This window comes from Mycoavidus sp. B2-EB (genome assembly GCF_014218255.1).
In the GTDB taxonomy this organism is placed as follows: Bacteria; Pseudomonadota; Gammaproteobacteria; order Burkholderiales; family Burkholderiaceae; genus Mycoavidus.
Genome location: NZ_AP021872.1, coordinates 1 through 115,343, shown reverse-complemented (window position 1 = coordinate 115,343; position 115,343 = coordinate 1). Strand labels below are relative to the sequence as shown.

Below are 115,343 nucleotides of genomic sequence, written 5' to 3'. Positions count from 1 at the left end.
ATTCGTGAACTCAAAGAACTTACGCCGCCCGCGCAACTGATCCGGGAGTTTCCCTGTACCGAAGAAAACTCGAAACTTATTTTTGAGACCCGGCAAGCGCTGCATCGTATTTTGCATGGCATGGAAGATCGGCTGATTGTGGTCATTGGCCCATGTTCCATTCATGATCCACAAGCCGCACTTGAATACGCGCGTAAGCTCGTCGTTGAACGCAAACGCTTGGCAGGCGAATTAGAAATCGTGATGCGCGTCTACTTTGAAAAGCCGCGTACGACCATCGGCTGGAAAGGGCTGATTAATGATCCTTATTTAAATAATAGTTTCAAGATCAATGACGGCCTACGCACAGCACGCGAGCTGCTCGTGAAAATTAACCGACTGGGCCTACCGGCGGGTACTGAATATCTTGATTTGATTAGCCCACAATATCTGGCTGATCTGATTTCATGGGGCGCAATTGGGGCGCGCACGACAGAATCTCAAGTGCACCGCGAACTCGCCTCTGGTCTCTCCTGCCCGGTTGGCTTTAAGAATGGCACCGATGGGAGTATCCGGATCGCCGTCGATGCTGTTAAAGCAGCGTCACGACCCCATCATTTTCTGTCTGTCACCAAAGGCGGCCACTCGGCAATTGTCTCCACCATCGGCAACGAAGATTGTCACATTATTCTGCGCGGCGGCAAAATACCCAATTATGATGCGCCAAGCGTGAGCGCCGCTGCCGCAGAAATGGCCCAAGCCGGCTTGGCAGCGCGCCTCATGATCGATGCCAGCCACGCGAATAGCCGCAAACAATGCGCCAATCAAATTCCAGTCTGCGCTAACATCGGCAAGCAAGTTGCCGACGGCGACGAACGTATTGTTGGCGTCATGGTTGAATCACACCTGGTAGCGGGTCGGCAAGATCTTGAAGGGGACAGTCCACTGGCTTATGGACAAAGTATTACCGATGCATGTATTGATTGGAATGACAGCGTAGCTGTGCTAGAGGGCTTATCAGAAGCGGTCAAACAGCGCCGCAGGATGGCCCGCAGTCGCGGCAATTAACACCTCACGCCATACGAGCTCTGCTTATTCCCATGTCTGATATTGCTAGCCAGCTCAACACAGTACGCCAGCGCATTACCAACGCAGCGCGCGTAGCCGGCCGAAATGAGGCTGCAATCAGCTTGCTCGCTGTCTCAAAAACGTTTTCTGCCGCGATGATTCGCGCCGCCTATGCTGCCGGGCAATTATCGTTTGGCGAAAACTATATGCAAGAAGCACTTGAGAAAATCGAGGCTTTGGCAGATTTGCGCGCGCAGCTAGAATGGCATTTTATTGGACCTTTACAGAGCAATAAAACAAAATGGGCCGCGGCCCATTTTGATTGGGTGCATTCAGTTGACCGCCTTAAACTCGCTCAGCGGCTTTCTGAACAACGCCCCACCCATCTGCCACCGCTCAATATCTGCCTGCAAGTTAATTTGAGCGGTGAAGCCAGTAAGAGCGGCATCGCTCCCGCCAATGCAGTCTCGCTAGCACAGGCACTGGCAACGCTACCACGGCTCAAATTACGCGGCTTGATGGCCATTCCCGCCCCGGCGGATACCCTTGATGCGCAGCGCTTGGCCTATCGCCAGTTGTCTCAACTGTTGAATACGCTACGTACTCATGGGCTCGCGCTAGATACTTTATCCGCCGGCATGTCGGCGGATTTAGAAGCCGCCCTCCTCGAGGGCGCAACCCTAGTACGCATTGGCTCAGCGATCTTTGGTACGCGCGCCAGACATTAATTACACTTACAGGGAAATGATTCAATGCATGAGTCAGCCGACCAAGCTTCTATGAAAATCGCTTTTATTGGTGGGGGTAATATGGCCAACGCGCTCATCGGCGGGTTGATTAAAGGTGGCCTATCTTCATCGAATTTATATGCAATTGATGTCAATAGCGATGTATGTGCGCGCCTCAAAGCGCAATGGCAGATCCGCACTAGCACCATGCTCAGTTCAGCCCTGCAGCACTATGATGCACTTGTATTAGCGGTTAAACCACAGCAACTCAAAGATCTTGCTCACGCACTCGCCCCACATCTAAACCAGCAAGTTGTGATTAGCATCGCGGCAGGCATTCGCACAACAACGATACAGGACTGGTTAGGGGGTTATACACGCATTGTGCGTGCCATGCCCAACACCCCAGCTTTAATCGGACAGGGGGTGACAGGCGTTACCGCTTTGCCAGAGGTGAATGCCGCAGGCCGCAAGCTCGCTGAAACCGTGCTAGCCGCAGCAGGGCAAGTCATCTGGTGTGAAGCAGAAACACAAATTGATGCGATTACAGCAATTTCGGGAAGTGGGCCGGCCTACGTATTTTATTTTATCGAAGCACTTGAAGCGGCAGCGCAGCAGCTTGGATTTGATGACGTACAGAGCCGTTCACTTGCGCTTGCTACAATGAGCGGCGCAACTCAACTCGCGACACAATCTAATGAACCGGCTAGCGTATTGCGAGAGCGCGTAACCTCAAAAGGAGGAACCACTGCGGCTGCGCTTGCCTCGTTCACGGCAGATGGTGTAAAAGAAGCGATTATGCGCGGCACGTTTGCCGCCCGGGCGCGAGCTGAGCAAATGGCAGATGAGTTCGGACAAACTTGAAAGTTAGACAACGACCCTTTAGAGAAATTTGCTTAAGGCAACTGCCGCACCAAGTCAGAGTCCCATGATAACAGTGAGTTTAACAATCATGTGCAGCTCGAGCCGTTCTAATTTGGAGTCTAATTTCTCTATCTTGAAATCTAATCTATCTATCGAAGGAAAAGGAACCAGCAGCATTTAAACCAATACATAATGCGCAGCGAGGCCAGCAAACAATAACCCGCCGAGCCAGTTGTTATGTTTGAACGCGGCAAAACACCCCAACCGCTCGCGCGTACGAATCAACCGGTAATGATACGCAACACATATCGCAGCGCCTATCAGGCCGAGCCAAAATGCAAATGTATAAGCCAGCGCTATGCCTATTGCTGCGTAAATAAACAAAAATAACGCATAGCAGCCCATAATCGCCAGCACATCGAATTGACCAAAGGTTAGCGCCGAAGTGCGAATGCCAATTTTTCGGTCATCCTCACGATCCACCATTGCATACTCCGTGTCATAAGCGATTGACCAAAATATATTCGCAATCAGCATCGCCCAGGCCAGCGGTGGCAATTGATTTTGCACAGCAGCAAATGCCATCGGTATGCCAAAGCCAAAAGCGCAGCCTAGATAAGCCTGCGGTAGCGCGAAAAAGCGTTTGGTCAATGGATAACTCGCAGCAAGCAGCGCAGCCACCAGAGCCAGCCATTTCGTGAGTGCATTAAGCGATGCGATAAGCAAGAAAGCCAGTACGGCAATGGCAGCAGCCAGCACTAATGCCTGCCAGGGCGCAATTTGTCCAGAGGTGATTGGCCGCTCGCGCGTGCGCTCAACAAACCGATCAAAATCACGATCGGCATAATCGTTAATCGCACAGCCCGCCGAACGCATTAAGATCGTACCCGTCACAAAAATCAACAACAGTGACAGCGGCGGCGGGCCATTTGAGGCAATCCAAAGCGCGTTCAAGGTTGGCCATAGCAATAATAGAATACCAACCGGCTTATCCAAGCGCAGCAAACGCCAATATAGGACGAACTGCGAAAACAGCCGAGAACTTTTTTTAATCATAGATTGAATGCCCCAAGCCGAAATAAGCAGCCCCACCGAGCAGCTTGCGCGACTTGGTTCATTTCGCTGGGTTTATTCGAGCATTGAACGTAGCATCCAGGCGGTTTTTTCATGCGTTTGCATGCGTTGCGTCAGCAGATCTGCGGTCGGCTCATCATGCGCAGCTTCAGTCACCGGAAATACTTTACGCGCAGTTCTTACTACGGCTTCTTGACCTTCAACCAATTGGCGAATCATTTCCACAGCCGTAGGTACGCCCTCCGCTTCAGGGATAGAGGACAGCTTGATATATTCACGGTAACTACCCGGAGCCGGAAAACCCAGAGCCCGAATCCGCTCGGCGATTTCATCAACCGCGATTGCAAGCTCAGTATATTGCGCCTCAAACATGAGGTGCAAGGTATTGAATTGTGGGCCCGTGACATTCCAATGGAAGTTATGTGTTTTTAAATACAGGGTATAGGTATCCGCGAGTAAATGACTTAACCCCTCGGCAATTTTCTTGCGATCTTGATCATTAATACCGATATTGATATGGGTCGCTGCATTCTTATTCGTCATACGCGCTCCTGAAAAAAGACATAGATACGTTAATTAAGTATTTCAGCAGTTGGAGCCCCGATTGGACTCGCCTTATGCCTGCTTAGCGGGCAATTCCAGCTTTTTTATACCCGATAAATCGCAGGCTGCCACAGCAGAACAAATCACGTCAATGGCCGGCATACGTGTAAAACTTTTGCGCCAGGCCAGCACCACACGGCGATCCGGCACAGGCTCACTGAATGGAATATAAGTCAACATGGCATCATCAAGCGCACTTTTATGCTGCATGATTTTACGCCGGCCAATTTGTTCAGCCGGCACGGAAGTACATGGCAGCACAGTAATACCAATTCCGCTTGCCACCATATGCCGAATAGTTTCAAGTGATGAGCCTTCAAAGGTTTTTTGAATGCCGTCCGTATTTTGCGAGAAACGCATCAATTCTGGACACACACCGAGCACATGGTCCCGGAAACAATGCCCGTTACCCAGTAACAGCATGGTTTCTTGCTTAAGGTCGTGAGCATCGATTGAAGTGTGTTGTTCCCACGGATGCCCGCTAGGTACAGCGACAACAAATGGCTCATCATAAAGTGGACGCATCATTAGCCCAGTTTCGGGAAATGGCAAAGCAATCACAGCCGCATCAATTTCACCTTGTTTAAGCAATTCAATCAGCTTCAAAGTAAAATTTTCTTGCAGCATTAATGGCATTTGCGGCACCATTTTAATCATTTGTTTAACCAGCTTAGGCAACAAATAAGGCCCGATTGTATAAATTATGCCAAGACGTATCGGGCCCGTTAATGGATCTTTGCCTTGCTTGGCGATTTCTTTGATCGCTTGCGTTTGCTCCAACACGCGTTGCGCCTGCGCAATAATCTGCTCGCCAATCGGCGTTACGCTAATTTCATTCGTGCTACGTTCAAAAATCTGTACATTCAGCTCCTCTTCGAGCTTTTTTATCGCGACAGACAAAGTCGGCTGGCTCACAAAACAAGCATCAGCCGCACGGCTAAAGTGCCGTTCACGAGCAATTGCAACGATATATTTAAGTTCGGTCAGAGTCATGTATTGGCAGTATACCAAAACAACTCCCCCCTACTGGATTTAGTTAATTTAATCAAATAAAGTAGGGTTTTTTGTATTGGCCGGTGTAGGGGTGGTGATGAAAAGATGGGGTTGGGAGGAATGAATGCTTCCTTACCGGAGGCAATGGGATGTGGTGAGCAGGGGAATGGCAAATGCGGGGGAATGTGAGGTTGAGGGTAAAGGGGGGAGATAGAATGAATTATTAATTGCAAGCGGTCCAATAAGGAAAAGATGCGCTTTTATAGCCGGGCTTGGGACCCGTTCCTATCGGAGAGTATGAAAGCCCCCCGAAAGTTGAACTCTCGTTCAAGACTTTTGGTGGGCCGCTCAAACACAAAGCAAGGTCAGTCATTAATTGATCGACGGATTAATCTGAGTGTTCTAATGGACATTGCATTTTGGGGTAGATCTAGGATTGTATATTTCTCAAAAACAGGTTGTGCCTTAAGAGTTTCAAGATCGAAGCCAGCATAACACCATAATTCTACCGTTTTTAGATTAGAGGCCTTTTGGAGAAACATTACAAATCCCTCTATATCAAGCTTCTCGCTACTTAAATTCAAAGATTCCAATTGTTTAAGACCAGAGAGTGCCTTAATCGCTTCAAGATCGATAGCAGGATAACCTTTTAAAATTAATGTTTTTAAATGAGAGGTCTTTGAGAGAAGCGCTGCACACTCCTCTGCAGAAAGCTGAGGTAAACTTAAATCTAAGAATTCTAATTGTTTAAAAATAGGGAGCGCCTTAATCGCTTCAAGGGCGATGCTTGGACAATACCTTACCTTTAATTTCTTTAGATTAGGCGTCTTTAAGAGAAGCGCTGCAAGCGCCTGCCCAGAAAGCTGCGATATATCTAAATCCAAAGATTCCAATTGTTCAAAATCAGAGAGTGCCTTAAGCGCTTCAAGAGCGATGTCTGGGCAATCTCTTAAATTTAACGTTTTTAAATGAGGGGTCTTTGAGAGAAGTTCGGCAAGCACCTCTCCAGAAAGCTCAGATCCATCTAAATCCAAAGATTCCAATTGTTTAAAATCAGAGAGTGCCTTAATCGCTTCAAGAGCGATGACTGGGCAATTGCTTAACTTTAGCGCTTTTAGATGAGGGGTCTTTGAGAGAAGCGCTGCAATCGACGCTCCAGAAAGCTGCGATGCACCTAAATCCAAAGATTCCAATTGTTTAAAATCAGAGAGTGCCTTAAGCGCTTCAAGAGCGATGTCTGGGCAATACCTTAACTTTAACGTTTTTAGATGAGGCATCTTTGAGAGAAACGCTGCAAACACCTGCCCAGAAAGCTGAGATCTACTTAAATCCAAAGATTCCAAGTGTTCAAAAACAGGAAGCGCCTTAATCACTTCAAGAGCGATGTCTGGGCAATGGCTTAACTTTAACGTTTTTAGATGAGGCGTCTTTGAGAGAAGCGCTGCAAGCGCCTGCCCAGAAAGCTGCAGAAATCCACTTAAATCCAAAGATTCCAATTGTTCAAGATTAGGGAGTGCCTTAATCGCGTCAAGAGCAATGTCTGGGCAATGGCTTAACTTGAGCGTTTTTAGACGAGACGTCTTTGAGAGAAGCGCTGCAATCGACGCTCCAGAAAGCTCGGAGTCACTTAAATCTAAAGATTCCAATTGTTTAAGATGAGAGAGTGCCTTAATCGCATCAAGAGCAATGTCTGGGCAATTGCTTAACTTGAACGTTTTTAGACGAGACGTCTTTGAGAGAAGCGCTACAATCGACGCTCCAGAAAGCTGAGAAGAGTGCTGAGAAAAACGCTGAGGAAGTTGACTTAAATCCAAAGATTCCAATTGTTCAAAATCAGAGAGTGCCTTAATCGCGTCAAGAGCAATATCTGGGCAATTGCTTAACTTGAGCGTTTTTAGACGAGACGTCTTTGAAAGAAGCACTGCAATCGCTTCTCCAGAAAGCTCAGAGTCACTTAAATCCAAAGATTCCAATTGTTTAAAATCAGGGAGTGCCTCCATCGCTTGAGGATCGATTGCGCCGTCTTCCTGTTTGAGTTTCAAATGCTTTATATCAGGCGATAATGCTTTTAAGATGTCATGTGTGCAGGCAGCCGTTGTTAGCGTGAGCGGAGCTCGCCACTCTGTTTTTGCTAGAAGAACCTTCACCCCTTTAAAATCTTCGGGATCTTTCAACAGGATAGGGCTCAGCATTGGGCTGGCCATGACATCCATCTCTCTGGAAACTTCGCGCATCTTTTTAATACTTTCTTGGAGCTCCGCGTGGGGTATGACGCCCCATATCTTTAGCCAAATTTCAGGTGGAACGCTTAATACGGCTGGAGGCTTAGTTTGAGCGCGAGTTAATGCAGCTGCATCTGGGCTATTCTGAGTTGCAGTCGGTGTGGGTTCTGGGTTATTGATAGATACCCGATGAGCAGAAAAGGGGTGACCAGACAGAGGCAACATATATATTCCTTGCTTATAGATTCGAATTTCGTAACATTCGAGGATAAATCATTCCGCAGAATTTAGGAAGCCTTAATTGAATCGAAGGATTTTCCGATTTTGTTTCAATTGCATGGGAAGGGGATTGGAGGGGTAGGGAGCAGTAAAGCGGGGATAGCGAGGTAAAAGGGGGGCGATAAAAACAAAAAGCCCCCATATAGGGGGCTTTGAGTAATAGAGAAGCCTGACGATGCCCTACTTTCACACGGGAATCCGCACTATCATCGGCGCGGTGTTGTTTCACGGTCCTGTTCGAGATGGGAAGGGGTGGTACCAACACGCTATGGTCATCAGGCGTAAGGGGTAGAGAAACTGAGTTAAGGTCAATTTCTCAAATGGGGTTGGAAGAAGAATAGGTAATAGACTAAGACACACGAGTTATAGGGTCAAGCCACACGGGCAATTAGTACTGGTTAGCTAAGCACATTACTGCGCGTACACACCCAGCCTATCGACGTTCTGGTCTTGAACGACCCTTAAGGGGAATCGAATTCCCGGGAAGTCTCATCTTGAGGCGAGTTTCCCGCTTAGATGCTTTCAGCGGTTATCTCTTCCGAACATAGCTACCCGGCGATGCCACTGGCGTGACAACCGGTACACCAGAGGTTCGTCCACTCCGGTCCTCTCGTACTAGGAGCAGGTCCTCTCAAACTTCCAGCGCCCACGGCAGATAGGGACCAAACTGTCTCACGACGTTTTAAACCCAGCTCACGTACCTCTTTAAATGGCGAACAGCCATACCCTTGGGACCGGCTACAGCCCCAGGATGAGATGAGCCGACATCGAGGTGCCAAACACCGCCGTCGATATGAACTCTTGGGCGGTATCAGCCTGTTATCCCCAGAGTACCTTTTATCCGTTGAGCGATGGCCCTTCCATACAGAACCACCGGATCACTATGACCTGCTTTCGCACCTGTTCGACGTGTCAGTCTCACAGTTAAGCACGCTTATGCCATTGCACTATCGATACGATTTCCGACCGTACCTAGCGTACCTTCGTACTCCTCCGTTACGCTTTGGGAGGAGACCGCCCCAGTCAAACTGCCCACCATGCACTGTTCCCGACCCGGATCACGGGCCAAGGTTAGAACCGCAAACAAACCAGGGTGGTATTTCAAGGTTGGCTCCACGCGAACTAGCGTTCACGCTTCAAAGCCTCCCACCTATCCTACACAGACCGGTTCACAGTTCAATACAAAGCTACAGTAAAGGTTCATGGGGTCTTTCCGTCTAGCCGCGGGTAGATTGCATCATCACAAACATTTCAACTTCGCTGAGTCTCGGGAGGAGACAGTGTGGCCATCGTTACGCCATTCGTGCAGGTCGGAACTTACCCGACAAGGAATTTCGCTACCTTAGGACCGTTATAGTTACGGCCGCCGTTTACCGGGACTTCAATCAAGAGCTTGCACCCCATCATTTAATCTTCCGGCACCGGGCAGGCGTCACACCCTATACGTCCACTTTCGTGTTTGCAGAGTGCTGTGTTTTTATTAAACAGTCGCAGCCACCAATTTTTTGCAACCCTTTCTCCCTCCTGGCGCAGGCCAGTCAAGATACTAGGGCGTACCTTATCCCGAAGTTACGGTACCAATTTGCCGAGTTCCTTCTCCCGAGTTCTCTCAAGCGCCTTAGAATACTCATCTCGCCCACCTGTGTCGGTTTGCGGTACGGTCTCGTTAGACTGAAGCTTAGAGGCTTTTCTTGGAACCACTTCCAATTGCTTCGCAAACTTACGTTTGCTCGCCCCACACCCTTGAATTCCGCGCCCGGATTTGCCTAAGCGCCTTCTCCAATGCAGAGACCGGGATTTCCAACACCCGGACAACCTTCCGCGATCCGTCCCCCCATCGCATCTAACGACGGTGCAGGAATATTAACCTGCTTCCCATCAGCTACGCATTTCTGCCTCGCCTTAGGGGCCGACTCACCCTACGCCGATGAACGTTGCGTAGGAAACCTTGGGCTTACGGCGAGGGGGCTTTTCACCCCCTTTATCGCTACTCATGTCAGCATTCGCACTTCCGATACCTCCAGCATACCTTTCGATACACCTTCACAGGCTTACGGAACGCTCTCCTACCATGCATATTACTATGCATCCGCAGCTTCGGTGACTGGCTTGAGCCCCGTTACATCTTCCGCGCAGGACGACTCGATCAGTGAGCTATTACGCTTTCTTTAAAGGATGGCTGCTTCTAAGCCAACCTCCTGACTGTTTTAGCCTTCCCACTTCGTTTCCCACTTAGCCAATCTTGGGGACCTTAGCTGGCGGTCTGGGTTGTTTCCCTCTTGACGTCGGACGTTAGCACCCGGCGTCTGTCTCCCGTGATTGCACTCTTCGGTATTCGGAGTTTGCTATGGCGAGGTAATCCGCAATGGACCCCTCTACCATGACAGTGCTCTACCCCCGAAGGTGATACACGAGGCACTACCTAAATAGTTTTCGGAGAGAACCAGCTATTTCCGGATTTGTTTAGCCTTTCACCCCTATCCACAGCTCATCCCCTAATTTTTCAACATTAGTGGGTTCGGACCTCCAGTACGTGTTACCGCACCTTCATCCTGGCCATGGATAGATCATCCGGTTTCGGGTCTACACCCAGCAACTATCGCCCTATTCGGACTCGCTTTCGCTACGCCTGCCCTAATCGGTTAAGCTCGCTACTGAATGTAAGTCGCTGACCCATTATACAAAAGGTACGCAGTCACCCCTTACGAGGCTCCTACTGTTTGTATGCATGCGGTTTCAGGATCTATTTCACTCCCCTTCCGGGGTTCTTTTCGCCTTTCCCTCACGGTACTGGTTCACTATCGGTCGATCACGAGTATTTAGCCTTGGAGGATGGTCCCCCCATCTTCAAACAGGATTTCACGTGTCCCGCCCTACTTTTCGTATCCTTAGTTCCACACACGAGCTTTCGCATACAGGGCTATCACCTTCTATGGCCGGACTTTCCATTCCGTTTCGCTAACTCATCTGCTAAAAAATACAGGCTCTTCCCATTTCGCTCGCCACTACTCTGGGAATCTCGGTTGATTTCTTTTCCTGCGGCTACTTAGATGTTTCAGTTCACCGCGTTCGCTTCTCTTGACCTATGTATTCAGTCAAGGATGACCCATACGGGCCGGGTTTCCCCATTCGGAGATCTTCGGATCAATGCTCGTTTGCCAGCTCCCCGAAGCTTTTCGCAGGCTACCACGTCCTTCTTCGCCTGTGATCGCCAAGGCATCCACCACATGCACTTATTCACTTGACCCTATAACTAGGGTGTCTCTAAGTACTTGTTTGTCTTATCTCAACGGCTGACTTCCGTCTCAATAAGTCGATACAATCTATTACCCATGTACATCCTCAACGTTCCATCTCAAGAACGCTTCAATGTACTTCTTCTTCCAATTTGTTAAAGAACGTGATCATCTCGCGACAATCTTTATCCGATAAAATTCCTAACTCAGAAACCCTAACGGATAACGATTGGTGGAGGCAGACGGGATCGAACCGACGACCCCCTGCTTGCAAAGCAGGTGCTCTCCCAGCTGAGCTATGCCCCCTGATCCTTCAATCCCTCAAGTCTGTGCTTTTGGTGGGTCTGGTAGGACTTGAACCTACGACCCCACGCTTATCAAGCGTGTGCTCTAACCACCTGAGCTACAGACCCGATTTACAGTCGATAAGTGTGGACACTTAATTCCAGCTTTCTCTTGAAAGGAGGTGATCCAGCCGCACCTTCCGATACGGCTACCTTGTTACGACTTCACCCCAGTCATGAATCCTACCGTGGTGACCGCCCTCCTTACGGTTAGACTAGCCACTTCTGGTAAAACCCACTCCCATGGTGTGACGGGCGGTGTGTACAAGACCCGGGAACGTATTCACCGCGGCATGCTGATCCGCGATTACTAGCGATTCCAACTTCATGCAGTCGAGTTGCAGACTGCAATCCGGACTACGATCGGCTTTCTGAGATTGGCTCCCCCTCGCAGGTTTGCAGCCCTCTGTACCGACCATTGTATGACGTGTGAAGCCCTACCCATAAGGGCCATGAGGACTTGACATCATCCCCACCTTCCTCCGGTTTGTCACCGGCAGTCTCCTTAAAGTGCTCTTGCGTAGCAACTAAGGACAAGGGTTGCGCTCGTTGCGGGACTTAACCCAACATCTCACGACACGAGCTGACGACAGCCATGCAGCACCTGTGTTACATCTCTCTTTCGAGCACTCTGTCCTCTCAGACAGATTATGTACATGTCAAGGGTAGGTAAGGTTTTTCGCGTTGCATCGAATTAATCCACATCATCCACCGCTTGTGCGGGTCCCCGTCAATTCCTTTGAGTTTTAATCTTGCGATCGTACTCCCCAGGCGGTCAACTTCACGCGTTAGCTTCGTTACTAAGGATAGCTATCCCCAACAACCAGTTGACATCGTTTAGGGCGTGGACTACCAGGGTATCTAATCCTGTTTGCTCCCCACGCTTTCGTGCCTCAGCGTCAGTACTGGCCCAGGAGGCTGCCTTCGCCATCGGTGTTCCTCCACATATCTACGCATTTCACTGCTACACGTGGAATTCCACCTCCCTCTGCCATACTCTAGTCTGCCAGTCACGTATGCAGTTCCCAGGTTGAGCCCAGGGATTTCACATCCGTCTTAACAAACCGCCTACGCACCCTTTACGCCCAATAATTCCGATTAACGCTTGCACCCTACGTATTACCGCGGCTGCTGGCACGTAGTTAGCCGGTGCTTATTCTTTCGGTACCGTCAGCCATTAAGATTATTTACCCTAACGTTTTCTTCCCGAACAAAAGTGCTTTACAACCCGAAGGCCTTCTTCACACACGCGGCATTGCTGGATCAGGGTTGCCCCCATTGTCCAAAATTCCCCACTGCTGCCTCCCGTAGGAGTCTGGGCCGTGTCTCAGTCCCAGTGTGGCTGGTCGTCCTCTCAGACCAGCTACGGATCGTCGCCTTGGTAAGCCTTTACCTCACCAACTAGCTAATCCGACATCGGCCGCCCCTATAGCGCGAGGCCCTAAGGTCCCCCGCTTTCATCCGTAGATCGTATGCGGTATTAATCCGGCTTTCGCCGGGCTATCCCCCTCTACAGGACACGTTCCGATGCATTACTCACCCGTTCGCCACTCGCCGCCAGGCCGAAGCCCGCGCTGCCGTTCGACTTGCATGTGTAAAGCATGCCGCCAGCGTTCAATCTGAGCCAGGATCAAACTCTTCTGTTTAATTCCTGTTGTGCTCTCTCAAAGGTTGACAGGTCGCAGATTTCTCTACTTCCTATCTTGTTTAAGTGAGACTTGATTTCTTCTTCGCCCCACTCAGACTTGCGTCCAAGCAGGGCCGCCTTCATCAAGTGCCCACTCTTATCGACTGTTATTTTTTAAAGATCGCTACACTTCCCTTCCGGTTCGTGTCTCGCTGTCTCAGCAGCGAAGGAACGAGATTATGCAACCCACTAAACATCCTGTCAAGCACTTTCTCTTAAATTTATTTAGATCTTGCGAGATTGACGTTTGCCGCGGTAATCGCCGTCATATTGATGATCCGCCGCACGGTAGCGGCGGGGGTCAAAATATGCACAGGTTTTGACGCGCCGAGCAAAAATGGACCGATGGTTAGCCCTTCACCGCTGGTTATTTTTAATAAATTGTAGGCAATATTCGCCGCCTCAAGACTTGGCATAATCAGCAAATTAGCTTCGCCGGTTAGAGTTGAGGCGGGAAACGCTGCTTTGCGTATCGCTTCAGACAGCGCAGCGTCGCCATGCATCTCACCTTCTACCTCGAGTTTAGGCGCGCGCTCAGCAATCAACGCCCGAGCTTTAGCCATCCGCTGCGAGGCCGCACTAGGCACGCTGCCAAAATTTGAGCTGGATAACAAAGCAATCTTTGGCGTGATGCCAAATCGCTCGATCTCCCGCGCAGCAAGAATCGCCATCTCAGCAAGTTGCTCCGAACTTGGCTCTGGATTGACATAGGTATCGCATATAAATAAATTGCGCTTGGGTAACATCAGTAAATTCATCGCAGCAAAATAGCTTGTCTGCGGTGCACAACCCAGCACTTGGCGAATAAATTTAAGATGGCTATGGTAGGTGTCAGTAAGGCCACAAATCATGCCCTCGGCCTCACCTAAATGAACCAAAATAGCGCCAATTAGGGTGTTCGATTTGCGTATTGCCGCTTTCGCTACTTCAGGCGTAACGCCATCGCGCGCACTGAGTCGATGGTACTCTTGCCAGCTCTGTTGATAACGCGGGTCATCTTCTGGATCAACAATAATTAAATCTTGTCCAAGCTTTAACTTTGAGCCGATTTTTTTTAAGCGCATTTCGATCACAGCAGGACGGCCGACTAAGATAGGTTGCGCAATCTTTTCGAGCAGAGCAAATTGAGCCGCACGCAAAACCCGTTCGTCCTCGCCTTCGGCAAACACCATCCGCGCCGGCGCGGCTTTTGCCGCGGCGAAGACTGGGCGCATTACCATCCCCGTGCGGTAAACTGTCCCGGCGAGCTGATCTCGATAAGCATTCATGTCCTCGATCGGCCGCGTGGCGACACCTGAGTCCATCGCCGCCTGCGCTACCGCCGGGGCAATTTTGATGATTAGCCGTGGGTCAAATGGCTTGGGGATTAAATAATCGGGCCCAAACTCAAGCGAGTGGCCTTCATACGCCTTCGCCACCTCATCGCCTTGATCGCATTCTTGCGCCAATTCAGCGATCGCCTTAACGCAGGCCAGTTTCATCTGTTCCGTAATAGAAGTTGCCCCTACATCCAGGGCGCCACGGAAGATGAAGGGAAAACACAAGACATTGTTAACTTGATTCGGATAGTCAGAGCGCCCCGTTGCAATCACAGCATCTGGACGTACCTGTTTAGCAAGCTCTGGGCGAATTTCCGGCTCAGGGTTCGCCAGCGCAAGAATCAGGGGCCTAGCGGCCATGCCCTCTACCATCTCAGGTTTTAGCACACCCGCTGCTGAACAGCCGAGAAAAACGTCCGCGCCTTGCATCGCATCAGCTAGCTCACGTGCTTGAGTCTTAGCAGCGTAACGCGCTTTAGTTGGATCAAGGTTGGTGCGACCATCATGAATCACCCCTTTTGAATCGACAACCAGAACATGGGCTTTATTTAATCCAAGATCAACCAGTAAATCTAAACAAGCGATGGCGGCAGCGCCCGCGCCTGAACAAACCAGCTTCACTTCGTTCAAGTTTTTGCCAACGATTTTTAAGCCATTTAGGATAGCCGCGGATGCGATAATCGCCGTGCCGTGTTGATCATCATGAAAAACCGGAATCTTCATCCGTTCGCGCAACTTTTGTTCGATGTAAAAACACTCAGGCGCTTTAATATCTTCAAGATTGATGCCGCCAAGCGTTGGCTCCAACATCGCAATCGCGTCAACCAGTTTATCTGGATCGCTTTCCGCTAGCTCAATATCAAATACGTCAATTCCCGCGAATTTTTTAAACAAACAACCTTTGCCTTCCATCACAGGTTTAGCGGCCAGCGGCCCAATATTGCCAAGGCCCAATACTGCCGTGCCATTCGTGATCACCCCCACGAGATTGCCGCGTGAAGTGTATTTCTGCGCAGCCAGCGGATCTTGATAAATCGCCTCGCATGCCGCCGCGACACCTGGCGAGTAGGCTAAAGCCAGGTCTAGGCTATTTGACAAGGGTTTAGTCGGCGTAACCGAGATTTTGCCGGGGCGGGGAAACTGATGATAAGAAAGGGCGCTTTGCTTAAGTTGTTCGTCCATACATCTAACCTGTAATTTCGTTGATTTTAAGCCCAAAGGAATTAGGCTGCCCGACGATCGATGGAGATGAATTCGCTCATCGCCGCGGGGGACTTAGTGTACACCGCAAGGCGGTGAATAAGAGTAAATACAGTATTTTTGTGATTTATTTTCGCCATCCATCGAAAATTTTTGCGCGGATTCTAGTTGACAGCCTTGCTGTCCTAAAGGGTCAGCGATTTCTACTATGTTCAACTGAGCAGCCCCAAAAAAGTTAGGCATGGCAAAACCACTTCTACCACAAAGATGTATTACGGGCGGACTTGCCACACATTCGGGTAAAATGTGGGCTCTGCTCAGATAGGATGTGTCATGATAGGCTTTGATCGCCAATTAATTGCTGATACCACAGCGAAAATTCTGCTAGAAGTGCAAGCCGTGCATTTTAATACCGTCAACCCTTTTATGTTGACTTCTGGCCGAGCCAGTCCCGTATATATCGATTGCCGCAAACTCATTTCGTTTCCACGCGCGCGCCGCATGTTAATGTCAATGGCTGAATCAACCATTCTAAATGAAATTGGGTTTGAAGAACTTGATGCTGTCGCCGGCGGTGAAACAGCAGGCATTCCATTTGCCGCCTGGATTGCTGATCGCTTGATGCTGCCCATGCAATATGTGCGCAAAAAACCTAAAGGCTTTGGCCGGAATGCGCAGATTGAAGGCCATCTCACCGAAGGGTCACGCGTTCTACTGGTGGAAGATTTAACCACCGATAGCCGCAGCAAACTTAATTTTTGTGCGGCGCTGCGTACAGCGGGCGCTCAAGTTAACCATGTCTTCGTGCTATTTCATTACGATATATTCGCCGAAAGTCGTACCGTGTTAAAAGACATCGGGGTTGAGCTCCATGCGCTGGCTACTTGGTGGGATGTTCTTCGTGTGGCCAAGTCACTCAATTATTTCGATCCTGCTACGCTGGATGAAGTCGAAAAATTCTTACATGCTCCCGCCGCATGGTCGATGGCACACGGCGGCTCTGAGACAGCGACCTAATGATTAAAGTATTTGTTGACGGGCAGGAAGGCACTACGGGTCTAAAGATTTTTGAATATCTTGCGGCCCGCAGCGAAATTGAAATCTTGCGCATTGATGAAGATAAGCGCAAAGATGTTGCACAGCGGCGTGCTCTGATTAATGCTTCAGATCTGACGTTTTTATGCTTACCCGATACTGCAGCACGTGAATCGGTCACGCTTGTCGACAATCCGGATACCTGCATTATCGATGCTAGCACCGCCTTTCGCACCCATAATGATTGGGCATATGGACTACCGGAGCTCAATCCGGCGCAACGCTCACGTATCCGTACGGCCCAGCGCATTGCCGTGCCAGGGTGCCATGCATCGGCTTTCATCCTCTCGGTCCATCCGCTCATCGCCAAAGGCGTCATGCCGCCTGATTGCCCACTGAGTAGCCACTCAATTACGGGATATAGCGGCGGCGGCAAACAAATGATTGCGGCTTATGAGCAAGGTGAAAACCCGCTACTGGCTAGTCCTAGACCTTATGCACTTGGCCTTGAACACAAACATTTGCCAGAAATGACCGTGCATACCGGGCTTGCCGCCGCGCCCATTTTCACGCCGATTGTGGCTTCTTTTTATCAAGGTTTGGCGGTCAGCACCTGTTTTTACTCGCGCCATCTTGCGCGTGGCGTTGGCCCTCAGCATATTCAGGCGGTGCTTGCTGAATATTATGAGAATGAGCCTTTTATCTGCGTCGCGCCATTTGATCACGCAGCTAATCTTGATGAAGGTTTTTTTAACGTGCAAGCATCCAATCACACTAACCGTGTTGATCTTTTTGTGTTTGGTAACCAGGACCGGATTATCCTCATTGCTAGACTGGATAACCTTGGCAAAGGCGCTTCAGGAGCGGCGCTCCAGTGCATGAATTTGCGTCTTGGCGTAAATGAAATGACCGGTTTAAAGGCGTGATCGCAAAAATATAGATCCGACTCTAAACCGTTAAAAATATAGGCTGATTCGCTTCACTCAACCGTCACCGACTTCGCCAGGTTCCTAGGTTTATCGACATCTGTCCCACGCGCACACGCGGTATGGTATGCCAGCAATTGCAACGGTATAACGTGCAAAATCGGAGACAGCCAGCCGTAATGTTCAGGCAGTCTAATCACGTGCAAACCTTCGCCATTGACGATGCGCGTATCCGCATCAGCAAACACATACAGCTCGCCGCCGCGCGCGCGCACTTCTTGCAGATTCGACTTTAATTTTTCAAGCAACGCATCGTTTGGCGCAACCGTGACCACGGGCATTTCGCGCGTCACCAGCGCCAGCGGGCCATGCTTGAGCTCGCCTGCCGGATAAGCCTCAGCATGAATGTACGAAATTTCTTTGAGTTTAAGCGCGCCTTCAAGTGCAATTGGGTAATGTAGACCACGCCCGAGAAAAAGCGCGTTTTCTTTAGAGGCAAATTGATCCGCCCATGCAATGATTTGCGGCTCTAGTGCAAGTACATGGTTTAAGGCAGCCGGCAAATGACGGAGTTGTTTGAGATAAGTCTCCTCGACGCTGGCCGCAATGCGCCCCCTGAGTTTACCCAAGGTGACTGCCAGCATAAAAAGGGCAACCAACTGTGTCGTAAAAGCTTTGGTTGAAGCAACGCCTATTTCTGTACCTGCGTGCGTCAAAAATGCCAGCGCGGTCTGTCGCACCATGGCGCTCGTGGCAACATTACAGATCGCTAGTGTACGGGTGTGCCCCAGTGCTTGTGCATGCTTTAACGCAGCTAATGTATCCGCGGTCTCACCTGACTGCGAAATAACCACCACTAAGCTATTCGGATTGGGCACTGAATCCCGATAACGATATTCACTCGCAATTTCAACTTGAGTCGGCAGTGCAACCATTGACTCAAACCAATATTTAGCCGTTAAACCAGCGTAATAACTGGTACCGCAAGCCAATATCAAGAGGCTATCAATCCCCTCAAATACTTGTTCGGCTTGCGCACCAAAATGTGCAGGTATGAATGCCTCCGTCACTGGCAGGGTATCTGCAATCGCGCGCGGCTGCTCAAAAATTTCCTTTTGCATAAAATGGCGATAGGGTCCGAGCTCAACCGCACTGCCATAAGCCGCGACGGTACGTATTCCGCGCTCCACAATGGCGCCCGTGTGATCCGCAATGCAAGCTGTCGTACGTGAAAGTTGCACGACATCGCCCTCTTCAAGAAAAATAAAGCGCTCCGTGCTACCCGCAAGCGCAAGCGCATCAGAAGCCAGGAAATGCTCGTTGTCACCCACCCCTACTACCAGCGGCGAGCCTTGCCGCGCACCCACAATATAGTGCGGTTCATCGCGACTAAAAACGGCAATGGCAAAAGCGCCATGTAATTGACGTACCGCTGCGCGCACTGCGCTAAAAAGGTCACCGCGATACAAGCTGTGAATTAAATGAGCAATGACTTCAGTATCAGTTTGGCTGATAAATTCATAGCCTTGTGCTTGTAGTGCTTCACGCAAGGCCTCGTAATTTTCGATGATGCCATTGTGCACAAGCGCAATCGTGTCGCGCGAAAAAATAGGATGCGCATTATCCGTCACCGGCGCGCCATGGGTTGCCCAACGCGTATGCGCAATCCCAATGTCACCCGATAAATGTGTCGTTTGCACCTCAGCGGCAAGATGGGCGACACGCGATACGCTACGTGCACGGCGCAGTTCTTGCTCGGCCAACACGGCCACACCACAAGAATCATAGCCGCGATATTCAAGCCGACGCAGCCCTTCGATTAAAACTGGAACAATATTACGCTGCGCAACCGCGCCGACAATGCCACACATATAAGACTCAGGGGGATAAGAGTTGAAGAATGCAAGATCGCGAGCTTTGGATTTTAAGACTCATCAATCTTTTCTTTTAATCGGCCGCACATAATCCGCTTTAGCGATTTGCGTTTTTTCGTTCAGGGCGAGGGCGCCAGCGGGTACATCCTTCCAAATGGTTGTACCTGCCGCGATCGTTACCCCCTGTGCAATCTTAACCGGCGCCACAAGCTGCGTCGCAGAACCCACAAACACATTATCTTCAATTACTGTACGATGCTTTTGTGCGCCGTCATAGTTGCAGGTAATCGTACCTGCGCCTAGATTGACATGCGCACCGACTTCAGCGTCGCCGATATAGCTGAGATGATTCGCCTTCGAGCCCGTGCCAAGCAAGGCGTTTTTAACTTCGACAAAATTACCGATATGGGTATCCTCTGCGAGGATTGCGCCTGGCCGCAGTCGTGCATACGGACCAATCACGGCGCGCTCTCCTATATGTGCCCCGTCGATGTGCGTAAATGCATTAATTTTTGTCCCTGCACCAATCACGGCGTTTTTCAACACGCAATGCGGACCAATACTCACGTCATCCGCTAACTGCACCGCACCTTCAAACACACAATTCACATCAATTGACACCTCTCGGCCACAGGTGAGTGTGCCACGTATATCAACCCGTGCTGGGTCCGCCAGCGTCACACCCTCATCAAGTAATGCGTCTGCTAGCTGGCGCTGATAAATACGCTCAAGCAGCGCCAGTTGTGCTTTGTTATTTACGCCCATCGTTTCGGATACATCGTCAGGCTGGGTTGTAACCACTTCTACAGTATCAGCAATCGCACGCTCAATCACATCCGTTAGATAGTATTCGTGCTGAGCATTATTATTGTTCAGCTCGGCCAGCCAATGGGCAATACGAGCGCCGGGCAGCATCACAATGCCGGTATTAATTTCATTGATTTTGCATTCTTCAGGACTGGCATCTTTTTGTTCCACAATCCGCACCACACGCCCCGTCGGCTCACGCACGATACGCCCATAACCGCTGGGCTCGGCAAGGTGCGCCGTCAAAATTGCACAGCGCTCCGCATTAGGACCTGCACTGGCCTGTTTAATGAGGCGCTCAAGTGTAGGCACACGAATGAGGGGTACATCACCATATAGCACCAACACGGGTAGAGAATGATCCAGCAATGGCAGTGCCTGTTGCACCGCATGGCCAGTCCCTAACTGTTGCTCTTGTATAACGAATTCGACTTCGGGCGTAGCAACGGCATGCTGCACGGCCTGTGCGCCATGCCCAACCACCACGACAATTTTTGCCGGCTGCAATGCACGCGCGGTATCCAGGACATGACAAAGAAGCGGCTGGCCCGCCAATACATGGAGCACTTTGGGTAAGGCTGAGCGCATACGCTTACCTTCACCGGCTGCCAGGATCACAATATTCACAATGCGCGTAGAGAATTAAACTAGGGTGAGGAGTCGGATAAAATTATTTTATCATGGCGCGGTGCGTAGCAGAGGCTGCAAACTGAGGGGGAAGGTCTCCGCCACTCCTGTTTCAGCCAGCCCAACGCTACATGGTTCATCATCAAATGCAATATCGCCATGGGCCGGCACAGCACCCGTCGCACGTAGATTAGCAAACTCAAATAACTCGCGGTCCATCAGATGCGATGGAATCACATTTGCCAACGCATTGAACATACTCTCAACTCGACCCGGATAATTTTTCTCCCAAGCACGGATTAAGTTTTTCATTTCCGCGCGTTTTAAATTGGGCTGACTACCGCATAAATTGCATGGAATGATAGGAAATTGTCGCAGCGCAGCATACTCTTCTAGATCGGTTTCTTTTACATAGGCGAGCGGACGGATGACGATATGTTTACCGTTGTCTGATTGTAATTTAGGCGGCATTCCCTTGAGTTTTCCGCCATAAAACAAATTCAAAAACAAGGTCTCAAGAATATCGTCACGATGATGGCCAAGCGCAATCTTGGTCGCGCCCAATTCGCTTGCTACGCGATATAAAATCCCGCGCCGTAGACGTGAACATAATGAACAAGTGGTTTTTCCTTCCGGCACTAGGCGTTTAACAATACTGTAGGTGTCTTGATTTTCAATATGAAATGGCACCCCCCTTTGGGTTAAATATTCAGGCAATATGTGCTCTGGGAAGTCCGGCTGTTTTTGATCCAGGTTAACGGCGACAAGATCAAAATGTATCGGGGCTCGTTCGCGCAATCTAAGCAAGACGTCAAGCAACGCATAACTATCTTTGCCACCGGATAGGCATACCATCACTTTATCGCCGGCCTCAATCATTTGATAATCTGCGATCGCTTGGCCAACCTGCCGGGCCAGCCGCTTATAGAGCTTATTATTCTCGTAAGCGTCTTTTTGGGCGCGCCGACTGAGGGCGCGCACGTCATTTTTGCCGACTGCATGAGTAGCCGTCTCAGCGGGCTCTGCATGCGCTTCCTGTAGATTGTCAGGACTCTTCATTTTAAACTTCCTTGCAACGAAACACTTCGACGCCCACGGCTGCGCAATCAGGGTAAATATCCGGCTTCTCGGCACGCACCTGCACTGCGCGCACGTGGGGATGCGCCAGCATGCGATTGGCCGCATCATCACATAATGTTTCCAATAAATGAATATGCTTGCCGTTGGCATACGATGCAATCGTATCGCGCATCAGATTGTAATCAACTACTTCACTTAAGGCATCAATGGCAGGAGTAGAAGCCGCCAATGGAACCCATAATTCGACATTAAAGACTACGCGCTGCGAACTTTTTTTCTCAAATGGATGGACACCAATCAAGAGCTGAATGACGTAATCTCGCAGAAAAAGTCGGCGGCAATCTGCTCGTTGTGAGTCAGCAAAAGAATTAAGCATGATTTCTTATACACTAATTGGCGCTATTTTTACCCGCCGCCTCCACCCAGCGCTTGAGTCATTTAAAATGACATGATGAAGACGAATTTTTACGAATCCGCTAGTTTACCCGCACCCGATGACGCGGCGCGAGCTCACTCTCAAATGTTGCGCGCACAAATTGATGCGGCCCTTGACCAAGCTGGCGGCTGGCTCCCATTTAATCGCTATATGGAGCTTGCTCTATACACCCCAGGCTTAGGGTATTACAGCAATGGCTTAACCAAATTCGGGCGGCATGCTGGCGATGGCAGTGATTTTATTACCGCCCCTGAATTGTCCCCCTTGTTTGCACAAACCCTGGCGCGAGCTGTAGCTGAAGCGCTTGCTGCGTCTGACACGCAACAGGTGATGGAGTTCGGCGCCGGTAGCGGCGCACTCGCCACGCAATTACTACCTGCCCTCGATGCACTAGGCGTGCGCTGCGAACGTTACACGATTGTCGAATTATCTGGCGCATTACGCGCCCAACAGCGCGCGACGCTGGCTATGCATATGCCTGATGCCGCGACACGCGTGCAGTGGTTAGATCGTTTGCCCGCCACATTTCATGGCGTAATCCTTGGCAATGAAGTACTCGATGCGATGCCGGTCAGGCTTTTCACGCGCAAATCAGGCGTTTGGTTCGAGCGTGGCGTGACGCGCCATAGCCCCCCCGGCAGCCCATTAGAATGGCGCGATCAACCACTCAGCCCAGATGCCAATGGCGCCGCACAACTTGCATCCATCGACAGCACCGAAGACTATCTGACGGAACAGCACGAAGCAGCGCACGCCTTTACCCGCACAGTGTGTCAAATGCTGCAGCGCGGCGCACTATTGCTGATTGACTATGGCTTTCCAAGCCACGAGTATTATCATCCGCAGCGCAACGCCGGTACCTTGATGTGCCATTACCGGCATTACGCCCATACTGACCCATTTTTTTATCCGGGCCTACAAGATATCACTGCTCACGTTGAATTCTCAAGCATCGCGCAAGCTGCCCTTGAGACCGGCGTGGATTTACTTGGCTATACGTCGCAAGCTCGCTTTTTAATTAACTGCGGCATTACTGAGCTGCTAGCCCAATTTGATGCAAACAACCCGCAAGAATTTTTGCCGATTGCCAATGCTATGCAGAAATTGCTGTCAGAAGCTGAAATGGGAGAGCTTTTTAAAGTGATTGGGTTTGGGCGTGGTATGGATCAAGGTTTGTCAGGCTTCAGCCACGGCGACCGTGCGCTGACACTATAGAGTACAGGTGGTCAAAATAGCTCACTTCCTCCAGCTAAACGGCTGAAATTGGCTCGCAATGCCTACGGCAACGTTTAAAGCGCCAAATCACTCACCGGGTTGAGGGCGACTTCAACCGCGGCTATGCGGGCGCGCTGCAAGGCGGCTTTAATTGCCTGCGGCACTGCATGGCAATATGCAGCAATGGCCCCCGCATCAACCTTGCGCGCAGCATCCAGCGCATAGCTAAGCCGGGCAGTTTGTGGGTAAGCTACGGTTTCAAAACCCAGCCGGCCCCGCGCATCCGCTTCACATGCCTGCATAATTTCAACCAAACGCTCTGGTTTACGCCAGGCATCGCAACGCTCAAGTAAACGCGTTAGGGCGCTCGCCCCAAATTTAAGCGAGCGATGAATATTGCCATGTTCGCGCGCTACCAGTAGAGCTAAATCACGACAAGCTTTGGGTACCTTCAGACGATCGCATAACGGACGCAATAGAGTAACGCTGCGCCCTTCGTGACCTGTATGGTGCGGCAGCATCTGTGCCGGTGTATTGCCTTTACCTAAATCATGCGTTAACACCGCAAACCGCACTGTCAACGCATAGCCACAGGCCGCCGCATCGTCTAGCGCCATCATCACATGCACACCTGTATCAATTTCTGGATGAAACTCAGCGCACTGCGGCACGCCATAAAGTGCATCGACTTCAGGCAAGATACGCGCCAACGCGCCACAGTCGCGCAACACCGCAAACATGCGCGAGGGTTTAGCTTCCATCAAACCTCGCGCGAGTTCCTGCCAAATACGTTCAGGCACAAGCGCATCGACTTCTCCATCCACCACCATTTTGCGCATCAAACTCAGTGTCTCATCCGCTACCGAGAAATCTGCAAAGCGTGCCGCAAAACGCGCTAAGCGCAAAATTCGCACCGGATCTTCAGAAAAAGCATCTCCTACATGACGCAAAACACGCGCCGCCAAATCGGCTTGACCATTAAAGGGATCCAGCACTGGGCCCAGCGGCGCTCCGTTTGCATCGAGGGCGCGCGCCATTGCATTAATCGTTAAATCGCGTCGCGCCAAATCCTGCTCAAGGGTTACATCTGGCGCATAATAAAATTGAAAACCATGATAGCCGCGCGCAGTTTTGCGCTCAGTACGCGCCAATGCATATTCAGAGTGCGTTTGCGGATGCAAAAATACAGGAAAATCACGGCCAACCGGCCGATAGCCAGATTGAATCATTTGCTCAGGGGTCGCCCCGACGACGACATAATCACGGTCCCGCACTGACAGGCCAAGTAGCTCATCACGCAGCGCCCCGCCTACCTCATAGATTTTCATCGGCTCTTACTTGCAGTTGAGAAGAACGAACTCATTTAACGGCCAGTCGTTCGCAAATCAATTAATTTGTTAGTTGCATCTTGTTTTTATGGCTGCGCTTCAGGCGCATTTTGTGGTGCAATTACACCAAGCCGCGCTTTAAGCGACTGCGGAGGCCCATTTAATAAAATGGCATAGTAAACCGCATTCGCCAAAACTTTTTTCACATAGCCACGTGTTTCATTGAATGGAATGGTTTCTGTAAATATAGCGCCTTCAATTGGCCTCGTTAATGCTGCGCGCCATTTTTGCGCACGCAGCGGGCCGGCATTGTAAGCCGCGGAGGCAAGCACGGGCGAAGCATCAAGCTCGGCATACATCATCGCCAGATAATTCATCCCAAGCAGAATATTGGTGTCAACATCATTAATTTTTGCGCTAGGTATTTTCCCTAAACCAATTTTACGCGCCACGAGTTGCGCCGTCCCAGGCATTAACTGCATTAAACCGGTTGCCCCAGCACTAGAATGCGCATCGCTAATAAAACGTGACTCTTGCCGAATTAAGCCATAGGCCCACGCGAGATCTAGGTTAATTAATTGTGCATTGCGCTCCATAATATCGCGCAATGGCAAAATATAGCGCAGTTTAAAGTCATGCTCTTGCTGCGTACGTTCAGCCGTATTCACTACGCGCTCATATAACTTAAGCCGCCGCGCTAATTCCGCCGCCGCCAACAACTGGCGATCATTCATACCACGTAAAGCCCAATTCCATTCCCGCGCGCCTTCAAAATACATCTGCAAGCGGTAAAAATGCTCCGCTAGCTGAAAACCAGGCAGCGCTTGCATGCGCTTGATTTCTACTTCAAGCTCGGCAACCTCCGTGGTTGGGGGCAGAGTAATCTGCCTTCCGAGGGCTTCTGTAGCCAACTGTCCGTAAAAATCAAAATTTGATGCAATTTTCTGCCAAGCTTGCACTGCTAAAGCACTTTTACCGGTTGCATGCAGCGCGCGGCCCTGCCAATAAATCCAGACGGGTTGATTACGTAATGCACCCGGCATCATTTCAATTGCTTTAAGCACCAGCGGCCAATTTTCTGCCGATAGAGCTGCACGCACACGCCATTCATAAGCTGGATTAGACAACCAGCCACCCGTCGCTAATCGATACCAATCCAGCGCCAGGGGTATTTTTTCAAGCGCTGCCCGATAGGCAATCGTGCCCCAACCCGTAGCCTGTTCTTGCGGCGTTAAGCGCGCTGCGACTGGGGTAAAAATCGCAGCCGCTAAAATGGGATCCTGACGGGCAATGCGGGTAATCGCAAGCAGTGCCAACTGATGCGCCGCGGTATTAATCGGTATGCCCCGCTCAAGCAAAGCCTGGGGTTGGGTCGCCGCCATTGCAAATTGTTTTTGGCTCGGGCGCTGCGGCCCTAGTGCATCCGCAATCCGATTACCTACTTCGACTTCGTTGTTTTCATACGCCAGCCGGATCTGCCGCCAAATATCATCCTGGTCAAACTGCTTTTTTTGCGTTAAAACCGAGATAAGCTCTACACAGCCATTGCCATAACGGCTTGGCGCAACCAGTAAAGCGCGCGCCGCATCAGCGACCTCCTTGCCGCGCACCGCTTGCGCCTGCAGCGCATAGCATTTAAGTTGCAGATCATCTTTTAGCACAAAGCGTTGGTATTGCTCATCAAAGTCATGCCATGCATGACGCGCGCCTAACACCAGCAAATAATCATTGCGCATCCGATCGGCAATCGCTTGCCCTTCATATTTTTGTAGAAAATTCAGAATCAACGGATCAGGCACGTTTGGGCGCGCCTGACCTAAGGCATCGAAGAGTTGCGGCTTAAGCGTAAAATATTCTACGTAGGAGGGGCTTGGATAGGCTGGAATGCGGCGCGCGAGCTCAACTGCATGCAGAACATCATTTTTCTGGGCGGCTTCACGCAAGGCAAGGAACACGGCATCTGGTTCGGTCGGCAAGCTCTCGGGGCGCACGCGCACAGCACTTGCTGTACTGCAACTCATCAGCATAGCGAGTGTACAAACTACCGGCAGCACACGATATACTTGAGTTACGTGTCGAATCACGCTTTGCAGCATTTTTTGACCTAGAGGAAAATAATGGGCTTACAGAGCATAGCATGTAAATCTACAGAGACAGCGGCTAATTCCTCAAAAATTTCATTACGCGCCGCTTTGCTCGCAGCCAGGCAAACTCAGTCCGTTCAGTTGCATAGCGAAGCGGCGCTAGCGGCGCAGGTTGTCACTTTACTCGCTGAACGCAAGCCGCACTGCGTAGGATTTTATTGGCCTTTTGCCGGTGAATTCGATGCACGTACAACCCTGATTAATTGGCTGCATGAAACCCCCACCCATTGCGCAGCATTGCCGGCTGTGACTGAAAGAGGAGGTGTGTTACGCTTTTATCACTGGACGCCGGAAACACCGATGCAAGAGGGTTATTTCAAAATTCCAGTGCCAGCTCACCCCATCGAAGTGCAACCTGATGTATTGCTTGTGCCATGCGTAGGCTTCGATCTAGCGCGCTATCGGCTTGGCTATGGGGGAGGGTATTATGACCGTACGCTAGCCAGGCTTGAGCCACGGCCATTTACCGTAGGCATTAGTTATGAGTGCGGCCGAGTGACGGATAGATTGCCACGTGAGCCACATGATATTTCACTTGATTTAATCCTCACTGAAAAGATGCGCTATGAATGAGAGCCGCTTATGCATGATTTAACGAATACGTGAAATCACCCTGATTTTTTACCGATGATTGAGTAAATTACCTTATATCCTTTATATTAGAGCTGAGTAGCTTTTAACTTCCCTCCTAATTCGAGGACAAAGCTTGATGGACTTTCCGCGTATTTTCCCTTTTGGCGAGGGCGCCCTTGTATGCGAGTCGCCGGCCCCGGCCACGCTCGCTTGCCAAAAGCGCTTCTGGGCCATGGCGGCAGCGGCGCAGCAGTGGCCTCAGGTGACAGAGATCGTACCCGGAATGAATAATTTAACCGTGTTTTTCGATCCATTAGCCGCTGACGTAGACACGCTTGCAAAAATGCTGGCCAAAGCTTGGCGCACCGCTGATGACAATCTAAAACCCGGCCGTTTGGTCGAAATTCCAGTGTGTTATGGGGGACAATCTGGGCCAGACCTCGCCAAAGTCGCGCAGCATACAAAACTGAGTATTGAAGAAATCATTAAGCGTCATACCCATACCGAATACACCGTCTTTTGCCTCGGTTTTCAACCTGGTTTTGCTTATTTAGGGGGCTTGGATCCAAAACTTGCAACGCCTCGACGAGCCGAGCCGCGCGTTGCGATACCAGCAGGCTCAGTTGGCATTGGCGGTGCACAGACAGGGGTTTATCCGGCCAGCTCACCAGGCGGCTGGCAATTAATTGGACGTACAGAAGCAAAATTATTTGATCCTATGCGTACTCCGCCCACCCTCCTCCAACCCGGGGATCGAGTACGCTTTACCATAGCGAGCCAAACCACCATAACCCTTTAAAGCATCCTATAATTCATTTGGCTCATACTTTATCGGATAGCCCTAAAAGAGGAGCCAGCGTTACGATGATTGAAGTTTTGCGAGCAGGTTTACTCACTTCGGTACAGGACCTTGGCCGAAAAGGCTACCGTATGTCAGGGGTGTGTACTAGCGGCGCACTCGATACCCTCGCCTTACATATTGCCAATCGGCTAGTCGGCAATATGCCTGAGGCGGCAGGACTTGAAGTGACCGCTGGGCCAGTCCATTTGCATTTTACGCAAACAACACGAGTTGCCCTGAGCGGCGCTGATTTTAACGCAACGCTTGATGACCACCCGGTTCATGCTTGGTGGAGTTTTCCGGTTGAAGCCGGACAAACCCTGCGCTTGCATACCCCTAAAATCGGCATGCGCGCTTATCTTGCCATTCATGGCGGCATCGACGTGGCGCCTATGCTCGGCTCGCGCAGTACAGATTTAAAAGCGGGTTTTGGTGGCCTGAACGGGCGCGCGCTAAAAGATGGAGACCTATTACCACTGGGCGCTACACGGTCCTCAATACGTACCTCTCACGCGTTACAAATGCCGGCCTTCGGGATTAAAGCACCCGGTTGGCACCGCTTTGAACACCGTAATCTGCGTGAAGAAAATAAAACTTCGCTGTGTGGCACACCAGGCACTAGCGTACGCGTATTACGTGGCCCTGAATATAGCCACTTTACTGCCGCGGCGCATGAACATTTCTGGTCTGAGCCATGGCTCATCACAACCAATAGTAATCGCATGGGTTACCGCCTTGCTGGCCCTGAGCTAACACGGACAAAAAATCTTGAGCTGCTCTCTCATGCGGTCCTACCCGGCACGATTCAAGTACCTGGCAATGGGCAGCCGATTGTGCTCATGCATGATGCACAAACGACTGGCGGCTACGCAAAAATTGGGGTCGTTATCCAAGCCGATTTATGGCGCTTAGCGCAAGCGCGCCTTGCCAGCAATTTGTATTTTACGGAATGCACCATCACCGATGCGCGTACCGCTTATGCAGATTTACAGCGCTATTTAACTCAGATTGAATTCGCCATTGATCAACAATATCAAGGTTACGCACAATCAACCAAAGCGCCAGCCTGATTTTAAAATAAGGGACTTGCCATGCAGATTGATCTAAATGCCGATCTAGGGGAAGGGTGCGCCACAGACGAAGCTTTGCTGGATCTCATTAGTTCCGCCAATATTGCTTGTGGCTGGCACGCCGGGGGCGCCAACGAAATCTCTAATTGCACACGTTGGGCATTGCAAAAAGGGATTGCCATCGGCGCACACCCTAGTTTCAATGATCGCGAAAACTTTGGCCGCACCGAGCACCGCTTATCCGCAGAGGAGATTCATGCTGCGATTCTCTATCAACTCGGAGCGCTCAGCGCTATCGTGCGCGCGCAAGGCGCTTACGTTACTCATGTCAAACCGCATGGCGCACTGTACAACCAAGCAGCGCGCGAGCCTGCATTGGCCCAAGCCATTAGCGCCGCGGTACGTGACTTTGACCCGAAATTAGCCATTTTTGGGCTAGCCAATAGCGCATTAATCACCGCCGCGCAGCAAGCGGGCCTACAGGCCGTTGAAGAGGTTTTTGCAGATCGAGCCTATCGTGCAGACGGCTCGCTAGTGCCTCGTGGCATACCGGGAGCGGTGCTCGAAGATGAAGATGAAGTCTTAACCCGCACCTTAAAAATGGTTCGTGAGCAACGCGTGCAAGCCATCAATGGGCATTGGGTCCCGCTTAAAGTACAAACCATTTGCTTACATGGGGATAATCCTCATGCGCTTGCTTTTGCCCGGCGCATTCGCGCTCAATTTGATGTTGAGGGCATTCAAGTCTGTTCAACTTTAACCACGCCATAGGAGGCCATGCGCTTTTTTGTCTAGAGCTTAATATACCGTAACGATAGGGGTAGGTCAGTCAATCAACATACATAATGGTTTAAAACCACACTTTGGAGACCCTCATGCAAACACTTGTCAATTTATGGCCGCTGTTGGGTGTAGCTACCATTACCCTTGGTTTCTTGCTCCATTTTAATCCGCTGCTAGCCGTGGCCGCCGCGGCCGTTATTACGTGTCTTGCCGCCGGTTTCCCGGTTAGAGAAATCTTCGCTACCATCGGTACGGGTTTTGTCAAAACGCGTAATTTACCACTCATTATTTTACTGCCCTTAGCTGTGATTGGCCTACTGGAGCGGCATGGCTTACGTGAGCACGCACAAGCCTGGATTGCCCGGATTCGTTCAGCAACGGTTGGGCGCTTATTAATTGTTTATTTATTTGTGCGCGAGCTCACTGCGGCGCTCGGTTTAACCGGCCTAGGTGGCCATCCGCAAATGGTACGCCCTCTGCTCGCCCCTATGGTCGAAGGCGCGGCGCAAAGTCGTTACGGCAAAATTAGCGATGCGTTACGCTACCGGTTACGAGCATTTTCTGCGGCCACTGACAATGTCGGCCTCTTTTTTGGTGAGGATATTTTTGTTGCCTTCGGCGCCATTATCCTTATGGCAACTTTCTTGCGTGAAGCCGGCATTGAGGTTGCGCCGTTAAGGATTGCGCTATGGGGGATTCCAACCGCCATCTGCGCCTTCATTATTCATGCCTTCCGACTTTATCAACTGGACCGCAAACTGGACCGCGAATTTAGCCAGCACTCTGACTCTGTCAAGCGTAACGTAGAAGGAGAGCCATCATGACTTTATCCATTAATTATCTATATTGGCTGGTCGGGGCAATCCTAGCTGTGATTGCGCTTATGATCGTAAGCGATCGCACGCACCCTAAACGCTTGCAAGCAGGCAGCTTTTGGGCAATTTATGCATGCATTTTTCTTATCGGTGAGAGATTACCCGCGGAACTGGTAGGTATTCTAGTTATCATCATGGCCCTACTTGCTGGATTTGGCGGCGTTGTCGCGGGCCCTGCACGCGCAGGTTTATCGGAGAACGCGCGCCATCAAAGCGTGCAACGTTTGGGTAACAAACTCTTTATCCCCGCCCTCACGATTCCGGCGGTCACCGTCATTGGCACTTTGTTAGCGCCGTATCTTGTTTTCAATACACTACCTCTGTTTGACCCGAAAAATATCACTCTACTTTCATTTGGTTTAGGCTGTATCGTGGCAGCTGGACTTAGCTGCTGGCTGACCCGTGATAACGTTGGGCAGTCCATACACGAAGCACGGCGCTTGACCGAATCACTCAGCTGGGCAGTGGTGCTGCCGCAATTATTAGGCACCTTAGGCTTGGTGTTTTCAGAAGCTGGGGTCGGCAAAGCGGTGTCATTTCTCAGTACCGCCTATATCAATATGGATTTGCGCTTAACCGCGGTGATTGTCTACTGCGTTGGCATGGCGCTCTTTACGATGGTCATGGGGAATGCTTTTGCGGCATTTCCAGTGATGGCAGGGGGGGTTGGCGTACCCATTTTGGTTGGCATGCATCACGCTGACCCAGCCATTATGGCCGCGCTTGGCATGTTCTCTGGCTATTGCGGCACCTTACTCACACCAATGGCCGCCAATTTCAATATGGTGCCGGCTGCTTTGCTTGAGTTGCCGGATAAAAATGGGGTCATTAAAGCCCAAGCACCGACCGCGTTTGTTTTACTTGCGGTCAATATCATCCTAATGTACGTGTTGGTATTTCGTTAATGAGCCCAATTAAGATCAACTCCGCTTGCGCGCGCGCGGGTGTGCTTGATCATAAATTTTAGCCAAATGCTGAAAGTCTAATGAGGTGTAAATCTGCGTCGTGGAAATGCTCGCATGGCCGAGCATTTCCTGTACCGCGCGCAAGTCACCACTAGATTGAAGTACATGAGTCGCAAACGAATGGCGCAAAACATGCGGATGCACATTGGCCGCAATTCCAGCCGTTAGCGCGACTCGTTTGACACGTTGTTTCACTGAACTCGCTGAGATCCTACGGCCATGTGAAGATAAAAAAAGGGGGCACGCATCCTCGCGTATAAACTGTGGCCGTACCGTAAGCCAGGCCTGCAGAGCCGTCATAGCTTTACGACCAATTGGCACGGTCCGCTGACGGTTGCCCTTACCCGTTACATGGACTTGCTTGCCGGGCAAATCTAGCCAACCTGCCGAGCGATAACCGCCCGCCTGCACTTTATATTCAAAATCCAAATGAATCAATTCAGCCAACCGCAAGCCGCATGAATAAAATAATTCGACCATAGCGCAATCCCTTAGGGCCTGCGGCGCCTGGCTTGGGTTGGCTTCCATCATTATTCTCGCATCATCAACGGAGAGAGCCTTGGGCAAGATTTTGGCGCCCTTTGGCGCACGCACTGCAGCCACTGGATTACTTTCTAGCACAGAATGTAAGGCTAACCAACGATAAAAGCTACGCCAAACAGAAAGCCGACGTGCAATTGAGCGTGCTGCTAAGCCTTGGGCGCGCGCACGGATAACCCCTTCACGAATATCCGCTGGAGTAAGCGTATTGAGCGCTCGCGTGCCGGCGAGTGCAACCAGCTGTGTTAGCTCATGAGCATAAGTAGTCCACGTATACTTAGACAGCTTACGCTCATAGATTAAACTATCAAGATAACCCGAAATTGGATCGGCTAGCGCCTTCACTGCGACTCGCTAGAAGCAAGTAAACGGCTTAGAGCCGCACTCACCAAGACACCCATATAGGACAGGAAATCCGTTGCCATGCCCTCCTGAAAACGCTGTGCATCAGGCGCGCCCAGCACCAATAGGCCAAATGCATTTGCTTCATCACCCAGCGGATTGCGTAAGGCAACTAACGCGAAAGATTCCGACGCTGTGTCAGCCGTTAACCATTGCCTCACATCAGGCTTAATCTCATTCCCACAATACGGCCTAGCCAATTGATTTGCTAACAGGGAAGTTTCATGATTTGGGATACACACAAAACCCTCCTGCATATAAGGTGCCGCCACATCCCAAATACGTACTGCGGCGGCCACCTCAAAAGTCTCACCCAGGACCTGTTCAATCAATTGCGGCACTGCGGCAAGTTTTTGTTCAGCCAAGATTCGCTTAGCCAGTATGCCAAGCTTGAACATCAGCCCATCATTTTTTTGTCCCTGATGCATCAGTTGCGCCAAATGCCGCTCAAGCTGTTTATTTTTTGCCCGCAATATATCCATTTGGCGCTCGTGCAATGACACCGCGCGACCGCCATGTGGATTGGCTAACCGCACGCTAGCCAGCAGTTCGGCCTGACGCTCAAAAAATTCCGGGTGCGCCAGTAAATATTCAGCAATTTGATTGTCGTTCATGAATTTTAATTAAAATTTAGACGGGTAGGTTAGAGGAGGCAGGGGCATCGAGCATGTCAATTTCGCCGTTAAAGACCGTCATAGCAGAGCCCACCATATAAATTTCAGCGCCCTCCCAGAGAATCGTCACTTGACCGCCACGCATCGACACCGTGACCGGTGAATCAACCAAGCCGCGGCGAATCGCGGTCACGGCAGCAGCGCAAGCGCCGGTGCCGCACGCCAAAGTTTCTCCAGCGCCGCGCTCGTAAACGCGGAGCTTGATCATATCGCGCCGGACAATTTGCATAAACCCTGCATTCACCCGCTGGGCAAAACGCGAGTGCGCTTCAATTAAGGCTCCATCGTGCGATACTGGGGCCATCTCAATCTCATCCACTTGCTGTACGGCATGCGGATTACCCATTGATAAGACAGAAACCCATACTCGCTTACCGCCCAATTCAAGCGGCCACAGCGTGTCATTGCCTTCGGTGTGGCTGTCGATTTGGGCGGTATCAAACGGCACACACGCCGGATCGAAGAGCGGTGCGCCCATTTCAACACAAACTTCGCCGTTTTCTTGCAAAGTCAATCTAATAAGACCTTTCTGCACTTCCACATTTATCTGGCGCTTATGAGTGAGCCCAACCGCATGAACGAATTTAACAAAACAACGAGCGCCATTGCCGCAATGCTCAACTTCGCCACCATCGGCATTAAAGATACGGTATTTGAAATCAGCATCAGCCCTGCTTGGATGCTCAACCAGCAAGATCTGATCGGCGCCAATGCCAAAATGTCGATCCGCTAACCAACGTATTTGAGCCGGTGTTAGCGTCAATGGCTGACGAATGCCATCTAACACAATAAAATCGTTGCCAGCGCCTTGCATTTTTGCGAATTGAAGTTTTTGCATATGGAATCAGGTCATTGGATATTAACAAACATCATAAAGATCAGGCGCGCCCGGCGGCCGCGTCTTAAACCGTTTATGCACCCAATAATACTGCTCTGGCATGAGTTCAATTTGTTCTTCAAGAAAAGCGTTCATCCGGCGCGTATCTGCAATTGGATCGTCACTCGGATAATTTTCCCATGGGCGAAACACTTTTAGCCGATACCCTTTGTAATTAGGCAAAACTTCGCCAATAAACGGCACGACTTGCGCTTGGGCCGCTTTAGCAAGACGAGAAACCGTTGTGAGCGTGCATGCCTGCATGCCAAAAAATGGCACAAAGGCCGAATTACGCGAACCGTGATCCATATCCGAGGCCAGCATCACGGGCGTGCCCTCATGTAACATCCGCAATATAGTACGAGCGCTATCCGAACGAGAGATCATTTGCGCGTTAAAGCGCGCACGGCCTTTTTTTGCGGCCCGATCTATTTTGAGATTTGACATTGGCTGATAGAGAGCGCCACAACTACGCTTTAGCGCGTAATTCAGAGAAATCGCGCCCGCCTCAATCCCGACAAAATGAAAACCCAGCAAAATGGTGGGCGGCAAATTCGGATCGCTTAAATCAATCTCGCTTTTTATTTCAACCAATTTTTCAAATTTCTTGGCCGAACTGAACCACTGTACACTCCGTTCAACATAGCTGCGAATCGCATGCCTAAAATGGTGCGCCGCTACCGCCTGATAACGCGCTTCGCTCCAATGTGGAAAGCACAATTTGAGATTTGTGTAAACGATACAGCGGCGCTTACTCGGCAATTGATATAATAAGTATCCTAATATATCGCCAAATCGGGCTACAAAACCATATGGCAAAACCGCTAGCAATTTTAATAAACTAAGCGCACACCCGACCATTAATTGTTTTAACATCATTTTCTATGGGTTAACGCACAATGTCATACATTCCAAAAAATGGTCTAATGACATAACTGCGTGCTGAGCAATTTGAAAGAAACCGTTATAATACGATTTTCGCCGAGTTAAAGACAACTTGCGGGGCGCAAATCACGGTTTATCACGTGATTAAAATCTGCTAAAGCGTCGCCACTTCGCGCCTTCTTGAAGCCGGCTTCGTCCTCCGGATACTCTGCAAAAAATTGAACCGCAAACATTTAAGGAGTCGTTCAAGTGGGAAATAATTATCTATTCACCTCTGAGTCCGTCTCGGAAGGACACCCAGACAAAGTAGCAGACCAAATTTCAGACGCGGTCTTAGATGCCATTTTGGCGCAAGACAAATACGCGCGCGTGGCTGCTGAAACGTTATGCAATACGGGTTTAGTTGTGCTAGCCGGCGAGATCACGACCCATGCTAACATTGATTATATCCAAATTGCACGCGACACCATTAAACGCATTGGTTACGACAACACGGACTTCGGCATTGACTATCGCGGCTGCGCAGTACTGGTGGCTTACGATAAGCAATCGCCAGACATCGCGCAAGGCGTAGACAAGGCCCATGACGATAGCCTTGACCAGGGCGCGGGCGATCAAGGGTTGATGTTTGGCTACGCTTGCAATGAAACACCCGAGCTGATGCCGCTCCCCATTCATCTTGCTCATCGCTTAGTCGAACGCCAGGCTAGCCTGCGCCATTGCGGCCAGTTACCGTGGCTACGTCCTGACGCCAAAGCACAAGTTACGCTACGCTATATCGATGATAAGCCGTATAGCATCGATACGGTTGTGTTATCCACTCAGCACGCGCCAGACATGGATTTAGGCGCTCTGCGCGAGGCCGTCATTGAAGAAATTATCAAGCCTACACTCCCCGCAGCACTGCTTAAAGATAAGATCAATTATTTAGTCAACCCAACGGGCCGTTTTGTGATTGGCGGCCCGCAAGGCGATTGCGGATTAACCGGCCGCAAAATCATTGTCGATACCTATGGCGGTGCCGCGCCACATGGGGGGGGAGCATTTTCCGGCAAAGATCCCTCCAAGGTCGATCGCTCCGCTGCCTATGCCGGTCGTTATGTTGCCAAGAATATCGTCGCCGCAGGTTTAGCTGAGCGCTGCCTAATTCAGATTTCCTATGCAATTGGCGTTGCGCAGCCCACTTCTGTGATGGTGAATACTTTTGGCACCGGTCGCGTGCCAGACACTTTGATCACTGGCTTAGTGAAACAATATTTCGATTTACGCCCCAAAGGCATTATTCAGATGCTGAATTTGCTGCGCCCAATTTATGCAAAAACGGCAGCTTATGGCCATTTTGGACGTAAAGATTCAGGGTTCTCTTGGGAAATTACAGATAAAGCAAGCGCCCTAGCCGAAGCGGCAGGAATTCAGGCTGTAGCTTAAACTTGTATAGTTTTGTAATGCGGCACGGGCTTCTGGAGCACCCGCTTCAGAAGCCCGCTTGCAGTCGAAGATTTGACAGCAACAATTATGCGCGAAGCCGTTCATCGCGATAGTGGATCCCATCGCACTCAATTGGAGCTACTCTAATTAAAAAAATGCGCGGCCAAAAAGCCAGCTACAGCGCATCGTAAATACATTTAGATCCCGATCCATCGGCCGAAGAAATGTGGGGGTGGAAACAGTATGCGCGATTACCTTAAGGCTTTAACCTTGTAGAAAAGATTAAGTCCCTCACGACAACGGCACCTAAGCTCGCTCGTCTCATTGGCGCAATGCGCACCAAAGAAACTGAAGATCTGGATTAAGGCTAAATTTTTATGGAAGACACTACCAGCAACAAGTTGTACCCACCTCTCTCAAAACGCTGAAAAACGGGGATACTAACTTGTGCCTATATTTTTATAGATGAATAGAAAACTTTAATAGTCAATAGATTCAAGTTTGTTTCTTGAACCTATTGACCCGTCTCAGGATTTATCAATCCGTTTTCGCTAGCTTAGCATGATGACGCGAATAGCCAAAGTAAATCAATAGTCCAGCAGCCAGCCAAGCGATGAACGCAATCCATGTTGAAAGCTGGAGTTGAAGCATTAGGAACACGCAGAATAAGACCGAGAACAAGGGCAGAAATGGCACGCCCGGGCAACGGAAAGCACGTGGCAATTCAGGATGCGTGCGACGTAAAATAAGCACGGCAAGAGATACCATGGAAAACGCTGCCAATGTGCCAATATTGGTGAGTTCAGCCAGGGCTTTAAGCGGGACCAATGCAGCGATCAAGCCAAAGAAAAGACCAACCAGCCAGGTGGCGAAAAAAGGCGTTTTATAACGCGGATGAATTTTCGACAACGCTGGAGGCAACAAGCCATCCCGTGACATGGCAAACAAAATCCGCGTCTGGCCATAGCTCATGACTAGAATCACGGTCAGCATCCCGAATACGGCGCCGAGATCAACAAAACCCGCCACCCATTTTTCCCCGGCAACTTGCAATGCCATCGAGACCGGATGCCCGACGTCCATAAATTGCTGGTAAGGCACAATCCCTGTTACCACGGCCGCTACGGCAACATACATCACCGCGCAAGCGCCGAGTGAGGCAATAATTCCGATGGGTAAATCGCGCTTTGGATTTTTGACCTCTTCAGCGGCTGAGCTTACTGAGTCAAAACCGATAAAAGCAAAGAACATTACCGCCGCCGCACTCAAGGTGCCGGTCCAGCCCATTGGCATAAATGGCTGCCAATTCGTTGGTTTTACATGAAAAGCGCCCACTACAATGACGAGCAGCACAATGCTTATCTTAACAATCACCATCAAATTATTGATGCGCGTCGACTCACGTACGCCAATCGATAAAACCGCGGCAATTGCCATCACCACAAGAAAGGCTGGCAAATTAAAGAGCGCCAGCTGCCCTGGCACAGTGCCCGGCGCTGCACTTAAGATAGCCGGAAACGTAATGCCAAAGCCGGATAAAAGCGACTGGAAATAACCTGACCAACCCACGGCTACCGCCGAAATCGCTAGGCCATATTCGAGTAATAAATCCCAGCCAATCAACCAAGCAATCAGCTCGCCTAATGTGGCATAAGCGTAGGTATAGATTGAGCCGGCGACCGGAATGGTCGAGGCGAACTCAGCGTAGGCTAGAGCCGCAAAACCGCATGCTAGAGCGGCAATAATAAAGGATACGGTCAACGCCGGACCGGCGGCAACAGCGCCCGTGCCCGTTAACACAAAAATGCCTGTGCCAACAATTGCGCCAATGCCCAGGAAAGTCAGATCGAGCGGCCCCATAGTTTTCTGGAGGCCAGTATTAGCAGCGCTTGCTGCAATCATCTGTTCGACGTTCTTAGTGCGGAAAAGACTCATCGGAATATCTCTTTTGCAACAGCCGCTCACGAAGCCAGCCATCGCGTAAATTAAATTAAAAACGACTTACTCAAACCAACACGCCACTAGAATTAGGCATAGAAGACTACACCGCGAAATCTAGTAATAGATCACGCAGTGACGCAAACAATGCCCAAAACCTAGCAACTTATACTTGCGATTATGACCTTTGCTACAATAGGAGCTTGTTTCGAGGAGCGCTGCGACGGAATCTCCGCCAGGCTCGAAGCACAACTTTAGCCCGCCTATGGCGGGTCGTATCAAACGGCGCTCACGTCTTCAATCTTTTGTTCTTAAGAAAGGAGCGTGACATGAACGCTGCAGTACAACCTACGCATAATCAATCAAGTACTATTGGCGATTATACCATCGCCGATTTAAATCTCGCCGCTTGGGGGCGGAAAGAAATTCTTATCGCAGAAACCGAAATGCCCGGTCTGATTGCATTACGCGATGAATATGGGGTGAGCCAACCGCTCAAAGGGGCCCGAATTGCTGGCTCGCTGCATATGACAATTCAGACCGCTGTATTGATCGAAACCTTGCAAGCGCTGGGTGCCGAAGTCCGTTGGGCATCGTGCAACATTTTTTCCACACAAGACCATGCCGCGGCGGCCATCGCAGCACACGGCACCCCGGTATTCGCCTTCAAAGGCGAAAGTCTTGACGAATATTGGGCCTTTACGCACCAGATTTTCTCTTGGCCAAACGGGGAACATGCAAACATGATCCTGGATGATGGTGGCGATGCAACCTTATTGCTGATGCTAGGCGCACGGGCAGAGCAAGATCGTTCCGTCCTTGCCAAACCAGCCAATGAAGAGGAAGTCGCGCTATATGCTGCGATTGCCCAGCACTTAGACCGCGATCCGCATTGGTATTCGAGCCGTCTGACGCATATTCGCGGTGTAACAGAAGAAACCACAACCGGCGTACACCGTCTTTACCAGCTAGAAAAAGAAGGGAAATTACGGTTTCCAGTGATTAATGTAAACGATTCCGTAACAAAATCGAAATTTGATAATTTATACGGTTGCCGCGAATCCCTGGTGGATGGTATCAAGCGCGCAACAGATGTCATGATTGCTGGCAAAGTAGCCCTGGTAGCGGGATATGGCGATGTTGGCAAGGGTTGTGCCCAGTCATTGCGCGGACTAGGCGCCACGGTTTGGGTCACTGAAATTGATCCGATTTGCGCATTACAAGCTGCGATGGAAGGCTATCGTGTCGTCACCATGGAAGATGCGGCCGATAAAGCGGATATTTTTGTCACTGCGACGGGCAATTTAAGCGTGATTACCCATGAGCATATGAAAAAGATGCGGCATCAAGCAATCGTTTGCAACATTGGACACTTCGATTCAGAAATTGAAGTGTCCTCATTACGCCAGTACAAATGGGAAAATATTAAACCGCAGGTTGATCATATTGAATTTCCCGATGGCAAACGAATTATTCTATTAGCACAGGGGCGTTTAGTTAATTTAGGCTGCGCGACGGGCCATCCATCGTTTGTGATGTCAAGCTCCTTCACGAATCAAACCTTAGCGCAAATTGAGTTATTTACGCGCGGCGCACACTATGGGAATAAAGTTTATGTGCTGCCTAAACAGCTCGATGAAAAAGTAGCGCGACTACATTTACAGCGGATTGGCGCACACCTTACGGAGCTAACTGCAGCACAAGCAAAATATATTGGAGTTGAGCAAAGCGGTCCCTATAAGCCATCCCATTATCGTTACTAAAATGATGTTGATATGAGCCATATCGAGCTGTCATTTGAGTTTTTTCCGCCTAGAACCCCTGCCGGGATGGATAAGTTGCGTGCCACCTGCACGCAACTGGCAGTGCTGCGCCCTAGTTTCGTTTCGGTGACTTTTGGCGCTGGCGGCTCCACTCAACAAGGCACGCTCGACACCGTATTGGAAATTGCCCAAAACGGGCTTAAGGCCGCTCCGCATCTGTCGTGTATTGGCGCCGCCCGTGAAAATGTGCGCGCCATTTTAGCGCGCTATCGCGCCCATAATATTAGACATATCATTGCTCTGCGCGGTGATTTGCCTTCTGGCATGGGCGAGATCGGAGCATTCCAATATGCGTCAGAGTTGGTCGAGTTCATCCGTACCGAGCATAGCGACTGGTTTCACATTGAAGTGGCGGCTTATCCAGAATATCATCCACAAGCGCACTCGCCGAGCCATGATCTAGAGAATTTTGCACGCAAAATTAAAGCGGGGGCTAACGCGGCGATCACCCAATATTTTTATAATGCGGATGCGTATTTCCGCTTTGTCGATGACGTACGGCGTCGCGGCATTAAGGTACCCATCACACCTGGCATCATGCCGATTACAAATTTCTCGCAATTGATGCGTTTTTCATCGATGTGTGGCGCTGAAATACCCCGCTGGATTGCGCGCCGTCTGGAGAGCTTTAGCGATGATAAGGCATCGATTCGCGCCTTTGGGATTGATGTAGTCGCAAGTTTATGCGAGCGTTTGCTCAATGGCGGCGCACCGGGGTTACACTTTTATACATTAAACGGCGCGGTGGCAACCTATGCGATTTGTCGACAAATCGCGTTAATAGATAGATAGCTGCGTCATTCTAATGGATGAAAATCATCCATTAGAAACATCGACAGCGACTTAAAATTAGTGGATGGACAGAATTCCATCCAGGCCGTATTACCCCGCAATGTGCTGATATTGGCTCCCTCGTCTATGCTTGACTGAGTGCTCTTTGCATCTGAGATACCTCCCAGCCGCCGCCAAGCGCTTTAATCAGCCCCGCGGTAGCAACCATCCGCTGCCCATTAATGCTTACCATTTTCTGCTCAGCCGCAAATGCGGTCGCCTGTGCGGAAATCACGCTAAGGTACATCGTCATACCCGCTTTGTACTGATTTAAAACAATTTTGAGTGCATGTTGGGCTGACTGCACGGCTTGTTGCTGTAGCACAGCTTCTTTTTCTAGAATACGCAACGCGGCTAATGCGTCCTCTACCTCTTGAAATGCATTCAATACAGTTTGCCGATAATGCGCCGTATCTTCCTCAAAGGAGGCGCGGGCTGCAGCTATTTGCGCCTGCCGCGCACCCCCATCAAAAAGAACTGCCGCCAATTGCGGCCCCAAGGACCAAACGCGGGCAGGCGCACTGAGCCAGTCTGAAAATGCCGAACTCTGATAGCCCCCCGTTGCTAAAAGCTTTAAGGACGGAAAAAATGCCGCCATGGCGACGCCAATTTTTTCGTTGGCCGCAGCAGCGCGACGCTCGGCGCTAGCAATATCTGGCCGACGCTCAAGGAGCGCAGAGGGGAGCATGGAGGGTATGCGTGGCGGCGTAGCCAACTTTAATGGCGCGGAGCTGAGCGAGAAAGTGGAGGCGGGCTTGCCCACCAATACAGCGATCGCGTGTTCGTATTGGGCTCGCGCAATCCCATTCTCAAGCGCCGCAGCTCGGGCCGCTTGGAGTGCCGTTTGCGCCTGTAGTACATCCGCCCGCGCGGCAACGCCCTGAGCATAACGATTTTGCGTCAGTTTGAGTGCTTGCCGATAAGCCCGCACCGTATCCTCTAATAATTGTTGAATCGCATCCAGCGTGCGGAGTTGAAAGTAATTTTGCACCAACGTTGCTTGAGCAGATAAGCGCGCATTCGCAAGTTCCGCTGCTGCGCTTTGTGCCTGAGCTGTTTCAGCTCGCTCGGTACGCCGTAGCGTACCCCACAGATCAGGCTCCCAGGACGCATCAAGCGATAATCCATATGTCGTGCGGAGCGCATTTAAACCATTCAAGGTGCGCGCACGCGTAGCGGCCGCCGCCGCGCTGGCTTGAGGCAAAAAAGCGGCGCGCGCCTGCCGCGTCAGCGCACGAGCGCGTTGATAGGCAGCCGCGTAAGCAGCCACAGTTTGGTTTGAGATCTCGACTTTGTCAGTCAACGTATTTAACTGCGGATCATTAAAGATCGTCCACCAGGCCCCACGATCAAATTGATCCGCCGGCTGCGCAACTTTCCAGCCAGCAGGCGCTTCCTTAAAGTTTTCCGGCACAGCCAGGGTAGCGCGCGTGTAGTTAGGCCCCACCGCACAGCTCGCTAGCCCCCCGGCGAATAGGCTGATGACTGCGCATCGCTTAATACAAGGCAGAGATTTAATTAGAGAAGCCGGCCCTGCTGCGGACCACGATTTTTTAAACAATTGCATTCTGTTACCCTAAGTTGCGGCCGTAGCAAGACAGCGGTAAGGTTACACTTTTTCGCAAGCCGGTGATGCATAGCGCGGTGCGCTATGCTATCGTTTTGTGGTTCATTCTCAAGTTTTGAACATAGAAGCTAGCGCTATTCTATGCGTATCTGTATTTAAAAATATACTACTCTATGTCAAATTCCGCGCCACCTACCACTGACGCGCTGCCTCAAAGTATTCCGCTCGCAGGCAGTGCACTGGTATTACTCACCGTCGGACTCGCGTTGGGTACTTTTATGGAAGTGCTCGATACTTCGATTGCCAACGTCGCGATACCTACGATCGCCGGTAATCTTGGCGTGGCAACCAGCCAAGGCACTTGGGTGATTAGTTCTTACTCGGTAGCCTCAGCGATTGCCGTGCCCCTCACGGGCTGGCTAGCGCGGCGCGTAGGCGAGGTCAAACTTTTTACTTTGTCAGTCATCCTCTTTACGCTCACCTCCGCCCTCTGCGGACTAGCGCGGAATTTCGAAACCTTGATCGTGTTTCGTTTGTTGCAGGGATTTGTTTCTGGCCCCATGGTCCCCCTGTCACAAACTATTTTGCTACGCAGTTATCCGCCGGATAAAAGAGGTCTGGCGCTTGGGCTATGGGCAATGACGGTGATTGTTGCACCGATTTTTGGACCCCTTTTGGGAGGCTGGCTGACAGATCACTATAGCTGGCCCTGGCTTTTCTATATTAATGTGCCGATTGGCCTGTTCTCTGCATTAAGCTGCTTCGTCCTGCTACGCGGGCGTGAAACCAAACTGGTCAAGCAGCGTATTGATGCGGTCGGCCTTGCTTTACTTGTGATTGGCGTAGGTTGTTTACAAACCGTGCTGGATATTGGCAAAGACCATGATTGGTTTAGTTCGTCGTTGATCGTCACGCTGGCGATTATCGCCGCTATCGCGCTTTCTTTTATGTTGATTTGGGAGATCACGGAAAAAGACCCCGTGATTGACTTCTCTCTTTTTAAAGACCGTAATTTTGCACTGGGCGTTATTATTGTTTCATTCGGTTTTATGACATTTTTCAGTTCAGTGGTGATTTTCCCACTTTGGCTGCAAACGGTGATGGGATATACCGCTAGCCTTGCTGGCTTAGCCACCGCGCCAATCGGCCTGCTTGCATTAGTGCTGTCCCCGTTGATTGGCCGCAATCTACATAAACTGAATCTACGACTTGTCGCTAGCTTTGCATTTATGGTTTTTGCGGGTGTGTCATATTGGAACTCCCTCTTCACACTCGATACGCCTTTTAATATAGTCATTCTGCCGCGCTTGGTGCAAGGCCTGGGCATTGCCTGCTTCTTCGTACCACTCACTACGATTACCTTGTCTAGCATTACAGAAGACCGACTGGCGAGCGCCGCCGGCTTGTCCAATTTCTTCCGCACCTTAGCTGGAGCCATTGGCACCGCCGTCAGCACCACCTTCTGGGAAAACGATGCAATTTATCATCATGCCGTATTGAGTGAATCCGTTAGCGTCTACTCGGCGAATACCCTGGCTTTTATGGATACCCTAGCCTCATTAGGGATCACCGGATCGGCGGCCTATGCAAGCCTCGATAAAATCATTACGCAGCAAGCCTATATGATGGCGACTAACGATTTTTTCCGGATTTCATGCGTGGTTTTTATCGCGCTCACAGCGTTAATATGGTGGACTAAGCCGAAACCGGGAGCGGTGGCGTCAAGTGGGCATTGATGTTTGAGTGCTGCTAGGAGTGGATTTATCGTCTGTGCGTTGGGTGCCCGTAGCGAGCTTTGCCAGAATTATTTGACTGCTGAAATACGGTAAAAGGTTGAGGCTTTTAAAGCGTTGGCCGATCAACCGAATTGGGAATGGACGTTGATTGATGGTATCTCATTACGTATAAGATGTGTGATTTACATAGATCGTTTCAATTAAAATAGTCGGATGAAAGACCTTTCCATCAATCTCCCCATGCCTTGCGATTTATTGCATCTAGTACATATTAAAGATTCCAATTCATCTCCAATTGCATTCAATTCCTACTGAGAGCATTTCTTCACTTACTATATCAATAAGGATATCTCTTTCTTCTTCATTTAGCGATCCAGAAAGCAAAGTATCAACCAACTTCATCTTGATGCCACTCTCTGCCTGGAATTTGGCGTGGCTGCGGGGCTCCATCGGCGTTATCATCGGCCGCGGGGGCCGTAGTATTAACTGATCCCCATCCTCTCCATCTTGCCCCGCATTATTGGCTCGATATTTTTGATACGCTTCATTAGCATTCCATGCCACTAAGCCCGCAGTCACCACGCTTAATACAACAACCCCAGGTGGGGTGAACGCTAACGGCGCAGCCAGCACCAGAGCCGCATTATTTTCCGTCTCAATCTGCGCCGCATGCTGCGCAGAGGTCGCATCGGCCCCTCCTACACTTGCCACCCCCGCCACCAAGCTGGTAACGATATTCTTGCGCGCTTCTTTGTCCTCTTCAGACGAACCCTCTACAGGACCTAACAGATGATTCACCCATACACTGGCACTCGCCCCCAAGGCCGCTGAGCCACCCGATTGCCCCCGTGCGACTACACCGCCATAAGCCAATACCCCATGCAACGCAGCACGCATCGTTTCATCATTCAGGCCATCTGCAATATGCTTGATTCTTTCTGCTCCCAAGCTTTGCAAATAATTCAGCGCTGCGGCCTGAGTGAATTGCGCGGTCGCCCCCGTCACATTGCCCGCTGCCGTCAGCGCAGTGACGATGCGACGGTACGCTCCTCCTGGCCCCCATTGCCGATTCGCGGCCTGTGCTTGCGCTCGCAACTCAGCCGCGGTTTCCAGCAATTCCTGCCGCTGTCCTATAGGCACCAACTCATCACCCGCCAGCAGCTCCATACTCTTGGCTCGCTCGAGCTTTTGATCCACCTCCCGGGCCCGATTAAGGATAAATGAGCTGATACTGCTTGCAGAATAGCTCGCCTAATTCGTCAGATCCGTGTTGTGCAGGGTCGCTGTTATCAGTGTGTTCTTCCCTTTCTGCACCGCCTGCTCAGAACCTGCAATCATGCCACCAACCAGCTTCGCATCCCCTTTCAATGAGTCCCAAAGTAAGATTGTGGTGCAATGTTTCGCCTGCACCTTCCGCGGTTTTTAATTATATTTATTGAGATTCATAAAAATATTAATCAAAGCTTAGGCTTTCTTATATTAAAAATCCTCGACCAAAAATGATGGAAATTCTTTTTTGGTGTTTCCTTAGCATGCTCTTCTTTAGCCGCCAGATCATTCTCTATTGATTCTATTCGTTCAAGATGAGTAGAAGGTCCATTAGGCCGTAGTAAATCGCCTGGATAATTGGGATGGCCTAAGCATAAAGAGTCATCTAAACCAAAAGCTTTGACGGCGGCTACGGCTTCGATGCACCAATAGCCGAAATAGCCTCCTTCCAACGTATGATATTTGTACCAATAGGGTCGAGCATACATAGCGGTCATCTCTGACAAGCCATTTCTAGACGGACGGTTTAACTCAGGGTACCATTTGGTGATAAAGCTTTTTAACTTTTTTGCTTGCTTATCTTTTGGTGCATTAATTGCATCGAGCAAGCGCTGGTAGGGCTTTGGGTGACATAACTTGCTTCCAATTTTACGTGATGGTTCTCGGTTTGCAATAATACGATCTAGTAACTCATCTTCACCTTCATTGCCAATCAGTGTAAGTAAACGCTGCCATTGATCATTTGGGATTTCGAGGGAAAGTGCCAAACCTATGAGCCAGAAGCAAATTATGTAATGGTCAAGATTGACCACCCACGCGTGACGTGTATATTGTTGTTGTTCAGTCCATATATCCTTGCCTAGCCGTTCAGCTTCTTCCCATGCATCTAATAGTGGCGGAAAATATCGAGCAAGCTTGCTAATTATTTCGCCCCTAGAATAGTCCATTAATAATAGGTGACGATAGTCGTGCACTATTTCATAGACATACTGTGGTCTATAGGATGGATTCTTTGATGGCTGCCGTATTTGCTCAAGGCTATTGTTAATCGATTGCTGCTCAAATTTAAGCCACTTATCAAAATAATCTTTATCCTTAAGCTGATCTCGAATCATTTTATATTTCCTAGAATTTGGGAAACAGGCTGCAGTATCAATTTACCATTTTTGTCCAAAATGCCAAAATTCACCCTTCCGTAAGGGTCTGTGTGCACTAGCCATTTTTCAATTCTTCCATTATCCATAGCATTTCGGGCCGCCTTAGCTATTACAGGATTACCGATAGCCTCAAAAATTCGATTCGTGCCGGTATTAGTCCCAATAAGCCAACTATCACTCATCTGCAATCCATCCGCCGTTTTCTTAAGTGCAGATGAACCAAATTTATATTCCACTATGACATAGTCTATACCGGGTTTGTTTATCTTATATAAGTCATCAATACCTGTTTGACCAATGCTTGGTACGCGCCCAATCCTTTTTGCCTCAGGCAGCAGCTTTTGAACCTTATTACTACCTAATATCTCGCCAACCATACCTTTTTGCGCATTTGTCAGCCGACTAAAGTCCATTAATGGTTTACCATCAATCCCAAAAACCCCACCTGCTTTAACCAAGTGATCAAATTTTGCAAGCCCAGAAAGTTTTTCTAGAGACTCCTTACCCAGACGAACCCCAATTTTACCAAGCGATGCAGTGAGCTTAGCCGCACCTCCTGCTACCAATGCGATTGAGCCTATCTGCCAGAATAAATTGCCTAACTCACGGCCAAGCTGTAATGCATTCTGGTCGCCGCCTTCTCTTGCTGCGGCCTGTATCCGGTTGATCCTGGCATTGAATTCAGCAGCAATCTCTTCTCCTATTTGATCGCGTACTTCCTGGTTAACCAGAGAAGCCAGTTCTTTTAGGCTATTGGGGAAATTTTTAACAAATTCAACCACTCCTTCCGCATCATGCCAACCTGCCTCAGCCAAACCACTGATCAGACCCGACATTGTCAATGCATCTTGCTTCGCCGAAACGCCAGTCCATTTAATCATTGTTCCTGCGTTGCAGACGATATCGTCTTCACAGGCATCTAATTCTTTTTGGGCTAGCACGAGTTGTTCTGTAGCCAGCCAGTTATTATCGATAGCCGCTGCGGCACTGTGCGTAGCCACGGTCGCATCGGCCCCAGTCAGTGCCGCTACACCCGCAACTAGTGTGGTCGCAAGATTGTGTTTGGCTTCTTGCTCGGTACGCGTTTCATCTGGATGGGTTGGACTAAAGGCATGCGTTAAAATGCTCGATACCACGCCACCTAATGCCCCCGCGCCGAGGTTTTGATTCGATGCCGCTGCGCCACTTAACCCAACCAGTGCGTGCAACGCTACATGCGCTGGACTGCCTTCGTTTACTGCGCCAGATTTCACCAGCTCGCCAACGTAGCCTGCCCCGTGCTGCTGGAGCAAATTCACAACACCGCTTTGCACAAACTGTTCGGTTGCCCCTGTTACATTACCGGAGGCGGCTGCGGTTAACGCTGTCAATATCCGCCGGCTTAAGCCACCAGGTCCCCATTGCTGATTCAGCGCTTGCGCCTGGGCGCGCAATTCAACTGCCATGTTTTGTAATGCCTCTTGCTGCTCCACAGGCATTGGCTCATTACCCGCCATCTCGATACGCTTAGCTTGCTCGAGCTTTTGATCTACTTCCCGGGCTCGATTGACGATAAAAGTATTGGCTTCCCGACCTAATGCATGGACAATATCAAAGCCGGCTTCAATCTCCGCTTGATTAAAAATCGGCGCTAACGCTTGATGACTCTGTGCCGGATGACGGTTTAGGTCTGCAATCGTCTCGGCCGCGCTATGTCCCGTCAGCTCGATTTGCCGCGCCTCATCCGTAATCACCATCTCCGCACCGCTGATCGCACTGCGGGTAGTGGATCTTGCCTGGCCTGAAGCACTCATCACAATCGGTAGCGCAGCACTCACTCCACCCCGGCTTGCCAGTTGATTGCCGCTATGCGCCGGCGTTATGGCTTTTCCTGATGGGTCTGAGCCCACTCCTTTGCCACTTTGACTATACCCACCGCCTAAGCTGATACTGCTTGCAGAATAGCTCGCCTGATTCGTCAGATCCGTGTTGTGCAGAGTTGCTGTTATCAGTTTATTTTTGCCTTTCTGCACCGCCTGCTCAGAACCTGCCATCACGCCACCAACCAGCTTCGTATCTCCTTTAACGCTGATCTGAAAGCCATCCTCTCCAGCCTGAATCCCCGCTTGTTCTGCCACACTCAGATAATCACTGTCCATCCTGCGTTGTGAGACATTCAGACTCGCTGCCGAGACAGAGCCGGCGGTCGCACTGCCACAGATACTTTGAGCATGGCTTTGGTACCTCGCCGTGTTTTGCACACTGTCTATGTCAAGGTCACCCTCAATCTGGGCTTTAACCTGCTTGCCCACCATCTGAGCGCCTTTGAGGCGCACATCACTTTTTGCTTTGAGCTCTAGCGTGCCACCGGCCTGAATCAGAGTCGGCGTATAGTTAATTTGCGCTCCTTTTGTACGGCCATGCCCTACACTGAGTGCAACCGATGCGCCCACTGAGCTCTGACTGCCCAGCGTTGCCACGGCCCCCACTGCAGAACTCTGGCTGTGCTGCTGACTTTGCTCGATCAGGCTATTCGGCGCGGCTTCCATCTTCAGACGGCCTTCTACGTTAAGCGCTATATTCTGTTTGGCTTCGATGCGAGCGCCCATCAGATCCAACGTGGATTTTTCTCCTAAGCCACCGATCTGGATCGAGATATCCCCTCCGGCTGCCAGGGTGCTGTTGAGCGCTGTCCGGCTGAGCTGTATCTGCTCGCTTTCAGAATGCTCTTCGCCCAGCATTACGCTCACGGTGGCGCCACCGGCTGCTTTGGGATCTGCTTTGATCGCATCGTAGGCGTTTTTCGCCGCCAGTGCGCCTGCACCGGCCGCTAACGCGTGCATCCGCGCATCGCTGACCTGGGTACTGGTTTGCAGCATCTGACGATTCGTTTGCGCCGCGGCAATCACCGGCGCACTGACCGATACCGTCAGACCCGATTGATGCCATTCACTGCGCTGCCAGACTCGGCTTTGCTCATAGGCCGCTTCAATCTTGCCTTGACCGGCTCGAATCTCTATATCGCCGGTGGGCACCACCCATTGACTGCCGCTTTGCTCGTAGTCTCGGCCGGCAATCGCTCTGACAGGACCTGATACGCTGCCTATGACTGAGCCAATCTGAGGGGTGTGCTCCTTTTCTTGAGCGTCTTTTTGGGTTCGCGTGCCGATCGTCACGCCGAATTTCCCGCTCTCTAATAAGCCGGAGCGTTCTTGAACGGAATAGCGCTGAGTGCGCTCAGCCTGTTCGACTGCCTTTTGCTGGAGGGCATTTCCCGCATAAAGATCCACATCATGCATCCCCGCCACGTTTGAACCGAGGATATTCAGGTCATGTCCAGCTTCTATCTGTACTGTGCCTCCAGATAAGGTGCTGCTTAACGCTTGTTTTCTATACAGCACGTTGCGCGTTAATTCGCTTGAGGAACCGAAGAAGTGACTCGATTCATGATAATGAGACTCCTCAAAATCCGTCTCTTCATACGCGGCTTCCAAATGAATATCTCGGCGGGCTTTCACCGCGAGTTTCTCTGCCGCTTTGACATACGCGCCGGTTGCAGTTACATCGCGCCCAGCCTTCAGCTCAAGCGCGCCGGCCTGAATCTGGGTGCCAACTTCAGTGTGCTGGCTTAGGCTGAGGGCATTCCGTTCATCCCAGACGATCTTCTGTTGCAAGCCGGTGGTGGCGGTCCCTAAGATCAGATCTTGCTGAGCGTCTAACCTTGCCGTGTGTTCCACTTCAATTTGGGTGGCGGCTAGGTGGAGATCGGATCCCGCCGTCGCTTCCAGCTCTCCGGCCTGGATCTGGGTGAGGCCCGCTAAGTTTGTTCGGCTGCCGCTGGCGGCATGAGTGGTCTGTGTCTGGCTTTGCAATTGTAGATTTTGGCCGGCCTGTACGGTGAGTTTTTTAACGGCAATCAGCTTACCGGCGCGGCTATCGATGTCGTCGCGGGCTTGGATAGAGAGGGTGCCCCGGCTGGCCAGCGTGCCGCGCGCGTTATCGATCTGGCTTGCGCGAATACGTGTTGTGCTGCGACTGAGCACGGTTCCGGTGTTTTTAAAGGGGCGGTCGCTCTCTAACTCGATCGTATCGGCTGAAATCAGTGCATTGCTTCGTGGGATGGCCGGCGCATCGCTTGGGGCCAGATACACTTTAGGCACCAGGACCGTCTGTTCTGAGCCATCGGGTAATTGAATACGTTGATTCACTAGCCAGACGGGGCTGGTGGTTAACGCATTGATTTGCTCAGGTGTCGGTTCAATGCCGAGCATCAAATTGAACCGTTTGGCCCAGTCTGCCCCGGCGTGCATCAAGTCCCGAATCTCAGCAAACGGGTTTCGATGGTTAGAGAGGTAGTAATGGCCCGTTAGACCAATAATTTGGTCTCGAATCAGTTGCTGTTCATAGAATCCATCGCCCAGGCGTTTGGGAATGTGCTGAGGATCCAGATTCAGTAAGCGCAGCAATACATCGCTCGAAACGCTGTCGCTGTGGCGAGTAAAACGGGGATCGATCTGGATCAGATAGCGTTGATTGGGATCGGTGTTGAGGCGCAATAAACCGCTATTTAATAAAGTATTACGGCTTAAAGCCGAAGAACTCGGCACTAAGGCGGTAGAGGGCGCAGAATGCTCTACTGCCGTATGCGGTTGAGAGACGGCGACCGTCAGCGTGTGATGCTCGACCATTGGTGCCGGATGGTAGGGCGCGTGCCCACCCCACTCCCGTTGAAAATAGCGCTTGAACCCGCCTCGCCACTTTCTATCTGAGTATTGCAAGGTTCCCTGATCAGTCGTGACGCGTTGACCGATGGCATCCCGGTTTTCAATTTGGGCAGGCCTGCCTTCAAGGTCGCTGAGCGCCCCTCCAGCGATAATCATGCTTTTATCGTTCATCACCTGGTCTGACAGAGAGATCGCGCCACCTGCATGAATCTTGCCAGGTTCGCTGTGCGTCACCCTGGTTGTGGTCACTCGGCGCGTAAAGACATAGTTGATAAAACGAAATATTTCATGACCGGAGCTGTGCACACGGTAGAGGCCCCCTACGTCGCCGTGCCAGGCGATTTGGGAGCCATCAAAGCGTTGGTTTGTCTGGTCATCGTGACATTCGTGTATGCCCCGCTCCTCAATCAGCCTTTCTTCGATTTCGAATCTTGCATTTTGATTGACTAGCGCTTTTGCATGAATCGTTAGATCTCCCACCGCATCCATCGTGGAGCCATGATTGAGAATGCGTTCACTGCGACCCTGCACGATAGACTCCGCATTCAGCTTACGGCCAATGGCTAAACCACCGCCACTATAAAGCGTACCACCGGCACGATTTTGAATCTCATGAACCCCGATTTGAAGGCTGTTTTGCGCGAAAATCATGCTCTCCGTATTTCTCAACAGAGAGTCAGGCCCACGCGCACTGATTAAAATCGTATCGCCCGTAATCAGGCCCGGGTGAATCGCCAAACGCAATAAGTGCTGGGTCAATGTGCCACTTTCTCGACGGTTACGCATCTTATTAGAAAGGATCCGGATCTCCCCTTGGCTGTGTATCGTGCCTTCGTTACAAAAAGCCATCGCTAAAATGAAGATGCGCCCCTCACTTTGCAAAACCCCTTGTTGCATATTATCGAGCGCTAAGGCTTTTAAGGACAATCTATCGCGGGCAAATAACGTTGCATTGGCTTGGTTAAGAATTCTTTCTCCGATGACCAGATTGAGGTCTTTTCCCGTCATCTGGCTCTTATTCGTATGGACAATATTCGGCGCTTCTATCGTGATGCGACCCCAGGCATTCATTAAGCCCCCTTGTGCTATGTAGCCACCGCCGCTCGCATCTAAAAAAAGCTGGATCTGACCCTGTCCACTTTGAACGATTTGCCCCCCCTCCGTGTTAATGACTGTATGCGCACGAATTTCAAGGACACTGCCTGGATACGTCGGCTGTGTGGAACGGTCTGGATCACTTGAAATCTCCGGTTCGGAAGCTTCATCTTTCCCTACGGCAATCAGACCTTTGCTGTTATCTAGTTGATATGTATCAATCTCAATTTTTTGGTGCGCCGATAGTGTGCCGGCTAGATTGGATAAACAGCATGTCAGAGAATCTGTATAAAAAGTTTTTATTTTGAGTGTGTGGTGGGAAAGAATGGTCGCCCCGTCATAGTTCAATATTTGAGGGGCCGTGAGCGTCACCAGACCTTTACCGATAATAAAGCCCGCTCCTTTTACGCCTTCTTCCTTACGGTTCATGATCGAAGCGTGAGCGAAAATCTGCATTGGCCCTGTGCCAGTATGGAGTATCCGGCCTGAGGTATTATCAATCACGTCTGCTTGCACATCCAATGCGCTTTGAGCACCGTGGGTTTCTATATGGCCCTGCATATTGTTGAGAATTTTACTCTTCAGTATAAGATCGGAACCCGTCGTGATTTGCCCGTTTTGATTGTCTAAAATATGGGCTTGAATTAAGAGCGGTTTTCTTGACTCAATGGTAGAGGACGCCATATTGGTTAGACTGTATGCTGGACCTTCTGCTTTGTGCTGAGCATTGAAGGAGCCCCCTATCGTCAATTCACCATCACTGTGCAGCAACCCATGCTCCTGGTTATGCAGGAACCAAGCTCCAAGCATCAGTTGATCTCGGCCGAGGATAGCCCCAGCCTGCTGCTCATCCGTATCGTCAGTGCCATCATTGAGCAAATGCTGCGCATCAATCACCACTGTGCTGCCCTGAATCACTCCATAATTCTTAAGCACATTTTCTACCTTGAATTTAAGGTGAACACCGTCTATCAAAGAGGTGGATTGATTTTCTAACGTTTTAGCTTTAAGCGTGATTTCACCTCGCGTTTTTAGAGTGCCTTGATTCGTGAAACTTTGGGCCGTTGAAATCGATAGATGCCGACCGGCGTTGAGTTGGGTGCGATGCGTATAACGCTCTTCCAGCTTTGCCGTAAGATCCAGTGTGGCGCCGAGCGTTCCTGCGCCGATCAAACGGTTGGCTTTGAGGGTAATATTTCCGTTTGATTGAATCTGAGAACTGGCATTATCGAGCGTATCCGCCTGAATGCTCAAATGTTCTTCTGCTTTTACCTTGGCAGTGCCTGTGAATTGCAGCTGGCGGGGGAACTCCGAATGAATGGTCGTGTCAGCTATGTCCTGTTGCAGCGTAACGGGCAGGCTCAGATTTGAGCCATTCACCGCTGTATTCAAGTTAATTTGATTGGCGGATAACTCGCCCTCTATTTTGATCGAATACGCGATTACATCAATCTGCTCATATCCTTTGAGGGTTGTTTTGCTTTGAATCGTTATTTGACCTGTTTTTAGACGAAAGGCCTGAAACTCACCGTCACGATTTAAAATCGGTTCTCCGGTTGTGAGCACAAGGCGGTTGGTATGGAGAAATTGATAGCCGCAGCACTCCATCCCATTGGCATTAGAAAAAATCAATTGGGCCGGCTCTCCGGCAATCTTTATAACGCGATTCAGGCTGCGGGGTACAGAGTGAGCACGGTGCGCCGTCGGTGCATCCGCTTCTGAATTAGAAGGGGCGGTTATTTGCTCTGGCCTATCTGGTGTAATCGAATGAGTCCGAATATATTGAGTGGATATCCCATGAATAGGTCTTAACATCATTCACCCCGTTTAATCATATGTAATGCGCTCAGTCTAAATGATGATTCTCAAAACACCAAATAAACTTGCGCAATTATTTATTTTATGCAAATAATCTTTTTAAAAAATTTTTATTAATTTGCATCATTTCTGGCAGGGATCCCGCGCATAAAAGGCCGGACAATCTCTGTATAACCTTACTACAATGGGATTTTGAATGAGTCTTACTGGCCTACGAAACAACCAAGCCTAGGTTTACCGGAATTCGCTAGCTTTCTTCAACAACCGTATTTTTACAGATCTAAAACTAACGCGTACACATCACGTTCCATACGATTGCCAAGTAAGCTCAGCAAAGTGCGTAAATTTTCTCGCTCGGTTTCTTCTGCTTGAGCTGTACCACGGAAAGAGAATTTCTGCCGCGCCCATTGACCTGTCCCGTCAAGCAGTAAAGGACCTTGTGTCGTGGTCAGGGCCAGCGTCGCGTCACGGCCTAGCGCCTGAATCACGACACGATATGAGCCCAGCGGTTTTACGCGTGAGATACGCGACGAGATATCCGTTAGGTTTAATGTAAGTTGGCCGAATAGCTTATTGTCTAGAAAGCGCCAATCGTTCCATTGAAGCTGCACCCCACCTTGCAAATTAAATGTATTAAACGGTGCGCCTAGCCCCGTTAATAAGCTTGCCGGCACCTCCAACTGCCCGGAGGAAAGCGTCGCGCCACGTGGCGTTATGCTGAGGTGAATGGGTACTGCGCTGGCCTCATTGGCCTGCATGGCGATTCTCACTTTACCCGAAAAAAGTGGCCAAAACGCGGTGCGCCACTCAATCCGCCCGGCTAGTGCGGTGGGAGCACTGGCTTTAGGTCCAGCCGCTAACATCAGCACGGCTGAGCCATGCCATAACGAACCCGCCGGAGCCGCTAAACTCACACGCCCGGCGGTTGCCTGCGCCACGAGCGGCAAAAACCAAGCGGCCGGCAAGAGCGCCAGTACGGTGAATAGGATTGAAACCAGCGCGGCCAAACTCCATGGCAGGGCCTCTTTTAATTTTTGCAAGAGTGGATGCATATTCCGCGCAGCACTTATCTGATGGGTTGACTGCATCAGCGTTTAGAGGATGAACACATAAAAATTAACGGGCGCTCGGCGCTTGCAGCAACGCCGTAAGATCCACTTGCCCGTCTTCATTAAGACTGGTGAGCTGGGCTTCAGCGATTTGCAATTTATATTGTTTGCGGATTTCGTTAAGCCAGCCAAGCCAATCTGCGAAGAAAACGTTGGTTAATTTTATTTGTACCGCGCCATTGAGCACAGATAACTGAGCATTGGTCATGTTGTGTTGCGCAAGCGAAGTCATCAGAGTGTCACGTAAACCATCGCCGATAGGCGTTATATTGGCTGGCCGACGTCCTAACTCCTGCGCTTGTCGTGCTTGTTCTTGCATTTGCGCTAGCTCGCGCTCCATCGCCGGTAGCTTAGCCATCAGCCTGGTACTCCCGCTGCGGGCAGGCATCCATAACACGCTATACAGCAAAGCGATGCTGAAAACCAAGCCTAACGTGATGCAAAGCATTTTCTCGCGGGCGTTGCGCTCACTCCAGAAATCTCTCCAAAGCGTTATCAAAGCACTTTTCATCCTCGTCCCTTAATAATCCATTTGCCTTGCGCAAAATGTGCGTCCAGCCCTTGGCTAGCGAGCCGTTGCCCAAAAGCTTCATCAATTTTCACGCCCGGTTTAAAGCTCACTTCAAGCACACGGCTACGGTAATTCATCTGCGCAATAGCCGTCGGCGAGATGCTCCCTAGCGCGCGTGCCAGGCCCTCCGCAAGGCTTAGAAAATCCGTAGGTGAAAGCTCACCTACAGCCGTACGCAGCGCATCGAGCTGGCGCGTCATTTGTTGGGGAGGGTTCAGCACGGCTGTGGTTTTTGGAAAAGCGTTCAGCAGCACCTCAATCTGCTGCGTACTCAGCATAGTTTGCTGCCGTACCAGCAATAGCCATTGCAGATTGACGCCAATGACCATCGCCAGTAAGCTAGCCAGCGCCAAACCCAACGGCAAACGCCAGAGCTTTAAGGCACCGCGCCTAAAGCGCCATGGTTGCTCCGCAAATTCAAATTGGCACAAGTTAAAAGAGCAGCTTAACGCCTGCCGCGCCAAGGCCTCAAATGAGAGGGATGGCTGATTCTCAAAAGGGGGCGGCGCTGCCGTAACAGAGGGCATGCCTGGCACGTCAGTCAGTCGATAGAGCGTCAGCGGCCCAGGCCCCGCCAATGCGTTCAGCGTCTGGTTGAGCGCATGCATTGGGACCGTCAGACCTTGGCCTTGACCCGCGCGAATCAAAGCAAGTTCAACGCATGACTCAGCCACATCAACCGGCGAAGTTACAGAGCTCGGCTCAGAATACCCAACCATCACAACCAATAAAGGCGTAACGTTTTTATCCACGACACTTTCAAGCTTGGCCTCAAGGCTTGCCGGGGCTTCAACCTCAGGTATGGCCAAACAGCGTGTAATCGGCACTGCGCGTAAAGCCTGATGACCCGCTTCGATAAAGGCCTCATATACAAAACGAAACCAAGCGCGATCAATCGTTGCCAACACCCGTTGATTATTTTCAGTGGCTATCGGATCAAGTGCAATATGGCAAGTTTGTGGATCTCGGATCACATGCTCTTCGATTACATTGGGTAAAGCTTGCCGTAAACGTGTGCCCTTGAGGGGCGCAAGCGCTACGGTCAGCATGAGTACATCGCGCGCTGCAACCAGTAAAATGGTTGTCCGCGCTTTCGGTAGCAGCGCAAGTGAGGACTGACCTGCACGCAATACGCGGGCGCGCCGATCAAAAAGAATAAAGGGCAAAGCCGACAACTGCCATTGCGCTGAGGTTAGCGCTGGGTCGCGGGCGGGTAGTTGAACCACAAGTGTTGTCAAAACGCTGATCCCTTTCGCAAAATAATCATACTGCATCACGCATACTAATGATACGTGTACTACGCGTCAAACGGTGGCGATACACTAATACATCACGCAATAAGCGCGCGCGATTATGCTGCACCTGCCCATGAATGACAAAGAAATCAGTTCTTACATCGAATTGGCTGGTATCAAATTCAAGCTGTGACCCAGTAATGGTGCGTAAGCGATTCGTGAAGTCACCTGTATTAACGAAAAAAACCTGCTCACGCAAGGTCAATAGCATCTGCGCATTGGGTACCTCCAAACCTGGAATCATTGCGGCTAACACTTCGGCACTTACCGTATTCACATTAACCGCGCTGGGCTGTGGTAAGACCGTGACAAACGGCTTGAGTTGCGCCACCATATCTGCGCTAAAGCCGGGGACATCAAGCAAGGCTTCCACAGAATTGATCGCCAACCCTTGAGAGTTAAGCCCGCCTTCCGAATTCGCCGCAAATGATGGATTTTCTGCTTGGCCCTCTACCTTCTCGCTGCCAGCCGCATCCTGCAACTTAGAATTCGCCCCGCTTTGCAAAGTTTGCCTTGAGTTCATCAGCGACGCGCGGAGCTGCAAAGCTGTGGCTTTTGCTAATTCTGGCCTTAAATTAAGGATCGCTAACAAGCGCTCAAAGTTCGCAACCTGCACCAGATTTAGCTCTAACTTCCCGGGCCGGGGCGTACTAATTAAATTGCGCAAATTGAATTTAGCTTGTGCATCTTCAATCGAACCGGATAAATAAGTGTCCTGCTCATACGCATCGCCCGCTGCCCCAGCGCGTCCGAGTAAATCAGATAAGCGCGTCTGGGCAATAGGTACGGCCCAAATGCCGCCGAGATAATCAATCGGCGAAGTATCTGCTGCCGCGCGCAAGATGAAGCGTGTCCAATCAAGCGCGCCACGTTGCACCCACTGGGCCTGCATCATCATCTGCTGATTTTCGATACGGCGAATTTGAATTTGCTGTCGCCACAACAGGCCAGACACCAACAGCGCCGACAGCGTCACCACAAACAGCGCGGTGATCAGCGCCGCACCACGCGCCCGACGGGGATCATTGTAACCGGAAGAATAACGTCGGATCGTACGCAAATCCTCACTCCCCGACCAATAGAATGCGCGTGAGCGGATGCTGCGCTTTGACTACGTGCACGGTCAATTTGATACCCGTCATACTACGCTCAGATGGAATCTGACGCGCTTGCAGCGCCGTCAATGGAGTTAAATTTTTATTGAAAGCAGCTTGCACATCCTGCATATTGGCAGTCCAGCCGAGTTGTCGCACCCAGCCGCGCACACTCACGGCACGTACTCCATTGATGAGCTCAACCGTGCTCCAATCCTCCATGCCCGCCTCAACCGCGAGAGCAGCCTGCAATTGCCTAAACGTTGCAAGCGGCGGCGAAGCGAGGCGCAATACCCGCCCCTGCGGTACTTGATAACGCACGACTTGTAAGCGCGGCGCCTGTCCAGATACATTAAGCTGCCTCACAATTTGCAATTGCCCGGCACCAAAAACAATGGCTGGCTGACCCAGGTCTCGCTCAAGCGCCGCTTGCCGCACATCAATCCCGACCTGATCAAAGAACTGCGCCAGCGCACGCTCGTTGGCCATAGATAAGGTCACGGCATCACGGGCACGCACAATCTGATCAAGTCCACGCCACGATAAAATTGCAACCAAGGCCAGAATGGTCATCGTGACCAATAACTCAACCAATGTGAAGCCGATTTGATATTTATAACGGCCGTTGCGTTTCATTCGCTATCACCGTCATCAAATGCGCCAACTCACTATTAAAACCAGCTTGCTTAACCACGACATCAACGCGCCGAAAAATCGGATTAGGCGTCGCGGACACGGTCCGGATGCAGATAAAATCGATATTTCCCTGTGCACAAGGAAAATTCACCGCCCCCAGCGGCAGCCAGGCGTGCTCTAAGCGCAGTTGCGCCAGCACATTATCTGCGCTAAAACCCGCTAATAGCCGATCGTGCAATGCACGTCCCCCCAACGCCAAACTGCCTGATGCGCGCAACGATGCAGCTAAAGCAATCGCGATAATAGCAAGCGCAATCAGCGCTTCAATAAGTGTAAAACCCGCCATAACGCGGCTAGATTTTTTTCTCTTGCACGTCATAACGGCCATTGCCATTGCTCGTCACACTCAGTTGGGTGGCATTTAAATAAAGCGTAACCGTCACGGCAACATCAATACTTTCCGTACTGAATATGACGCGTTCAGCCAGCTCTTGCGCGCCCGCATAACGAATTGTTATAGCATTGAGCGGCGTACGCCATTGGCGCGGGGCAAAGACATCGTCGCGCAATACCCGCCAATCTTTTTCGACCTGTATCAGGAAACGATAGCCCCCTAGCGTAGGCTCCCATGCAATCAACTGCGACCGCACTTGCGCTTCATTCGCTGCCGACTCAAACAATAATGCAAGCCGTTGCGCCTCTTCGGCAAACTCCGTGCGTGGATTACGCGTGATCGATAAAGAGGCTAAAGAAATCAACAAACCTGCAATAACCAGTACAACCAACATCTCGAGCAGAGTAAATCCGCTTGCCAAGCGTACTGGCTGAGGCCCATGAATCAAGTTATTGCCACGAGCCAATCGCCGTCCCTTCATGATCTGATGCCCCACCTGCGCCATAGCTAAAAATATCAACCTCGCCATGCGCACCTGGATTAAGGTACTGATACGGATTGCCCCAAGGGTCGTTTGGCAAACGCTCTAAATATCCATCCTCTTTCCAATTGCTCGGCACGGGGTCAAGAGAGGGTTTTTCGACTAGAGCGCGCAAACCCTGTTCTTGCGTTGGATAGCGGATATTATCGAGACGATACAACTTAAGTGCCTGCGAGATAGTCTTAATGTCTTGTAGCGCTGCAATCCGGCGCGCCTCATCTGGCCGGCTCATGATTTTCGGCACAACTAGGGCGGCCAGTATGCCTAGAATCGCGATGACGACCATCAACTCGATTAAAGTAAACCCGCGCTGATACAGCGAGATACGACGTAAAGCGTTTGCCTTATTTGAATAATCGTGCATTTTCCCATTCATCATCACTATTTCCAACCTTCAAAAATAAAACACCTAACCCAATATCGCAGTAAATTTACTATACTCTGCCTAGTGAATGCTATTCATACCTATTATTTCATGATCTCTATACAAAACTCTGCTGCTGCACGTATTATTTCGCTCATATTAGTTGCGCTTTTCTGCGCAACTGTAACCTACTGGGGCATTACTTTAACATCTCATCAGACACCTCCTCTGGCTGCCGCCAGCGCAAGTCGAGCACCGCTTAAGATCGAATACGCTAACCGACTCTTTGGCGGACAAGCCAACCCCGTGCGCAGCGACTTTCAACTGGCCGGCGTGCTGGCCCAAGAACATGGCGCCGCAGCCATTATCGGACTAACCGGCCAACCTTTACGAGCCGTTTCCGTAGGACAACCCATCGATCAAAATACACGCCTACATGAAGTGCGCGCACGCTCAGTCATTATTGAACATAGCGGTGTTAAAAGTGAAGTATTTTTGCCAGCATTGACCGATGCGCCGACCATTTATATGCGCTAGCGTATCACCCCACCATTTGATTTAATTCGATAATCGGCATCATCACGGCGAGAACAATCACTAACACCACTCCACCCATCGCAAGGATCAACAACGGCTCCAGCAAACTCGTTAAAAATAATGTACGGCGCTCAAGTTCAGCCGCTTCACCCGCCGCCGCTCGCTCAAGCATAGCCGTCAAATCGCCCGTCGCTTCGCCCGCGCGAATTAGATGAATCAACACCGGCGCAAAGGTATGGGTGCCAGCCAGCGCACGAGAGAGAGAAGTCCCTTCACGCACCCGCACAATCGCCTGGTCGATATTTTGGCGCATAGCAACATTGCTAAGCGTCTCGCCAGCGGCTTGCAACGCCCGTAAAATGGGCACTCCGGCGGCAGTCAAGATGGCCAACGTGCTGGCAAAGCGGACCGTGTTATACCCTCGCACAAGTTTGCCGATGAGCGGCACATCCAACAGCCAGCGATGAAAAGCCAAACGGGCGCGCGGCTGTTGTAAAATACGCCGCAGCCCCCCGCCTATCAGCAGCCCAGCGATCAACATACCCCACCAGCCCTGCTTAACAAAACTTGACAATCCAAGCATTGCCACCGTCAATAATGGCAACTGCTGTTTAGTGCTGGAAAATACACTGACGACCTGCGGCACCACATAACTCAATAAAAACATGACGATGCCAAAGGCAACGATGGTCACAATGGCTGGATATGTAAAGGCCAATTGAATTTTTTGCCGCAATGTATTGCGTTGTTCAATATAATCGGCAAGACGCCCCAAGACGATATCCAGCTTACCGGTTTGCTCACCGGCAGAGACTAGGGCGCGATAAATCTCGGGAAAATCCTGCGGATGGACGCTCAGGGCTCCTGCGAGCGATTGCCCACCTAATATTTCAGCCCGAATCGCAGCCACCAGTTCACGCACATAATCCCGCTCTGCTTGCTCGGCCAGCACGCTAAGAATTTCATCAAGTGGCAAACCGGCTGTCAGCAAGCTCGCCAGTTGACGCGTAAAAATGGCTTGTTCACGCTGAGATAAGCGCCGCCCGAATGCCAGTCGTGCGTGACGCGTATTGCGCATCTGGTTACCGGCTGCTTCAACGACAAGCGGCGTGAGCGCTTGCAAACGCAATTGGCTGCGCGCCGCGCGCGCGCTATCGGCCTCCAGCACGCCACGCCGCGATTTGCCAGACGAGTCAATCGCTTCAAAGCGAAAAGCGGGCATTAGCAGGCTACCTTATAGTTTGATAGATCGAAGATTTTTAAATCCGGTAATTTTATCCGCCAGTCACCCGCATCACCTCTTCACGCGAGGTCACGCCGGTCTCTAGCCAGCGCTGCGCATCTTCACGTAAAGTATGCATTCCGTTCGCCCGTCCCGCTGCTAGCAATTCGGCATCGGCGGCTTGCCGGTGGATCAAACTCCGGATCTCGTCATTGAGCACCAGCAATTCATAGATACCATACCGGCCTTGATAGCCAGATTGTCCGCATTGCTCACAGCCAGAGGCATGCCAGCCATCAGCGTGCTGGCTCCGACAAGCCGGACATAAGCGACGCACGAGTCGTTGCGCCAGCACGCCGAGCAAACTAGAGGCAAGTAAATAAGGTTCGACACCCATATCCGTTAGCCGAGTGACAGAGGATGCGGCATCATTGGTGTGTAGCGTAGCCAGGACTAAATGCCCGGTTAACGAAGCTTGCACAGCAATCTGTGCTGTTTCAAGATCTCGAATTTCGCCAATCATGATGATGTCAGGATCCTGCCGCAAAATCGAGCGGAGAGCCCGCGCAAAATTCATGCCAATCCGCTCGTTGACCTGCGTTTGGCCAATCCCAGGCAGATCATATTCAATCGGATCTTCAACCGTCATAATATTCGTGCTGGCCGTCTCAAGCCGCGACAGCGCCGCATATAAAGTGGTGGTTTTACCTGAACCCGTTGGGCCGGTAACTAATACAATGCCATGCGGATGCGCAATCAATTTATCAAACTGCGCTTGCGTCGCGGTGGCCATGCCGAGCGTATCCAGATTCAGCCGTTGACCATCTTTCTCAAGCAAGCGCAATACCGCGCGCTCGCCGTGTCCAGTGGGCAAGGTCGAAACCCGCACATCCACTGGCCGACCCGCGACTCGTAAGGTAATGCGGCCATCTTGCGGCAATCTTTTTTCCGCAATATCAAGCTGCGCCATGATTTTAATCCGCGAGATTAACGCACCATGCAAGGCTTTTTTGGGGCGCACCACATCGCGTAGCGTGCCGTCGATGCGAAAACGCACGACGGATGCATTCTCAAAGGATTCAATATGAATATCGGACGCGCCTTCTCGCGCAGCTTGCGTAAATAGCGCATTGATCATGCGGATAATCGGCGCATCATCCTCTGTTTCAAGCAAGTCCTCAATTTCAGGAATATCTTGCATAAGCCGAGATAAATCGACCTCGCCTTCAACTTCGCCGACGACTTGCGCCGCACTTCCATCATGAAGCGCATAAGCACGGTTAATGGCTTGTGCAAGTTCGTCAGCCGTTAAATGGACTAGACGCAACGCACCAAATTGCCGCGCAATTTCAGCTAAGGCACTGGCATGCGTACGCTCGCTCACCCAAACTTCAAGGCTGTCACCATGTTGCTGGGCCGCCAAAACTTGCCCCGCCCGAGCAAAACTGTAGGGTATGGTGCGCGCCACCAAAGACGATGGCGCCGCACGGGACAACTCCGGCGGTGGCAGACCTGCTTGGGCGACAAGCGGAGGGTCTAATTTTGTCACGGCCGCGTCCCCGGCTCATCCTCCATACCGGGAATCGCATTCAGCCAACGCGCATTAGAGGGCGCGGCTGAAGCTGGGGCTTGATCTTGCTTAACGGATGGAGCCGCGCGCAACTGCGGAGTAAACGCCGGCAGAGTTGTTCCGCCCTGGTCAAGCGGTAGCGGAGCGCTTGGCATCACCGGTGTATTTTGATCGCGCATCAACCAATTATCCGAGCCAAAATTCGTCGTCTGCGCCCGCATATAATCATATCGATCAAGCGAAACACGTTGCGCATCTTGGGCGTTACGTATAATCACTGGGCGCAGAAATACCATCAAATTGTTTTTGTCTCGCTTTTTGTTTTCGTAACGAAAGAGGGCTCCAAGCACTGGGATACTGCCCAACCCAGGCACTTTAGAATTACCGTCGCTATATTTATCTTGCAATAACCCCCCTAACACAATGATCTGGCCATCATCCGCCAAAACCGTTGATTGAATGGCGCGCTTATTAAGCGTCACTCCAGCCGCACTGTTTAGGGAATTTTGAACCACGCCGGAGTCTTCTTGATAGATCTGGAGCTGAATCACCCCCCCCTCAGTGATTTTGGGCTTTACGTGTAGCGTAACGCCAACATCCTGTCTTTCAAACGTCTGGAAGGGATTAATGGATTGGCCGGCCCCTACCGTTTGCGGGTATGCGCCAGTCAAAATAGGGACATTTTGGCCCACAACAATTCTAGCTTCTTCATTATCCAGCGTTACCATTGTTGGGGTAGAGAGCACATTCGTGTTGCCCAACGAATTCAGCGCCTGCAACAACCCTCCCAAGCCCAAAAATTTGCCATAGTTACGCAAATAACCAATATTCAAACCTTCCGCAGGAAGAGCCAACGATTGCCGCGGATCTTTCGCCGCTAAATAAGGACTCGTAGCCAATTTAACAATATTCGTGCCAGCATCATTATCCATAGTGTAATTAGCGCCGCCAAACACGGCGTTAGTTTTATCCATATTCAATACAGCTTGCCATTGAATCCCGAAGCGGGCCATATCGATGGATGAAACTTCGACAATCAATGACTCGATATAGACTTGGGCGCGCCGCGTATCGAGTTGATCAATCACTCTGCGCAAGTTCCGGTAAACCGGCTCAGAAGCCGTAATCACCAGTGAATTAGTGGCCGCATTAGCTTGCACCATGCCGCCCGCTGAACTGTCACCGCTATTGCCAGCACCACTGTTAGGCGCACTGCCAAATAGATTGCCTAATGAAGAATTGGTTTGAGCACCCGCCGCGCCACTTCCTTTGCCAGTTGGCAACGGAGGCATAACGCTGCCTGTCGCACCGCCAAACCCACCGCTCGAATTAAAAGAATCCTGCGCACTATTTGCCGTCGAAGCACCACCGCCTTTTTCGCCCAAGATACCGCGCAAAGTTTTAGCCAGCTCGACTGCATCGGCATTACGTAACGGCACCACATGGATATTGCCGAGCTCCTGCGTAGGTGAATCCAATTTTGCTATTAATTGTTTTGCCGCTTTCATGCGCGCCGGGCTAGCCGCGCGCAAAATCAGTGAATTAGTGCGTATATCCGCTAGCACCGAGATTTTCAACGTAGCATCCGTGCCACCAATCGGCGCAGGATCTAATATCTTTTGTAATTGCGCCGCAAGGTCAAGCGCATTAGCGTTTTTCAGCGCTACAACCTCTATATTCCGGCCCGCCACATCAATGCCAGCAATAATATTAGCAATCCGCCGCACATTATCTGCATAATCCGTCACCACTAATGTGTTGTTTGCTGGATATGCGGTAATTGCATTATTCGCTGAAATCAGCGGGCGGAGCACCGGCACTAGACTACTTGCCGCTTCATGACGTAGCTGAAAAACTTGTGTAATAACCTGGTCGCCTTTTGCCTGCGGTGTATTCCCAATATAAACTGGCACGCCTTGCTGCTTTGCATCAGCCTCTGGCACGACTTTTAACACGCCATGATCTTGCACTAGAGCAAAACCTTGCATGCGTAGCGCAGATTGTAGGGTTTTTAATGCCTGCGCCGCGGTCACGGAGTGCTCAGACACTAAATTAAGCCGCCCCTTAACGCGCGGATCAACAATAATGGTTTGATTGGTCGCCGCCCCAATCGCTTTTGCAACCTGATCGACTTCCGCATTCACAAAATTGAGCGTAACTTGAGCACGCGCCGGCTGAATGGCAAGCCAGGCAATAAAAAGAACATAAATTAGACAGCGCATTAGAATACAATTTTCAGATAATTTCGTTCATATAAGCTAGAGTACGCATCAATGCCGCGAACCGCGAAGTCGCTGATTATGCTACTCACACCCACCCAGTGTCAAAACTAGGAATTGGAATGCTAAAGTCGCTCATTTACCTCATCATTTTGCTTAGTGCATCTGCTGCGTTGCCAGTACAGGCCGATTGTTTCGACGATGCAGCGCGCTACCAACGTGTGAATCCGGTCATTTTGCGCGCCATCGCCTGGCAAGAATCACGCTATCGCCCAGACGCCATGCGCAAAAATGATAATGGCTCAACCGATTACGGACTGATGCAAATTAATTCAATCCACCTTCCAGCGCTCTCTAAATATGGCGTCTCATCCAACACACTGATGGAGCCCTGCGCCAGCGTCTATATCGCGGCTTGGCATTTGCGCCAAAAGATGGATAAATATGGCAATACTTGGCGAGCGATCGGCTCTTACCACTCTGAAACACCGGAGTATCGCGACAAATATGCCGGTCAGATTATTAAAATTCTGACCAAATGGGGCGCCACATCCCAGCCGCGTTGAGCATCAAATGAAAAACTTTTGCATAAGCACCGCAAGCATAGACTAAAAAACCCGCGCGGGGCGGGTTCAAAGTACTAAAGTGTTCTTACTTCTTCGCCTTACCATTCACCGCTTCTTTGAATGCTTTGCCAGCGGTAAACTTAACTGTTCTAGTTTCGGCGATTTTGATTTTTTCACCGGTCTTTGGATTACGGCCTTCACGCGCTGCGCGCTCACCTGAGGAAAATTTACCAAAACCAAGCCATTCGACTGACCCTTTCTTTGCCACTGTCTTTTTAACGACTTCTACATACTCACTTAATATTGCACCGATAGTGGCCTTACTCGCTTCCGTTTTTGAGGAGATAGCATCAATCAGTTCTTGCTTGTTCATAAAAATTTCCTTCTCAGTTGAGTTAAAACAGACAGAATATCGGTCAGCATAGAATACTGACAAGCTTGTCGCTACGTCCGTCTTTTGTAGCAGCAGCGTCAACATAACATAGCATGGTCCGGCATAAAGCGCCACAAAGCTAGTACCGGGGCGGCTTTAAGCCCGTTTACAAGCCCTGCCGCAATGCAGCTACAGTGTATATCAAGCTGCGTGTCTATCTTGCGCCAAACCATTGCCAATTCAAGGCAAACGTTGGTTTTTGCCAACGTTTTTTGCTGTTTTTTACTTAACAATCAACCCGCGGACCGCCAAAATCAGAAAATTCGAGCTTAAACGCCCTCTTAAACCGGCGGCCCAATCCGCTAGTTCTATCTAAAATGCCTACGATTATTCCGGCCCCACTTACCTTACTTGAAGACGGCACGCCTTATTCCGCCGCATTCTCGGATATTTACCATAGTGCTGCAGGTGGGTTTACGCAAGCACAGCGTGTCTTTATGGCAGGGAATCAACTGCCTGCGCGCTGGGCCGGCCAAGCGATTTTTTCGATCGTTGAGACCGGCTTTGGTGCCGGCATTAACTTTCTAGCGACATGGGCGGCCTGGCGTGACGACCCGGCACGTTGCGCACGCTTGCATTTCGTCTCGATTGAAAAACATCCATTCACGCGCGAGAATTTACACCTCCTCCAACAACGCCTGATTAACGCCAAGCTCGCTCCATTGACGCGCCATTTATGTGCAGCCTGGCCTATTTTGACGTCGGGATTACATCGCTTGGAATTTGAGGAAGGGCGCGTCATCCTAACCCTTGCTTTGGGAGATATTCGCGATTTACTGCCCCAGCTATGGTTACGCGCCGATGCGTTTTATTTGGACGGTTTTGCGCCCGCAAAAAACCCAGATATGTGGCACACATCTATTTTTAAAGCGCTGGCCCGCTTGGCCGCCCCCAATGCAACACTCGCCACGTATACGACGGCTGGCGTTGTGCGGCACGGGCTGATTGCCGCGGGCTTTGAAATACATAAAGCGCAAGGCTTTGGGATGAAACGCGAAATGTTAATAGGTCACTTCGCACCGCGCTGGCGGGTACGACGCCATGAGCCGCCGACGGCCTATGTTGCGCGTGAACGGCATGCGCTAGTGATTGGCGCTGGCTTTGCCGGCTGCGCACTCACTGAGCGGCTCGCCGCACGTGGCTGGCATGTCTCATTAATTGAGCAAAGCAAAACCTGCGCAGCCGGCGCCTCTGGCAATCCGGTCAGCGTGTTCCACCCGTTCATAACACGCGATGACAACGCCGCTGCACGCGCCTCACGGGCCGGTTTTTTGTACGCGCTGCGGCGCTGGCAAACGCTGGCCCCGATAGATACGTTTCTCTGGCGAGCACAGGGCCTCATACAAATTGCAGCCAATCAGACCGCACTTGATGCAATGCAGGCAACTCTTTCCCGCTTAGCTTATCCGGCAGAGCTGGTCAGTTCTGTCACACGCGCTGAAGCCAGTGCGCTCGCAGGGCTAGAGTTAGCGCAGGGCGGTTGGTATTTTCCGCGCGGGGGCTGGCTCGATCCGGCATCTCTATGTCAGGCCCAACTCATCACGGCTGGCGCTGCGCTTACGCCATATTTTCAACACAAAATCAACCGTCTAGTCTATCGAGAAAACCTCTGGCACGCATTAGATGACACAGGCCGCAGCATCGTCGCAGCGCCGGTCGCTATCTTAGCGAATGCAAATGATGCCGCACGCCTTGCCGGTTTACATTATGTGCAGACCCACTCCATACGTGGGCAATTAACCGCATTACCCACCCCAACGGTCAGGTTACAGATCCCCATCACAGGTAGCGGCTACCTCGCCCCCTTAACTTCAACCAGTCTATTAGCCGGCGCGAGTTACGAGCTGGATGACCCCAACCCTATGCCCTGCGTGGAAAGTCATCAACATAATCTAAACCAGCTGGCGCAGCTCGCACCCTCATTGGCTAACCGCTTTGATCCAAATACATTAGCTGGATATGTCGCCTTTCGCTGCGTGGCAAATGACCGCATGCCATTCATCGGCCCTATCGCAGATGAGCATGCGGCTCAACGCATCAACGCTCAGTCACTAGACGTGCCACGCGCGCCCGGTTTATTTGGCGCATTTGCTTATGGTTCACGCGGTTTAGTTTGGGCCACGCTGGGCGCGGAATTGATCGCCTCACAACTGGATGGTGAGCCTATGCCAATCGAACGATCACTCATCCAAGTACTTGATCCAGCGCGTTTTTTGCTCCGCGCTTTGCGCCAAAAAAACTAAGTTGGCAATCCGTTCACGATAAAATAGGGTCCGCATCTAACCTGCTGCCCCTATAATCAAAAATATGATGACCCCCAACCAGACCCCACTTGCAACCGAATGGATCGCCCGTAGCCTGCATGCCGTATGGCATCCGTGCACGCAAATGAAGCACCACGAACAATTGCCGTTGGTACCCTTGGCACGTGGCGCAGGTGCCTGGTTATATGACGTTGATAGCCATCGCTACCTTGATGCAATTAGTTCATGGTGGGTCAATCTATTTGGTCATGCAAACGCATACATTAATGATGCCATCAAAGCGCAGCTTGACACGCTTGAACACGCCATGCTCGCGGGCTGCACGCATGCGCCGGCGATCGAACTCGCCGAGCGTTTAAACGCCCTCACAGGAGGCGCACTGGGGCATGCCTTTTTTGCTTCCGACGGAGCCTCTGCGGTTGAAATTGCACTCAAAATGAGCTTCCACTATTGGCGCAATAGCGGACTGACTAGCAAACAAGAATTTGTTTGCGTTGCCAATGGCTATCATGGGGAAACCATTGGTGCACTCGGCGTCACAGATGTTGCTTTATTTAAAACTGCGTATGATCCATTGTTGCGCCATGCGCATATTGCGCCATCGCCCGATGCCCGCCAAGCGCAGCCAGGAGAATCTGCGGCTGACGTCGCTCAGCGCAGCATTGCCGCGATTACTGAATTATTTGAAGCCAGACATAACCATATTGCGGCCATCATTATTGAACCCCTGGTGCAGTGCGCAGCCGGAATGGCGATGCATGATCCAAGCTTTATCACAAAACTACGCGCCTTATGCGATCGTTATGCAGTGCATTTAATTACCGACGAAATTGCGGTTGGATGCGGCCGGACCGGTACTTTTTTCGCCTATGAACAAGCTGGCATTCAACCTGATTTCTTATGCTTATCAAAAGGCATTAGCGGGGGCTATTTGCCACTTTCCGTCGTGTTAACACGCCCTGCGATTTACGCTGCATTCTATGCAGATGACACCGCCCGCGGCTTTTTGCATTCACATTCGTATACCGGCAATCCACTCGCCTGCCGCGCCGCACTCGCAACTCTTGATTTGTTTGAGAAAGAAGATGTGCTAGCGCGTAATCGCTCAAAATCAGAGTTGCTCGCCCGGCTTTTAGAGCCGCTAACAACGCATCCACACGTGCGACATCTACGGCGTTGCGGAACCATTATTGCGTTTGATGTAACCCCAAAAATGGTCACGCCAGATCATGCTCCGGATATGCCCCCCCAAAAAATTTCGACGCCAGCGATGAGTTTTTCGCGGCGTTTCTTCGAGACTGCTTTGCAAAACGAACTCCTGCTACGTCCAATTCACCACACCGTATATTTGATGCCGCCCTATATTTTGTCTAACGATGAAATCACCTTGCTGGCCGAGCGTACTTGCGCCACGCTAGAGCAGGTCCTTAGCGAGTCCGTCTAAAGATGGAAGCTCTGGCCACTCTTTCAAATCAGCTCCGGGAACTTGATGCTCAGGCTCTGCGCCGCCAACGACGCTGCGCTGAAACCAGTTGCGCAACGCATATGCAAGTTGACGGCCGTGCGGTGATTAATTTTGCCAGCAATGATTACTTAGGATTAGCCTCTCATCCTAAATTGGTCGCGGCTCTGGTCGATGGCGCTACGCGCTATGGCGTTGGCAGTGGTGGTTCACATTTGTTAGGCGGACATTCACGCGCCCATGCTCTACTTGAGGATCAGCTCGCCGCCTTTGCCGGCGGATTTATTGATAAACCGCGTGCCCTGTATTTTTGTACGGGTTACATGGCGAATCTGGCTACGCTATCCGCCCTCGCAAGCCCAGCCAAAAGCGCCTCTGAACAGGCCGCAACAATTTTCTCAGACGCGCTTAACCATGCGTCATTAATTGATGGCGCACGCCTAGCGCGCGCCAACGTGCAAATCTATCCACATGCAGATACTGTCGCGCTTGAAACTTTATTGAGCGTTTGCAAGACACCATTAAAACTGATTGTGACAGATGCACTTTTCAGTATGGATGGGGATCTTGCGCCGCTTAACGAACTACTCGCTTTAGCTGAAAAATACGGAGCCTGGCTGGTGGTGGACGATGCACACGGCTTTGGCGTACTGGGCAGCCATGGAGCAGGGACTTTAGCGGCATTCGAACTGCATTCGCCACAGTTGATTTATATTGCCACGCTCGGTAAAGCAGCCGGCGTAGCGGGTGCCTTTGTGATTGCGCACGATACCGTAATCGAATGGCTGATCCAGCGCGCCCGGCCCTATATTTTCACCACGGCCTCACCGCCGGCCATAGCGCATGCCGCTTCAGCCAGCTTGAGTCTTATCGCCAGCAGCGAAGGGCAAACCAGACGGGCACAATTGCAACAGCGGATCGCACAAACGCGCGCGCTATTACAACAAACCGCCTGGCAAGCCGTCGACTCTGTAACTGCGATCCAACCATTAATTATCGGCGCTAACGCACCCACGCTTGCATGCGCCGCTCAGCTTGCCGCACAGGGGCTATGGGTGCCCGCGATTCGCCCACCTACAGTAGAGCCAGGCGCATCAAGGTTACGGATTTCTTTATCCGCCAATCATTCGTCGGCTGACCTCGAACAACTCAGCACTGCATTACTGACCTCTGCAATCTAATGGATCGATCTTATTCTTTTTTTGTAACCGGCACCGATACTGAAATTGGCAAAACGCTGACATCCTCTGCGTTATTGCACGCCTTTGGCGCCCGCGGGCTACGCACGGCCGCGATGAAACCCATTGCCGCCGGCGCAGAATATCGCAATGGCGTTTGGTGTAATGAAGATGCCGAGTTTCTGGCGCAGGCGGCAAACGTTGCTTTGCCAACCGCCTTAACGACCCCTTATTTATGTCAAGAGGCCCTGGCCCCGCATCTCGCCGCTAGACAAGATGGAATCCATCTTGAGATTGAGCAAATCCTACAATGTTATGCTACAGTAGCTCAAGCGGCCAATTGTGTGGTGGTTGAAGGCGTTGGCGGTTTCCAGGTGCCGCTCGATGACCATTACGATACAGCCGATCTCGCCCGCGCGCTAAAGCTGCCCGTGGTGCTGGTAGTAGGCTTACGTCTTGGTTGTTTAAATCACGCATTATTGACTGCCGCTGCAATCCGCGCAAACGGACTCTCGTTCGTAGGGTGGGTGGCCAATCAAATCGATCCAGCCATGCGCTACGTCGACGAAAACATGGCTACTTTGCGGGTACGTTTTGAGCAACAATACAGCGCACCGCTATTAGGTAAAATTCCGCATTTGGAATCTCCGTCGGCTGCGACTGCCGCGCTTTATTTAAATATCGATCCATTGCTCGCGCTCTGCGCTGAGCGCCTTTGATAAGGGAAAACACCATGACACAAGCGACGTGTGCATCACATAATGCTGCGCCAGCGACCTTAAAGCCGTTAACTTGCGCAACCGGTGAGGCTAACTCAGCTCCGTGGAAAATCGCCGACGTCCTTGCGTTATACGAGCTGCCGTTCAATGATTTATTGTTCCGTGCCCAGCAAACACATCGCGCGCATTTCGATGCAAATGTAGTGCAACTGTCTACCTTGCTTTCAATCAAAACTGGCGGTTGTCCAGAGGATTGTGCATATTGCCCGCAATCTTCGCATTATGAGACAGACGTTACGGCAGATAAATTAATGCCGCTGGATGAAGTCATCAGCGCGGCTAAGGCGGCTAAGGCGCATGGCGCAACCCGTTTTTGCATGGGCGCAGCCTGGCGTAGCCCGAAAGAGCGGCACTTGGCGCCCGTACTCGAGATGATCCGCGCAGTTAAAGCGTTGGGACTTGAAACTTGCGTCACCTTAGGCATGCTCGAAAAACCGCAAGCGCAAGCACTCAAAGAAGCCGGTCTTGATTACTATAACCATAACCTGGATACGTCCCCTGAGTTTTATGGGCAAATTATTAGCACACGCACCTATCAAGAGCGGTTGGATACCCTCGAACATGTGCGTGCAGCAGAAATTAATGTTTGCTGCGGCGGCATTGTCGGCTTGGGTGAATCACGCCGCGAACGAGCGGGGCTCATTGCGCAACTCGCTAATTTAGATCCTTATCCAGAATCTGTGCCCATTAATAATTTGGTGCAAGTTGAAGGCACACCCTTATCCGGCACAGAGCCGTTAGATCCATTTGAATTTGTGCGGACAATTGCCGTGGCGCGCATCACTATGCCACGCGCGATGGTGCGCTTATCAGCCGGCCGCGAACAAATGGATGTGGCTCTGCAAGCATTATGTTTTTTCGCTGGCGCAAATTCAATTTTTTATGGTGAAAAACTATTAACTACAACCAATCCACAAGCAGAGGCCGACCGGACTCTACTCGCGCGGCTAGGGATGCGTGCTGAAGCAGATTGCGCGGCTTAATGCTCAGCCCGCGCAGCATTGGTTAAACTTAACCGGCAAGGATGCAAGTTTCAGATTCAGTGCCAGGTCAGCAGCCTTTTAAATTTTTACAGCGTACCTGCAAAATTTAAAAGACTGCGCCGGATGTAAAAATACACGTTCTTTCCAGCAAACACATCAATCACGCTTCGCCGTGATCTTACAAAAGCGGAAATGCAATGGCTCTCCCCACAGTTTTGCAAAACCTCGTATTGCCGGTTATCGCGGCGCCCATGTTTACCGTTAGCTACCCAGAATTGGTGTTGGCGCAATGTAAAGCTGGCATTGTGGGCGCTTTTCCAGCCTTAAATGCGCGGCCTCCTGAGTTACTGAATGCCTGGCTTACAGAAATCAAACAAGCCCTTGATGCGTACCAAGCAGCCCAGCCTGAAGCACGTATCGGCCCGCTTGCTGTCAATCAGATTATCCACAGCACAAATACACGGCTTGAGCACGATGTGCGGGTTTGCGTTGAGCATCGAGTGCCTATTTTCATCACCAGTTTGCGTGAGCCGATTAGAGAGTTAATAGACGCCGTGCACGCCTATGGCGGCATTGTGCTCCATGACGTAATCAGTATCCGTCATGCACATAAGGCGCTAGAGGCTGGAGTGGACGGTTTGATTTTGGTCGCCGCCGGTGCGGGAGGCCATGCCGGCAATTTATCGCCCTTTGCCTTAGTCGGCGAAGTGCGGCGTTTCTTTACGGGGCCACTGGTTCTTTCTGGAGCGATCACAACCGGCCAAGCTATTTTCGCCACGCAAGCCATGGGGGCTGACTTGGCTTATATTGGCACACGCTTTATCGCAACACATGAAGCCCATGCTACCGATCAATATAAAAATGCCATTATTGAGGCTCAGGCAACCGATATTATTTACACTAACCTTTTTACCGGTGTGCATGGCAATTATATTCGACAAAGTATTGTCAATGCTGGGTTAGACCCTAACCAACTCCCTAGCGCAGACAAATCAAAAATGGTTTTTAACAATCACCAAGCCAAAGCATGGCGAGATATTTGGGGAGCCGGCCAAGGAGTGGGTCTGATAGACGACCTTCCCTCCGTAGCCGAACTCGTAACACGTTTAAAAAGCGAATATACCCAAGCGCACAGACAGTTTGACTGAGCTCGATTAATGCGCGCCAAATTTCAGCCAAATTTTCTGACTTTATCGATCCTGAGCGCAGTTATTCTTGCCAATTTTCTGCCCTGCCAGGGTGAAGCCACGGTGGCCTTCAGTTGGGCTGCAAATGGCGCAATTAGCCTCATCTTTTTCTTGCATGGAGCAAAATTACCGCGTGCAACCTTAATCGCTGGAGCCATGCACTGGCGGCTTCATCTCCTGATTTTCGGTTGCACCTTTGCGATGTTTCCGCTACTTGGACTGGCGCTCCAGCCGATTTTATCGCCACTGGTTACCCCAACTCTGTATACGGGCGTTTTGTTTTTATGCATATTGCCCTCAACCATACAAGCCTCGATTACTTTCACCGCAATTGCCAAAGGTAATGTAGCGGCAGCGATATGTTCTGCGCCAGCCTCAAATCTGCTGGGCATTCTTATCACGCCATTATTCGCCAGCTTAATCTTCAGCCAGCATGGAATAAACCATGCTTTATGGTTGTCTTCAGTCAAACAAGTTACACTGCTTTTACTCGTGCCTTTTATCATCGGCCAGATAGCGTGCCGTTGGCTTGCCGCCTCTTTTGAGCGCCATGCCCGGCCCCTTGAATGGATCGAACAGTGCGCACTTCCACTGGTTGCTTACACGGCCTTTAGCGAGGCCGTGGTGCAAGGTTTGTGGTCGCAAATTGCACCGCACTCACTCCTGGGCCTGATCGTTGTGAATGGAGCGCTTCTTGTACTGGCACTTATCGTCACCGGCTATCTAAGCAAACTCGCAGGCTTTACCCAAGCCGATCGAATCACCATTTTATTCTGTGGATCACAAAGAAGCCTGGCCTCAGGGGTTGCCATCGCGCAAATTGTTTTTGCTGGTTATGCAGTAGGCATCGCCATTTTGCCTTTATTGCTCTTTCATCCAATGCAGTTAATCGTCGGCTCGTTGTTAGCGCAGTACTATCGTACGCGGGCTAAGCCCTATAAACTAGCGCCACTTTCAAGCCGAGATTAACCCCCTCACGTTAGAATCCCGCACAATAAAATCCACCTTGCCTAATACTATGATGAACCTCATCGAATTAATTATTTTGGCCGCGATTTGGGGCGCATCGTTTCTCTTCATGCGCATTGGCACGCCTGAGTTTGGCCCAATTGTTTTGGCTGCATTGCGCGTGAGTATTGGCTCGCTGGTCTTACTGCCGGTACTGCGCACCGCTTCTGCGCGCGCACAGCTACGCCAGTTTATAGGACCGCTGCTAATTTTAGGCCTGACAAACTCTGCTCTGCCATTTTGCTTATTCACCTATTCAACGCTTGCCCTTGATGCAGGATTTGATTCAATTTTAAATGCGACTACCCCCCTCTGGGGAGCATTCATTGCTTATGTATGGCTACGTGTACCACTGACCAGAATCCAGATACTAGGCCTAGCAGGCGGTCTCATCGGTGTGATTATCTTGGTCGTCGGCAGAATGAGCGAAGCAGAAATGGCAACCGAACACGGTGTCTCACCCTCGCTTGCAATTGGGGCCGTGCTAAGCGCAACTTTACTCTATGCCTTTGCGACAAATTATTCTAAACATCGCCTCGCCGCGGTAGCGCCCAATTTAGTTGCTTTTAGTAGTCAATTTTTTGCCGCGCTCACGCTCTTGCCGCTCGCATGGTTTTACTGGCCACAGCAGCCGATTGCCGCCAGCACATGGTATGCCGTTAGCGCGCTCGGTATCTTGTGTAGCGGGATAGCGTACTTACTCTATTTTCGACTTGTCGCCCATGCTGGCGCATCGTATGCAATGTCAGTCGCCTTCTTAGTTCCTATTTTTGGCACATTATGGGGTGTATGCTTTCTGGGAGAGCAGATAACCGTATTTATGATGGTAGGGTGCGCCATTATATTAGCGGGTACTGGGTTGGCTTCGGGAAAAATTAAGAGCCTCACATTCCCCGTGACTCGGCGTTGACTTACACTTAGTCTTTTTAAAAACAAGACTAGTAATAATTAAGGGTACTCTGCATAACCTCTTCACCACCTTAATTCAACTCTCATATACAAGATTTAGCGCTGAGGGTACTAGGGTTATGCAGACTATCATTTGAACATTATTACTATCCAAATTAGATTTAGATAAATCCAAATTCTTCAATTTTTCTAAAACAGGTAATGTCTCAATAGACGCTATTTGCCGTATGAATCTGGGGTACCGAGTGATGATACGTTGCGCCGTTTTTTACGAGCGCTCGATCCTGCTCATTTTAAATATTGCCATCGTTAAGAAAACCGCTCTTAATTTTGTTCAATATCATTAAACAACGCAGACCTCGCGCGAGTTTCGAAGCAAATGAGAAAAATGGCTGGATGGGATCCAAACTGCCTTCACGAGGTCTTAAATGCTCAAATTTAAATGGGGCTACCCTGCTTGTTACACGTAAACTACTAAAGAGTGTAGATGGGCAACATACACTACGGCATGTCACTTGGAAAAATCAGTCTATAGTCCCTTAAATTCTCATGGAACGCGTTACAGCGTGCAAGCTGTTCGCGGACTAACTGGCGGTCCTGCGCATAATTAAATTGCGCAGTCCAGTTATGGATGCGTGTCATCGTCCGGATGAATGGCTGCGCATCTTTTTCGTTCGTCAACCGTTTTAACGGTAACAGGTAATCTTCCCGATACACTGTCGGTATCATGATGCGACACAGCTTGGCTTCGCAGAGCATGCAGTTCATTGCCAGTCGAGCTGTGCGGCCGTTACCATCTCTAAAGGGATGTACCTCGGTTATGACGAACATCGTCATCAGTGCACGGGCTACTGGGTCGGTGAGCGCCTTAATCCGTACAAATCCCTCTCGCAACGTGCCCCGTACCAGTTCGGGCAACACGAAAAGCGTATTACCCGCTTGGTTGGCTTGCGCCTTCCACCGGCCCGGTTCCTTGTCTGGCCGAGCTTGCATGACAAGCGCATTCACGTTCTTGAGCCAGCTGAGAAAATCATCTTCCGTCTGCGGTGATTGATTCCGCCACGGCGGTGATGTCGCGGCGTGGAAAGTGCCCAAGATGTCGTGCGAGTCCTCCGAGCGGTTCAAAATAATGGTACCTTCGAAGACAATCTTCTCCGCCTCCTCAACCTCGAACGTGGTTCCTTCAATGTAGTTCGAAAAATAAGCTTCGAAAAAAGCAAAGTTCTCCATTGCGATGCCCAACGGCGCAGGATCCGGGATGGGCGCGAACACTGCCGTGTTCAGCTGTGCATGTAACGCCTCAAAGAGATCGATACGGTCTGGGTCGTATGGCATACCGGCCGCTCGCGCCAAAGCCAGCTGGCTCTTAAGTTTTTTCTGCTTATGGGTGCCAAGCATAGCGCCGATGATGCTCTCTAAACGAGACATCTCTTTATACATTCCAAGCTGGTCGGCCACGGCCTTCGCTCTATCTCGCAACTCGTTGAGTTTGAACTCACCGCGAATGGTCAGAATCTTTTCAAGTCTTTCTTCGAGCGCCTGTTGCGATAAGACTAAGTGTTTGCTGCCACGGCGAGTCGATAAATTTTCCAGTATCCCCCTTTCCTCGCTCGGCAAAAATAGGCCACGGTACGGATTATCGACTGGAGGCAGCGCCGAGATAGGAGACGCGCCTGGATAGACATGAACGGTTAATCCTGGCAATTCAAGTGTTCGTCGGCGTTGACCAATGCGGCTAACGTGCAATACGCCCTCCACCGGACGGTGTTCCAGAGCAGACCTGAAAGCAAGTACCGCGTTAGGCAGCAAATACCCAACAATGGCTGCCCAGTTGCGTAAAACCACTGCCTCAAGGGGACTATTGCAATTGGCCGTAAAAACGCCAGCATAGATGCGTCGCACTTCACCAGAAGCGGCAGCACGAACCAGCTTTCGTGCTTGCGCTTCGGACTTGCCACCCGTGAACAGCACTTCCGCAGTATCGATGTCCGATTTGTGCATTCAAGAACCTCTCGTGTTACACACAGTCTGAAAATATGCTGATTCTCCCATATTTTGTCTGAAAATATGTCGTTATAGTTTTTGTGCTAGTCAACATATGAAAGAAATGAGGCGTAAGCTTGGATTTGCCCTCCAAAAACTAGACATTAAAAAATAGAAAAAACTGGTGCAATTTTGCAATGTAAAAGGAGATCGTGCGATGAAGAAATCGAAATATACAAAAAGCAAATAGCGTTTTTCCACTGTACTGTTCGTATTTTGCACGATGATAGCTGGGTGCAAAGGTTGGCACGATATAGAGCTATTTGGGAAGACCAAGCTTGATCAACTCATACGCTATTTGCCACATGACAAGTAATGATACGTTGCGCCGTTTCTTACAAGCGCTCGATCCTGCTTATTTTGAAAAATACTTCAGCCCCTTACCCATTTATTTCCGGGCAAGGGGCTGAAGATTTATTTAGCGTCAGATAACACTTTCCATTGTTCATTTTCGACTTTATAAACCGTAATATCACCTTGTCTCAAATCCCCTCGCGCGTCATAAGCAAGCTTTTTCATCGTGACTGACTGCATATCAATGTTAGCCAAAAAAGGCAGGTATTTAACTGGATCCGTTGAGTCGGCTTTTTGCATTGCGGTAAACATTGCCATCGCGCCATCATAAGCATAAGGCGAATAGGTTTGCGCATTTTCTTTAAAGCGATTTTTATATTTAGCGGCATACTCTTTGCCACCCGGCATTTCATTCAGTGGCCGTCCTGCCAATGAAACCACCGTGCCTTCGGCTGCTTTGCCAGCAAGCTTTAGAAATGTGTCTGATTTCACCATTTCACCCGCCATCAATACAGTTTTCATATCAAGCGTTTGCATTTGTTTAACGATTGGCGCAGCTTGTGCATCAGCCCCACCATAGAAAATGGCCTGTGGATTGACGCGTTTGAGTTTGGTTAGAACCCCTTTAAAATCAACGGCCTTATCGTTGCTGTATTCACGGCCAACGATTTTTGCACCAGCCGCTTTAGCCGCTTTCTCAAATTGATCGGCTAAGCCTTGACCATAGGCCGTGCGATCATCAACGATGGCCACCCGTTTAAAGCCCAGATTCTTAACTGCGAAAGCCCCAATCACCGCCCCTTGCTGAGTATCCGAAGTCATCATGCGAAACGTCGTTTTAAAGCCTTGTTGCGTATATTCAGGGGCCGTGGCCATAGCAATTTGTGGAATGCCTGCATTGGCATAAATCCGAGATGCGGGAATCGTCGTGCCTGAATTGAAATGGCCCAACATTCCTTTAATGCCTTGATCGACAAGTTTTTGCGCAACGGTAGTGGCCGTGCGGGGGTCAGCTTGATCATCTTCTGTATTTAGCACGATCCGAATCGATTTGCCGCCGATGGTCGGTTTCGTTGCATTGAAATCTTCTACCGCCAGCAGAACTCCATTCTGAAAATCTTTGCCGTAATGAGCTTGCGGCCCCGTCATCGGAGCAGCACACCCAATTTTGATGTCTTCGACAGGCTGAGCAAAAACCGTCATGCTCGCGTACATGGCTCCCCCTGCCAACATAATGCGTGCGAGTTGCTTAATCATTGGTTGCATTCATTTCTCCTATTTGCTGATTGGTCAAATCGGTATGAACTAATCTAGCTATCAAATCAGTTCCAATACTGCTGCTTTAATTTAGTTAGTCAGCTATGTAATCGTCATTAAACTCGCATTACCTCCCGCTGCCGCGGTATTTTGACTAATCGCAACTTCAATCAAAAGCCTTTCTAGTCGGTAATCTTCTTGATTGGCAGCCAGTGCGTCGAGCGCAACGCTTTGTACGCTAATCAGCGGACCAGTTCGTTCCGCCATATTCTGAATCAGCGTTTGCAGCGCAGCTCGCTCCCCCTCAAATAATACCGCGTCAAAAGAATCTGTAACACAACGCTCTATGCTGATCTGGCTCTTCAGGCTTTCAGGGAGCCGCTGAATCCATTCAAGGTTAGCACGGTTATGTGCTGCAAATAACGCTTGATTGCCCGTTGCCAGTACCGCGGCCAGTTGTGCTCGCGCACCGCACAGCGTAGCCGCCTCACACCTTACGATGCCGCGGCATTTGAGCGCATACAGGTTTTCTTCGCCGGTCGGGCCAGACAGTTCGAAGACTTTGCCCACTATAATTTGCTCTGCATAACGCTCACACCGCATCGCCGTTAGCGTATCATTTTGTGCGATGAGCCAAGTGCGGTATGCATTTAATCTCTCCACCGCAGCACGCGTCAGGTCCATCTCAACGAGCTCTGGATCCAGTGGCACGTGTTGCATGGTCAACTGAGCGAATGCCGGTGGTGGCGCTTGCGCTAGCAAGCGCAATAAATACAGCGCCCCACCTGCCTTGGGCCCCGTCCCCGACAAACCCTCGCCACCAAATGGCTGTACGCCTACCACCGCCCCGACCATGTTACGGTTAATATAAAGATTGCCCACCCGCGCGTGCGCGCTGACATAAGCAATGGTTTCATCTATCCGCGTATGCAGACCAAGCGTTAGGCCATAGCCCGTGCAATTAATCTCGTCAAGCAGGGTAGCCAGTGCTGGGCGGCGATAGCGGACAACATGCAACACGGGTCCAAATACTTCATGCGTTAATGCGTTGATTGATTCAATTTCAATCAGCGTTGGCAACACAAAGGTGCCATTCGCAAGTTGCTGCGTGTTCGATGCGTCAACTAACAAAGGCTGAAATACTTTACACCCTTTGGTACGCATTCTATCGATATGTTTTTCAATCGCGGATTTGGCGGCTGCATCGATCACGGGGCCAACATCCGTCGCCAAGTCACTTGGAGCGCCGATCACCAATTCTTGCATCGCCCCTTTGAGCATAGTCAAAATGCGCTCCGCAACCTCCTCTTGCAAGCATAACACCCGGAGCGCTGAGCAGCGCTGGCCCGCTGAATCGAACGCGGAGACGAGAACATCAGACACCACTTGTTCAGCGAGCGCAGATGAATCCACAATCATTGCATTTTGACCGCCCGTTTCGGCAATTAACGGAATCGGTTTGCCATCCGCACCGAGCCGCTTAGCCAGCGCTCTCGCAATCAGTCGCGCGACCTCGGTTGAACCCGTAAACATTACACCGCCAACGCGCTCATCGGCAACTAAGGCAGCCCCCACCGTCTCGCCTGCGCCTGGCAATAACTGCACAACGCCAATCGGTACCCCTGCTTCGTGCAGAATTCGAACCGCCTGTGCCGCAATGAGTGGCGTTTGTTCAGCCGGCTTAGCCAACACTGGATTGCCCGCCGCTAAAGCAGCGGAGATTTGCCCAATAAAAATGGCTAGCGGGAAATTCCATGGGCTAATACAGACAATGGGACCCAACGGGTGATGCGTGTCGTTGGAAAATTCGAGGTGGATTTGCGCCGCGTAATAGCGCAAGAAATCAACGGCTTCACGTATTTCAGACACTGCACTCGCCAGCGATTTACCCGCTTCACGCACCAACAAACTCATCAACGTATATCTTTGCGCTTCAAGCAGATCCGCCGCGCGCATCAGATAGGTTGCACGCGTTAACGGCGGCGTCATGCGCCAAGCGGGCGCCGCTATAGAAGCCATCTCCAGCGCGGCCTGAACTTCTGCGTCACTCGCCTCAATCAATGTGCCAACAATGTCACTTTCATGCGCCGGATTAACACTATTGCGTACTAAGCTATGTTTATCTGGGTCTACATCCAGACCTAGGATCGGCGCAGCCTGCCATTTCAGATGTGCACCAGCGTGCAAAATAGAGGATAGCTGAGCCAGCTGGTCTTCGTCCGATAAATCCAACCCACTCGAATTCACCCGCTCAGCCCCATATAGCGCGCGTGGCAAAACAATCTTCGGATGAGGCGCTCCCAGCGGCTCCACTTTTAAAGCCTCCTCAATCGGATCCGCAATGAGCTCATCGAGCGTCACTGCCGCATCTGCAATACGATTCACAAACGAAGTATTCGCGCCATTTTCAAGCAAACGCCTAACCAAATAGGCTAATAACCTTTCATGAGTGCCTACTGGCGCATAAATCCGACATGGACGTTTGATGTCGCAGTGCTTATACAGCGCTTCGTAAAGCGGCTCACCCATTCCATGCAAGCATTGAAACTCATATTGGCCTGCATAGTAATTGGGACCCGCCAAATGATAAATAGCCGCCACCGTATAGGCGTTGTGTGTAGCAAATTGGGGGTAGATCGCCGTGGGCGCAGCGAGCATTTTTTTTGCACAAGCTAGGTAAGAAATATCCGTGTAAATTTTGCGCGTATAGACGGGGTATTCATTTAATCCATCCATTTGCGCGCGCTTAATTTCACTGTCCCAATACGCACCTTTAACCAGCCGCACCATCAACCGGCGTTGGCTGCGCAAAGCTAAATCGATTAGATAATCAACCACAAACGGGCAACGTTTCTGGTACGCCTGTATCACGAAGCCGATGCCATTCCAACCGGCTAGCGCCGGATCGAAACATAATGCCTCTAATAAATCTAACGATAGCTCAAGGCGGTCTGCTTCTTCGGCATCAATGTTTAAACCAATATCGTAATAACGAGCGAGCGTTGCTAGCGCCTGTAAGCGTGGCAAAAGCTCTGCCATAACACGCTCTTTCTGCGCCCGGGCATAACGCGGATGCAGCGCCGACAATTTGACTGAAATACCGGCTTTATCATAAATATCACGCGTGCCCGCTACTTTGCCAATGGCATGAATCGCTTGCTTATACGCCAAAAAATAATGATGCGCATCTTCACTTGTCAGCGCTGCCTCACCCAGCATGTCATATGAATAACGAAAATTTCGGGCCTCAAGTTTGCGGCTATTCGTGAGCGCTTGAGCGATTGTTTCTCCACAAACAAACTGCTCCCCCATGAGCTGCATCGCGAGCCCCACCCCTTTGCGCACCAATGGCTCGCAACCTTTACCAATCAGCCGAGAAAGCGCCGCAAACAAACCTGTCTCGCTATGGCTGGTCAATAATTTGCCGCTTACCATTAAGCTCCACGCGGCTGCGTTCACAAATAACGAGGATTTTTGGCCGATATGTGATTTCCAGTCGCCATAGCAGAGCTTATCTCGAATCAAGGCATCGCGTACGGCGCTATCTGGAATACGCAAAAGCGCCTCCGCCAAGCACATTAGCGCCACCCCTTCTTGGCTCGATAAAGAGAATTCGTGAAGTAACTCTTTAATCCCGCGGCTTGCTGGTTTAGCGCGCAGCGCTTTAACTAACTCATTCGCAAGCATGCGTGCGGCAACGCTTTGCTCAGCCGTTAAACGGGCGGCATCGATCAGCGGGACAATGGAATCTGATTCTGGGCGCCGGTAGGCAGCGATAATGGCGGCCCGCAATGGCGCTTGAGATAATGCGAGAGATGTCAGCATCTTTTTTTGTTTCTTTAAGGAGAAGCGAATTCAGGGCAGTGTAATTAACCCCTCTGGCTTAGTAAAGAAAAAGTTCTTTGCTGAAATTAGCAGATTGACAAATCCAAGCGCCCTAGAGGCGCTCCATCATCAGCGCACAGCGACGCTCAATTAGAACAATCATTTTTTCAAGTAATGACCGGTCAGCAAAATGAGCCATAAAATCGGCTTGTAGCATTCGAGCTTGGATAACACGTAATACTCCCTTAAGTTGGATAGTAGGTTTGCCGGCTTCCAGTTCAACCAGAAAACGCACACCCACATTAGCGGCCAACGCCAATTGCGGCTGTGTCAATTTGAGCCGTTTACGGGTGCAGCGAAGCGCTGCCCCCAAATCTGATGGAGTTTGAATAACAGTCACCATAATCTCCTGATCGGGAAATTATTTTAAATGGTCGCTGCGACTATGCTGAGCTCAACATAATCGCAAGAATTGGATTTTTAATGATACCGTAGCAGGCACCTGAGCAAGCTCAATCATTTACAGCATCATGCTGACCTACAGAGCCGGTCAGATCAGATCTCAATTAGTACAAATAAGCATTTCCTATTTTTCTTATCACTTTCCCCGCACATAAACGCGCTTTCTTTTTATTAGGCGCTAACTATGAAAGCTAGAAAGCTCTAAAAGTTGCGCATGCGCAACTTTTTTGGCTACTGCTGCTGCAGGATAGACTATCGTCATACATTTAGACTCAATAAGAGTCGCTCGATGACGGTATTAATTTTCTGCCTATTTTACTTTGGGTTGTTATCGTAAAATAACAGCCTTTCTTATTTTAGGTTACGCGCAATGAAACAAACGCTCCAAGGCCACTATGTCACGATATCGACAACCGGTGAAAAAGCGCAGGCATTCGTACCCGCACCGCTTCCGCCTTGCCCACCTATCACTTGGACGACTGAATTGCGCAGAAAGTTTGACCGAGCGTTACTCGCGCTCGGTCAGTTGGATAGCGTATCAACGCTGCTACCTGACACCTCGCTTTTTCTCTACATGTATGTTCGTAAAGAGGCAGTGCTCTCGTCCATGATCGAAGGGACGCAATCGTCACTCTCCGATTTGTTGCTGTTCGAGCTAGATCAAATGCCAGGCGTCCCACTAGATGATGTGCGTGAAGTCAGTCACTATGTCGCAGCGCTCGAACACGGTTTGCGTCTGCTCAAAGAGGGGCAGCCATTATCATTGCGGCTGATTAAAGAAATGCATGGCGTTCTGTTAGCAAAAGGTCGCGGTTGTAAGCTAACACCAGGGGAATTTCGACGTAGTCAAAATTGGATTGGGGGCACACGACCAGGCAATGCAGCGTTCGTTCCACCTCCGGCTGAGGAAGTACTAGCTTGTATGGGCAAGCTCGAGCTATTTCTCCATGATCTGCCAGAACCAATGCCAGTATTGCTTAAAGCAGCATTAGCGCATGTGCAATTTGAAACGATCCACCCATTTCTCGATGGTAATGGTCGCTTGGGTCGCCTCTTAATCACATTGCTCTTATGTGAACAAAAGGTGTTACGAGAACCCATGCTCTATCTGAGCCTCTATTTTAAAACTCATCGCCAATATTATTACGAGCTGCTCAACAATGTCCGTGTGACGGGTGAATGGGAAGCCTGGCTCGATTTTTTTACTGAGGCCATTACTGTCACCGCTACCCAAGCCGTAGAAACGGCGCAACAACTTCTCGCGTTGTTCGCTCAAGATCGCGAAAAAATAAGTAGGCTGGGCAGAGCAGCACCTTCTGCTTTACAAATCCACCAAGCACTCATAGAACGCCCCGTCATCACCTCGGGCTGGTTAGTAGAGAAAACGGGCCTGGCGCCAGCCACTATCAATAAGGCATTGGTTCACATGGAAAAACTAGGTATCGTACAAGCACTCACCGCCCAAAAACGAAACCGCCTGTTCAATTATGCAAGGTATATAGAAATAGTGGATCGAGGCATAGAGCCATCGGAAAATGACCCGCTCTAGCGGCGTTAAATATCCAGTGGATCAACTTCAACCGACCAGCGCACGATTCCTTTGACTTTAAGTGTACGCAAATAAGGCTGCCATGCGCGCAGGGTGCTTTGCAGTGCACTGCGCGATGCGCTTTCAAGCAGCAATTGGGCCCGATGCACATGCATAACTTTAACCACAACCATGGGTACTGGGTCATAGCAGATAACATATTCGGCGCCAGGCAAACCTTTAAACAGCGTTATGCCCTGCATTAGAAATGCCTGCGCCGCTTCTAACGTGCGCGCTTCAGCACGGAGGAGCGCCTGATAAACAAAGGGAGGCAAACGCGCCTGCTGTCGCTCAGCCAGGAGCGTGGCGGCGAAACCTGCATAATCATGTCGTGTCAGCGCCTCATACAGAGGGTGCTGTGGATAACGCGTTTGCAGCAAAACCTCTCCTTGCCCGGTACGGCCCGCCCGCCCGCTGACTTGCATTAACTGGGCAAAAAGTCGTTCGCTGGCTCGAAAATCATGTGAAAACAGCGCAACATCTGTATTCAATACTCCCACTAGCGTTACGCGCTTGAAATCATGCCCTTTTGCGACCATTTGCGTACCCACTAGAATATCTGCTACGCCTGCATGTACGTCTTCTAATAGCGCTTGCGCACTTCCTTTGCGGCGCGTGCTATCGGCGTCAATACGTAAAATCCGAGCGCTGGGCAAAAGCTCGGCAAGCGTCTCTTCAACCCTTTGTGTACCTCGTCCGAGTGGGGCCAAATCAAGATTGCCACAATCCGGGCAGGCCCGCATAATTGGCGCTTGCCAACCACAATGGTGGCAACGCAATACTCGTTCAAGCTTATGCAAAACCGTATAAGCGCTACAGCGTACGCAACCCGCGATCCAACCACAGGCATCGCAAGCCAGCACGGGCGCATATCCACGCCGGTTTAAAAAAATCAGACTCTGCTCTTGCCGTGCTAAACGTTCCCGTATCGCATGAATCAGGGGAGCAGATAGTCCCGCAATCGGCGCGGGTGTAGTTTGGGTCATGTTAATTAAGCGCACACTCGGCAGCACAGCCTCAGCATGCGCGCGCCGCTGCATTGTCAGATGCGTATAGCGGCCCTGTGCAGCTTGCCGCCAACTTTCAAGCGACGGTGTCGCAGAGCCCAACACAATTGGAATGCCGAGTTGTTTAGCACGCCAAATCGCCAAGTCACGCGCTGAATAACGCAGCCCTTCCTGCTGCTTATAGGCAACATCATGTTCTTCATCAACTACGATCAATGCCAGACTCGGTAAAGAGGCTAATACGGCTAACCGTGTTCCCAAGACAATACGGGCTTGCCCAGTATGGGCGGCCAACCAATGCCGCGCTCGCACCCCTTCGGCTAGACCGCTATGCAAAGTCACAATGGCCTGCGCTGGCCCAGCTGAAAAACGGGCCCGGAAGGCTGCCTCAAACTGGGGCGTTAGGTTAATTTCGGGGACCAACACGAGCACTTGAGCCAGCGGAGCACGCGTTAGCAAATCCGCGATCATGCGCAGATAAACTTCTGTTTTGCCGCTCCCCGTTACCCCATGTAATAAAAAAGGAGAAAAACCGCGGGCGGTGTTAAGCGCGAGCAACACATTTGTTTGTTCAGACGTTAGAGTTTTTTCCCCGGTTGGCAACGCTTGAGCCTCAGCCGTGGGGCGGCTGCCAGCAGCCAACTCTTGACTCGACTCACCACTCAACAGGACCGGAGAGGCCGGTATGGCGAGCCGCTGCCAACGCTTCGCATTACGTAGCGCTGAGGGCAACGAGGCTAGCGCAACTTCACCTAATGAGCGTTGGTAATAATCCGCCGCAAAGGCCGCAAGCGCCAACCATTGGGCCGACAGCGCCGGCGCATCCGCCCAGACCGCTTCAATCATGCGTAAGCGTTCCGTCGGGATATCACTCTGTTCGGCTAGCTCACACACCAAGCCCACTAAGTTGCGCCTGCCAAACGGCACATACACCAACTGACCCAGTTGGGGCGCCGGCGAGATAGCGCAACCGTAATCAAACAAAATCGGGATAGGTTGGTCTAAGGCGACACGGACAATTAGGCAACTCATTACAGATTCTTGCTCATTATCCCTAAAGCAACGCGCTGGATAGACCGATAGGGCCAATTAAATTTAAAGTATTGCATACAATACGCCGCTAACTACCGGATTTTTTGGCTTTTTTTGAGCTTTCCACAAAACCTGTGGATAACTTTGTTGAAAAGTCCCTTTTTAGCTGCTGAAAAGGCCAAGGCAAGCGCTCTCGCTTAGTTTGCTCAGTTTCAAAGCAATTTTCACAAACCCTTATTAATCAATCACTTAGACAATTCCAACAGGACTCTTTTGCAATTTATCAAAAAATTAAGTCACCTCTTGCAAGAGGTTCTCTAAATGTGTATAAGTCAGCGGCTTAGCTAATCGGCAGATCCCTTATAGAATCTATCTAAAAACCGAATGAGCACTCACTCAAAAGCCAAATTAAGCGCCAGCAGCGAGTCGCAATGAACGGCTATAAGAATGAACTTCATCAACCATTTCAGCGACATGTTCAGGGGGGGTCAAGGGCAAAATGCCGTGCCCAAGATTGAAAATATGTCCGGGATGATTCCCATAACTCTCTAAGATTGCGCGCACCTCGGCACGAATAGTCGCTGGCGATGCAAACAACACCGTTGGATCAAGGTTGCCTTGCAAGGCCACTTGACCGGCAACACGCTCACGGGCACGCGCGAGGTTCGTCGTCCAATCAAGGCCAACCGCCTGCGCGCCAATCGCCGCAATCTCTTCTAGCCATTGACCGCCACCTTTAGTAAACACAATCACCGGTATTTGTTCGCCATTATGTTCACGCTTCAGTTGCTGGATCACCGCTTGCGTATAGGCCAGAGAAAACTTCTGAAATTTTCCCTCAGCTAAGGCCCCACCCCAAGTATCGAAGATCATCACTGCTTGCGCGCCAGCATCGATTTGCGCATTAAGATAAGCAGCCACAGCCTGCGCATTAATCTCAAGTATGCGATGCAGCCAAGCCGGATGTTGATAAAGCATGGTTTTAACCAGGCTAAAATTATCCGAGCCGCCCCCTTCAACCATATAACAAGCAAGCGTCCAAGGACTACCCGAAAAACCGATTAATGGTATGCGTTGCACGCCATTGGCATGGGTTAAAGCGCGCCGGATCTGAGTGACTGCGTCAGTCACATAAGATAAAGCCGAATCTACCGCCGGCACGGCCAAACGCGCAATATCTGCTTCAGTTCGTAGTGGATGGGCAAAACGTGGTCCTTCGCCAGCTTCAAAACTTAGGCCAAGCCCCATCGCATCGGGTATCGTCAAAATGTCCGAAAAAAGAATCGCCGCATCCAAGGGATAACGCTCAAGCGGCTGCAAGGTCACTTCAGTGGCGTAATCAGGATTTTTCGCCAGCCCAAGAAAACTACCCGCGCGAGCACGAGTTAGATTGTATTCCGGCAAATAACGGCCCGCCTGGCGCATTAACCAAACCGGCGTATAGTCGGTAGGCTCGCGTTTCAGCGCCCGTAAGAATGTATCGTTTGATACAGACTGCAACATTTTATTACTCCTAAAACCGCGCACATCCACCACAATGCCATTAACGGTTTCAGCACAGATGGACAGCAACTGACAACGTGAGAGCGGACATACTCGGCAGCCCCCTCACTGGTCGGCTTAGCACCAAGCTCTACCCTTTAGCGAGGACATCTCTGCGGAGGCCGTTTTAACCAACGACTCTTGATGTTGGTCTCCTCACGCTAACCCCGTAGCGTGCGGCTTGAGCGGGCCTTTTAGGCCCGCTTTTTTTATTCTAGTTAATGCTTATCGCCCACCATTTTTCGTGGCTGCACCCAGGCATCAAACTCCGCGTCGCTCACATAACCTAGAGCCAGCGCGGCGCTTTTTAAAGTGGTTCCTTCGCGGTGGGCTTTTTTTGCGATTTGTGCCGCTTTGTCATAGCCAATATGCGGATTTAACGCCGTCACCAGCATCAGAGATTCGTTTAACAACGCTTCAATCCGCGCGCGGTTTGGCTCAATGCCAAGCGCGCAATGATCGTTAAAGCTGCGCGCACCATCGGCAAGCAACCGAATCGATTGCAACACATTGTGCGCAATCATGGGGCGAAAAACATTCAATTCAAAATTACCGCTTGCGCCACCGAAATTGACGGCTACGTCGTTGCCAAATACTTGACAGCACAACATCGTAACGGCTTCAGACTGGGTCGGGTTAACTTTGCCTGGCATGATTGAACTGCCCGGCTCATTTTCTGGGATCAATAATTCGCCTAAGCCACAACGTGGTCCACTTGCTAGCCAACGAATATCATTTGCGATTTTCATTAAGCCAGCCGCCACGGTTTTAAGAGCACCATGCGCATGCACCAGGGCATCGGCCGCCGCCATCACTTCAAATTTATTCGGCGCGCTGACAAAGGGAAGTCCTGTGAGGGCGCTAATTTCGGCTGCGACTTTATCGGCAAAAGCCGGATGCGCATTAAGCCCCGTACCAACCGCAGTACCGCCCAAAGCCAGTTCATATAAATGCGGCAAAGCCGCTTCTAGATGGCGCATTCCTTGCTCAAGTTGCGCCACATAACCGGAAAACTCTTGGCCTAGCGTAAGAGGCGTCGCATCTTGTAAATGGGTTCGCCCAATTTTAACGATGTCCGTAAAAGCCCGCGCTTTTGCCGCCAACGTATCGCGCAGGGTTTTTAACGCAGGTAATAATGTATTCTTTATGCCATCAGCCGCGGCAATGTGCATCGCGGTTGGGAAAACATCATTAGAGGATTGCCCTCGATTAACCTCATCGTTCGGGTGGATTTTACGCGCCTCTCCGCGCTCACCGCCCAGTAACTCACTCGCGCGGTTCGCAATCACTTCATTCAGATTCATATTCGTCTGAGTGCCTGAACCCGTTTGCCAAACCACTAACGGAAATTCATCGGGGTGCAGGCCCGCGATGATTTCGTCAGCAGCCTGAACAATCACATTGGTTTTATCAGCAGGGAGTATCTCAAGCGCATGATTTACGGTAGCGGCCGCGCGTTTAACCTGGGCCAGCGCGCGGATCAATTCAGGCGCCTGCTTTTCATTTGAGATTTTGAAATTGTGCCGTGAGCGCTGCGTCTGTGCGCCCCATAAGTGGGCGGCAGGCACAGCAATATCACCAAAGGTATCACGTTCAATGCGAGTTTTTTCTTTCATGTGCGGAAATCTGGACGGCTAAGAGGAACAAGCCAAACATTATATACCGACTCAAAAGACTGCAAACTGATTCAGAAGAGTTTATTGAACGTGACGGCAGCACTTATTACGCCAATCATAATGCATGTGAGTCTAATGGCTAACCGGGCGTGCCCCGCCCTTAGAACATCCATTGCGCCGACCACATCGGCGTTTTCATTAAACCCCAATTAAGGGGGTACGCAAATTAACTTCGATTCCGACGTAAGCGCTGAATCGCCGCCAACTGGGCTGACGCATAAGCCAGCTCCGCTTGTGCCGTCGCATATTCAACGTTCGAACCCGTATTTTGTAGAGCCTCTTCAGCTGCGCGGCGCGCTTGCTCAGCTTTTGCCTGATCAAGGTCTTGGCCGCGAATGGCGGTATCCGCTAAAACAGTTACCCCACCCGGTTGAACTTCAAGTATGCCGCCAGCGACAAAGATAAACTCTTCAACGCCACCCTCCAGCTCAATCCGCACTGCACCCGGGCGGATCCGTGTCAGTAATGGTACATGGCCAGGCAAAATACCTAACTCACCTTCCTCACCCGGAAGCGCAACGAATTGCGCCTGCCCCGAGAAAATTTGCTCCTCAGCGCTGACGACGTCTACTTTGATGGTTGCCATATGAATTCCTGCATGAAGCCCGCTTTATTGGATTGTCTTCGCTTTTTCAAACGCTTCGTCAATCGTGCCAACCATATAAAAGGCTTGCTCCGGCAGATGATCGCATTCGCCATCGGCAATCATTTTGAAGCCACGGATCGTTTCGGCAAGCGGCACATATTTGCCTGGCGCACCGGTAAAGACTTCCGCCACGTGAAACGGTTGCGATAAGAAGCGCTGCATTTTACGCGCGCGGGAAACAGCGAGCTTATCCTCTGGCGCGAGTTCATCCATGCCAAGAATTGCGATAATGTCGCGTAGCTCTTTATAACGTTGCAAGATAGCCTGCACGCGACGGGTGATCGTGTAATGCTCTTCGCCAATCACGTTTGGATCAATCTGACGCGAAGTTGAATCAAGCGGATCAACCGCCGGATAAATCCCCAATGAGGCGATGTCGCGAGATAACACAACGGTCGCATCAAGGTGACCAAAGGTCGTAGCCGGCGAAGGATCCGTTAAGTCATCGGCCGGTACGTACACTGCCTGCACCGAAGTAATCGAGCCCGTCTTAGTTGAGGTAATACGCTCCTGTAGGCGGCCCATTTCTTCAGCCAGCGTTGGCTGATAACCCACCGCAGATGGCATCCGCCCCAATAACGCTGAAACTTCCGTCCCAGCTAAGGTGTAACGGTAAATATTATCAACGAAGAACAGGACATCACGCCCTTCATCCCGGAAGTGCTCGGCCATGGTCAAACCCGTTAGGGCTACACGCAAACGGTTACCTGGCGGCTCATTCATCTGGCCGTACACTAAGGCAACCTTGTCGAGCACATTGGAGTCTTTCATTTCATGGTAAAAATCATTCCCTTCACGGGTCCGCTCGCCGACCCCGGCAAAGACAGAATAACCACCATGCTCTTTCGCAATATTGTTAATCAGCTCCATCATATTAACCGTCTTGCCAACCCCAGCACCGCCAAATAGTCCGACCTTACCGCCCTTAGCAAATGGACAGATTAAATCGATCACTTTAATGCCGGTTTCAAGCAATTCCGTGGATGGAGAAAGCTCGTCAAACTTAGGGGCTTTTTGATGGATTGAACGCTGATGCTCACTCTCAATTGGGCCTGCTTCATCGATCGGCCGGCCCAACACGTCCATAATGCGGCCCAAGGTTGGCGTACCGACCGGCACTTGAATTGAGTTACCGGTATTTTTAACTGTCAGACCGCGCCGCAAACCTTCAGATGAGCCTAGGCAGATCGTGCGCACTACGCCGTCGCCAAGCTGTTGTTGCACCTCAAGGATGAGTTCGGAGCCATCTAGCATGAGTGCATCATAAATTTTGGGCATCTGCGCGCGCGGAAATTCGACATCAATCACCGCACCGATGCACTGTACGATTTTGCCTTCTGCCATCGTGGTACTCATCAATTTTCCTTTAGCTATCTTTAAAGATTTTAGAATGGGTTGCTATGCCCATCAGATCATGTTTGGGGCCATCACAAAAGGCCATTAAACCGCTGCCGCGCCACTTACAATTTCGGACAATTCCTTCGTGATGGCGGCTTGGCGGCTTTTGTTGTAAACCAACTGCAAGTCGTTGATCACCGTCTTGGCATTATCGGAGGCTGCTTTCATCGCAACCATACGCGCCGACTGTTCAGACGCCATATTTTCCGCTACGGCCTGATAGACGAGTGTCTCGACATAACGCAGCAGCAATTCATCGACCACCGCTTGCGCGTCTGGCTCGTATAGGTAATCCCATGCATGAGACTGACTCGTCTGCGTAACATGCGGTGCCGTAAGCGACGCCACATTATGCTCACTACGCTGGTTAAATCGTTCAGCGGCCAACGGCAATAACTGCTCGATCACCGGCTCTTGTTTCATGGTATTAACGAAACGAGTGTAGGCTAGGTATACTGCACTGAGCTTGCCTTGCGCATAAGCGTCAAGCTGTATCTTAACCGCGCCGATTAATTTTTCCAGATGTGGAGTATCGCCCAACTGCACTACATGCGAAACTACTTTGACGCCCATGCGGCTCAAAAAGCTAAAGCCCTTGCCACCAATTGCCGTTGCTTCAATCCGCAACCCCTGCGCTTCAAGGGTTTTAAATTGTGCCACCGCTGCACGCAAAATATTTGTATTCAGACCGCCGCACAACCCTTTATCGGTTGTCACCAGAATGACACCCGCTTGCTTAGCCGCTTGATTTTGCGTAATGAACGGGTGTTTGTATTCGAGGCTCGCCTGGCTCATATGAGCCGCGATCTCTCGTACTTTCTCGGCATAAGGACGGGCCGTGCGCATACGCTCTTGCGCCCGGCGCATCTTTGAGGCTGCCACCATTTCCATCGCTTTGGTGATCTTACTCGTGTTTTGAACACTTTTGATCTGGCCGCGAATTTCTTTCATGCCTGCCATTCATCACTCCTGATTTTGCCTCGAAGGCCAGCCCTTGCAAGCGCCCAGCCTTCTATGCTCCGCATGTTGCGCATCAGAGACCTCAAGCAATTGACCGTTTGAAATCTTTAAGCACCGCATGTAGCGCCGTTTCATCACTTGCTGAGAGCTCTTTTTTCTGCTCAATCCGCTGCACCAAATCAGCATGGCTGGTTTTGAGGTGTTCGCGCAAGTTCTTTTCAAAGCTGGCTACTGCGTTGACTTCAATCTCATCAAGATAGCCATTATTTGCAGCAAAAAGTGCAACCGCAAGCTCCCATACTTGTAACGGATTATATTGCGGCTGTTTAAGCAGCTCTGTCACGCGCCGGCCACGCTCAAGCTGTTTGCGCGTAGCTTCATCTAAATCAGACGCAAATTGCGCAAAAGCAGCCAACTCACGATATTGCGCAAGATCCGTGCGAATCCCGCCTGACAATTTTTTGATGATCTTAGTTTGTGCCGCACCGCCGACGCGCGAGACCGAAACCCCCGCATTAATCGCAGGCCGAATACCCGCATTAAAGAGATCCGTCTCCAAAAAGATCTGGCCATCCGTAATCGAGATAACATTGGTCGGCACAAAGGCGGTTACGTCACCCGCCTGGGTTTCAATCACCGGCAACGCCGTGAGTGAACCACTTTTACCTTTTACTTTGCCTTCGGTAAATTTCTCAACGTAGGCTTCGCTAACCCTTGCCGCTCGCTCAAGCAAACGCGAGTGCAGATAAAATACGTCACCAGGATATGCTTCACGACCAGGCGGCCGGCGCAATAACAATGAAATTTGACGGTAGGCCCAGGCTTGCTTAGTTAAATCATCATAAATAATTAATGCATCTTGGCCACGGTCGCGGAAATATTCTCCCATCGTGCAACCGGCATAGGGCGCAATATATTGCATCGCAGCCGAATCTGAAGCCGAGGCACTGACAACAATCGTATATTCAAGCGCACCATGTTCTTCAAGCTTGCGCACCACGTTCATCACCGATGCTGCTTTTTGCCCAATTGCAACGTAAATACAGACTAGATCTTTACCTTTTTGATTAATAATGGTGTCGATTGCAACCGCAGTTTTACCTGTTTGGCGATCACCAATAATCAATTCACGCTGACCACGGCCAATCGGCACCATTGAATCAATCGATTTCAGCCCGGTTTGCACAGGCTCTGAAACAGATTTACGCCAAATCACACCTGGCGCAATTTTTTCAACTGCATCGGTTTCTTTGGCATTGATCGGGCCTTTGCCGTCAATTGGCTGGCCCAATGCATCCACTACGCGTCCAATCAACTCTGGCCCAACCGGCACTTCCAGGACGCGACCCGTGCACTTTACGGTATCGCCTTCAGAAATATGTGTGTACTCGCCCAAGATCACCGCGCCCACTGAGTCACGCTCAAGGTTGAGCGCAAGACCAAAAGTCTGCCCAGGGAATTCAAGCATTTCACCTTGCATCACGTCGGAAAGCCCATGAATGCGACAGATCCCGTCCGTCACGGATAAGACGGTTCCCTGATTGCGAAGCTCCGTGTCAGCGGTAAGACCTTGAATTCGGGTCTTGATAAGTTCACTCACTTCCGCAGGGTTAAGCTGCATATTTTGCTCCTAATCATTCAATTCTGGAAAAGCCATCTGCTATGCTGTGAGCGCTGAACGCATCTGCGCTAGCCGTGTGCGCACCGAAGTATCGTGCACTTTATCGCCAACCGTGACACAAATGCCACCAATCAAAGCCGGATCGATTGTCACATGCGGCTTGAGCTTACAGCCAAATTTACGCTCTAGCGCTAAAATGAGGGTGGACAAAGTCTCGCCTTCAAGCGCAAAAGCACTGGCAATCAACGCATCTGCCGCGCCTTCGCTGGCATTTTTCAGCGCATCAAACTGCACTGCGATTTCATTTAAAGCATTAAGCCGGTGCGCGCCAGTGATGATGCGCACAAAGTTTTTAATCTGCCCAGCCGGTTCACTCGCCGGCAACACCAACCCTGACAACAGCAATTCGCAGATTTGCTCGTGCTCTATCTTAGGGTTAGCCGCTAATGCGCGGACTTCAGGCAAACTAGCAATGTGCGCCAATTGCTGCAACCAACTAGACCAGGCGGCAAGGTCATTGCCTTGCGCGACCTGGAAAAGCGCCTCAGCATAAGGACGAGCGAGGGTAGCAAGTTCCGCCATAATTAAAGCTCGGCTTTGAGCTGCTGCAATAATGCAGCATGCGCTTTACTATCAATTTCACGCCGCAGGATTTGTTCCGCACCCTTGACTGCAAGGTCAGCGACCTCATTGCGCAAGGTTTCACGCGCTGCTATAAATTGCTGTTCAGCCTGTGACTGTGCTTGCGCAATAATCCGCGCGGCTTCATTGTGCGCATTCTGCTTGATTTCCTCGGCGCTTGCCTGGGCTCGCTTTTCAGCGTCAGCAACACGTTGTTGACCTTGCTCACGCGCCTGCGCAAGAGCCTGCTCAACTTGTTTATTCACAACGGCCAACTCAGCTTTGCCTTTTTCCGCTGCCGCCAAGCCATCAGCGATTTTCTGGGTGCGCTCATCCAGTGCATTGATCAACGGAGGCCACACGAATTTCATCGTAACCCATGCGAGGATCAAAAACACCACCGCTTGCGCAACGAGGGTTGCGTTAATATTCACGATATGCCCTTATTATCCAAATACACGGGGATCTTTAGCTTGCTAGCGGCGCAAGTAACGGATTCGCAAAAGCAAACAACATGGCAACTCCAACGCCAATCAAAAAGGCCGCATCAATCAAACCTGCGAGCAAAAACATTTTAGTTTGCAGTGGGTTCATCAATTCTGGCTGACGTGCGCAAGCCTCGATATATTTACCGCCCATCAGCGCAATGCCAATACATGCACCAATTGCCCCTAGACCAATAATAATGCCGATCCCGATCGCAGTAAGTCCTTGGATATTGGCGATAAAAGCTTGCATGATGACTCCTTTATTTAAAATTTAAAACAAAAATTAATGACTATCGTGTGCTTGACCCAGATACACCAGCGTCAGCATCATAAAGATAAATGCCTGCAACAACACAACTAAGATATGGAATATGGCCCACAAGCTTCCGGCTAGCACATGGCCAGCAAAACCAAGAACCGAAGCATCTAAATTGAAACTCCACAAACTGCCAAGTAGCGCGATCAACAAAAACAACAGCTCTCCCGCATACATATTGCCAAAGAGCCGCATGCCCAGGGAGATGGTCTTAGCCAGATATTCGATAATATTGAGCAATAAGTTAAAAGGCCAGAGTGCAGGATGCTTACCAAACGGCGCTGACAACAGTTCACGTATAAAGCCACCCAAACCTTTTACTTTAACGCTGTAGTACAGAACTAAAAGCAGTACTCCCAGGGCAATCCCTAAGGTCGCATTTAGATCAGCGGTCGGCACAATGCGATGATTCGGGATCACGCCGGATAAGCCAAGCCAACTGATGATTTGCGCAGGTAAATCAACCGGCAGCAAATCTAGTGCGTTCATCAACGCAACCCAAAGAAATACCGTTAAGGCAAGTGGCGCAATAAAACGGCGGCTACCATGAATCATTGACTTCGATTGACTTTCGACCATCTCAACTAAGAGCTCGACCGCGCACTGGAAGCGGGACGGCACACCGCTAGTTGCCCGTCGCGCTGCACAATAAAGTATGCCAATCGCAACCAACCCCATTAGAACTGACCAGAACAGGGTATCTAGATGCCATACTGAAAAATCCACAATCGAAGTTTGTGGCTTATTCGAAAAATTCTGCAGATGGTGCCCAATGTACCCAGAGGGGTTTAGGGCATGAGTTGCTGTATCGGCCGTCATATCTCAAATTTACGTTTTTAACTCAATTCAACAAAATTCTCTGTGCGATTATCCGCACTTGCGTTACCTTTACCGTAAAATCAGAGCGACCCAATATGTTTTGAGCACAACAATGTAAGTTACCAGTAAAGCCAGCCAATTTAGAGCGGGAAGAAAAACCGCAGCCGCGACAAACAGCGCGATCGTCAGGCCAATCTTTATTAACTCACCCACCACCCAGCTTGCCACCGACACTCGTGCGCTTAAGCGCAATGCAAACAAAGCCGAGGGTATCCAGCCTATTGCGCCGCCGATTAAAGCAGAGCGCGCGGCATGACTTGGCTCACTAGCAAACACGCCCCATAACATTGCCATCGCAATGGACAAAGCTATTTGCGCTTGCACAACTTTGAATGGAGTGATCCGCATTGAGCGCTTCATTTAAACCACTAAGCGGAAGAACAAGAGGATACTCATCTGTTGCCACTTTTACGAGGCTGGCAGCTAAGCAAGACTGTACGCTTATTAAACAAACAGCGCCGGCAATTGTAAGCGATTCTTCGACAGAGCTCAAGTTTTTGTTACGGACTTTTATTATTGTATCTTTTATTGGCGCCATGCCATCCTTAAATTGAATTTGCGCTGTTCAGGAATATTTGTTGAGATTGTTCGCCAGTGTCCCAGAAGGCTAGATTTATAAAGTCCATACAGGATAACTAACGAGACAATCTTCAGATTGAGTCCATGAACTCACGGAAAAATTCTTGTAATAATCCACAAACTTTTATTATTATATCTTTTATTGACGCCATGCTATCCTTAAACTGAATTATGTTGTTTAGGAATATTTGATATTAACCAAACAAAGAATGTCATGAAGCCATCCCTAGTTTTAGCTTCCCACCGAGAAGCAATCCGTCTCGTAGTAGAATCTCACCGCGCCCGAAACCCTCGTGTCTTTGGTTCAGTTGCTCGTGGTAAAGACACCGAGAATAGTGACCTTGACATTTTAATTGATCCCACACCGGACACGACGTTGTTCGATATTGGAGCGATACGGCATAAATTGCTGCAATTACTAGGCATACCTGTAGACATACTTACACCCAAAGCACTGCCAGAAAAATTCCGTGCTAAAGTCCTATTGGAAGCAATCCCTGTATGAGTCGTGATAAGCAACGATTATCAGATTAGTTAGAAAATTTTTCTCAAGCTATAACCAAGACGCCCCTTGCAAAACCATCACTTTAAGAGGGGGGATGCGCCGCTAAGAAAGCTCTTGCTGCACACACGGAATTTCTGTAATTTTCTAGTTTTCCAGATGAACACGTAGGCGTTCGATAATCCCTTCAAGCGCATCAAGGCCACCAAAGTCAATGGTTAACTGACCTTGGCCTTTGCGCTTTAATTTGATTTTAACTGTCGCCGCTAACGTATCAGAGAGCTCTTCTTCAAGCCGTATCAGATCTTGCCCTTTTTGATGCACACGTTTAGGTGCCGCTAAGGTCATTGATTTAAGCGAAGCCGCTACCAATTTTTCAGCTTCACGCACAGATAGCCGACGGTTAACAATCTGATGAGCCAACGTGATCTGCGAGGCCGCATCCACGGCCAACAATGCTCGTGCATGGCCCATATCCAGGTCCCCCGCAACTAGCATAATTTGCACCGGTTGCGCTAGATTAAGCAAGCGCAGTAAATTCGACACCGCACTACGCGAACGGCCCACAGCTTGCGCTGCTTGTTCGTGCGTAAAATCAAATTCATTTAATAGGCGCTGAATTCCCTGCGCTTCTTCAAGGGGATTTAAATCTTCACGCTGGATATTTTCAATCAGCGCCATTGCCGCTGCCGCTTGGTCAGAAACCTCCCTGACCAAAACTGGCACTTCATCCAACCCTGCTAGGCTCGCTGCGCGAAAGCGGCGTTCGCCAGCGATAATTTCATAGCGCTCGCTATCTGCCAACGGACGCACCAGAAGCGGCTGGATTAAACCCTGGGCGCGAATGCTCGCGGCCAGTTCTTGCAACGCACTTTCATCCATTCTCGCGCGCGGCTGGTATTTACCTGCCTGCAATTGAGCAAGCCGTAGTGTGGTTGGCTTACCTTCTACGGGGGTAGCTTCAAGCATGCTAAGGTCCGCGCCAAGCAAACTGTCAAGCCCACGCCCCAGACCTTTTTTTCTGTTAACTGCGTTCATTTTGCTCTCTTTCACTTCTATTTTGCTCGAATACGCTTAATCATTTCCGCGCCAAATTGCATATAAGCTTTTGCGCCTCGAGAGCTTGGATCAAAAACAATACCAGGCATACCATGGCTTGGCGCTTCTGCTAGACGCACATTACGCGGAATAATCGTATTAAATACTTTACCCTCGAAATGCTGTTTGAGTTGATCCGACACTTGCTGTTGTAACGTAATGCGTGAATCAAACATGACGCGTAATAAGCCAATAATTTGCAGTTCACGGTTGAGATTGGCGTGTACACGCTTAATTGTATCGATCAAATCCGAAAGACCTTCAAGCGCAAAATACTCACACTGCATGGGGATAATCACGCCATTTGCGCAACATAACCCATTTAGGGTAAGTAACGATAAAGCGGGGGGGCAATCGATTAAAATGAAATCATATTCTGCCCGGACTATGGCGATTGCGGCGCCAAGTTGGCGCTCCCTTTGCGCCCGATTAACCAGCTCAATTTCCGCACCAGCAAGCTCACGATTGGCCGGCAACACATCGTAGCCAGCCGCCGCTGATTTTAAACGCGCCTCGGCAAGCGCAACGCCATCAACCAAAACTTCATAGAGCGTATTTTCGCACTGTGTTTTGTCAATCCCGCTACCCATTGTTGCATTGCCCTGTGGGTCAAGATCAATCAACAATACTCGCTGCTTCTGCTTAGCCAAGCTAGCCGCAAGATTAACCGAGGTAGTGGTTTTGCCAACCCCGCCTTTTTGATTTGCAATGCAAAAAATTTTAGCCATTGTCTCGTCTTTTACTTCAAGCTCCAAATTTGATCTGAACCAGATGTCGTTCTGCATTAAGAAATGGGACAGCAAGTTCAATACTATTAACAACCTTCATATCAGCCGGTAAGGCCGCTATTTCGGTGGTGGGTTGCACCCCCTTCATGGCCCAAATTGAACCGCCAGGGACCAGTAAATGACGGACCAGTGACACAAAATCCGCTAATTTAGCAAAAGCACGACAAAGGATCGTATCAAATGGCTGCTCAATCTCAATGCCTGGCCGCAATGATTCCACTCGACCGGTTACAACCGTGACGTTTGGCAATGAAAGCGTTGCTTTAGTTTGCAGTAAAAAAGCCGTTTTCTTTTGCACAATATCATTCAGCGTTATATTCCAAGCGGGCTGAGCGATAGCCAGCACAACTCCCGGCAAGCCACCGCCAGAACCCACATCAAGCACCTTCGATGGCGTGCAACGGGTAAGATAAGGCAAAATCGCTAATGAATCGAGTAAATGCTGAACCAACATCTGATATGGATCGCGGATTGCCGTTAGGTTATAAACACGATTCCACTTCGCAAGCAAGTCAAGATAAGCAAGCAAGCGCGTTTGTTGATCATCATCCAGCACAATACCTAGCGCCATAGCACCTTTAATAAGCGTATCAGCAAGCGCTGGTGAATTTATTTGCATAGTACGTTAATAAGTGGTGTTGAATGAATCATGGCGCTCAATTTACTGATCCATCGATTATGAATTATCACGTGTTTCAGTCGCATTGAATGGAATACCTTGATTCAATCTTTTTTTCAAATAAACCATTAAAAGTGAAATTGCCGCTGGCGTCACGCCAGAAATCCGAGAAGCCTGTCCTAAGGTTTCCGGTTGGTGTTGATTTAACTTTTGGCATGCTTCAAATGATAATCCACGCACCGTTGCATAATCGAATTGACTCGGTAGCGGGGTATTTTCATGCGCTTCATTGCGTTCAATCTCGTTTGCCTGCCGCTCGATATATCCCTGGTATTTAATGCTAATTTCTATTTGCTCTTGGATCTGTTGTTGTAGGTATTCATCATCTGCAAGGGGTTCAGCAGGCGCATAAGCGCTATCTTGTACCGTCATGAGAGCTGCATAGCTAATGCCTGGGCGTCGTAATAAATCGGCAAGACTATATTCGTGTTCGATAGGTTTACCTAACAATGAAGTCGCTGCTTCAGCGGGTAGCATTTTTGGCGTCACGTGAATTGATTTTAATCTTTCTGTTTCACGTGAAACCATTTCACGTTTACGGCTAAAAATTTCCCAGCGAATTTTGTCAACTACACCTAAATTCCAACCGATTTCAGTTAAGCGCATATCCGCATTGTCTTCCCGCAAGCTGAGTCGATATTCAGCCCGGCTTGTGAACATTCGATAAGGTTCACATACGCCACGCGTTACTAGGTCATCAACCAACACCCCTAAATACGCTTGATCACGACGTGGAACCCAAGGCGCCTTTCCTTGAACTTTAAGCGCTGCATTTATGCCAGCCAACAGCCCTTGCGCAGCAGCTTCTTCATAACCCGTAGTACCATTAATTTGTCCCGCAAAGAAGAGATTTTGAATGGCTTTTGTCTCTAATGACACATTCAAGCCACGTGGATCAAAATAATCATATTCAATCGCATAACCTGGCCGCAAAATATGCGCATTTTCTAACCCAGACATTGAATGCACAAGCTCTAATTGAATATCAAAAGGCAAACTGGTAGAAATTCCATTTGGGTAAATTTCATGAGTTGTCAACCCTTCCGGCTCAAGAAAAATTTGATGCGCAGCTTTATCTGCAAAGCGATGGATTTTATCTTCAATGGATGGGCAATAGCGCGGACCCGTTCCTTCAATCGCCCCCGTATACATAGGCGACCGGTCTAAACTTGAACGAATAATGTCGTGTGTGCGCTGATTAGTATGCGTTACCCAACAAGGTAATTGAGCCGGATGCGAGTGAGCATGCCCGATAAATGAGAAAGTCGGCGTCGGATTATCCCCCAATTGTTTTTCCAGCTTTGAAAAATCAATGGTACGGCCATCAATGCGTGGCGGGGTTCCGGTTTTTAACCGGCCTTGCGCCAACTTTAATTCTTTAAGGCGTGCAGAAAGCTGAACCGCAGCTGGATCTCCCGCACGACCGCCAGAATGATGAGTTAATCCAACATGAATTCTTCCATCTAAGAACGTGCCTGCGGTCAGTATCACTGACTGCGCGCGAAAATAAATGCCTAGCTGAGTTTGAACACCGGTTACGCGATCACCTTGAACCGTCAAATCTGTCACTGCCTGCTGAAACAAGCTCAAATTAGGTTGGTTTTCTAGCCGATACCGGATTGCTTGCCTATATAACAAACGATCTGCTTGAGAGCGTGTTGCTCGCACAGCAGGGCCTTTTGACGAATTAAGAATCCGAAATTGGATACCCGCCTCATCTGCCGCCAGCGCCATCGCACCACCTAATGCATCAATTTCCTTAACCAAATGTCCTTTACCGATCCCGCCAATCGACGGATTACAGCTCATTTGACCCAAGGTTTCAATATTATGAGTCAGTAATAGTGTGTTACAGCCCATACGAGCGCACGCTAAAGCCGCCTCCGTACCAGCATGACCACCACCAACAACAATGACATCGAATTCTGTTGGATAAAACATTACATTTCACACGCGGCTACAGCGCGAACCTTCAAAATTTATAGATTTTCATTATAACGGTTAAAGAAACTCATATAAACCCTCTTTTTTAGTTGTTGTTTCACGTGAAACGTTTCCACATTTACGTGGCTCAATTTTTCTATTCTATCCACGCCAAGCTGTGGATAAGTAGGCTTTAATCTTGAGGACATCTTGTGGACTGATTCTGGATAACTGCCACCATTTCCAAATTAGAAAAAAGTTATCCTTCTTGTCCACTTCTTCATACGATACTTTTTAGGCTACTTATACTAGTTCTATCTATTTGATTAGAAAAAGAATTCTTCATTTTTCCACAGAAAACTTAGAGTTTTATTGTTATTACTATTTATATATAAGAAACTATTGTAAGAATATAAAGAACCTAGATGATGCTACCCGAGCAGGTTAAATATTTAACCAAAATAGTTAAATTATTTGCTATGCGTAATACCCCAAATGGCAATGAGTCATCGTGATACTGCATTGAAGTTAAAAAACGCACGACTCTTCGCAAACATCACACCTTAAGTCGCCCATTTCCTTGTAATTTCTCTAGTGCTTTCTAAGCACGGTACGGTCTGTAAATCCTGCATGATCCGTAAAAAGATGTGGCACAATGAGGGTTCTCCAAGTGCATCAAACTATTTCTGTATTACAAAAATACAGAACTGTATCTTTTGATGCATTCGCTTAGCCTGTATAACGAATATGCGGTTTGTCATATGAACTACGCTAAGCGCTGTACAAGTACGTACATTCAAAGCTGCAACACCCTTTAACCAAGAAAAGGTTACTAATGAAATCGGCGTTTTCATATCTGCCTCATTGGCCACTCGTTCCGGACACAGTATTTTGGGTTGGGTTGACTCTATTGATGGCAGGCTTATGTGGCGAATTGTGCTGGAAGGCATGGCGCTTGCCACGCATTACAGGCTATGGCGTCATCGGCTTGTTGGCGGGTTCGGCAGGCTTTGGCGTGATTGATAACGCACTAGCCAATGACGCGCGATTTTTAATGGATGTTGCGCTTGGAATGTTACTTTTTGAATTGGGGAACCGACTTAATTTACGGTGGATTCGCACAAATCCATGGCTCATTGCAACCAGCCTTGCTGAAGCCACATTGACTTTCGCTACAGTAATAATTGCACTGCAGTTGATGGATGTTCCACTCATGACAACGACCGTAATTGCATCTATTGCGATCGCCACTTCGCCTACGATGGTGATTCAGTTAAAAACTGAGCTTAAAAGTGAAGGACAAGTGACAGAAAGGCTGCTTGCCTTGACAGCACTTAATAGTATGTATGCAGTGATCTTGCTAGAACTCGTGTCAACTTGGATGCACCAAGAGTATTATGGCAATTTATTTGCTACATTGACTGAACCGTTATATCTGATCTTAGGTTCGCTTGCTATAGCCTATGTGCTTGCGCGTAGTTGCCAGCGCGTCAATCTACACGATGAGCATTCGTTTGTTATCTTGATTGGGCTTGTGTTACTCGCAATCGCTGTCACGCACATGCTAGAGTTATCGACGCTTCTGGCTTTGCTCACAGCCGGTATTATTCTTAAAAACTTTGATCCACGTCCGCAGTTATGGCAAGCCCATTTTGGCACGGCTGGCTGGCTTTTAACGGTCGTCCTTTTTGTGATCACACTGATTTCATTCCAGTGGACCTACCTTGCGCTTGGCGGGTTTGCGGCGCTAGCAATGATTGGCGCACGGATGTTAGCCAAACTGCTTGGGGTTTTAGCTTTTGCCAAACCAAGCGGAATCAGCATGAAGCAAGGTCTAGCATTGGGTTTAACGCTAGCACCAATGTCGGCTTTTGCTTATTTACTCGTTGAAAATACTTATACTCTTTATCCAAATTTTGATCCGAACTTACGAGCAATTATGCTAAGTGCAATTCTTATATTGCAATTATTTACGCCACTGCTTGTATATTGGAGTCTATCGTTTATTGGTGAACGAAGACAGTAAAAAAGTATCCGAAAGGACTTTTTTGGAGGGTAGTTCTAAACAGGAGTTAGTTTTACGATGAGTCTTGAAACTTTTAATCCATCTAAACCGTTTACTTTTGGCATAGAGCTTGAGATTCAGATCGTTAATACACACGATTACGACTTAACCAAAGCAGCCTCAGACCTAATGCGCTTGGTTAAAGACCAAAAAGTGCCCGGCGATATTAAGCTTGAGATCACGGAAAGCATGATCGAGCTGGCCACAGGTATTTGTACTAACTACCATCAAGCATTGACGGATTTAGGCGTGTTACGCGATGTATTGGTGACGGCGGCTGAGAAGCTTAATGTTGGCCTTTGCGGCGGTGGCACTCATGCCTTTCAACAATGGAGTGATCGACAGATTTCCGATGAACCCCGGTTTCACTATATATCAGAACTGTACGGTTATCTCGCAAAACAATTTACGATATTTGGGCAACATGTCCATATTGGTTGTCCAGATGCGGATAGCTCACTTTTTTTATTACATTCATTATCACGCTATATCCCACATCTGATTGCTTTGTCAGCATCATCGCCGTTTGTGCAAGGTATGGATACGGGTTTTCATTCAGCACGGCTCAATTCTGTATTTGCTTTTCCAATGAGTGGACGCGCGCCTTTTGCGCTGACTTGGTCTGATTTTGAAGAATATTATTCGAAGATGATTAGTACCGGCGTGATTAAAAGCATGAAGGATTTCTATTGGGATATAAGGCCAAAACCTAACTTTGGCACAGTTGAAGTTAGGGTGATGGATACGCCATTATCAATCGAAAAAGCCGCCGCCATCGCTTGCTATATTCAGGCGCTAGCGCGTTATTTGTTGCTTGATAAACCATTAACGCTGCACGAAGACGATTATTTAGTCTATAACTTTAACCGGTTTGAAGCTTGCCGATTTGGCTTGGCGGGAATGAATGTCAATCCACAAAATGGTGAACGGCGAACGATAGCGCAAGATATTTTAATGACGCTAGATGCACTTGCTCCGCACGCGCAAGAACTCGATTGCACAGACGCGCTTGTAGTCGTGCGTAAGCTGGTGCAAGCACAAACCAATGATGCAGTTTGGTTGCGCGATATATATCGTAAAGAAAGTTCTTTACATGAAACCGTGCGCCAACAATGCCTGCTTTGGCGTAGTTAAGATCTTCTATAACAGATGGATTGTTGTGCATTATGTTAAAAGATTTATCGGATGCATAAAGTAAATAACTCATCGCTAGGAAAAAGGATACTTGGATGAGTACACGCAAAATTACAGTACGTCGCTCAGGGATACACGGAAGAGGAGTATTTGCGGTGCGTCGGCTCGTTGCAGGCGAGCGCATCTTTGAATACAAAGGCGAGCATATTTCATGGGATGAAGCTCAAAAACGTCACCCTTGGAATCCAGATGAACCTAATCACACCTTTTATTTTGCCTTGGAAGACGGCGATGTCATTGATGCTAATTTTGGGGGCAATAGTGCGCGTTGGGTGAATCATTCATGCGCGCCAAATTGCCATGCTGAAGAAGTTGATGGGCGCGTTTATATCTATGCGTCACGCGCGATCGAAGCTGGCAAAGAATTATTTTATGATTATGGGCTAGTCTGCGATGCGCGCCACACTAAAGCCTTGAAACTTGCCTATGCATGCCACTGTGGCGCGCGTAAATGCCGCAAAACCATGCTTGCACCAAAATGAACAATTCAGTACAAGAAGAAATTTACGTCAGTACCGACGTTGAAGCAGATGGTCCAATTCCTGGACCACACTCAATGCTTAGTTTCGCTTCGGCCGCTTACACTTCAGATAAGCGTCTAGTCGCGACTTTTAGTGCAAACCTCGAAACGCTGCCAGAGGCCACGGCGCACCCCGTGCAGGCCGCCTGGTGGAAAACACAGCCGCAGGCATGGGCTGCTAGCCGGCAGAGCTTACAAGCCCCTCAACAGGCGTTGACGGACTACGTTGCGTGGGTTGAAGCGCTGCCAGGTAAACCGGTATTCGTCGCCTTTCCGGCGGGTTTTGATTTCACCTTCATGTTTTGGTACATGATGCGTTTTGTCGGTCGGTGCCCGTTTTCTTGGTCGGCGCTTGATATTAAAACGCTTGCCTTTGCTATGACGGGCTTGCCTTATCGGAAATGCATTAAACCGCGTTTTCCCGCGCATTGGTTTGATCAGCATCCGCATACCCATGTTGCGCTGGATGATGCGATTGAACAAGGTGCGTTGTTTTGTAATATGTTGGCTGAGCTGCGGGCGCGGCAAGAGGACTGTAGTCCTAGCGCGGACGAATCACTTTAATACAATTACTGCAATAGTGTTAGTTAGTATTTACTAAAGTCGGAACCACTATAGCGGAGCTATTGTTTTTCTTAGCGGATAACGCTAGTTTCTCTTTCCCGTTTGGCCTATCTTATTAGATAATGGCCATGGGCTATAAAGCATTGCCTGGAAATGTGAGTGCTTTCTGATTATACTATGGCTATCTAACTTAAAGTTAAATGCCGAAGCACGCTTCTATTTTTATTATCCAATAAATCATAAAATTAATTTATTTTTTGATTAAATCCTCGAACAGATCAATATTGTGTATTTCAGAAATGTATGATAATTCCTTACATAACCTATTAAGGTTTGCGTTGCACTCATCATTCTTTACTAATAGTGAGTATTTTTGCAAGCCGAAGCAAAAAAAACGAAGTGTTTGACAAAACAGATAGACCGATAAGGATGCATTTTGAGACTTCAAATAATCCAAAACACATTTCTGAAGCTGCGCAGGGTATTTAGATATAGTACCAAAATTGAACATATCTTCGGACAAACAGTGTACCGAATCTGAGTTCATAGCATAAATTGTTCTATATGCTTTTACAGCACCACATTGCTTAAATCGCTCGAAGGTATTAGGCCAATTTGAGCATTTTTTCATTAGTGACGCATTGCTATTTTTTACAAATTTAATAAAATCAAACTTTTTCTTTGAGGCAAATATTTCTTCTGTAGTCCCAAATTCTTTTTCATGTTGAAACCAGAGTTCAGATTTTTTATATGTTGTCTCGATATAATTTCGGGAAAGTTGATTGGTTCTCTGGCTAGTGTCATCGTCTAATATATATATAAGATTTATTGCATGTTCAAGACTTATCCTAGCCAATGGACTAACTGAATAAAATAATCCTTCTTTTAAGCTGAATAGCATTGTTTGATGCATATCGCAGAGTGCATCAGTAATAATAGTAATTTGAATATTTTTTTGCGTAAAAATAGAAGCTCGATATTTATTAGTTCTTATTTTTTCTAATATCATTTTTGCGGAAAAAAATATATCTTCTAATTGAGAAATTTGTGCAAGGTGTTTCCAGTTTTTGGTAGCGGTCTCTTCAAATTCTATTTTGAGATTTTCCATTTCAGATTGATTTTTTGGGCTGAAGTGAAGGTCATTAAAAAAACACTCACAGCATATGTCGCGTTGTAAGCACAAAGCGACACTGCGCTAGCTACTAAAATGCAGAAGTAAACTCGAGCTTCGCAGCCCCCGACAATGAGGGCTGCTTTTGGTTTAATCTCCAGCACAAGCCCGCTCTTTGACATTTAAAAAACCCATTTACATATCAACCAATCGTATCAATATTCCGAGCCCGTAACGCATTCGTCTCAATAAACGCACGCCGTGGCTCAACTTCATCGCCCATTAACGTCGTAAAGATAGTATCGGCCGCAATCGCGTCTTCAAGCTGCACGCGTAAAAGACGTCGTACATTAGGATCCATCGTAGTTTCCCACAGCTGACTTGGATTCATTTCACCCAGACCTTTGTAGCGTTGTTTGCTAACGTTGCGTTCAGCATCGCTAAAGAGCCATTTCATCGCACTTTTAAAATCATGCACAGCGACGCTGCGTTCGCCACGCTTAATAAACGCACCCTTGTTAATTAAGCCTTTAAACGTTTGTGCAGTCGTTTGTAATTGCTGAAAATCAGCCGTGGCTAAAAACTCTTCATCAATCACGCTGACTTTTAGATTGCCATGATGGCTGCGTTCGATGCGTAGTGAATGAGATTCAAGGGTCTCATCATAAATCGGACGCACGCGAATTTCAGGCTTAAGTGGCTCGGCGCGTAATGCCGCTTCGAGCATTTCTGCGCTGGTTTGAGCAGAGGTTAATGAAGATAAGTTAATCTCAACGCCATCCATAATGGCTTCTAGCGCGCCTGTGTCGATCATTTGGCGCAAACGGTCAATCACTGCTTCAGCGAGTAAATAAGAGCGTGTCAGCTCGCCTAGCGTATCTCCTGTAAGGGGTTCAGCGCCTTCTGCAGGCACCAGCTCAGCCCCTTGTAAAGCAAGCCGCAGCATATGTTGGTTTAACTCGTGGTTGTCTTTCAAGTAACGCTCTTCTTTACCGTGTTTAATTTTGTAAAGCGGAGGTTGTGCAATATAGATATAGCCACGTTCGATCATATCTGGCATCTGCCGGTAAAAGAACGTAAGAAGCAAGGTGCGGATATGCGCGCCATCTACATCCGCATCGGTCATGATGATAATGCGGTGATAACGTAGTTTATCGAGGTTATAGTCTTCTTTGCCGATACCGCAGCCGAGCGCCGTGATCAGAATTACGATTTGTTCTGAGGATAATAGTTTGTCGAAGCGCGCTCTTTCGACATTAAGCACTTTACCGCGCAACGGTAAGATGGCTTGAAATTTACGGTCACGCCCTTGCTTAGCGGAGCCGCCTGCCGAGTCTCCCTCAACAATATAGATCTCTGATTTGGCTGGGTCCCGTTCTTGGCAGTCAGCCAGTTTGCCAGGTAAGCCGCCGCCTTCTAAAATTCCTTTGCGGCGCGTCATGTCGCGGGCTTTACGCGCTGCTTCACGGGCACGCGCTGCTTCAAGAATCTTGCCGCAAATGATTTTTGCATCATTTGGCGTTTCCAGCAAAAAGGCTTCGAGCGCTTTGGCAACTAATTCTTCGACGGGTGCTCGCACTTCTGACGAAACCAGTTTATCTTTGGTTTGCGAACTGAATTTGGGCTCAGGGACTTTCACCGATAAGACACAGGTGAGACCTTCGCGCATATCGTCGCCGGAGGTTTCGGTTTTATTTTTCTTGGTTTGATCGTGGCCCTCAATATATTTGTTGAGGACGCGCGTCATAGCGGCCCGTAAACCCGTTAAATGTGCACCGCCGTCGCGTTGCGGGATATTGTTGGTGAAGCACTGTACATTTTCGTTATAGCTGTCATTCCACTGCATGGCTACTTCGACGCTCACATTCTCTTTTTCACCGACCGCATAAAAAATCGTTGGATGCAGAGTTTGCTTTGACTTATTAATATATTCAACAAAGCCTTTCACCCCGCCTGAAAAAGCAAAGTCATCTTCTTTACCCGTGCGCAGATCCGTGAGCCGGATAGACACGCCATTATTTAAGAAAGAAAGCTCGCGGATGCGTTTGGCTAAAATGTCGTAATGGAATTCAATATCTTTAAAGATTTCTTCGTCGGCTAAAAAGTGTACTTCTGTGCCGCGTTGCTCGGTGGCGCCAATCACGGAAATTGGGGAGACGGGTTCGCCGTTGATCTGTTCGATAACCCGATTTTGTGCAACTCCGCGGTGAAATTCCATCAGATGTTTTTTGCCATCGCGGCGAATGACCAAGCGCAGCCATTTCGATAAGGCATTGACACACGATACGCCAACGCCGTGTAAGCCGCCCGAGACTTTATAGCTATTTTGGTCGAATTTGCCGCCAGCATGCAGTTCAGTCATAACAATTTCAGCCGCGCTACGCTTAGGATCATGCTTATCATTGAACTTTATATCAGTCGGGATGCCGCGGCCATTGTCGGTGACGGAAATGGAATTATCCGTATGAATGGTGACATGAATGTCGTCGCAATGCCCGGCTAATGCTTCATCGATCGCGTTGTCGAGCACCTCAAATACCAAGTGATGCAGGCCAGTGCCGTCTGAAGTATCACCAATATACATTCCGGGCCGTTTGCGGACAGCTTCTAGGCCTTCAAGAATTTGGATTGACGAGGCTCCATAGCTGGTGTCGGATTGCGGTTTTTGCTGATCGGTCATGAAATTCTTCCAGTTTTTCTGGCGTGTTAAAAACGGCAAAGGGGCGCATGGCCCCTGGTGTAATAATCTCTGTGTCTGCGCTTAAATTCGCATGGGCATGACGACATATTTGAAATCTTCATTGCCTGGAATGGTGAGAAGCACACTAGAGTTCGAGTTTTCCAAGCTAAATTGCAGCGTATCCGCTTTCACATTGGAGAGTACGTCAAGCAAATAGGTGACGTTAAACCCGATATCCGCAGAGACGCCATCATAGGCGATTTCCAGCTCTTCTTGAGCTTCTTCTTGCTCTGCATTGCTTGAAGTGATTTTTAGTTGGCCCGGCGCAATGAGGCAACGCACGCCTTTAAATTTGTCCGAGGTCAAAATAGCGGCGCGCATCAATGCCTGTTGGAATTCGTCGCGGCCGATGGTGAAGTGATGGGTATAGCCTTTGGGAATGACACGCTGGAAATCGGGGAATTTACCCTCAACCAATTTAGAAATCAACTCAATTTGACTAAAAGTAAAGCGCGCCTGGGTTGGGGCAAGATCGATACAAAGCGTTTCGTCGCTATCTTCAAGTAAACGCTGTAACTCGAGAATGGTTTTGCGTGGAATAATGACTTCTTGCCGCGCGCATGAGCTATCCACTGAAGTTGAAGCAAACGCTAGGCGATGGCCGTCGGTCGCCACGGCCATCAGTTGCTGACCATCAATGATGAGCAACATTCCGTTTAAATAATAACGGATGTCTTGTTGGGCCATCGCGAAGTGTACATAGCCGAGCAATTGCCGAAAGGCTTTTTGGCTAATCGTGACGCTTGCCTCAAACGGCTGGCTTTGCGTAATCGTTGGGAACTCGCTTGCGGCAAGTGTTTGCAGCGCAAAACGGCTTTTGCCGGAGTGTACGGTTAAGCGTTTGTCAGAGAGGCTTAAGCTGACTTCTCCCGCAGGCATGGCGCGCAGGATGTCAACCAATTTAAGCGCCGCGACCGTGGTAGCGGCTTGCTCTTGGCCAGAACTTAAATCGGCGCGGGTGGTGATCTGTAACTCAAGATCCGTAGACAAAAATGAAACCTCGGAACCCTGTTTAGTAATCAGGAGATTAGTCAAAATGGGCAGAGTCGTATTATTGCGACGTTTAACTACGCCGCTGACCGCTTGCAGTGGGCGCAAAAGCTGATCTCGTTCGGTTTTAACCAATTGCATACATATCCTTTTTAACTTAAACAGGTTGCGCTGTGCTTGAAATAAGCGCTGATATGTTTTCTATTTAAATGGGTACAGAAAAACCTATATTGTGCCTGAAAAATCACCCTTTCAGGGTTTGTTCTAAAACGTGCAGTTCACGGTTGAGGAGCGCATCTTTGCTCCGCGCGTCCGCAATTTTGCGCACCGCGTGCAAAACCGTGGTGTGATCGCGCCCCCCAAAGAGCTCACCAATTTCGGGCAGACTCTTTTGGGTGAGTTCTTTCGCTAGATACATTGCAATTTGGCGCGAGCGTGCAATATCCGCGGGCCGTTTTTTTGAATACATGTCCGCGATTTTTATGCCATAACGGTCAGCGACCGTCCTCTGGATATTTTCAACAGAGATTTGCCGATTTTGTACCGTGAGCAAATCTTTAAGTGCTTCTTTAGTCAGCTCAATCGTAATTTCGCGCCCATGGAATCTTGCATAGGCGAGGATTTTGCGCAAAGCACCTTCAAGTTCACGTACATTTGAGCGTAAATGTTTAGCAACAAAAAACGCTACATCCTCTGATAGGCCAACCACGCCCTCTAACAGCGCCTTACGCAGCAAAATAGCCACGCGCATTTCGAGCTCAGGCGGTTCAATGGCTACCGTTAAGCCGGAATCAAAGCGTGAAATCAGCCGATCATCTATGCCGGAAATTTCTTTGGGATAGGTGTCGCTGGTGATAATAACTTGCCCTTTATTGGCGACAAGCGCTTCAAAAGCATAGAAAAACTCTTCCTGGGTGCGCGATTTACCAGAAAAAAATTGAATATCATCAATCAGCAAAAGATCAAGCGAGTGATAATAACGCTTGAACTCGTCGAAGGCTTTGCGTTGGTAAGCTTTTACCACGTCTGATACATATTGCTCTGCGTGAATGTAGCGAATGCGTGCGCCCAGTTTCTGTTGTCTGAGCTGGTTACCAATCGCATGAATTAGATGAGTTTTGCCTAGACCTACGCCACCATATAGAAAAAGCGGATTATAAGAAACCCCGGGGTTATCGGCGACTTGAATCGCGGCTGCGCGCGCAAGCTGATTGGCTTTACCTGTGACAAAATTTTCAAAGGTGAGCATAGGGTTAAGCTTGGAACGCTCCTGCGTGTCGCTGCCCGCAATCATGGGTAAGGTGCCTGAGCGCTCCGCGTCGCCGTCTCTGCTCATCGGCGCAGGGTTGGATAAAGTGATTGGAGCGGAGGAGGCCGCCTCTGCGCGAGGTATAGAACTGGAATCGGACACACCAGCGCTCGCTATGGGGTTTCCGTTTGGGCGTCCAGCTTTGGGATCAAGGACAAACTGCACGGCTATTGGCTTACGCCAAAAATTGCATGCTATATCAGTAATTCGACCAGAAAATTGGTTTTTGACCCAATCGAGCTTAAAGCGATTTGGCGCAGCAATGCGCAAAATGTTGGCCTCAGTATCAAATTCAAGCAAAGAGAGTGGCTTGATCCAAGTCAGATATTGCTGGGAGGGAAGCTCTTGCTCCAGTAGGGTGGAGCATTGTTGCCAAAAATCTTTCAT

The 115,343-nt window shown here is 49.9% G+C and carries 86 protein-coding genes, 2 tRNA genes, 3 rRNA genes, 2 pseudogenes and 1 riboswitch (1 of these 94 running past the window's edge); of the genes and pseudogenes, 32 read left to right on the top strand and 61 right to left on the bottom strand.

The genetic code is table 11. The annotated features are described in order from the left end of the window. The 3 genes in view from aroG to proC are tightly spaced (at most 51 nt apart) and all read left to right on the top strand, a layout consistent with a single transcriptional unit that may run on beyond the window. Window positions 1-1,047 carry the 3' portion of a 3-deoxy-7-phosphoheptulonate synthase AroG gene (gene aroG, locus MPB2EB_RS00470; protein WP_185181946.1) on the top strand. 30 nt of this gene lie to the left of the window's left edge, so the window shows 1,047 of its 1,077 coding nt (coding positions 31-1,077); the start codon falls outside the window, past its left edge; its stop codon occupies window positions 1,045-1,047. A gap of 32 nt (window positions 1,048-1,079) precedes the next feature. Beyond that, entirely contained in the window at window positions 1,080-1,775 is a 696-nt protein-coding gene (locus tag MPB2EB_RS00465; protein ID WP_185181945.1) for a YggS family pyridoxal phosphate-dependent enzyme, read from the top strand. A gap of 51 nt (window positions 1,776-1,826) precedes the next feature. Further along, complete coding sequence (proC, locus tag MPB2EB_RS00460) at window positions 1,827-2,639, top strand: pyrroline-5-carboxylate reductase (protein ID WP_185181944.1); 813 nt, start codon at window positions 1,827-1,829, stop codon at window positions 2,637-2,639. A gap of 177 nt (window positions 2,640-2,816) precedes the next feature. On the opposite strand, the gene ubiA is transcribed toward proC, so the two are convergent. The 10 genes from ubiA to MPB2EB_RS00410 all read right to left on the bottom strand — a co-directional run bounded on the left by ubiA (window position 2,817) and on the right by MPB2EB_RS00410 (window position 15,578). Next, entirely contained in the window at window positions 2,817-3,695 is an 879-nt protein-coding gene (ubiA, locus tag MPB2EB_RS00455; protein ID WP_370576605.1) for a 4-hydroxybenzoate octaprenyltransferase, read from the bottom strand. Window positions 3,696-3,767: 72 nt separating this feature from the next. Then, window positions 3,768-4,256, bottom strand: coding sequence for a Dps family protein (locus MPB2EB_RS00450; protein ID WP_185181943.1), 489 nt, complete (start codon window positions 4,254-4,256; stop codon window positions 3,768-3,770). Window positions 4,257-4,328: 72 nt separating this feature from the next. Beyond that, on the bottom strand, window positions 4,329-5,309 hold the full coding sequence (locus tag MPB2EB_RS00445) for a LysR substrate-binding domain-containing protein (RefSeq protein ID WP_185181942.1): 981 nt from the start codon (window positions 5,307-5,309) through the stop codon (window positions 4,329-4,331). A 365-nt stretch (window positions 5,310-5,674) separates the two neighbouring features. After that, window positions 5,675-7,756 (bottom strand): hypothetical protein, encoded by a 2,082-nt coding sequence (locus MPB2EB_RS00440; RefSeq protein WP_185181941.1) that lies wholly within the window; start codon window positions 7,754-7,756, stop codon window positions 5,675-5,677. Between the two features lie 221 nt (window positions 7,757-7,977). Next, window positions 7,978-8,090 (bottom strand): 5S ribosomal RNA (gene rrf / locus MPB2EB_RS00435). 87 nt (window positions 8,091-8,177) lie between these two features. Further along, window positions 8,178-11,057 (bottom strand): 23S ribosomal RNA (locus tag MPB2EB_RS00430). A 219-nt stretch (window positions 11,058-11,276) separates the two neighbouring features. Continuing rightward, window positions 11,277-11,352 (bottom strand) — tRNA-Ala (locus MPB2EB_RS00425). 30 nt (window positions 11,353-11,382) lie between these two features. Beyond that, window positions 11,383-11,459 (bottom strand) — tRNA-Ile (locus MPB2EB_RS00420). Between the two features lie 46 nt (window positions 11,460-11,505). Continuing rightward, window positions 11,506-13,036 (bottom strand): 16S ribosomal RNA (locus MPB2EB_RS00415). The 16S, 23S and 5S rRNA genes sit together here with 2 tRNA genes alongside, the layout of an rRNA operon. Before the next feature lie 262 nt (window positions 13,037-13,298). Beyond that, entirely contained in the window at window positions 13,299-15,578 is a 2,280-nt protein-coding gene (locus MPB2EB_RS00410) for an NADP-dependent malic enzyme (RefSeq protein WP_185181940.1), read from the bottom strand. Between the two features lie 351 nt (window positions 15,579-15,929). Here MPB2EB_RS00410 and MPB2EB_RS00405 point away from each other — a divergent pair, with 351 nt between their 5' ends. Beyond that, window positions 15,930-16,613: an orotate phosphoribosyltransferase gene (locus tag MPB2EB_RS00405; RefSeq protein ID WP_185181939.1), complete on the top strand. Its 684-nt coding sequence runs from the start codon at window positions 15,930-15,932 to the stop codon at window positions 16,611-16,613. Continuing rightward, complete coding sequence (argC, locus tag MPB2EB_RS00400) at window positions 16,613-17,557, top strand: N-acetyl-gamma-glutamyl-phosphate reductase (protein ID WP_185181938.1); 945 nt, start codon at window positions 16,613-16,615, stop codon at window positions 17,555-17,557. Before MPB2EB_RS00405 ends, argC begins: the two co-directional genes overlap by 1 nt. A 53-nt stretch (window positions 17,558-17,610) precedes the next feature. On the opposite strand, the gene glmS is transcribed toward argC, so the two are convergent. The 4 genes and pseudogenes from glmS to MPB2EB_RS00380 all read right to left on the bottom strand — a co-directional run bounded on the left by glmS (window position 17,611) and on the right by MPB2EB_RS00380 (window position 22,321). After that, window positions 17,611-19,428, bottom strand: a complete 1,818-nt coding sequence (gene glmS / locus MPB2EB_RS00395; RefSeq protein WP_185181937.1) for a glutamine--fructose-6-phosphate transaminase (isomerizing) — start codon at window positions 19,426-19,428, stop codon at window positions 17,611-17,613. A 63-nt stretch (window positions 19,429-19,491) separates the two neighbouring features. Then, the gene (glmU, locus tag MPB2EB_RS00390) at window positions 19,492-20,865 is read right to left on the bottom strand and encodes a bifunctional UDP-N-acetylglucosamine diphosphorylase/glucosamine-1-phosphate N-acetyltransferase GlmU (protein WP_185181936.1); all 1,374 of its coding nucleotides are present in this window, start codon (window positions 20,863-20,865) and stop codon (window positions 19,492-19,494) included. Window positions 20,866-20,916: 51 nt separating this feature from the next. Further along, window positions 20,917-21,846: pseudogene (gene ttcA, locus MPB2EB_RS00385) on the bottom strand (tRNA 2-thiocytidine(32) synthetase TtcA); the annotation flags it as partial. 79 nt (window positions 21,847-21,925) lie between these two features. Continuing rightward, complete coding sequence (locus MPB2EB_RS00380) at window positions 21,926-22,321, bottom strand: dihydroneopterin aldolase (protein WP_185181934.1); 396 nt, start codon at window positions 22,319-22,321, stop codon at window positions 21,926-21,928. Between the two features lie 75 nt (window positions 22,322-22,396). Between MPB2EB_RS00380 and MPB2EB_RS00375 the strand changes: the two genes are divergently transcribed. Further along, entirely contained in the window at window positions 22,397-23,596 is a 1,200-nt protein-coding gene (locus MPB2EB_RS00375; RefSeq protein WP_185182594.1) for a class I SAM-dependent methyltransferase, read from the top strand. A 74-nt stretch (window positions 23,597-23,670) separates the two neighbouring features. Here MPB2EB_RS00375 and MPB2EB_RS00370 read toward each other — a convergent pair whose 3' ends face one another. Continuing rightward, window positions 23,671-24,924: a multifunctional CCA addition/repair protein gene (locus MPB2EB_RS00370; protein WP_185181933.1), complete on the bottom strand. Its 1,254-nt coding sequence runs from the start codon at window positions 24,922-24,924 to the stop codon at window positions 23,671-23,673. A gap of 86 nt (window positions 24,925-25,010) precedes the next feature. Beyond that, window positions 25,011-27,008 carry a transglycosylase SLT domain-containing protein gene (locus MPB2EB_RS00365; RefSeq protein ID WP_370576620.1) on the bottom strand — a complete coding sequence of 666 codons (1,998 nt, stop codon included), beginning with the start codon at window positions 27,006-27,008 and terminating at the stop codon, window positions 25,011-25,013. A gap of 33 nt (window positions 27,009-27,041) precedes the next feature. Here MPB2EB_RS00365 and MPB2EB_RS00360 point away from each other — a divergent pair, with 33 nt between their 5' ends. The 6 genes from MPB2EB_RS00360 to MPB2EB_RS00335 all read left to right on the top strand — a co-directional run bounded on the left by MPB2EB_RS00360 (window position 27,042) and on the right by MPB2EB_RS00335 (window position 32,115). Next, entirely contained in the window at window positions 27,042-27,641 is a 600-nt protein-coding gene (locus tag MPB2EB_RS00360; RefSeq protein WP_185181931.1) for a 5-formyltetrahydrofolate cyclo-ligase, read from the top strand. Between the two features lie 136 nt (window positions 27,642-27,777). Continuing rightward, on the top strand, window positions 27,778-28,440 hold the full coding sequence (gene pxpB, locus MPB2EB_RS00355; protein WP_185181930.1) for a 5-oxoprolinase subunit PxpB: 663 nt from the start codon (window positions 27,778-27,780) through the stop codon (window positions 28,438-28,440). Window positions 28,441-28,505: 65 nt separating this feature from the next. Further along, window positions 28,506-29,552 (top strand): biotin-dependent carboxyltransferase family protein, encoded by a 1,047-nt coding sequence (locus MPB2EB_RS00350; protein WP_185181929.1) that lies wholly within the window; start codon window positions 28,506-28,508, stop codon window positions 29,550-29,552. A gap of 21 nt (window positions 29,553-29,573) precedes the next feature. After that, window positions 29,574-30,323 carry a 5-oxoprolinase subunit PxpA gene (pxpA, locus tag MPB2EB_RS00345; protein ID WP_185181928.1) on the top strand — a complete coding sequence of 250 codons (750 nt, stop codon included), beginning with the start codon at window positions 29,574-29,576 and terminating at the stop codon, window positions 30,321-30,323. 104 nt (window positions 30,324-30,427) lie between these two features. Continuing rightward, a complete protein-coding gene (locus MPB2EB_RS00340; protein WP_185181927.1) occupies window positions 30,428-31,159 on the top strand; it encodes a DUF969 domain-containing protein in 732 nt (243 codons plus the stop codon). Continuing rightward, on the top strand, window positions 31,156-32,115 hold the full coding sequence (locus MPB2EB_RS00335; RefSeq protein ID WP_185181926.1) for a DUF979 domain-containing protein: 960 nt from the start codon (window positions 31,156-31,158) through the stop codon (window positions 32,113-32,115). The genes MPB2EB_RS00340 and MPB2EB_RS00335 overlap by 4 nt, the downstream gene beginning before the upstream one ends. Before the next feature lie 15 nt (window positions 32,116-32,130). On the opposite strand, the gene MPB2EB_RS00330 is transcribed toward MPB2EB_RS00335, so the two are convergent. From MPB2EB_RS00330 to MPB2EB_RS00315, 4 genes are read right to left on the bottom strand one after another with little or no spacing between them, the layout of a single operon-like run. Continuing rightward, window positions 32,131-33,060: a tyrosine recombinase XerC gene (locus MPB2EB_RS00330; RefSeq protein WP_185181925.1), complete on the bottom strand. Its 930-nt coding sequence runs from the start codon at window positions 33,058-33,060 to the stop codon at window positions 32,131-32,133. Beyond that, complete coding sequence (locus tag MPB2EB_RS00325) at window positions 33,057-33,731, bottom strand: DUF484 family protein (RefSeq protein WP_185181924.1); 675 nt, start codon at window positions 33,729-33,731, stop codon at window positions 33,057-33,059. Before MPB2EB_RS00325 ends, MPB2EB_RS00330 begins: the two co-directional genes overlap by 4 nt. A 16-nt stretch (window positions 33,732-33,747) precedes the next feature. Continuing rightward, window positions 33,748-34,629 carry a diaminopimelate epimerase gene (dapF, locus tag MPB2EB_RS00320; protein WP_185181923.1) on the bottom strand — a complete coding sequence of 294 codons (882 nt, stop codon included), beginning with the start codon at window positions 34,627-34,629 and terminating at the stop codon, window positions 33,748-33,750. A 21-nt stretch (window positions 34,630-34,650) separates the two neighbouring features. Continuing rightward, on the bottom strand, window positions 34,651-35,544 hold the full coding sequence (locus tag MPB2EB_RS00315; protein WP_185182593.1) for a lipid A biosynthesis lauroyl acyltransferase: 894 nt from the start codon (window positions 35,542-35,544) through the stop codon (window positions 34,651-34,653). A gap of 258 nt (window positions 35,545-35,802) precedes the next feature. Here MPB2EB_RS00315 and metK point away from each other — a divergent pair, with 258 nt between their 5' ends. Further along, window positions 35,803-36,981 carry a methionine adenosyltransferase gene (gene metK / locus MPB2EB_RS00310; protein ID WP_185181922.1) on the top strand — a complete coding sequence of 393 codons (1,179 nt, stop codon included), beginning with the start codon at window positions 35,803-35,805 and terminating at the stop codon, window positions 36,979-36,981. A gap of 537 nt (window positions 36,982-37,518) precedes the next feature. On the opposite strand, the gene MPB2EB_RS00305 is transcribed toward metK, so the two are convergent. Next, on the bottom strand, window positions 37,519-38,916 hold the full coding sequence (locus tag MPB2EB_RS00305; RefSeq protein ID WP_185181921.1) for an amino acid permease: 1,398 nt from the start codon (window positions 38,914-38,916) through the stop codon (window positions 37,519-37,521). Window positions 38,917-39,123: 207 nt separating this feature from the next. Continuing rightward, window positions 39,124-39,217, top strand: a riboswitch (S-adenosyl-L-homocysteine riboswitch). A 31-nt stretch (window positions 39,218-39,248) separates the two neighbouring features. On the opposite strand from MPB2EB_RS00305, the gene ahcY reads away from it, so the two are divergent. Further along, window positions 39,249-40,682: an adenosylhomocysteinase gene (gene ahcY, locus MPB2EB_RS00300; RefSeq protein ID WP_185181920.1), complete on the top strand. Its 1,434-nt coding sequence runs from the start codon at window positions 39,249-39,251 to the stop codon at window positions 40,680-40,682. A gap of 12 nt (window positions 40,683-40,694) precedes the next feature. Beyond that, on the top strand, window positions 40,695-41,534 hold the full coding sequence (gene metF / locus MPB2EB_RS00295) for a methylenetetrahydrofolate reductase [NAD(P)H] (RefSeq protein ID WP_185181919.1): 840 nt from the start codon (window positions 40,695-40,697) through the stop codon (window positions 41,532-41,534). Between the two features lie 124 nt (window positions 41,535-41,658). Here metF and MPB2EB_RS00290 read toward each other — a convergent pair whose 3' ends face one another. Then, window positions 41,659-43,140 carry an efflux transporter outer membrane subunit gene (locus MPB2EB_RS00290; protein ID WP_185181918.1) on the bottom strand — a complete coding sequence of 494 codons (1,482 nt, stop codon included), beginning with the start codon at window positions 43,138-43,140 and terminating at the stop codon, window positions 41,659-41,661. 173 nt (window positions 43,141-43,313) lie between these two features. Here MPB2EB_RS00290 and MPB2EB_RS00285 point away from each other — a divergent pair, with 173 nt between their 5' ends. Further along, a complete protein-coding gene (locus MPB2EB_RS00285; protein WP_185181917.1) occupies window positions 43,314-44,876 on the top strand; it encodes a DHA2 family efflux MFS transporter permease subunit in 1,563 nt (520 codons plus the stop codon). Between the two features lie 285 nt (window positions 44,877-45,161). Here the strand turns inward: MPB2EB_RS00285 and MPB2EB_RS00280 are convergent, their stop codons facing one another. From MPB2EB_RS00280 to gspG, 11 genes are all read right to left on the bottom strand, one after another. Further along, window positions 45,162-46,073: a hypothetical protein gene (locus MPB2EB_RS00280; protein ID WP_185181916.1), complete on the bottom strand. Its 912-nt coding sequence runs from the start codon at window positions 46,071-46,073 to the stop codon at window positions 45,162-45,164. A gap of 260 nt (window positions 46,074-46,333) precedes the next feature. After that, entirely contained in the window at window positions 46,334-47,260 is a 927-nt protein-coding gene (locus tag MPB2EB_RS00275; protein ID WP_185181915.1) for a PoNi-like cognate immunity protein, read from the bottom strand. Further along, window positions 47,257-54,918, bottom strand: a complete 7,662-nt coding sequence (locus tag MPB2EB_RS00270; protein ID WP_185181914.1) for a hemagglutinin repeat-containing protein — start codon at window positions 54,916-54,918, stop codon at window positions 47,257-47,259. Before MPB2EB_RS00270 ends, MPB2EB_RS00275 begins: the two co-directional genes overlap by 4 nt. A gap of 272 nt (window positions 54,919-55,190) precedes the next feature. Next, on the bottom strand, window positions 55,191-55,970 hold the full coding sequence (locus MPB2EB_RS00265; RefSeq protein WP_185181913.1) for a type II secretion system protein N: 780 nt from the start codon (window positions 55,968-55,970) through the stop codon (window positions 55,191-55,193). A gap of 64 nt (window positions 55,971-56,034) precedes the next feature. After that, a complete protein-coding gene (gspM, locus tag MPB2EB_RS00260; RefSeq protein ID WP_185181912.1) occupies window positions 56,035-56,538 on the bottom strand; it encodes a type II secretion system protein GspM in 504 nt (167 codons plus the stop codon). Then, window positions 56,535-57,836 (bottom strand): type II secretion system protein GspL, encoded by a 1,302-nt coding sequence (gene gspL / locus MPB2EB_RS00255; RefSeq protein WP_185181911.1) that lies wholly within the window; start codon window positions 57,834-57,836, stop codon window positions 56,535-56,537. Before gspL ends, gspM begins: the two co-directional genes overlap by 4 nt. Window positions 57,837-57,861: 25 nt before the next feature. After that, window positions 57,862-58,953: a type II secretion system minor pseudopilin GspK gene (gene gspK, locus MPB2EB_RS00250; protein WP_232534449.1), complete on the bottom strand. Its 1,092-nt coding sequence runs from the start codon at window positions 58,951-58,953 to the stop codon at window positions 57,862-57,864. A 4-nt stretch (window positions 58,954-58,957) separates the two neighbouring features. Beyond that, window positions 58,958-59,623, bottom strand: a complete 666-nt coding sequence (locus tag MPB2EB_RS00245; protein ID WP_185181910.1) for a type II secretion system protein J — start codon at window positions 59,621-59,623, stop codon at window positions 58,958-58,960. Beyond that, window positions 59,601-59,969: a type II secretion system minor pseudopilin GspI gene (gene gspI, locus MPB2EB_RS00240; RefSeq protein WP_232534448.1), complete on the bottom strand. Its 369-nt coding sequence runs from the start codon at window positions 59,967-59,969 to the stop codon at window positions 59,601-59,603. Before gspI ends, MPB2EB_RS00245 begins: the two co-directional genes overlap by 23 nt. Before the next feature lie 7 nt (window positions 59,970-59,976). Continuing rightward, window positions 59,977-60,498 (bottom strand): prepilin-type N-terminal cleavage/methylation domain-containing protein, encoded by a 522-nt coding sequence (locus MPB2EB_RS00235; RefSeq protein WP_232534447.1) that lies wholly within the window; start codon window positions 60,496-60,498, stop codon window positions 59,977-59,979. Then, entirely contained in the window at window positions 60,467-60,922 is a 456-nt protein-coding gene (gene gspG, locus MPB2EB_RS00230) for a type II secretion system major pseudopilin GspG (RefSeq protein ID WP_232534446.1), read from the bottom strand. Before gspG ends, MPB2EB_RS00235 begins: the two co-directional genes overlap by 32 nt. A 111-nt stretch (window positions 60,923-61,033) precedes the next feature. On the opposite strand from gspG, the gene MPB2EB_RS00225 reads away from it, so the two are divergent. Then, window positions 61,034-61,459 carry a general secretion pathway protein GspC gene (locus MPB2EB_RS00225; protein ID WP_185182591.1) on the top strand — a complete coding sequence of 142 codons (426 nt, stop codon included), beginning with the start codon at window positions 61,034-61,036 and terminating at the stop codon, window positions 61,457-61,459. Window positions 61,460-61,463: 4 nt separating this feature from the next. Here MPB2EB_RS00225 and gspF read toward each other — a convergent pair whose 3' ends face one another. From gspF to gspD, 3 genes are read right to left on the bottom strand one after another with little or no spacing between them, the layout of a single operon-like run. Continuing rightward, window positions 61,464-62,681, bottom strand: a complete 1,218-nt coding sequence (gene gspF, locus MPB2EB_RS00220; RefSeq protein WP_185181906.1) for a type II secretion system inner membrane protein GspF — start codon at window positions 62,679-62,681, stop codon at window positions 61,464-61,466. A 52-nt stretch (window positions 62,682-62,733) separates the two neighbouring features. After that, window positions 62,734-64,191 carry a type II secretion system ATPase GspE gene (gene gspE / locus MPB2EB_RS00215; RefSeq protein WP_185182590.1) on the bottom strand — a complete coding sequence of 486 codons (1,458 nt, stop codon included), beginning with the start codon at window positions 64,189-64,191 and terminating at the stop codon, window positions 62,734-62,736. Window positions 64,192-64,226: 35 nt separating this feature from the next. Next, complete coding sequence (gspD, locus tag MPB2EB_RS00210; RefSeq protein WP_185181905.1) at window positions 64,227-66,473, bottom strand: type II secretion system secretin GspD; 2,247 nt, start codon at window positions 66,471-66,473, stop codon at window positions 64,227-64,229. Window positions 66,474-66,592: 119 nt separating this feature from the next. On the opposite strand from gspD, the gene MPB2EB_RS00205 reads away from it, so the two are divergent. Further along, a complete protein-coding gene (locus tag MPB2EB_RS00205; RefSeq protein ID WP_185181904.1) occupies window positions 66,593-67,036 on the top strand; it encodes a lytic transglycosylase domain-containing protein in 444 nt (147 codons plus the stop codon). Between the two features lie 85 nt (window positions 67,037-67,121). Here the strand turns inward: MPB2EB_RS00205 and MPB2EB_RS00200 are convergent, their stop codons facing one another. Further along, complete coding sequence (locus MPB2EB_RS00200; RefSeq protein WP_185181903.1) at window positions 67,122-67,409, bottom strand: HU family DNA-binding protein; 288 nt, start codon at window positions 67,407-67,409, stop codon at window positions 67,122-67,124. A gap of 377 nt (window positions 67,410-67,786) precedes the next feature. Here MPB2EB_RS00200 and mnmC point away from each other — a divergent pair, with 377 nt between their 5' ends. From mnmC to MPB2EB_RS00160, 8 genes are all read left to right on the top strand, one after another. Continuing rightward, entirely contained in the window at window positions 67,787-69,712 is a 1,926-nt protein-coding gene (gene mnmC, locus MPB2EB_RS00195) for a bifunctional tRNA (5-methylaminomethyl-2-thiouridine)(34)-methyltransferase MnmD/FAD-dependent 5-carboxymethylaminomethyl-2-thiouridine(34) oxidoreductase MnmC (RefSeq protein ID WP_185181902.1), read from the top strand. Window positions 69,713-69,776: 64 nt separating this feature from the next. Then, window positions 69,777-71,177: an adenosylmethionine--8-amino-7-oxononanoate transaminase gene (bioA, locus tag MPB2EB_RS00190; RefSeq protein WP_232534445.1), complete on the top strand. Its 1,401-nt coding sequence runs from the start codon at window positions 69,777-69,779 to the stop codon at window positions 71,175-71,177. 2 nt (window positions 71,178-71,179) lie between these two features. Next, window positions 71,180-72,376: an 8-amino-7-oxononanoate synthase gene (bioF, locus tag MPB2EB_RS00185; protein WP_185181901.1), complete on the top strand. Its 1,197-nt coding sequence runs from the start codon at window positions 71,180-71,182 to the stop codon at window positions 72,374-72,376. Continuing rightward, complete coding sequence (gene bioD, locus MPB2EB_RS00180; RefSeq protein WP_185181900.1) at window positions 72,376-73,092, top strand: dethiobiotin synthase; 717 nt, start codon at window positions 72,376-72,378, stop codon at window positions 73,090-73,092. Before bioF ends, bioD begins: the two co-directional genes overlap by 1 nt. A gap of 14 nt (window positions 73,093-73,106) precedes the next feature. Continuing rightward, on the top strand, window positions 73,107-74,135 hold the full coding sequence (bioB, locus tag MPB2EB_RS00175; protein WP_185181899.1) for a biotin synthase BioB: 1,029 nt from the start codon (window positions 73,107-73,109) through the stop codon (window positions 74,133-74,135). A gap of 197 nt (window positions 74,136-74,332) precedes the next feature. After that, window positions 74,333-75,283: a nitronate monooxygenase family protein gene (locus tag MPB2EB_RS00170; protein ID WP_185181898.1), complete on the top strand. Its 951-nt coding sequence runs from the start codon at window positions 74,333-74,335 to the stop codon at window positions 75,281-75,283. 9 nt (window positions 75,284-75,292) lie between these two features. Then, window positions 75,293-76,291, top strand: coding sequence for a bile acid:sodium symporter family protein (locus MPB2EB_RS00165; protein ID WP_185181897.1), 999 nt, complete (start codon window positions 75,293-75,295; stop codon window positions 76,289-76,291). 52 nt (window positions 76,292-76,343) lie between these two features. Next, window positions 76,344-77,240 (top strand): DMT family transporter, encoded by an 897-nt coding sequence (locus tag MPB2EB_RS00160; RefSeq protein ID WP_185182588.1) that lies wholly within the window; start codon window positions 76,344-76,346, stop codon window positions 77,238-77,240. Between the two features lie 500 nt (window positions 77,241-77,740). Here the strand turns inward: MPB2EB_RS00160 and MPB2EB_RS00150 are convergent, their stop codons facing one another. From MPB2EB_RS00150 to MPB2EB_RS08470, 4 genes and pseudogenes are all read right to left on the bottom strand, one after another. Continuing rightward, window positions 77,741-79,240 carry a Fic family protein gene (locus MPB2EB_RS00150; RefSeq protein WP_185181895.1) on the bottom strand — a complete coding sequence of 500 codons (1,500 nt, stop codon included), beginning with the start codon at window positions 79,238-79,240 and terminating at the stop codon, window positions 77,741-77,743. A 456-nt stretch (window positions 79,241-79,696) separates the two neighbouring features. Next, the gene (locus MPB2EB_RS00145; protein WP_370576638.1) at window positions 79,697-80,809 is read right to left on the bottom strand and encodes a branched-chain amino acid ABC transporter substrate-binding protein; all 1,113 of its coding nucleotides are present in this window, start codon (window positions 80,807-80,809) and stop codon (window positions 79,697-79,699) included. 126 nt (window positions 80,810-80,935) lie between these two features. Continuing rightward, window positions 80,936-84,634 (bottom strand): annotated as a pseudogene (putA, locus tag MPB2EB_RS00140) (trifunctional transcriptional regulator/proline dehydrogenase/L-glutamate gamma-semialdehyde dehydrogenase); the annotation flags it as partial. 136 nt (window positions 84,635-84,770) lie between these two features. Next, window positions 84,771-85,061 (bottom strand): hypothetical protein, encoded by a 291-nt coding sequence (locus MPB2EB_RS08470; RefSeq protein ID WP_232534444.1) that lies wholly within the window; start codon window positions 85,059-85,061, stop codon window positions 84,771-84,773. A 429-nt stretch (window positions 85,062-85,490) separates the two neighbouring features. Here MPB2EB_RS08470 and MPB2EB_RS00130 point away from each other — a divergent pair, with 429 nt between their 5' ends. Beyond that, window positions 85,491-86,669 carry a Fic family protein gene (locus MPB2EB_RS00130; protein WP_185181892.1) on the top strand — a complete coding sequence of 393 codons (1,179 nt, stop codon included), beginning with the start codon at window positions 85,491-85,493 and terminating at the stop codon, window positions 86,667-86,669. 5 nt (window positions 86,670-86,674) lie between these two features. Here the strand turns inward: MPB2EB_RS00130 and MPB2EB_RS00125 are convergent, their stop codons facing one another. The 12 genes from MPB2EB_RS00125 to MPB2EB_RS00070 form a co-directional block, all read right to left on the bottom strand. After that, window positions 86,675-88,747, bottom strand: a complete 2,073-nt coding sequence (locus MPB2EB_RS00125; RefSeq protein WP_185181891.1) for a primosomal protein N' — start codon at window positions 88,745-88,747, stop codon at window positions 86,675-86,677. 408 nt (window positions 88,748-89,155) lie between these two features. Beyond that, entirely contained in the window at window positions 89,156-90,250 is a 1,095-nt protein-coding gene (gene hemE / locus MPB2EB_RS00120) for a uroporphyrinogen decarboxylase (protein ID WP_185181890.1), read from the bottom strand. 257 nt (window positions 90,251-90,507) lie between these two features. After that, the gene (gene fumC / locus MPB2EB_RS00115) at window positions 90,508-91,905 is read right to left on the bottom strand and encodes a class II fumarate hydratase (protein ID WP_185181889.1); all 1,398 of its coding nucleotides are present in this window, start codon (window positions 91,903-91,905) and stop codon (window positions 90,508-90,510) included. 226 nt (window positions 91,906-92,131) lie between these two features. Beyond that, a complete protein-coding gene (locus MPB2EB_RS00110; RefSeq protein ID WP_185181888.1) occupies window positions 92,132-92,551 on the bottom strand; it encodes a F0F1 ATP synthase subunit epsilon in 420 nt (139 codons plus the stop codon). 24 nt (window positions 92,552-92,575) lie between these two features. Continuing rightward, window positions 92,576-93,967, bottom strand: a complete 1,392-nt coding sequence (gene atpD / locus MPB2EB_RS00105; RefSeq protein WP_198422336.1) for a F0F1 ATP synthase subunit beta — start codon at window positions 93,965-93,967, stop codon at window positions 92,576-92,578. An 84-nt stretch (window positions 93,968-94,051) separates the two neighbouring features. Further along, window positions 94,052-94,969, bottom strand: coding sequence for a F0F1 ATP synthase subunit gamma (gene atpG, locus MPB2EB_RS00100; RefSeq protein ID WP_185181887.1), 918 nt, complete (start codon window positions 94,967-94,969; stop codon window positions 94,052-94,054). A gap of 82 nt (window positions 94,970-95,051) precedes the next feature. Continuing rightward, the gene (gene atpA / locus MPB2EB_RS00095; RefSeq protein WP_185181886.1) at window positions 95,052-96,590 is read right to left on the bottom strand and encodes a F0F1 ATP synthase subunit alpha; all 1,539 of its coding nucleotides are present in this window, start codon (window positions 96,588-96,590) and stop codon (window positions 95,052-95,054) included. 39 nt (window positions 96,591-96,629) lie between these two features. Then, window positions 96,630-97,172, bottom strand: a complete 543-nt coding sequence (locus MPB2EB_RS00090) for a F0F1 ATP synthase subunit delta (protein ID WP_185181885.1) — start codon at window positions 97,170-97,172, stop codon at window positions 96,630-96,632. A 2-nt stretch (window positions 97,173-97,174) separates the two neighbouring features. Further along, on the bottom strand, window positions 97,175-97,645 hold the full coding sequence (locus tag MPB2EB_RS00085; RefSeq protein ID WP_185181884.1) for a F0F1 ATP synthase subunit B: 471 nt from the start codon (window positions 97,643-97,645) through the stop codon (window positions 97,175-97,177). A 34-nt stretch (window positions 97,646-97,679) separates the two neighbouring features. Then, a complete protein-coding gene (atpE, locus tag MPB2EB_RS00080) occupies window positions 97,680-97,949 on the bottom strand; it encodes a F0F1 ATP synthase subunit C (protein WP_185181883.1) in 270 nt (89 codons plus the stop codon). Between the two features lie 33 nt (window positions 97,950-97,982). Beyond that, window positions 97,983-98,834, bottom strand: a complete 852-nt coding sequence (atpB, locus tag MPB2EB_RS00075; RefSeq protein WP_185181882.1) for a F0F1 ATP synthase subunit A — start codon at window positions 98,832-98,834, stop codon at window positions 97,983-97,985. A gap of 69 nt (window positions 98,835-98,903) precedes the next feature. After that, entirely contained in the window at window positions 98,904-99,242 is a 339-nt protein-coding gene (locus tag MPB2EB_RS00070; protein WP_232534443.1) for an ATP synthase subunit I, read from the bottom strand. 445 nt (window positions 99,243-99,687) lie between these two features. Between MPB2EB_RS00070 and MPB2EB_RS00065 the strand changes: the two genes are divergently transcribed. After that, window positions 99,688-99,978 (top strand): nucleotidyltransferase family protein, encoded by a 291-nt coding sequence (locus MPB2EB_RS00065; RefSeq protein WP_185181880.1) that lies wholly within the window; start codon window positions 99,688-99,690, stop codon window positions 99,976-99,978. Between the two features lie 144 nt (window positions 99,979-100,122). Here MPB2EB_RS00065 and MPB2EB_RS00060 read toward each other — a convergent pair whose 3' ends face one another. From MPB2EB_RS00060 to mnmG, 4 genes are read right to left on the bottom strand one after another with little or no spacing between them, the layout of a single operon-like run. Beyond that, entirely contained in the window at window positions 100,123-101,013 is an 891-nt protein-coding gene (locus MPB2EB_RS00060) for a ParB/RepB/Spo0J family partition protein (protein WP_185181879.1), read from the bottom strand. A gap of 17 nt (window positions 101,014-101,030) precedes the next feature. Further along, window positions 101,031-101,801 (bottom strand): ParA family protein, encoded by a 771-nt coding sequence (locus tag MPB2EB_RS00055; RefSeq protein WP_185181878.1) that lies wholly within the window; start codon window positions 101,799-101,801, stop codon window positions 101,031-101,033. Window positions 101,802-101,817: 16 nt separating this feature from the next. Further along, window positions 101,818-102,480 (bottom strand): 16S rRNA (guanine(527)-N(7))-methyltransferase RsmG, encoded by a 663-nt coding sequence (gene rsmG, locus MPB2EB_RS00050; RefSeq protein WP_185181877.1) that lies wholly within the window; start codon window positions 102,478-102,480, stop codon window positions 101,818-101,820. Between the two features lie 57 nt (window positions 102,481-102,537). Beyond that, window positions 102,538-104,481 carry a tRNA uridine-5-carboxymethylaminomethyl(34) synthesis enzyme MnmG gene (gene mnmG, locus MPB2EB_RS00045; protein ID WP_185181876.1) on the bottom strand — a complete coding sequence of 648 codons (1,944 nt, stop codon included), beginning with the start codon at window positions 104,479-104,481 and terminating at the stop codon, window positions 102,538-102,540. An 817-nt stretch (window positions 104,482-105,298) separates the two neighbouring features. Here mnmG and MPB2EB_RS00040 point away from each other — a divergent pair. The 4 genes from MPB2EB_RS00040 (at window position 105,299) to MPB2EB_RS00025 (ending at window position 108,806) form a co-directional block, all read left to right on the top strand. Beyond that, window positions 105,299-106,489: a cation:proton antiporter gene (locus MPB2EB_RS00040; protein ID WP_185181875.1), complete on the top strand. Its 1,191-nt coding sequence runs from the start codon at window positions 105,299-105,301 to the stop codon at window positions 106,487-106,489. A gap of 57 nt (window positions 106,490-106,546) precedes the next feature. Beyond that, complete coding sequence (locus tag MPB2EB_RS00035) at window positions 106,547-107,662, top strand: YbdK family carboxylate-amine ligase (protein WP_185181874.1); 1,116 nt, start codon at window positions 106,547-106,549, stop codon at window positions 107,660-107,662. Between the two features lie 95 nt (window positions 107,663-107,757). Beyond that, window positions 107,758-108,204, top strand: a complete 447-nt coding sequence (locus MPB2EB_RS00030) for an SET domain-containing protein (protein ID WP_185181873.1) — start codon at window positions 107,758-107,760, stop codon at window positions 108,202-108,204. Further along, entirely contained in the window at window positions 108,201-108,806 is a 606-nt protein-coding gene (locus MPB2EB_RS00025; RefSeq protein WP_185181872.1) for an exonuclease, read from the top strand. The genes MPB2EB_RS00030 and MPB2EB_RS00025 overlap by 4 nt, the downstream gene beginning before the upstream one ends. Before the next feature lie 250 nt (window positions 108,807-109,056). On the opposite strand, the gene MPB2EB_RS00020 is transcribed toward MPB2EB_RS00025, so the two are convergent. From MPB2EB_RS00020 to dnaA, 4 genes are all read right to left on the bottom strand, one after another. Next, window positions 109,057-109,914, bottom strand: a complete 858-nt coding sequence (locus MPB2EB_RS00020; protein ID WP_185181871.1) for a DUF5677 domain-containing protein — start codon at window positions 109,912-109,914, stop codon at window positions 109,057-109,059. A gap of 205 nt (window positions 109,915-110,119) precedes the next feature. After that, on the bottom strand, window positions 110,120-112,597 hold the full coding sequence (gene gyrB / locus MPB2EB_RS00015; protein ID WP_185181870.1) for a DNA topoisomerase (ATP-hydrolyzing) subunit B: 2,478 nt from the start codon (window positions 112,595-112,597) through the stop codon (window positions 110,120-110,122). Between the two features lie 81 nt (window positions 112,598-112,678). Continuing rightward, entirely contained in the window at window positions 112,679-113,788 is a 1,110-nt protein-coding gene (gene dnaN, locus MPB2EB_RS00010; protein ID WP_185181869.1) for a DNA polymerase III subunit beta, read from the bottom strand. Between the two features lie 103 nt (window positions 113,789-113,891). Continuing rightward, the gene (dnaA, locus tag MPB2EB_RS00005; protein WP_185181868.1) at window positions 113,892-115,343 is read right to left on the bottom strand and encodes a chromosomal replication initiator protein DnaA; all 1,452 of its coding nucleotides are present in this window, start codon (window positions 115,341-115,343) and stop codon (window positions 113,892-113,894) included.

What these genes read in the sequence shown, in the direction of transcription:
- MPB2EB_RS00440 (WP_185181941.1), bottom strand. Translation starts at nt 7,756, where the DNA reads ATGTTGCCTCTGTCTGGTCACCCCTTTTCTGCTCATCGGGTATCTATC.
- gspI (WP_232534448.1), bottom strand. Translation starts at nt 59,969, where the DNA reads ATGGCGGGTTTTACACTTATTGAAGCGCTGATTGCGCTTGCTATTATC.
- atpE (WP_185181883.1), bottom strand. Translation starts at nt 97,949, where the DNA reads ATGCAAGCTTTTATCGCCAATATCCAAGGACTTACTGCGATCGGGATC.
- MPB2EB_RS00275 (WP_185181915.1), bottom strand. Translation starts at nt 47,260, where the DNA reads ATGATTCGAGATCAGCTTAAGGATAAAGATTATTTTGATAAGTGGCTT.
- MPB2EB_RS00165 (WP_185181897.1), top strand. Translation starts at nt 75,293, where the DNA reads ATGCGCGCCAAATTTCAGCCAAATTTTCTGACTTTATCGATCCTGAGC.
- bioF (WP_185181901.1), top strand. Translation starts at nt 71,180, where the DNA reads ATGGAAGCTCTGGCCACTCTTTCAAATCAGCTCCGGGAACTTGATGCT.
- atpB (WP_185181882.1), bottom strand. Translation starts at nt 98,834, where the DNA reads ATGACGGCCGATACAGCAACTCATGCCCTAAACCCCTCTGGGTACATT.
- MPB2EB_RS00110 (WP_185181888.1), bottom strand. Translation starts at nt 92,551, where the DNA reads ATGGCAACCATCAAAGTAGACGTCGTCAGCGCTGAGGAGCAAATTTTC.
- atpA (WP_185181886.1), bottom strand. Translation starts at nt 96,590, where the DNA reads ATGCAGCTTAACCCTGCGGAAGTGAGTGAACTTATCAAGACCCGAATT.
- proC (WP_185181944.1), top strand. Translation starts at nt 1,827, where the DNA reads ATGAAAATCGCTTTTATTGGTGGGGGTAATATGGCCAACGCGCTCATC.
- MPB2EB_RS00350 (WP_185181929.1), top strand. Translation starts at nt 28,506, where the DNA reads ATGATTGAAGTTTTGCGAGCAGGTTTACTCACTTCGGTACAGGACCTT.
- MPB2EB_RS00145 (WP_370576638.1), bottom strand. Translation starts at nt 80,809, where the DNA reads ATGTTGGCAGGGGGAGCCATGTACGCGAGCATGACGGTTTTTGCTCAG.
- MPB2EB_RS00070 (WP_232534443.1), bottom strand. Translation starts at nt 99,242, where the DNA reads ATGCGGATCACTCCATTCAAAGTTGTGCAAGCGCAAATAGCTTTGTCC.
- MPB2EB_RS00405 (WP_185181939.1), top strand. Translation starts at nt 15,930, where the DNA reads ATGATAGGCTTTGATCGCCAATTAATTGCTGATACCACAGCGAAAATT.
- bioB (WP_185181899.1), top strand. Translation starts at nt 73,107, where the DNA reads ATGACACAAGCGACGTGTGCATCACATAATGCTGCGCCAGCGACCTTA.
- MPB2EB_RS00150 (WP_185181895.1), bottom strand. Translation starts at nt 79,240, where the DNA reads ATGCACAAATCGGACATCGATACTGCGGAAGTGCTGTTCACGGGTGGC.
- ahcY (WP_185181920.1), top strand. Translation starts at nt 39,249, where the DNA reads ATGAACGCTGCAGTACAACCTACGCATAATCAATCAAGTACTATTGGC.
- MPB2EB_RS00335 (WP_185181926.1), top strand. Translation starts at nt 31,156, where the DNA reads ATGACTTTATCCATTAATTATCTATATTGGCTGGTCGGGGCAATCCTA.
- hemE (WP_185181890.1), bottom strand. Translation starts at nt 90,250, where the DNA reads ATGTTGCAGTCTGTATCAAACGATACATTCTTACGGGCGCTGAAACGC.
- MPB2EB_RS00370 (WP_185181933.1), bottom strand. Translation starts at nt 24,924, where the DNA reads ATGAAAATCTATGAGGTAGGCGGGGCGCTGCGTGATGAGCTACTTGGC.
- bioD (WP_185181900.1), top strand. Translation starts at nt 72,376, where the DNA reads ATGGATCGATCTTATTCTTTTTTTGTAACCGGCACCGATACTGAAATT.
- rsmG (WP_185181877.1), bottom strand. Translation starts at nt 102,480, where the DNA reads ATGCAAATAAATTCACCAGCGCTTGCTGATACGCTTATTAAAGGTGCT.
- MPB2EB_RS00410 (WP_185181940.1), bottom strand. Translation starts at nt 15,578, where the DNA reads ATGGACGAACAACTTAAGCAAAGCGCCCTTTCTTATCATCAGTTTCCC.
- atpG (WP_185181887.1), bottom strand. Translation starts at nt 94,969, where the DNA reads ATGGCAGGCATGAAAGAAATTCGCGGCCAGATCAAAAGTGTTCAAAAC.
- gspD (WP_185181905.1), bottom strand. Translation starts at nt 66,473, where the DNA reads ATGCGCTGTCTAATTTATGTTCTTTTTATTGCCTGGCTTGCCATTCAG.
- metF (WP_185181919.1), top strand. Translation starts at nt 40,695, where the DNA reads ATGAGCCATATCGAGCTGTCATTTGAGTTTTTTCCGCCTAGAACCCCT.
- gspG (WP_232534446.1), bottom strand. Translation starts at nt 60,922, where the DNA reads ATGCACGATTATTCAAATAAGGCAAACGCTTTACGTCGTATCTCGCTG.
- argC (WP_185181938.1), top strand. Translation starts at nt 16,613, where the DNA reads ATGATTAAAGTATTTGTTGACGGGCAGGAAGGCACTACGGGTCTAAAG.
- dnaN (WP_185181869.1), bottom strand. Translation starts at nt 113,788, where the DNA reads ATGCAATTGGTTAAAACCGAACGAGATCAGCTTTTGCGCCCACTGCAA.
- MPB2EB_RS00265 (WP_185181913.1), bottom strand. Translation starts at nt 55,970, where the DNA reads ATGCATCCACTCTTGCAAAAATTAAAAGAGGCCCTGCCATGGAGTTTG.
- MPB2EB_RS00055 (WP_185181878.1), bottom strand. Translation starts at nt 101,801, where the DNA reads ATGGCTAAAATTTTTTGCATTGCAAATCAAAAAGGCGGGGTTGGCAAA.
- dnaA (WP_185181868.1), bottom strand. Translation starts at nt 115,343, where the DNA reads ATGAAAGATTTTTGGCAACAATGCTCCACCCTACTGGAGCAAGAGCTT.
- MPB2EB_RS00035 (WP_185181874.1), top strand. Translation starts at nt 106,547, where the DNA reads ATGAGTCTTGAAACTTTTAATCCATCTAAACCGTTTACTTTTGGCATA.
- mnmG (WP_185181876.1), bottom strand. Translation starts at nt 104,481, where the DNA reads ATGTTTTATCCAACAGAATTCGATGTCATTGTTGTTGGTGGTGGTCAT.
- MPB2EB_RS00025 (WP_185181872.1), top strand. Translation starts at nt 108,201, where the DNA reads ATGAACAATTCAGTACAAGAAGAAATTTACGTCAGTACCGACGTTGAA.
- atpD (WP_198422336.1), bottom strand. Translation starts at nt 93,967, where the DNA reads ATGAGTACCACGATGGCAGAAGGCAAAATCGTACAGTGCATCGGTGCG.
- fumC (WP_185181889.1), bottom strand. Translation starts at nt 91,905, where the DNA reads ATGAAAGAAAAAACTCGCATTGAACGTGATACCTTTGGTGATATTGCT.
- MPB2EB_RS00235 (WP_232534447.1), bottom strand. Translation starts at nt 60,498, where the DNA reads ATGAAGGGACGGCGATTGGCTCGTGGCAATAACTTGATTCATGGGCCT.
- MPB2EB_RS00020 (WP_185181871.1), bottom strand. Translation starts at nt 109,914, where the DNA reads ATGGAAAATCTCAAAATAGAATTTGAAGAGACCGCTACCAAAAACTGG.
- MPB2EB_RS00450 (WP_185181943.1), bottom strand. Translation starts at nt 4,256, where the DNA reads ATGACGAATAAGAATGCAGCGACCCATATCAATATCGGTATTAATGAT.
- MPB2EB_RS00270 (WP_185181914.1), bottom strand. Translation starts at nt 54,918, where the DNA reads ATGATGTTAAGACCTATTCATGGGATATCCACTCAATATATTCGGACT.
- MPB2EB_RS00360 (WP_185181931.1), top strand. Translation starts at nt 27,042, where the DNA reads ATGGGCTTACAGAGCATAGCATGTAAATCTACAGAGACAGCGGCTAAT.
- bioA (WP_232534445.1), top strand. Translation starts at nt 69,777, where the DNA reads ATGATGACCCCCAACCAGACCCCACTTGCAACCGAATGGATCGCCCGT.
- gyrB (WP_185181870.1), bottom strand. Translation starts at nt 112,597, where the DNA reads ATGACCGATCAGCAAAAACCGCAATCCGACACCAGCTATGGAGCCTCG.
- ubiA (WP_370576605.1), bottom strand. Translation starts at nt 3,695, where the DNA reads ATGATTAAAAAAAGTTCTCGGCTGTTTTCGCAGTTCGTCCTATATTGG.
- MPB2EB_RS00380 (WP_185181934.1), bottom strand. Translation starts at nt 22,321, where the DNA reads ATGCTTAATTCTTTTGCTGACTCACAACGAGCAGATTGCCGCCGACTT.
- MPB2EB_RS00340 (WP_185181927.1), top strand. Translation starts at nt 30,428, where the DNA reads ATGCAAACACTTGTCAATTTATGGCCGCTGTTGGGTGTAGCTACCATT.
- MPB2EB_RS00375 (WP_185182594.1), top strand. Translation starts at nt 22,397, where the DNA reads ATGAAGACGAATTTTTACGAATCCGCTAGTTTACCCGCACCCGATGAC.
- gspM (WP_185181912.1), bottom strand. Translation starts at nt 56,538, where the DNA reads ATGAAAAGTGCTTTGATAACGCTTTGGAGAGATTTCTGGAGTGAGCGC.
- MPB2EB_RS00060 (WP_185181879.1), bottom strand. Translation starts at nt 101,013, where the DNA reads ATGAACGCAGTTAACAGAAAAAAAGGTCTGGGGCGTGGGCTTGACAGT.
- MPB2EB_RS00030 (WP_185181873.1), top strand. Translation starts at nt 107,758, where the DNA reads ATGAGTACACGCAAAATTACAGTACGTCGCTCAGGGATACACGGAAGA.
- MPB2EB_RS00065 (WP_185181880.1), top strand. Translation starts at nt 99,688, where the DNA reads ATGAAGCCATCCCTAGTTTTAGCTTCCCACCGAGAAGCAATCCGTCTC.
- MPB2EB_RS00305 (WP_185181921.1), bottom strand. Translation starts at nt 38,916, where the DNA reads ATGAGTCTTTTCCGCACTAAGAACGTCGAACAGATGATTGCAGCAAGC.
- glmS (WP_185181937.1), bottom strand. Translation starts at nt 19,428, where the DNA reads ATGTGTGGCATTGTCGGCGCGGTTGCGCAGCGTAATATTGTTCCAGTT.
- MPB2EB_RS00245 (WP_185181910.1), bottom strand. Translation starts at nt 59,623, where the DNA reads ATGAAACGCAACGGCCGTTATAAATATCAAATCGGCTTCACATTGGTT.
- MPB2EB_RS00315 (WP_185182593.1), bottom strand. Translation starts at nt 35,544, where the DNA reads ATGTTAAAACAATTAATGGTCGGGTGTGCGCTTAGTTTATTAAAATTG.
- pxpB (WP_185181930.1), top strand. Translation starts at nt 27,778, where the DNA reads ATGGACTTTCCGCGTATTTTCCCTTTTGGCGAGGGCGCCCTTGTATGC.
- mnmC (WP_185181902.1), top strand. Translation starts at nt 67,787, where the DNA reads ATGCCTACGATTATTCCGGCCCCACTTACCTTACTTGAAGACGGCACG.
- pxpA (WP_185181928.1), top strand. Translation starts at nt 29,574, where the DNA reads ATGCAGATTGATCTAAATGCCGATCTAGGGGAAGGGTGCGCCACAGAC.
- MPB2EB_RS00285 (WP_185181917.1), top strand. Translation starts at nt 43,314, where the DNA reads ATGTCAAATTCCGCGCCACCTACCACTGACGCGCTGCCTCAAAGTATT.
- MPB2EB_RS00125 (WP_185181891.1), bottom strand. Translation starts at nt 88,747, where the DNA reads ATGAGTTGCCTAATTGTCCGTGTCGCCTTAGACCAACCTATCCCGATT.
- gspF (WP_185181906.1), bottom strand. Translation starts at nt 62,681, where the DNA reads ATGCCCGCTTTTCGCTTTGAAGCGATTGACTCGTCTGGCAAATCGCGG.
- MPB2EB_RS00225 (WP_185182591.1), top strand. Translation starts at nt 61,034, where the DNA reads ATGATCTCTATACAAAACTCTGCTGCTGCACGTATTATTTCGCTCATA.
- MPB2EB_RS00130 (WP_185181892.1), top strand. Translation starts at nt 85,491, where the DNA reads ATGAAACAAACGCTCCAAGGCCACTATGTCACGATATCGACAACCGGT.
- MPB2EB_RS00170 (WP_185181898.1), top strand. Translation starts at nt 74,333, where the DNA reads ATGGCTCTCCCCACAGTTTTGCAAAACCTCGTATTGCCGGTTATCGCG.
- MPB2EB_RS00445 (WP_185181942.1), bottom strand. Translation starts at nt 5,309, where the DNA reads ATGACTCTGACCGAACTTAAATATATCGTTGCAATTGCTCGTGAACGG.
- MPB2EB_RS00325 (WP_185181924.1), bottom strand. Translation starts at nt 33,731, where the DNA reads ATGAACGACAATCAAATTGCTGAATATTTACTGGCGCACCCGGAATTT.
- MPB2EB_RS00205 (WP_185181904.1), top strand. Translation starts at nt 66,593, where the DNA reads ATGCTAAAGTCGCTCATTTACCTCATCATTTTGCTTAGTGCATCTGCT.
- MPB2EB_RS00160 (WP_185182588.1), top strand. Translation starts at nt 76,344, where the DNA reads ATGAACCTCATCGAATTAATTATTTTGGCCGCGATTTGGGGCGCATCG.
- dapF (WP_185181923.1), bottom strand. Translation starts at nt 34,629, where the DNA reads ATGCAAAAACTTCAATTCGCAAAAATGCAAGGCGCTGGCAACGATTTT.
- MPB2EB_RS08470 (WP_232534444.1), bottom strand. Translation starts at nt 85,061, where the DNA reads ATGGTGACTGTTATTCAAACTCCATCAGATTTGGGGGCAGCGCTTCGC.
- MPB2EB_RS00090 (WP_185181885.1), bottom strand. Translation starts at nt 97,172, where the DNA reads ATGGCGGAACTTGCTACCCTCGCTCGTCCTTATGCTGAGGCGCTTTTC.
- MPB2EB_RS00200 (WP_185181903.1), bottom strand. Translation starts at nt 67,409, where the DNA reads ATGAACAAGCAAGAACTGATTGATGCTATCTCCTCAAAAACGGAAGCG.
- MPB2EB_RS00465 (WP_185181945.1), top strand. Translation starts at nt 1,080, where the DNA reads ATGTCTGATATTGCTAGCCAGCTCAACACAGTACGCCAGCGCATTACC.
- MPB2EB_RS00040 (WP_185181875.1), top strand. Translation starts at nt 105,299, where the DNA reads ATGAAATCGGCGTTTTCATATCTGCCTCATTGGCCACTCGTTCCGGAC.
- MPB2EB_RS00290 (WP_185181918.1), bottom strand. Translation starts at nt 43,140, where the DNA reads ATGCAATTGTTTAAAAAATCGTGGTCCGCAGCAGGGCCGGCTTCTCTA.